The 115343-nt window shown below is 68.3% G+C and carries 98 protein-coding genes and 3 tRNA genes (1 of these 101 running past the window's edge); 39 read left to right on the top strand and 62 right to left on the bottom strand.

All coding sequences use genetic code 11. The features are described from left to right. On the top strand, positions 1-90 hold a 90-nt coding region (locus OQ968_RS06680; RefSeq protein WP_324676636.1), incomplete at its 5' end, for a hypothetical protein. Between the two features lie 85 nt (positions 91-175). Here the strand turns inward: OQ968_RS06680 and OQ968_RS06685 are convergent. From OQ968_RS06685 to OQ968_RS06705, 5 genes are all read right to left on the bottom strand, one after another. After that, positions 176-2206, bottom strand: coding sequence for a cytochrome c oxidase assembly protein (locus OQ968_RS06685; RefSeq protein WP_420715852.1), 2031 nt, complete (start codon positions 2204-2206; stop codon positions 176-178). A 28-nt stretch (positions 2207-2234) separates the two neighbouring features. Beyond that, complete coding sequence (locus OQ968_RS06690; RefSeq protein ID WP_324675977.1) at positions 2235-4607, bottom strand: glycerol-3-phosphate 1-O-acyltransferase; 2373 nt, start codon at positions 4605-4607, stop codon at positions 2235-2237. Beyond that, entirely contained in the window at positions 4604-6340 is a 1737-nt protein-coding gene (locus tag OQ968_RS06695) for an HAD-IB family hydrolase/lysophospholipid acyltransferase family protein (protein WP_324675979.1), read from the bottom strand. Before OQ968_RS06695 ends, OQ968_RS06690 begins: the two co-directional genes overlap by 4 nt. Beyond that, positions 6337-7809: a wax ester/triacylglycerol synthase family O-acyltransferase gene (locus tag OQ968_RS06700; RefSeq protein ID WP_324675981.1), complete on the bottom strand. Its 1473-nt coding sequence runs from the start codon at positions 7807-7809 to the stop codon at positions 6337-6339. The genes OQ968_RS06695 and OQ968_RS06700 overlap by 4 nt, the downstream gene beginning before the upstream one ends. 130 nt (positions 7810-7939) lie before the next feature. After that, positions 7940-9187: an alpha/beta hydrolase gene (locus OQ968_RS06705; protein WP_324675983.1), complete on the bottom strand. Its 1248-nt coding sequence runs from the start codon at positions 9185-9187 to the stop codon at positions 7940-7942. A gap of 185 nt (positions 9188-9372) precedes the next feature. Between OQ968_RS06705 and OQ968_RS06710 the strand changes: the two genes are divergently transcribed. Next, positions 9373-9446: transfer RNA gene (locus OQ968_RS06710), tRNA-Arg, on the top strand. 46 nt (positions 9447-9492) lie between these two features. On the opposite strand, the gene OQ968_RS06715 is transcribed toward OQ968_RS06710, so the two are convergent. Genes OQ968_RS06715 through OQ968_RS06725 form a run of 3 tightly spaced genes read right to left on the bottom strand, consistent with a single transcriptional unit; the run spans position 9493 to position 10930 of the window. Next, on the bottom strand, positions 9493-10380 hold the full coding sequence (locus OQ968_RS06715; protein ID WP_324675985.1) for an alpha/beta hydrolase: 888 nt from the start codon (positions 10378-10380) through the stop codon (positions 9493-9495). A gap of 53 nt (positions 10381-10433) precedes the next feature. Further along, the gene (locus OQ968_RS06720) at positions 10434-10565 is read right to left on the bottom strand and encodes a hypothetical protein (RefSeq protein ID WP_324675987.1); all 132 of its coding nucleotides are present in this window, start codon (positions 10563-10565) and stop codon (positions 10434-10436) included. After that, positions 10544-10930, bottom strand: a complete 387-nt coding sequence (locus tag OQ968_RS06725) for a DUF1330 domain-containing protein (protein ID WP_324675989.1) — start codon at positions 10928-10930, stop codon at positions 10544-10546. Before OQ968_RS06725 ends, OQ968_RS06720 begins: the two co-directional genes overlap by 22 nt. A gap of 164 nt (positions 10931-11094) precedes the next feature. Here OQ968_RS06725 and OQ968_RS06730 point away from each other — a divergent pair, with 164 nt between their 5' ends. After that, positions 11095-12135, top strand: coding sequence for an AraC family transcriptional regulator (locus OQ968_RS06730; protein WP_324675991.1), 1041 nt, complete (start codon positions 11095-11097; stop codon positions 12133-12135). On the opposite strand, the gene OQ968_RS06735 is transcribed toward OQ968_RS06730, so the two are convergent. From OQ968_RS06735 to OQ968_RS06760, 6 genes are all read right to left on the bottom strand, one after another. Beyond that, positions 12114-13559, bottom strand: coding sequence for an SRPBCC family protein (locus OQ968_RS06735; protein ID WP_324675993.1), 1446 nt, complete (start codon positions 13557-13559; stop codon positions 12114-12116). The genes OQ968_RS06730 and OQ968_RS06735 overlap by 22 nt on opposite strands. A 29-nt stretch (positions 13560-13588) precedes the next feature. After that, a complete protein-coding gene (locus OQ968_RS06740) occupies positions 13589-14938 on the bottom strand; it encodes a wax ester/triacylglycerol synthase family O-acyltransferase (protein WP_324675995.1) in 1350 nt (449 codons plus the stop codon). Positions 14939-14969: 31 nt separating this feature from the next. Continuing rightward, complete coding sequence (locus OQ968_RS06745) at positions 14970-16466, bottom strand: NAD(P)/FAD-dependent oxidoreductase (protein WP_324675997.1); 1497 nt, start codon at positions 16464-16466, stop codon at positions 14970-14972. A 215-nt stretch (positions 16467-16681) separates the two neighbouring features. Further along, positions 16682-18190, bottom strand: a complete 1509-nt coding sequence (locus OQ968_RS06750) for a long-chain fatty acid--CoA ligase (RefSeq protein ID WP_324675999.1) — start codon at positions 18188-18190, stop codon at positions 16682-16684. Continuing rightward, positions 18187-19629 (bottom strand): wax ester/triacylglycerol synthase family O-acyltransferase, encoded by a 1443-nt coding sequence (locus OQ968_RS06755; RefSeq protein ID WP_324676001.1) that lies wholly within the window; start codon positions 19627-19629, stop codon positions 18187-18189. Before OQ968_RS06755 ends, OQ968_RS06750 begins: the two co-directional genes overlap by 4 nt. Beyond that, positions 19626-21038 carry a wax ester/triacylglycerol synthase family O-acyltransferase gene (locus OQ968_RS06760; protein ID WP_324676640.1) on the bottom strand — a complete coding sequence of 471 codons (1413 nt, stop codon included), beginning with the start codon at positions 21036-21038 and terminating at the stop codon, positions 19626-19628. The genes OQ968_RS06755 and OQ968_RS06760 overlap by 4 nt, the downstream gene beginning before the upstream one ends. A 464-nt stretch (positions 21039-21502) precedes the next feature. Here OQ968_RS06760 and OQ968_RS06765 point away from each other — a divergent pair, with 464 nt between their 5' ends. The 8 genes from OQ968_RS06765 to OQ968_RS06800 all read left to right on the top strand — a co-directional run bounded on the left by OQ968_RS06765 (position 21503) and on the right by OQ968_RS06800 (position 29856). Continuing rightward, positions 21503-21802: a PE family protein gene (locus OQ968_RS06765; RefSeq protein WP_324676003.1), complete on the top strand. Its 300-nt coding sequence runs from the start codon at positions 21503-21505 to the stop codon at positions 21800-21802. Between the two features lie 14 nt (positions 21803-21816). Beyond that, positions 21817-22983: a PPE family protein gene (locus OQ968_RS06770; RefSeq protein WP_324676005.1), complete on the top strand. Its 1167-nt coding sequence runs from the start codon at positions 21817-21819 to the stop codon at positions 22981-22983. Positions 22984-23110: 127 nt separating this feature from the next. Next, positions 23111-24829, top strand: coding sequence for a thiamine pyrophosphate-binding protein (locus OQ968_RS06775; protein ID WP_324676007.1), 1719 nt, complete (start codon positions 23111-23113; stop codon positions 24827-24829). 9 nt (positions 24830-24838) lie between these two features. Next, positions 24839-26557 carry an aldehyde dehydrogenase family protein gene (locus OQ968_RS06780; protein WP_324676009.1) on the top strand — a complete coding sequence of 573 codons (1719 nt, stop codon included), beginning with the start codon at positions 24839-24841 and terminating at the stop codon, positions 26555-26557. 53 nt (positions 26558-26610) lie between these two features. Continuing rightward, positions 26611-27783, top strand: a complete 1173-nt coding sequence (locus OQ968_RS06785; RefSeq protein WP_324676011.1) for a zinc-binding dehydrogenase — start codon at positions 26611-26613, stop codon at positions 27781-27783. A 17-nt stretch (positions 27784-27800) separates the two neighbouring features. Next, on the top strand, positions 27801-28628 hold the full coding sequence (locus OQ968_RS06790) for an SDR family oxidoreductase (protein WP_324676013.1): 828 nt from the start codon (positions 27801-27803) through the stop codon (positions 28626-28628). 71 nt (positions 28629-28699) lie between these two features. After that, on the top strand, positions 28700-29470 hold the full coding sequence (locus OQ968_RS06795; RefSeq protein WP_324676015.1) for an enoyl-CoA hydratase: 771 nt from the start codon (positions 28700-28702) through the stop codon (positions 29468-29470). A 95-nt stretch (positions 29471-29565) separates the two neighbouring features. Continuing rightward, the gene (locus OQ968_RS06800) at positions 29566-29856 is read left to right on the top strand and encodes a hypothetical protein (RefSeq protein WP_324676017.1); all 291 of its coding nucleotides are present in this window, start codon (positions 29566-29568) and stop codon (positions 29854-29856) included. A 7-nt stretch (positions 29857-29863) separates the two neighbouring features. On the opposite strand, the gene OQ968_RS06805 is transcribed toward OQ968_RS06800, so the two are convergent. The 12 genes from OQ968_RS06805 to OQ968_RS06860 all read right to left on the bottom strand — a co-directional run bounded on the left by OQ968_RS06805 (position 29864) and on the right by OQ968_RS06860 (position 43422). Next, positions 29864-31036 carry a dihydrolipoamide acetyltransferase family protein gene (locus OQ968_RS06805; RefSeq protein WP_324676019.1) on the bottom strand — a complete coding sequence of 391 codons (1173 nt, stop codon included), beginning with the start codon at positions 31034-31036 and terminating at the stop codon, positions 29864-29866. After that, positions 31033-32088, bottom strand: coding sequence for a 3-methyl-2-oxobutanoate dehydrogenase subunit beta (gene bkdB / locus OQ968_RS06810; protein WP_324676020.1), 1056 nt, complete (start codon positions 32086-32088; stop codon positions 31033-31035). Before bkdB ends, OQ968_RS06805 begins: the two co-directional genes overlap by 4 nt. Next, positions 32085-33176 (bottom strand): pyruvate dehydrogenase (acetyl-transferring) E1 component subunit alpha, encoded by a 1092-nt coding sequence (gene pdhA, locus OQ968_RS06815; protein ID WP_324676022.1) that lies wholly within the window; start codon positions 33174-33176, stop codon positions 32085-32087. The genes bkdB and pdhA overlap by 4 nt, the downstream gene beginning before the upstream one ends. 225 nt (positions 33177-33401) lie before the next feature. Then, on the bottom strand, positions 33402-34217 hold the full coding sequence (locus OQ968_RS06820) for a CoA ester lyase (protein ID WP_324676024.1): 816 nt from the start codon (positions 34215-34217) through the stop codon (positions 33402-33404). Beyond that, positions 34214-34711: a MaoC family dehydratase gene (locus OQ968_RS06825; RefSeq protein WP_324676026.1), complete on the bottom strand. Its 498-nt coding sequence runs from the start codon at positions 34709-34711 to the stop codon at positions 34214-34216. Before OQ968_RS06825 ends, OQ968_RS06820 begins: the two co-directional genes overlap by 4 nt. A gap of 49 nt (positions 34712-34760) precedes the next feature. Next, the gene (locus OQ968_RS06830; RefSeq protein WP_324676028.1) at positions 34761-35933 is read right to left on the bottom strand and encodes an acyl-CoA dehydrogenase family protein; all 1173 of its coding nucleotides are present in this window, start codon (positions 35931-35933) and stop codon (positions 34761-34763) included. After that, positions 35930-37900: an acetyl/propionyl/methylcrotonyl-CoA carboxylase subunit alpha gene (locus OQ968_RS06835; RefSeq protein ID WP_324676030.1), complete on the bottom strand. Its 1971-nt coding sequence runs from the start codon at positions 37898-37900 to the stop codon at positions 35930-35932. The genes OQ968_RS06830 and OQ968_RS06835 overlap by 4 nt, the downstream gene beginning before the upstream one ends. A gap of 5 nt (positions 37901-37905) precedes the next feature. Next, positions 37906-39480 (bottom strand): carboxyl transferase domain-containing protein, encoded by a 1575-nt coding sequence (locus OQ968_RS06840; protein ID WP_324676032.1) that lies wholly within the window; start codon positions 39478-39480, stop codon positions 37906-37908. Positions 39481-39485: 5 nt separating this feature from the next. After that, positions 39486-40130: a CoA transferase subunit B gene (locus OQ968_RS06845; protein WP_324676034.1), complete on the bottom strand. Its 645-nt coding sequence runs from the start codon at positions 40128-40130 to the stop codon at positions 39486-39488. After that, on the bottom strand, positions 40127-40873 hold the full coding sequence (locus OQ968_RS06850; protein WP_324676035.1) for a CoA transferase subunit A: 747 nt from the start codon (positions 40871-40873) through the stop codon (positions 40127-40129). The genes OQ968_RS06845 and OQ968_RS06850 overlap by 4 nt, the downstream gene beginning before the upstream one ends. 110 nt (positions 40874-40983) lie before the next feature. Then, positions 40984-42552 (bottom strand): AMP-binding protein, encoded by a 1569-nt coding sequence (locus tag OQ968_RS06855; protein WP_324676642.1) that lies wholly within the window; start codon positions 42550-42552, stop codon positions 40984-40986. Positions 42553-42762: 210 nt separating this feature from the next. After that, positions 42763-43422 (bottom strand): PadR family transcriptional regulator, encoded by a 660-nt coding sequence (locus tag OQ968_RS06860; protein ID WP_324676037.1) that lies wholly within the window; start codon positions 43420-43422, stop codon positions 42763-42765. A 74-nt stretch (positions 43423-43496) separates the two neighbouring features. On the opposite strand from OQ968_RS06860, the gene OQ968_RS06865 reads away from it, so the two are divergent. The 4 genes from OQ968_RS06865 (at position 43497) to OQ968_RS06880 (ending at position 46477) form a co-directional block, all read left to right on the top strand. Beyond that, complete coding sequence (locus OQ968_RS06865) at positions 43497-44336, top strand: maleylpyruvate isomerase family mycothiol-dependent enzyme (protein ID WP_324676039.1); 840 nt, start codon at positions 43497-43499, stop codon at positions 44334-44336. 53 nt (positions 44337-44389) lie between these two features. Continuing rightward, the gene (locus OQ968_RS06870) at positions 44390-44926 is read left to right on the top strand and encodes an ester cyclase (RefSeq protein ID WP_324676040.1); all 537 of its coding nucleotides are present in this window, start codon (positions 44390-44392) and stop codon (positions 44924-44926) included. A gap of 85 nt (positions 44927-45011) precedes the next feature. Next, positions 45012-45668: a TetR/AcrR family transcriptional regulator gene (locus tag OQ968_RS06875; protein ID WP_324676042.1), complete on the top strand. Its 657-nt coding sequence runs from the start codon at positions 45012-45014 to the stop codon at positions 45666-45668. Between the two features lie 35 nt (positions 45669-45703). Then, positions 45704-46477, top strand: a complete 774-nt coding sequence (locus OQ968_RS06880) for an MmpS family transport accessory protein (protein ID WP_324676044.1) — start codon at positions 45704-45706, stop codon at positions 46475-46477. Positions 46478-46586: 109 nt separating this feature from the next. On the opposite strand, the gene OQ968_RS06885 is transcribed toward OQ968_RS06880, so the two are convergent. Next, positions 46587-47927, bottom strand: a complete 1341-nt coding sequence (locus tag OQ968_RS06885) for an MFS transporter (protein WP_324676046.1) — start codon at positions 47925-47927, stop codon at positions 46587-46589. Between the two features lie 94 nt (positions 47928-48021). Here OQ968_RS06885 and cmrA point away from each other — a divergent pair, with 94 nt between their 5' ends. Further along, positions 48022-48828 carry a mycolate reductase gene (gene cmrA, locus OQ968_RS06890; RefSeq protein ID WP_324676048.1) on the top strand — a complete coding sequence of 269 codons (807 nt, stop codon included), beginning with the start codon at positions 48022-48024 and terminating at the stop codon, positions 48826-48828. Between the two features lie 3 nt (positions 48829-48831). Here cmrA and OQ968_RS06895 read toward each other — a convergent pair whose 3' ends face one another. Beyond that, positions 48832-50391, bottom strand: a complete 1560-nt coding sequence (locus OQ968_RS06895; RefSeq protein WP_324676050.1) for a helicase HerA-like domain-containing protein — start codon at positions 50389-50391, stop codon at positions 48832-48834. 98 nt (positions 50392-50489) lie between these two features. Between OQ968_RS06895 and orn the strand changes: the two genes are divergently transcribed. Both orn and OQ968_RS06905 read left to right on the top strand, forming a co-directional pair. Further along, positions 50490-51140, top strand: coding sequence for an oligoribonuclease (orn, locus tag OQ968_RS06900; protein ID WP_324676052.1), 651 nt, complete (start codon positions 50490-50492; stop codon positions 51138-51140). Between the two features lie 49 nt (positions 51141-51189). After that, positions 51190-51265 (top strand) — tRNA-His (locus OQ968_RS06905). A gap of 107 nt (positions 51266-51372) precedes the next feature. Here OQ968_RS06905 and OQ968_RS06910 read toward each other — a convergent pair. Beyond that, positions 51373-52569, bottom strand: a complete 1197-nt coding sequence (locus OQ968_RS06910) for a L,D-transpeptidase (RefSeq protein ID WP_324676054.1) — start codon at positions 52567-52569, stop codon at positions 51373-51375. A 144-nt stretch (positions 52570-52713) separates the two neighbouring features. Continuing rightward, positions 52714-53610: a DMT family transporter gene (locus OQ968_RS06915; RefSeq protein ID WP_324676056.1), complete on the bottom strand. Its 897-nt coding sequence runs from the start codon at positions 53608-53610 to the stop codon at positions 52714-52716. Between the two features lie 250 nt (positions 53611-53860). Here OQ968_RS06915 and OQ968_RS06920 point away from each other — a divergent pair, with 250 nt between their 5' ends. After that, positions 53861-55099, top strand: coding sequence for a GNAT family N-acetyltransferase (locus OQ968_RS06920; protein WP_324676644.1), 1239 nt, complete (start codon positions 53861-53863; stop codon positions 55097-55099). 149 nt (positions 55100-55248) lie between these two features. After that, positions 55249-55321: transfer RNA gene (locus tag OQ968_RS06925), tRNA-Lys, on the top strand. Here OQ968_RS06925 and OQ968_RS06930 read toward each other — a convergent pair. The 3 genes from OQ968_RS06930 to OQ968_RS06940 all read right to left on the bottom strand — a co-directional run bounded on the left by OQ968_RS06930 (position 55287) and on the right by OQ968_RS06940 (position 58399). Then, positions 55287-56486, bottom strand: a complete 1200-nt coding sequence (locus OQ968_RS06930) for a serine hydrolase (RefSeq protein ID WP_324676058.1) — start codon at positions 56484-56486, stop codon at positions 55287-55289. The two genes, OQ968_RS06925 and OQ968_RS06930, sit on opposite strands and share 35 nt — an antisense overlap. Next, positions 56483-57961 (bottom strand): biotin carboxylase, encoded by a 1479-nt coding sequence (locus OQ968_RS06935; protein WP_324676060.1) that lies wholly within the window; start codon positions 57959-57961, stop codon positions 56483-56485. Before OQ968_RS06935 ends, OQ968_RS06930 begins: the two co-directional genes overlap by 4 nt. Before the next feature lie 210 nt (positions 57962-58171). Beyond that, on the bottom strand, positions 58172-58399 hold the full coding sequence (locus OQ968_RS06940; RefSeq protein WP_324676646.1) for a DUF3618 domain-containing protein: 228 nt from the start codon (positions 58397-58399) through the stop codon (positions 58172-58174). 103 nt (positions 58400-58502) lie between these two features. Here OQ968_RS06940 and bcp point away from each other — a divergent pair, with 103 nt between their 5' ends. Next, a complete protein-coding gene (gene bcp, locus OQ968_RS06945; RefSeq protein ID WP_324676648.1) occupies positions 58503-58976 on the top strand; it encodes a thioredoxin-dependent thiol peroxidase in 474 nt (157 codons plus the stop codon). Here bcp and OQ968_RS06950 read toward each other — a convergent pair. The 4 genes from OQ968_RS06950 to OQ968_RS06965 all read right to left on the bottom strand — a co-directional run bounded on the left by OQ968_RS06950 (position 58973) and on the right by OQ968_RS06965 (position 71322). Then, positions 58973-60316, bottom strand: a complete 1344-nt coding sequence (locus tag OQ968_RS06950) for a dipeptidase (RefSeq protein ID WP_324676062.1) — start codon at positions 60314-60316, stop codon at positions 58973-58975. The genes bcp and OQ968_RS06950 overlap by 4 nt on opposite strands. A gap of 49 nt (positions 60317-60365) precedes the next feature. Then, positions 60366-60758 carry a holo-ACP synthase gene (locus OQ968_RS06955; RefSeq protein WP_324676064.1) on the bottom strand — a complete coding sequence of 131 codons (393 nt, stop codon included), beginning with the start codon at positions 60756-60758 and terminating at the stop codon, positions 60366-60368. Positions 60759-60786: 28 nt separating this feature from the next. Further along, positions 60787-70044 carry a polyketide synthase gene (locus OQ968_RS06960; RefSeq protein WP_324676066.1) on the bottom strand — a complete coding sequence of 3086 codons (9258 nt, stop codon included), beginning with the start codon at positions 70042-70044 and terminating at the stop codon, positions 60787-60789. Positions 70045-70599: 555 nt separating this feature from the next. Beyond that, positions 70600-71322 (bottom strand): DUF1906 domain-containing protein, encoded by a 723-nt coding sequence (locus OQ968_RS06965; RefSeq protein ID WP_324676068.1) that lies wholly within the window; start codon positions 71320-71322, stop codon positions 70600-70602. Between the two features lie 203 nt (positions 71323-71525). On the opposite strand from OQ968_RS06965, the gene OQ968_RS06970 reads away from it, so the two are divergent. Then, positions 71526-72680: an aromatic ring-hydroxylating oxygenase subunit alpha gene (locus OQ968_RS06970; protein ID WP_324676069.1), complete on the top strand. Its 1155-nt coding sequence runs from the start codon at positions 71526-71528 to the stop codon at positions 72678-72680. Between the two features lie 37 nt (positions 72681-72717). On the opposite strand, the gene OQ968_RS06975 is transcribed toward OQ968_RS06970, so the two are convergent. Beyond that, positions 72718-74082: a secreted hydrolase gene (locus OQ968_RS06975; RefSeq protein ID WP_420715860.1), complete on the bottom strand. Its 1365-nt coding sequence runs from the start codon at positions 74080-74082 to the stop codon at positions 72718-72720. An 87-nt stretch (positions 74083-74169) separates the two neighbouring features. On the opposite strand from OQ968_RS06975, the gene OQ968_RS06980 reads away from it, so the two are divergent. Further along, positions 74170-75639, top strand: coding sequence for an aldehyde dehydrogenase (locus tag OQ968_RS06980; RefSeq protein WP_324676071.1), 1470 nt, complete (start codon positions 74170-74172; stop codon positions 75637-75639). Positions 75640-75703: 64 nt separating this feature from the next. Here OQ968_RS06980 and OQ968_RS06985 read toward each other — a convergent pair whose 3' ends face one another. The 6 genes from OQ968_RS06985 to OQ968_RS07010 form a co-directional block, all read right to left on the bottom strand. Beyond that, complete coding sequence (locus OQ968_RS06985) at positions 75704-76210, bottom strand: hypothetical protein (protein ID WP_324676073.1); 507 nt, start codon at positions 76208-76210, stop codon at positions 75704-75706. Next, positions 76203-76643, bottom strand: a complete 441-nt coding sequence (locus tag OQ968_RS06990) for a MaoC family dehydratase (protein WP_324676075.1) — start codon at positions 76641-76643, stop codon at positions 76203-76205. The genes OQ968_RS06985 and OQ968_RS06990 overlap by 8 nt, the downstream gene beginning before the upstream one ends. Then, positions 76640-77113 (bottom strand): FAS1-like dehydratase domain-containing protein, encoded by a 474-nt coding sequence (locus tag OQ968_RS06995; RefSeq protein ID WP_324676652.1) that lies wholly within the window; start codon positions 77111-77113, stop codon positions 76640-76642. The genes OQ968_RS06990 and OQ968_RS06995 overlap by 4 nt, the downstream gene beginning before the upstream one ends. Before the next feature lie 70 nt (positions 77114-77183). After that, positions 77184-77609 (bottom strand): nuclear transport factor 2 family protein, encoded by a 426-nt coding sequence (locus tag OQ968_RS07000; protein ID WP_324676076.1) that lies wholly within the window; start codon positions 77607-77609, stop codon positions 77184-77186. 64 nt (positions 77610-77673) lie between these two features. After that, on the bottom strand, positions 77674-79251 hold the full coding sequence (locus tag OQ968_RS07005; protein ID WP_324676077.1) for an AMP-binding protein: 1578 nt from the start codon (positions 79249-79251) through the stop codon (positions 77674-77676). Positions 79252-79262: 11 nt separating this feature from the next. After that, positions 79263-80390, bottom strand: a complete 1128-nt coding sequence (locus OQ968_RS07010) for an aromatic ring-hydroxylating oxygenase subunit alpha (protein ID WP_324676079.1) — start codon at positions 80388-80390, stop codon at positions 79263-79265. Positions 80391-80494: 104 nt separating this feature from the next. Between OQ968_RS07010 and OQ968_RS07015 the strand changes: the two genes are divergently transcribed. Continuing rightward, positions 80495-81790, top strand: a complete 1296-nt coding sequence (locus OQ968_RS07015) for a cytochrome P450 (protein ID WP_420715853.1) — start codon at positions 80495-80497, stop codon at positions 81788-81790. Here OQ968_RS07015 and OQ968_RS07020 read toward each other — a convergent pair whose 3' ends face one another. The 3 genes from OQ968_RS07020 to OQ968_RS07030 all read right to left on the bottom strand — a co-directional run bounded on the left by OQ968_RS07020 (position 81791) and on the right by OQ968_RS07030 (position 84890). Then, on the bottom strand, positions 81791-81982 hold the full coding sequence (locus OQ968_RS07020) for a ferredoxin (RefSeq protein ID WP_324676083.1): 192 nt from the start codon (positions 81980-81982) through the stop codon (positions 81791-81793). It lies immediately after the preceding gene. A 70-nt stretch (positions 81983-82052) separates the two neighbouring features. Then, the gene (locus OQ968_RS07025) at positions 82053-82418 is read right to left on the bottom strand and encodes a hypothetical protein (RefSeq protein WP_324676084.1); all 366 of its coding nucleotides are present in this window, start codon (positions 82416-82418) and stop codon (positions 82053-82055) included. Between the two features lie 87 nt (positions 82419-82505). After that, entirely contained in the window at positions 82506-84890 is a 2385-nt protein-coding gene (locus OQ968_RS07030; protein WP_420715854.1) for a CoA transferase, read from the bottom strand. 58 nt (positions 84891-84948) lie between these two features. Here OQ968_RS07030 and OQ968_RS07035 point away from each other — a divergent pair, with 58 nt between their 5' ends. After that, positions 84949-85782, top strand: a complete 834-nt coding sequence (locus tag OQ968_RS07035; protein ID WP_324676085.1) for a FadR/GntR family transcriptional regulator — start codon at positions 84949-84951, stop codon at positions 85780-85782. A 14-nt stretch (positions 85783-85796) separates the two neighbouring features. After that, the gene (locus OQ968_RS07040; RefSeq protein ID WP_324676087.1) at positions 85797-86516 is read left to right on the top strand and encodes an SDR family oxidoreductase; all 720 of its coding nucleotides are present in this window, start codon (positions 85797-85799) and stop codon (positions 86514-86516) included. Here the strand turns inward: OQ968_RS07040 and OQ968_RS07045 are convergent. Then, positions 86479-87351 carry an LLM class flavin-dependent oxidoreductase gene (locus tag OQ968_RS07045; RefSeq protein WP_324676089.1) on the bottom strand — a complete coding sequence of 291 codons (873 nt, stop codon included), beginning with the start codon at positions 87349-87351 and terminating at the stop codon, positions 86479-86481. The genes OQ968_RS07040 and OQ968_RS07045 overlap by 38 nt on opposite strands. 65 nt (positions 87352-87416) lie before the next feature. Between OQ968_RS07045 and OQ968_RS07050 the strand changes: the two genes are divergently transcribed. Genes OQ968_RS07050 through OQ968_RS07070 form a run of 5 tightly spaced genes read left to right on the top strand, consistent with a single transcriptional unit; the run spans position 87417 to position 93181 of the window. Further along, positions 87417-88484: an acyl-CoA dehydrogenase family protein gene (locus tag OQ968_RS07050; protein ID WP_324676091.1), complete on the top strand. Its 1068-nt coding sequence runs from the start codon at positions 87417-87419 to the stop codon at positions 88482-88484. Positions 88485-88510: 26 nt separating this feature from the next. Further along, positions 88511-89596, top strand: coding sequence for an acyl-CoA dehydrogenase family protein (locus OQ968_RS07055; RefSeq protein ID WP_324676656.1), 1086 nt, complete (start codon positions 88511-88513; stop codon positions 89594-89596). Further along, complete coding sequence (locus OQ968_RS07060) at positions 89593-90750, top strand: acyl-CoA dehydrogenase family protein (RefSeq protein ID WP_324676093.1); 1158 nt, start codon at positions 89593-89595, stop codon at positions 90748-90750. Before OQ968_RS07055 ends, OQ968_RS07060 begins: the two co-directional genes overlap by 4 nt. Beyond that, positions 90747-91682 carry an acyl-CoA dehydrogenase family protein gene (locus tag OQ968_RS07065; RefSeq protein ID WP_324676095.1) on the top strand — a complete coding sequence of 312 codons (936 nt, stop codon included), beginning with the start codon at positions 90747-90749 and terminating at the stop codon, positions 91680-91682. The genes OQ968_RS07060 and OQ968_RS07065 overlap by 4 nt, the downstream gene beginning before the upstream one ends. Further along, a complete protein-coding gene (locus OQ968_RS07070) occupies positions 91679-93181 on the top strand; it encodes a class I adenylate-forming enzyme family protein (protein ID WP_324676097.1) in 1503 nt (500 codons plus the stop codon). The genes OQ968_RS07065 and OQ968_RS07070 overlap by 4 nt, the downstream gene beginning before the upstream one ends. Here the strand turns inward: OQ968_RS07070 and OQ968_RS07075 are convergent. The 4 genes from OQ968_RS07075 to OQ968_RS07090 all read right to left on the bottom strand — a co-directional run bounded on the left by OQ968_RS07075 (position 93178) and on the right by OQ968_RS07090 (position 96598). Beyond that, positions 93178-94380 carry an FAD/NAD(P)-binding oxidoreductase gene (locus OQ968_RS07075; RefSeq protein WP_324676099.1) on the bottom strand — a complete coding sequence of 401 codons (1203 nt, stop codon included), beginning with the start codon at positions 94378-94380 and terminating at the stop codon, positions 93178-93180. The genes OQ968_RS07070 and OQ968_RS07075 overlap by 4 nt on opposite strands. A gap of 4 nt (positions 94381-94384) precedes the next feature. Further along, positions 94385-94573, bottom strand: a complete 189-nt coding sequence (locus tag OQ968_RS07080; protein WP_076060441.1) for a ferredoxin — start codon at positions 94571-94573, stop codon at positions 94385-94387. Then, a complete protein-coding gene (locus OQ968_RS07085) occupies positions 94570-95535 on the bottom strand; it encodes a metal-dependent hydrolase (protein ID WP_324676102.1) in 966 nt (321 codons plus the stop codon). Before OQ968_RS07085 ends, OQ968_RS07080 begins: the two co-directional genes overlap by 4 nt. Before the next feature lie 217 nt (positions 95536-95752). Then, positions 95753-96598, bottom strand: coding sequence for an SDR family oxidoreductase (locus OQ968_RS07090; RefSeq protein WP_324676104.1), 846 nt, complete (start codon positions 96596-96598; stop codon positions 95753-95755). A 63-nt stretch (positions 96599-96661) separates the two neighbouring features. Between OQ968_RS07090 and OQ968_RS07095 the strand changes: the two genes are divergently transcribed. The 4 genes from OQ968_RS07095 to OQ968_RS07110 all read left to right on the top strand — a co-directional run bounded on the left by OQ968_RS07095 (position 96662) and on the right by OQ968_RS07110 (position 101687). Next, a complete protein-coding gene (locus OQ968_RS07095; protein ID WP_324676106.1) occupies positions 96662-97690 on the top strand; it encodes a hotdog fold thioesterase in 1029 nt (342 codons plus the stop codon). An 87-nt stretch (positions 97691-97777) separates the two neighbouring features. Then, positions 97778-98983, top strand: coding sequence for an amidohydrolase family protein (locus OQ968_RS07100; RefSeq protein WP_324676108.1), 1206 nt, complete (start codon positions 97778-97780; stop codon positions 98981-98983). A 246-nt stretch (positions 98984-99229) separates the two neighbouring features. Next, positions 99230-99661, top strand: coding sequence for an anti-sigma factor antagonist (locus OQ968_RS07105; protein WP_324676110.1), 432 nt, complete (start codon positions 99230-99232; stop codon positions 99659-99661). A 61-nt stretch (positions 99662-99722) separates the two neighbouring features. Further along, positions 99723-101687 carry a SpoIIE family protein phosphatase gene (locus OQ968_RS07110; RefSeq protein WP_324676112.1) on the top strand — a complete coding sequence of 655 codons (1965 nt, stop codon included), beginning with the start codon at positions 99723-99725 and terminating at the stop codon, positions 101685-101687. 1 nt (position 101688) lies between these two features. Here the strand turns inward: OQ968_RS07110 and OQ968_RS07115 are convergent, their stop codons facing one another. Both OQ968_RS07115 and OQ968_RS07120 read right to left on the bottom strand, forming a co-directional pair. After that, positions 101689-102939 carry an acyl-CoA dehydrogenase family protein gene (locus tag OQ968_RS07115; protein ID WP_324676114.1) on the bottom strand — a complete coding sequence of 417 codons (1251 nt, stop codon included), beginning with the start codon at positions 102937-102939 and terminating at the stop codon, positions 101689-101691. Then, positions 102936-104087, bottom strand: coding sequence for an acyl-CoA dehydrogenase family protein (locus OQ968_RS07120; protein ID WP_324676658.1), 1152 nt, complete (start codon positions 104085-104087; stop codon positions 102936-102938). The genes OQ968_RS07115 and OQ968_RS07120 overlap by 4 nt, the downstream gene beginning before the upstream one ends. 190 nt (positions 104088-104277) lie before the next feature. Between OQ968_RS07120 and OQ968_RS07125 the strand changes: the two genes are divergently transcribed. Together OQ968_RS07125 and OQ968_RS07130 are read left to right on the top strand one after the other, a co-directional pair. After that, the gene (locus OQ968_RS07125) at positions 104278-105099 is read left to right on the top strand and encodes a hypothetical protein (RefSeq protein WP_324676115.1); all 822 of its coding nucleotides are present in this window, start codon (positions 104278-104280) and stop codon (positions 105097-105099) included. Next, entirely contained in the window at positions 105096-105674 is a 579-nt protein-coding gene (locus OQ968_RS07130) for a hypothetical protein (RefSeq protein ID WP_324676117.1), read from the top strand. Before OQ968_RS07125 ends, OQ968_RS07130 begins: the two co-directional genes overlap by 4 nt. A gap of 9 nt (positions 105675-105683) precedes the next feature. Here OQ968_RS07130 and OQ968_RS07135 read toward each other — a convergent pair whose 3' ends face one another. From OQ968_RS07135 to OQ968_RS07150, 4 genes are all read right to left on the bottom strand, one after another. Beyond that, positions 105684-106649: an alpha/beta hydrolase gene (locus OQ968_RS07135; RefSeq protein ID WP_324676119.1), complete on the bottom strand. Its 966-nt coding sequence runs from the start codon at positions 106647-106649 to the stop codon at positions 105684-105686. A gap of 87 nt (positions 106650-106736) precedes the next feature. Continuing rightward, positions 106737-107885, bottom strand: a complete 1149-nt coding sequence (locus OQ968_RS07140; protein ID WP_324676121.1) for an amidohydrolase family protein — start codon at positions 107883-107885, stop codon at positions 106737-106739. Beyond that, a complete protein-coding gene (locus OQ968_RS07145; RefSeq protein WP_324676123.1) occupies positions 107882-108931 on the bottom strand; it encodes an amidohydrolase family protein in 1050 nt (349 codons plus the stop codon). The genes OQ968_RS07140 and OQ968_RS07145 overlap by 4 nt, the downstream gene beginning before the upstream one ends. Then, complete coding sequence (locus OQ968_RS07150; RefSeq protein WP_324676125.1) at positions 108928-109287, bottom strand: Rieske (2Fe-2S) protein; 360 nt, start codon at positions 109285-109287, stop codon at positions 108928-108930. Before OQ968_RS07150 ends, OQ968_RS07145 begins: the two co-directional genes overlap by 4 nt. A gap of 153 nt (positions 109288-109440) precedes the next feature. On the opposite strand from OQ968_RS07150, the gene OQ968_RS07155 reads away from it, so the two are divergent. Together OQ968_RS07155 and OQ968_RS07160 are read left to right on the top strand one after the other, a co-directional pair. Beyond that, positions 109441-110667 carry a cytochrome P450 gene (locus OQ968_RS07155; RefSeq protein ID WP_324676127.1) on the top strand — a complete coding sequence of 409 codons (1227 nt, stop codon included), beginning with the start codon at positions 109441-109443 and terminating at the stop codon, positions 110665-110667. Further along, positions 110664-111821, top strand: coding sequence for a Zn-dependent alcohol dehydrogenase (locus tag OQ968_RS07160; RefSeq protein ID WP_324676129.1), 1158 nt, complete (start codon positions 110664-110666; stop codon positions 111819-111821). The genes OQ968_RS07155 and OQ968_RS07160 overlap by 4 nt, the downstream gene beginning before the upstream one ends. A gap of 80 nt (positions 111822-111901) precedes the next feature. Here OQ968_RS07160 and OQ968_RS07165 read toward each other — a convergent pair whose 3' ends face one another. The 4 genes in view from OQ968_RS07165 to OQ968_RS07180 are tightly spaced (at most 13 nt apart) and all read right to left on the bottom strand, a layout consistent with a single transcriptional unit that may run on beyond the window. Then, on the bottom strand, positions 111902-112624 hold the full coding sequence (locus tag OQ968_RS07165) for an SDR family oxidoreductase (RefSeq protein ID WP_324676131.1): 723 nt from the start codon (positions 112622-112624) through the stop codon (positions 111902-111904). Positions 112625-112637: 13 nt separating this feature from the next. Next, positions 112638-113492, bottom strand: coding sequence for an SDR family NAD(P)-dependent oxidoreductase (locus OQ968_RS07170; RefSeq protein WP_324676133.1), 855 nt, complete (start codon positions 113490-113492; stop codon positions 112638-112640). Positions 113493-113502: 10 nt separating this feature from the next. Then, entirely contained in the window at positions 113503-114723 is a 1221-nt protein-coding gene (locus OQ968_RS07175) for a cytochrome P450 (RefSeq protein ID WP_324676660.1), read from the bottom strand. Between the two features lie 11 nt (positions 114724-114734). Then, positions 114735-115343 carry the 3' portion of an LLM class F420-dependent oxidoreductase gene (locus tag OQ968_RS07180; RefSeq protein ID WP_324676135.1) on the bottom strand. 414 nt of this gene lie beyond the right edge of the window, so the window shows 609 of its 1023 coding nt (coding positions 415-1023); the start codon falls outside the window, past its right edge; its stop codon occupies positions 114735-114737.

The raw sequence follows: 115343 nt of genomic DNA on the forward strand, positions 1-115343 counted from the left end.
GTGCCACCATGCCCCGGGCCCCTCGGCGAACGCGCCGACTGGTGGTGGTACGACCCCTTCCAACCCCAACCACCACCACCCACCAACTAAGCCCAAACAGGCTGGGGCATCCAGAAATTCGTTCGGACCACAAGACTCGTATATCGCGTCACTGATCGCGGACTGATCGTCCGGTCTATGACCCACGCGGGCCGGGCGTTTCGCGCCGCGACAGTTCGGCCAGCATCGCGTTGTAGGCGGTCAGCTCCGCGTCGTCATCGCGATCGGCGGCCCGGTCCAGCCGCCGCGCCGTGCGCGCATCGCTGCGCGCCCACTGCACGAGCAGCGCGATCATGACGATCACCAGCGGCATTTCCCCTGCCGCCCAAGCGATTCCGCCGCCCAGTCGCTGGTCCCCCAGCAAATCGGTGTGCCAGGGCAGACCCAGCGACCGGTAGTAGGCGGCCCCGAGGACGGTCCGGGTGCCCATCAGCTCCACCCCGAAGAACGCATGCAACGGCAGCGAGGCGAACACCACGCCCACCTTGGCCAGCGGCGGGATCGGCCGCGGCGTCGGGTCCACCCCGATCACCACCCAGTAGAACAGGTAGCCGCTGAGTAGAAAGTGCAGATTCATGGCCATGTGGCCGGCGTGGCTGCTCACCGTGGTGTCGAAAAGGTTCGAGAAATACAGCCCGTAGAAGCCCGCGACGAACAGCACCGTGGCGACCACCGGGTTGGTCAGCAGCCGCGACAACCGGCTGTGCAGCGCGGCCAATATCCACTCCCGCATCCCCGGCGGATCACCCCGGCCGGCGGCGGGCAGCGCCCGTAACGCCAGGCTGACCGGGGCGCCGAGCACCAGCAGGATCGGCACCAGCATCGACAGGCCCATGTGGGCGACCATGTGCATGCTGAACATCGCCGGCATGTAGCGGCCCACCCCCGACGACGTCACGAACAGCAAGGCCAGGCAGCCGAGCAGCCAGGCCACGATCCGACCCGGCGGCCAGCGGTCGCCGCGGCGGCGCAGCCGCACCACGGCCGCCACGTACAGGCCGGCCAGGACGAGCGCGGCCGTGCCGAAGATCAGGTCGAAGCGCCAGTCGAACAGGATGCGGGCCAGGGTGGGCGGCCCCTCGAGGTTGTAGCCGATCTCGGCCTCGGGAATCGACGGCAACCGCAGCGGCGGTGGCGGCGGCGGGGTGCGGCCCAGCCCGACGGCTACACCGAACGTCAGGCCGAAAACGACGGCCTCGGTCAGCGCCAGCCGAACCAACGCACCGCGCGCGACAGTGGGAGGACTCGAATCCGCTTGCAGCGCAGCGACTCCGGTGCGTCGCTGGCGCCAGCCGACGACACCCAGCACGCACAGCGCGACGAACTTGGCCACCACCAGCCGCCCGTAACCGGTGCTCAGCAGGTCGGCGGGTGTCACCCGGACCAGGGCGTTGACCAAACCGCTGAGCGCCATCGCCACCCAGCACCACAGCGCGATCGCCGAGAAGCGCCGCGCCGCCAGCCCGACTTGCTCACCGCCGCGCAGCACGTGGGTCAGCAGGGCCAGCAGGCCACCGGCCCACAGGGTGGCGGCGACGAGGTGGATCAGCAGGCTGTTGGTGGCCAGGTCGTGGGCGCCGCCCGCCGACGAGTGGCCGGTCAGGCCGAGTGGAATCAGCGTCACCAGCGACCCCGCGAGCAGCGGCGGCGTCCACGACCAGCGCAGCACCGACAGGCTGGCCAGGGTCACCGTCGCGGCCAACAACGCCGTCCAGCGCCACGCCGACGCGGTGTAGATCAGGTCGGCCAGCCTCCAGAGCGTCACCGGGTTGAGATGGTCGACCAGCGGGCGCCCGGACACGTCGGAAATGGTCAGCGGGACCAGCAGGGCCGCGCACACCGCCCACACCCCCGACGCCACGGTGCCCAGCCGAAGCGCGCGATATCCGCCGGCGTCCAGCACCCCGCTGGCCTGCGGGGGCACCAGAAACGCGGCGAAAAGGAAGCATCCGACGGCCAGCGCCGCCGCGATCTCACCGGCCGCCCGGACGAACGGCAGCCCCATCGTGGTTGCCGGGCCCGGATTGGGCAAACCGGTGAGGGTCAACGCGTCGGCCAGTGACAGCGCGCCGATCCCGGCGGCCGTGCAGCCCGCCAGCCCCGCGACGCCGATCAACAGCGGCCACACCAGCGCGGCCGGCTTGCCGGCGGGCCTGGCAACCATCATGTACCCAGGGTATGGGCGGGGTCATCCACTACGGAGTTTGGCTGTCCGGACGGCTGTGCCGGGCCCGTTCGCGGGCGACGAATTGAGCGCGCGCGATGTTCCCGACGTGGTCGGAATCGCGGATGATGTCTCGCAATTCCCGCCGGAACGCTATCCGTCTCTCGGCCAGGTCGGCGGCGGGTGCGATCAGATCCTGGTCGGCGACGACCTGGTACGCGGTGGCGAACAGCAGCGTCGACACCGACTCACTGCTGCGGACCCGGGTCTGCGCCACGTATTGCCGCCCGACGCCGAGCGCCAACTCGGTCAGGTCCTTTTGAGCGATATCCGCCGGCGCATCGCACAGCACGTCGGCGACGATCGCATACGCTTCGAAGAACACCCGCAACATTGCTTCCGACATCAACGGGCGCTTGACGAACAACATGGCGTCGATGTCGTCTCCCCCGACGCCCGGGTGGGCTTCCCAATCGTCGTGCCACGCCATCTCTTCGGCGATGTTGTCGCGAAACGTCGCCGAGTCGGCAAAGTAGAAATCGAATTTCAGCAGATCGCGCAGCCGCATCGCCTGGGTCCAGAAGGCCTCCATCCGGTCGCCTTGAGCGCCCTCGACGTGCCTGGCGTGCGCCAACGCGAGCTCCACGATGGAGGTCTCCAGGAAGGCGTGGATCACCGAGTTGCGGTAGAACGCCGCGGTGTGTTGCTCCTCGGGCGCGATGAGCCACACCGGCTCCCGGCCACTGTCGACCCGGGTGATCGGGTGGCCGCTGGACAGGGCGTCGACCGCCGCGCGCACCCCGTCGCGCGAGCGCAGCCGCAACGCGCTCGTGGACATCGGGTTTCGCTTGCGCTCGAGATAGTCCAGCGAATCCTGCAAGGTGTGGTGCAGCTGGTCGAGCGTCAACGCCGCGCCCCGGGTGGTCAGCAGCAACGCGCACACCAAACCCGTCGCCGTCACCGGCGTTGCCTGCAAGATCCGCCACGCCACTTCGAACGACATCTTCTGCAGGGCAAGGCGTTTGGCGTCCGGGTCCTGGGCCAGCGGTCGGTGTGGAGGACCGAGGTACTCGCGCATCGAGACCGCCTCGGGAAAGCGCACGTAGATCTTGCCGTAGTTGCGTTCGCCCTGCGCCCGGATGAAGTTGTACAGCCACAGGATGCCCTCGGGTGTTTTCTCGCCGCCGCGCGCGTAGGCGGCGTACTCGGCGGTCTCGTGCAGTTGGTCGAAGCTGATCGACACCGGCTGCAGCAGGATGTCTTCGCTGCGGCCGTCCAGGTAGGCGTCGGCCACATAGGACATCAGACCGAGCTTGGGCGGCAGCATCTTTCCGGTGCGTGACCTCGTTCCCTCGATCGACCAGCTCAGGTTGAACCGCTTCTCGACGATGTAGCCGACGAATTCGCGCAAGACGTACTTGTAGAGCGCGTTGTCGCCGATGTTGCGGCGGATGAAGATGACGCCGGAGCGCCGCAGCAGCGGTCCCATCAGCCCGAACGACAGGTTGATACCGGCGAATACGTGCACCGGCGGCAGCCGGTTCTCCTGCATCGCCACCGGCACCACCGCGCCGTCGATGTAGGACCGGTGCGAGAAGAGAAGTACCGCCGGATGCGCTTCGAGCCCCGCACGCATCGCCGCGACCTGATACTCGTCGTAGTCGAGGTCCGGGTCGAACCCGCGGCTGAGCGCCCTACCGAGGACACCGACCAGGTCGACGGACACCCTGCTCCACCCGGTGGCGAGTTCGTCGAGCATCTTCCCGGCCTCTTCGACGGTGGCGCCCGGGATCTTTTCCAGCCCGGCGCGAAACCGCGTGGACGCCACGATTTCCGGCTTGACCAGCCGCGGAGACTTGTAGTGCGGTCCGAGGATCCGGTACTCGGCGCGCTCCATCGCCAGGATGGCGCGGCGCCTGACGAAATGCGCGAAGTCGCGCTTGTCCTCCCCGACGGTGGTGTCGCGCCACTGCTGGCGCAGTTCGGACACCTTGGCGGGTTCGCCGGCCACCACCCGCGCCCGGTGGGGAGCATCGCGCACGATGTGTCGTTGCTGACGTTCGTTGGGGTGGTAGGGATCTCGGCCCGGGAACAGCCCGGCGAGCTTGGCTATTCTGCCGCGTTCCGCCGGCGGCAGCCAGAACACCCGCACCGGCACCACCAACCGGTCGTCCGCGGATTCGGGGTCGGACTCGAGCTGCTCGGCGAGCGCGGTCAGCGCCCCCGGCGGCGCATCGCGCGACGGCAACTTCAATATGTCGAACCTGGTCTCGGGATGCCGGGCCCGCTGCTTGCCCAGCCAATCCATGACCAGCTCCCGTTCGATGCTGGTGCGCATGGACGCCAGTACCAGCGAGTCCTGCGCGGTCAGCACCGCGCTGGCATCTGCGGCCGGTTGTGTCACGGCCGCCCTCTGGGACGCGAAGGCTGTTGCACCTGACCGTCTTTGAGAGCGACGTTGGACGCATTCGGATCCGCCTTGGCCTGCTTTGCCTTGGTTGCCTTCTTCGCGGTGGTTTTCTTCGCGGGAGTCTTCTTCGCGGTGGTTTTCTTCGCCGCGGCCTTGCGCGCGGCGGCCTTGGCCGCAGGCTTGGCCCTGGCCCTCTTCGCCGCCTTCTGCTCGGCGTACAGACCGACCTCGGGCAGCTCGTCGACGGGCCAGTTGGCCAGTGTGTCCAGATACAGCTGGCGCACCTCGGCGATGCGCTCCGGCAACGTGTCCAGCGTCCAGTCGTCGACCGGGATCGGCGGGAACACCGCGACGTCGACCGTGCCGGGGTTGATCGTCGAAGAGTTTCGAGCCGCCACGATCTCGGCATTGCGAATCACGATGGGAACGATCGGAATTCCCACCGCCATCGCGATGCGGAACGCGCCCTTCTTGAACGGTCCCACCTCCGTCGTGTCGACCCGGGTGCCTTCCGGAGCGATGACGATCGACAGCCCTTTTCTGGCGAGTTCTTCGATCTGGTGCAGTGACTCCACGGCGGCCACCGGGTCGTCGCGGTCGATGAACGCGGCGTCCATCGCCTTGCCGATCGTGCCCATGATCGGGTCCTTGGCCAGTTCCTTCTTGCCCACCGCGGTCCAGTTGTCCCGCACCAGCGCGCCGGTGATGATCGGGTCAACTTGGTTGCGGTGGTTGAAGATAAAGACGGCGGGGCGCTGCGCGGTCAGGTTTTCCTTGCCGATGACGTTCAAATGCACGCCACTGATCGCCAACGACAGTTGGGAGAAAGTGGAAGTGAAGAAGTTCACCCCGCGGCGCCGACTGCCCGTCAGCACACCGATTCCCAACGCACCGGCGGCGACCGGGAACATCGAGCCCAGGCCGGCGAGTGTGCGCACCTGTCGGCGCAGGCCCACGCGACCCCGGCTCTCGAATTTGAGGATCGGCCAGCCGCGGCGCTTGGCGACGGCGGCCATCTTGCCCTCGGGGTTGGTCGGGCGCGGGTTGCCGACCAGGTACATCAGGGCGACGTCCTCGTCACCGTCGGCGTAGAAGTAGCTGTCCTTGAGGTCGATGTCGTGCTCGGCGGCAAACCGTTGCACCGCAGCGGCTTTGCCCGGCCCCCACAGGATCGGCTTCACCACCCCGCCGGTGAGCAACCCGTCTTCGTTGGTCTCGAACTTGTTGGTGAGCATGTTGGTGATCCCGAGGAAGCGGGCCACCGGATTGACCTGGATGGTCAACGCCGACGAGCTGAGCACCACGGTGTGGCCGCGGGCCACGTGGGCCCGCACCAGCTCGCGCATCTCCGGGTAGATCCGCGACTCGATCCGCTGGACGAAGAGCCGCTCGCCGATCTCCTCCAGATCGTCGATCAGCCGCCCGGCCAGCGCCGAGGCGGCCTTGCCGATGAGGTCTTCGAACTCGATTCGCCCGAGCGTGTGGCTCAGGCCCGCCTGGACCATGCTGAGCAGCTCACCGACGCCCATGTCGCGCCGGCGCAGGCGCTCCTGGGTGAGGATGACGGCGGTGAAGCCGGCGACCAACGTGCCGTCGAGGTCGAAAAACGCGCCGATCTTGGGGCCCGGGGGGCTGGCCATGATCTCGGCCACCGAGCCGGGCAACCGCATGTCCCCCGCGGCCTTGGGCTTGGCGCCCTCGGCTTTCCGCTCGTCGGCGGCGCTCATGAGCCCGACAGCGATCGCGACGCCGAGGCGGCCGGCTCGGCGAACGACGCCGGGACCGCGCGCGGCGGCGGGTCGCCGGCCAGCGCCAGGATCTCGTCGAAGCCGTCGAGCAGGCACCGGGCGAACAGCGCCTCGTTGCGCACCGACGCCCTGTCGTAGCGCACGGTGATGGTGCACCAGCCGCCGCGGGAAATCAGCACCACCATCATCGCCACCCCGGGCAGCGGGCCGATCCCGTACTGCCGCAATATCTTTGCACCGGCGATGTAGGTGTCTCCGGGGTAGACCGGAACGTTGCTGGCCTGCACGTCGGATCCGATGACCGAGCCGGTGATCGCCTCCAGGACCGCGGTCGGCAGGACGCTCAGCACCGGCGCGATGGAGCCGACGATGTTCATCGCCGGCTCCTCGCGGCGCTGGGTCATCTGCGCGCGGATCTTCCTCATCCGGGCGACCGGATCGGCGGTGCCCAACGGTGCCGCCAGGTTGACGCCGGTGAACCGGTTGCCGCCCGCGGTGTCCGCGTCGGCCCGCAGGTTCACCGGCACCGCCATCGGCAGCGTGCTGATCGGGACGCCGAGCGCCTCGTGGTAGCGGCGCAGGGCGCCGGACAGGCTGGCGAGGTAGGCGTCGTTGATCGATCCGCCGCCGGCCTTCGCGGCCTTGTGCAGATCGGAGAGCGGGATGTCGATCGCTTCGGTGCGGGTGGCCAGGCTGCGCCGGCGCAGCAGCGGCGACGGCTCGGCGGCCCGGTTGATCACCCGCATGCCCGACGTGGCGTAGCGCACGATCCCCGACACCGTGGACACCGGGTCCAAGACCGCGCGTCCGGTCACCGATACGGCCCCGGACAGCGCGCCCAAGGCGCCGTTGACGATGGCGAAGGGAAGATGGTTGATACCCTGCCGCATCAGGTCGTTGGGCGACAGGTCCTGCGGAATGGGTTGCGGGGCAGTCGGTCTGGGCGGTGGGTCGCGCTCGAGGTCATAGATTTGCGCGAACATCTCGACGCCGCCGACGCCGTCGGTGACGGCGTGGCTGACGTGCAGCAGCGTCGCGGCCTTGCCGTCGGCCAGACCCTCGACCAGGGTCGCGGTCCACAGCGGCCGCGATATGTCCATCGGCGACTGCAGGATGACCTCGGCCAGATCGAACACCTCGCGCAGGGTCCCGGGTTCCGACACCCGTACCCGGCGCACGTGGAAGTCGAGATTGAAGTCCGGATCGACCACCCAGCGCGGCGCCGCCGTCGGCAGCGTCGGCACCACCACCTTCTGCCGCAGCCGCAACACCCGTCGGGAGGCGTTTTCGAACCGGGTCCGGAACCGCTCCCAGTCCGGCGTGGTGTCGAGGAGCTCCAGCGCCATGATCCCCGACCGGGTCCGGGGGTTCGCCTCACCCCGGTGCATCAGATAGTCGACCGGTCCGAGTTCGTCGGACAATCCCGCGGCCTCGACGGGCTCAGTCATGATCGTTAACTCGACGCGTCAGCCTTGTCACCGCCGATCAAGCCTCCTGCCTCGGACTTGCCAACCCAGTTGCCAACACAACGCTAGTCGGCTCGACGCGCTGGTGAAAGGCGCGATGAGGCTCGCGGGATCAGCTGGCCGACGTCGCCGGCAGCGACAACGAATCCAGCAGCGAGCCGGCGCGCCGCGCGTAGACGACACCCAAGAAGTCGGAGACGGCGTCGGCGGCCAGCCGCGATCGAACCGTCGGGGTGATGTCGAACGCGTGGTGCGCATTGGTGAGCTCGGCGTAGGCCACCGTCGGCGCCCCGGCCGCACGCAGGGCCGCGCAGAATTCCCGGGCCTGCCCGCAGGGAACCAGTTCGTCCTTCTCCCCGTGCAGGACGAAGAACGGGGGCGCCTGGGCGTGCGCGTAGGAAATCGGCGATGCCGCCCGGAACCGCTCGGGGTCTTCGGCGTAGCGAGCGCGCATCACGAACTGCTCGAGGAACGGCATCATCAGCGCGTGCATGTTCTCGACATCGGTGAAGTCGTAGACGCCGTAGTAGGGGGCCACCGCCTGCACCGTCGTGTCGGCGTTTTCGAACCCGGGCTGAAACGCCGGGTCGTTGGGGGTGAGCGCGGCCAGCGAGGCCAGGTGTGCGCCCGCGGAACCGCCGGTGATCGCGATGAAACCCGGGTCGCCGCCGTAATCGGCGATGTTTTCCCGGACCCACGCGATGGCCCGCTTCACGTCGATGATGTGCGCCGGAAATGTGCTGCGCGGGCTCCTGCTGTAGTCGATCGAGACGCAGATCCAGCCGAGTTCGACCATCCGGCTCATCAGCGTGTACGCCTGCCCGCGTTTGCCGTTGACGGCCCACGCCCCGCCGGGAACCTGTATCAGCACCGGCGCGCGGCGCCCGGGCGCCAGGTCGTGTCGCCGCCAGATGTCCAGCAGGTTGTCGCGACCACCGGGACCATAGGAGATGTCGGAGGTGTGCCTCGCGTACTTGCGGTGCGGCCCCGGCATGCGCAACAGCCCGTCGCGCGGCGCGCATTCAGACGGTTTGCAGGTCGGATGGCAAACCAGCTCGCGGAAGTCCGGCCCGAAGGACTCCTCGAGCGCGGCGGTGAGGGTTTGGTCCGCGCGCTGCGCGGCCCAGGTGGTGCCGACGCGCCCGATGGAGGGGCGCGATACCCGGGACAGGGCGTGTCCGGTCACGACGTGCGGCGGGAACTCGGCGGACAGCCAGCCCGCGAACCAGGTGAGCGCGAACGGCGAACCGCGCAGCAACAGCGTGCCGGCGCGATACGTATCCCTGGCATCGGCCGCCAGGCGCAGTGCTTGGGCACCGGCCCACGAGAATCGCGAGGTCACGTTCATGGCCACGCTCATAGCAACGCCACCCCTCGACGGTAGGCACACGCCTCGTTGCGGTTAACGGCTGTTTACCAACCGATGTTGTGCGTGTGTCGAGGGTCACACCATAACCGATAACCTCGGCGCCGGAACACTTTTCGTCCGCGTGGCGGGCGGGGAACCAAATCGGCGGCCCGGTTGGATAGACTGACCTGCATATTGCCTCCGTAGCTCAGGTGGATAGAGCAAGGGCCTTCTAATCCCTAGGTCGCACGTTCGAGTCGTGCCGGGGGCACATCGGTTCGTTTAGATAGCCGGGCTAAGCAAATGTCGCCGGGTAGCTATTGGCTGCGGAGAAATGTGCGGAGCCGGTCCAGCAGGACGTCGGGGCGCTGTTCGGCAAACCAGTGACCCACCCCGTCAATCAGTTCGACGTCGAAATCTTCAATCCGGTCGGCATAGCCGCGCAACAGCGTCGGGGTGAGCACCGGGTCGGCGGTGCCGTGCAACCAGCGCACGGGAACCCGCACGCGGGCGTCGTCGTATTCGCCGCGCAGCCAGGACAGGAATTCGCGGGCCAGGAGGGTGCGATACCAGCGGGACCCCGCGAGCGCGTGCCCGGGCTCGCGCATCCGTTGCGCATAGACCCCGAAATCCCCGGTGGGAATCGAGAACCCGCCGCCGACCCATGAGTTCAGCACGCCGAGGAACCGGTCCTTGCGGTCGGCGATGATCCGCGGGCCGATGACCGGCAGGGCGAGCGGGATCTGGTACCAAAACCGCCACAGGTGTCGCAGCAGCGCCAGGTCGCGCCTCAGCCAGGGCGCGACGGTGTTGACCCCGAAGAACCCGGCCGCCTTACCCGGGTGGCGCAGCATCGCGATGAACGCGACCGGGCCGCCCCAGTCGTGGGCCACCAGGGTCACCGGCTTCACCTGAAGCTGGTCGAGAACGCCCGCGAGGTCGTCGGCCATGTCGGTCTTGCGGTAGCGGTCGGGCGGGGCAGAACTCCAGCCCGCGCCGCGCAGGTCGGGGCACAGGACCCGGTAACCGTCGGCGGCCAGCGGGTCGATGACGTGGCGCCACTCCCACCAGTTCTGCGGGAAGCCGTGCACGAGCATCACCGGCGGTCCGTCGACGGGTCCAGCGTCGGCCACGTGGATGGTGACACCGCGGCCCAGGTCGACGAACCGGTGCTGCACGTTGGTCAGGGCGGGCAAAGAACTCATGTCGTGGTCTCCTGGGTTTAGACGGATGCCGCGACGCTCGTCGTCGCCCCGCGTCAAGGCATCGGCGACGGCCCGGCGCCCGGCGGAACGGGGACGGCCGGCGCGATCGCCGGTCCCATCAGGTGCCCGAGCACCAGCGCGGCCGGGAACAGGAACAGGACGATCAGTCCTCGACGACGGACCATGTGGAAGTCGCGATCAGATCCCCGCGATCGAGCGCCGCGGCCCGGTGTTCGTGCACCTTGGCGTACTCCTCGGTCGTCACCATCCCGAGAAACGCCGCCGGCGTGGGGTATTCGACGACGATGATCGCGTCCCACCACGGCCGCTCGCCGTCACCGATAATCACCGCCGGTGCGGTACCCGAGTAACGGATGGTTGCCCCGACCCGCTCCAGGTGCGGCGTGACCTCCCGCGCGTATTGCAGGTAGCGCTCCACCCCACCCGACTCCTTGAACTTCAGCAGGTTGACCATCAGCACCGGCGCGTCGGCCGGGCGTGTGGCGAGCGACGCGACCTGTGCGTGGGTGGCTTCCACCGCAGTACTCATGTGAGACTCCTTGTCGGACTTGCCTTCTGAGCGGTTCGCTGGAACGGCTCTCACACAAGATCCCGTCGGAGGACTCTGCCTTTAAGCCGCTGATAGCACCCTGCGCCACAAAGCGAGGCCAGGTCTTGACAGCTCAGGACAATTTCTTGACAATTCAGGACAACATGTCAGTGGTGCGCGGCACGGCGCTGGCGAACTACATCAGCCTGGTCACCGAATTGGGCGGTGATCCGGTGGCCTTGCTGCGCGCGGCGGGCGTTCGGCCGCAGGATGTGGGCAAGTACGACGTCTTCATCCCGTTCCGCGCCGGCCTGCAAGCGATCGAGTCGGCCGCCGAGGCCACCGCGACAGCCGATTTCGGGCGTCGACTGGCCGACTGCCAGGGCATCGAGATCCTGGGCCCGGTCGGGGTGGCGGCCCGCACCGCCGCCACCGTGGGCGACGCCTTCACGATCTTTGGCACATTCATGGCCGCATACAGCCCCGTAATCGCCATCGACGTCGAGCCGCTGGCCGACCAGGAGCGGACGTTCGTGGCGTATGCGCTCCTCTTGGAGGACACGCCACCATGCCCCCAGGTCATAGAACTATCGCTGGGCGTCATGCTGCGGGTGCTTCGGTTCCTGCTCGGTTCGGATTATGCGCCGCTGTCGGTGCACCTGCCGCACGACCCGCTGACCCCTAAGCGCGACTATGTCCGCTATTTCGGTTGCACCCCGCACTTCGCTTCGCGGACAGCGGGTTTCACCATACGGTCCGCCGACCTGCGTCGCCCACTGCAGCGCGACGATGTCGCCCATCAGGCCCTGGTCGAGTACCTGGGCAGCATCACGCCACGCGACGTCGGCATCGTGCAGTCGGTGCGCACCATCGTTCGCCAGTTGCTGCCGACCGGCGCGGCCACCCTCGAAGTTGTCGCCGGCCAATTGAACCTGCACCCGAAAGCCTTGCAGCGCAAGCTCGCCGACGAGGGCACCTCCTTCTTCGAGTTGGTCGACAAGGTTCGCGCGGACGCCGCCGAACGCTACCTGCGCAGCACGCACATGAGCCTGTCGCACCTGGCACGCGAACTCGGGTATTCCGAACAAAGCGTGCTCACACGGTCATGCAAACGATGGTTCGGCAGCGGGCCGGCCGCTTACCGCAAGCACGCCCGCCAGCAGGGCGGCCGTGCAGGGGTTGCTCAACGTTCGGCAAGCCGGTAATCGGTTGCCCGCGCTTCGATGTAAGGCTTGAGGCTCGTGTGCAGGATGCGATCCAGCACCCGAGAGAACCCCGCCGCCAGCGGGCGACCGGTGCCCGGCAGCCTGGACCGGAATCGGATCGTCCAGGTGAGTTCGGTTCGCCCGGCGCGGGGTTCGAGCCGGATCTCGCCCTGGTGGCACACGAACGGCGATCCCTCGATGATCCGGTACCGGTACACGCGCGGCGCCTCGTAGTGAACGACCTGCTCGACGAACGATCCGGTCGGGCCGGTCAACATCCGCTCGGAGCCGCGTCCGTCAGCCTCGGGAGCCCCATCGGCGATGCGCCGCACCGTTTTGAATGGAGTCCAGTCCGCCATTCCCTCGTGATCGGAGATCACCGCCCAGACTTTGTCGGCCGGGGCGTCGATGGTGACGGAACGCCGGGCTTGCGACGTGTCGGTGTCGGGACGCCTGTCGAGCGGCTTCGGCCGGAAGCCGAAGAACCTGTCGGCGGCCGGGGCCATCCAGAGCAGTTCGATCGAGAACTGTTGCGGGTCGTTGACGTACGCCACGCCGGCACCCGGTAGGTGAACCGGCGGGCAATTCGGTGTGGCGCCGGCATCTTCGGCTCGTTGCACCAACTGCGCGTGCTGAGCCTTGGTGCGCACGCCGAAGGCGACGTTGAGAATGCCTTGGTCGGAGATCCGGTAGTCGTGCGGGCGGGGACGGCCTTGTGGGCTCAGGTACTCGACGAGCTCGACGAGCACGTCGCCGGCCTCGAACACCCGGCTGCGGGTCTGCGCTCCGGGCAGCCCCCAGCTGGTCTCGTGCTCGGGGCTGCGCAACGGCGCGTTGCTTGGCTTTAGCCCGAGCCCCCGGGCAAACGTCGCCTCGGCCTGAGCCAGGTCGGCAACCGACAGCGTCACCGAGCGCACTGCGGCGAGACGACCGGCCTTGAGCGACGGCCGACCGTCGGGCGCCAGCGGGTCGTCCTCCATGATCTCGACGAAGACGCCGTCGGGGTTGCGCACGCAGGCCCGCCGTGCGCCCGGTGCACCCACCGGGGCCGTCATCGGCGGCGAACCGAGCCGTTCCAGGGCGGCGAGCGCGGCGTCGAAGTCGGCCACGCACACGCCGATTCGGCTGTAGCCGATGTCGTGGGGCCTGGCGTCGGCGGGCATCAGCCGAGCGACCGGTCGCTCGAACTGGAACAGCTCCAGCTGGAACCAGTCGTTGGATCCGACCAGCCACCAACACGTTGACGCGGCGCGCGGCAGGCCCTGCACACGCGCGGCCAGCGGGCTGCGCATCAGCTGGCGGGAGCCGCCGGCCGGGACGAAGCCGAGACCCTCGCGAAACCAGCGCTCGGTGACGCGCAGATCGACCACCGAAAAGGCGACCTGGCACAGCGGGGGTACGAAACCATTGACGTTGCGGTTCATCTCGTCTCCTTGTGTTGCGTTGGGTTGCGTCACAGGCCGACCGCGGATTCCAGTTCCTTCAGCGCTGTTTCGAGATGGCCGAGCAGACGCTGCAGGTGCGGCACGCTGCGCCGGCACCCGACGAGCCCGAAGTCAAGGCTGTCGGCGCTGCTGGTCAGCGTGATGTTCAGCGCCTGCCCGTTCGCGGCGATCGACATCGGATAGTTGGCCTGCAGTTGCGCACCGTTGGCATACAGCGGCTTTCGCGCACCGGGCACGTTCGAGATGCACACGTTGAACGGCGGCGGCATCTGCGAGACGCCCGGCAGTCCGCCGAGCACGACCGGCGAGAGCAGCAACATCCCCAATGCCATCGCTTGCGGCCTGGGCAGCTGCATCAGGACCGCCTTGTTGTTACGCATCGATGCGCTGATCATCTCGAGGCGCCGCGCCGGGTCGTCGACGTGAGTCGCCAGGTTGGCCAGCACCGCGGAGACCATGTTGCCGCCGCGAGCATCCTCGGCCGTGCGAAGGCTGACCGGAACCATTGCCACCAACGGCTTTTCGGGCAGCGCATGCTGGTCGGTCAGATATGCCCGCAGCGCGCCGGCGCACATCGCGAGCACGACGTCGTTGACGGTCGCGCCGGACGCGTCCTTGACGTCCTTGATGCGCTGAAGCGGCCAGGACTCGGCGGCGCAGCGCCGGGCCCCGCCGACCGGGACGTTGAGCATCGTGCGCGGCACCCCGAATGGCAGGGTCAGCTGCTGTTCCAGCAGCGCGGCGCGCGCCAGGCCGAGCGTCGAGAGGCCAAGGGTGGGAACGGATCTGATGGTCCTGCCCAGCGTGCGGAGCGTCGAAGGAGACCCGGTGGGATCTTCTCCGCGACCCGGCGAGGCCCACGGTGCGCGAATCTCCGGCTCGAGGGGATCCGCACTCAGCGACTCCTGCAAGAGGTTGAGCGCCGAGACCCCGTCGACGACGGCGTGATGGATCTTTGTGTAAACCGCGAATCGTCCGTCCTGCAGGCCCTCGATGAGGTGGGTTTCCCACAGCGGCCGGTGCCGGTCGAGCATGCCAGCGTGCAGTCGCGAGGTCAGCTCGAGCAGTTCGCGCACGCGGCCGGGATGGGGTAGGGCCGAGCGCCGCACGTGGTAGTCGAGATCGACATCGCGCTCGGATGTCCAGCCGGCGCTCAGTCCACCCGGCAGGGCCACTCGCTGCTTGCGGAAGAGGGGCGCAACGTCGCGGCAGGCCATCATCGCCTCGTAGTAGTCGCGGACGAATTCGGGCCCCGCGCCCGGCGGTGGCCGAAACAGCTGCAACCCCGCTACGTGCATCGGGTGGCCGGGCGACTCGGCGAGAAACATCATCGACTCGATCGGTGACATCAGTTCCATGTCTGTGCTCCTTGCTTGACGGTGTCGCGGGTTACGCGATGAGCGCGGGTTCGCGTTCGACGGATGGGGATGTGGCGGCGGTGAAGCGCAGGTTCTCGTTCTCGACGGGGCCTTCGCGCAGCGTCTCGTGGTCGGCTCGGTAGTCCATGCAGGTGCGCCACGGGCCGCGATCGCCCTGGCGGGGGAACTGACCGACCGACCGCTGCACATAGCCGGCGGCGACGTCCAGCAGCGGCCGGGTCGCCATCTCGCCGGGGGCCTGCGGCGCGCAACTCGCATAGCCGTGCTCGTCCATGTAACCCAGGAGGCGGCAGAGGTGCTCGCACACCAGCCCGACCTTCAACGTCCACGACGAGTTGGTGTAGCCGAACATGTACGCGAAGTTGGGAACGGCGTCGAGCATGAAGCCTTTGAACGCGACCTTGTCCGGCAGGTTCACCTCGGCGCCGTCGACCGACAGCTCAATTCCGCCGAACGCCAACAGATTCAGGCCGGTGGCGGTGACGATGATGTCAGCGTCGAGCTCGCGCCCGGACGACAGCTTGATGCCTCGCTCGGTGAAGGTGTCGATGCGGTCGGTGACCACCGAGGCCCGGCCCTCACGGATGGCGGCGAACATGTCGGCGTCCGGCACGGCGCACAGCCGCTGGTCCCACGGGTTGTAAACCGGATTGAAGTGCTCGTCGACCGGATAGCCCTTCGGCAGTTGTTTGGCATTGAGGTGGCGGATCAGCCGTCGCGCCGCGCGCGGGTGCTGCTTGCAGAACCGCCACACCAGCCGCTGCTTGGTGATGTTCTTGTGCCGGGTAAGGGCGTACGCGCGCTGCCGGCCGATCAGCTTGGGCAGCGTGTTGGCGATTCGGTCCTCCGAGGGCACCGGCATGATGTAGCTCGGCGAGCGCTGCAGCATCGTCACGTGCCCGGCGGTCCGCGCCAGCTCCGGCACCAGCGTGACCGCGGTGGCGCCGCTGCCGATGATCACGACCTTCTTGCCCCGATAGTCCAGGTCCTCGGGCCAGTGCTGCGGGTGCACGACCTGTCCGCCAAACCGCTGCCGCCCCGGAAATTCCGGGGTGAACCCCTCGTCGTAGCGGTAGTAGCCGCTGGCGCAGAACAGCCACCCGCAGCTCATGTCGACGCGCTCACCTGTGTCGAGGCGCTCGACCCGAACGAGCCAGCGCACCTCGGCGGTGGACCACGCTGCGCTGATCACCTTGTGGCCGAAACGGATCGCGGGCCCGATGCCGTTCTCGGCCACGGTCTCCCGCAGGTAAGCCATGATCGCGCCCGCGCCGGCGATGGCCTTGTCGTTCTCCCACGGCTTGAACTCGTAGCTGAACGTGTGGAGGTCGGAGTCGGAGCGAATTCCCGGGTAGCGGAACAGGTCCCACGTCCCACCGATGTCGTCGCGGGCCTCCAGGATCGCGAACGTCTTGGCCGGTTGCATCGTCCTCAGGTAGTAGGCCATGCCGATCCCCGAGATGCCGGCGCCGACGATCAACACGTCGACGTGTTCGTTGGTGTCCATTGGTGGCCTCCGCATCGATTCGGCGCCCGCGAACTCTGCCGCGACGGCGGCGGTGTTTACCGCTGAACCCAGTGTCCGGCACCACCTAGCGGGCGGTCTTGACATCACGAGACAACTTTTTGACGACTGAGGACAGCGGCGGTTAGGGAGTAGCGCCGGAAGAAAGCGGTAGTCAAGCTAGCGCCGTTGCCGGCCTTGGGGGAAGGTCAGTGCAGTCACGCGTACTGTTGGCGGAGCACCCGCTTGAGAACCTTGCCCGACGGGTTGCGCGGAATTTCCTCGGCGAAGATCACCTTTTTGGGCAACTTGTAGCGCGCCAGCCGGGTGCCACAGAAGTCGACGATTTGTTGCTCACTGACCTCACTCTGGTCGGCGACGACGATGGCGCAAGCGATCTCGCCCCACTTCTCGTCGGACACGCCGATGACCGCCACCTCGCTGACGCCGGAGATACCGATGATCACATTCTCGATCTCTGCCGGGTAGATGTTCTCGCCGCCGGAGATGATCATGTCCTTCATGCGGTCCTTGATGTAGAGATAACCTTCTTTGTCGATCTCACCGATATCGCCGGTACGGAACCAGCCGTTATCGAAGGCGGCGCGGGTTGCATCCGGGCGGTTCCAATATTCCTTGAGCAGGAAGTCGGATTTGATCACCACCTCACCTTCCCCGCTTTCGGTGATCACGCCATCGTCACCGCGCACTCGAATGTCCGCGAACATGCAGGCGCGTCCGGCCGAGCCGACCTTGCGCAGGGCGTCCTCGCCGAGCAGCAGCGTGCCGCCGCCGCACGACTCGGTGAGCGAATACCCTTGGACGACTTGAATGTTCTTGGCGGCGTACATCTTGATCAGTGCCTCTGGCATGGGCGCGCCGCCGGTGATGAAGAAGCGGAAATTGGGCGCGTTGAGTTCGGCGAACTCAGGCAATTGGCGCATGAAGTTCAGGATCGCCGGCACGGCACCGCCGATGGAAACCCGTTCGTCGACGATCATCGACCACGACTTCACGGGATCGAACTGCGGCATGGAGATCAGGGTGACGCCGCGCATGGCGCAGAAGATGACCGTCGTCAGTGCCGCAACGTGGAACATGGGCAGGGGCAGGAATACGCGGTCCTGATAGCGCACATCGGCCGTCAGCGACCAGGAACTTGCCGCCGTGTGGACCGAGTCATGGGTATGCACAACGCCTTTAGGATTTCCGGTCGTGCCCGACGTATACATGATGAACAGGTTGTCCGACCCGCCACATTCGCAGGGCGGCTCGGTGGCATCTGCGGCCTCGAGGCGTTCGCCAAGGGAACCGCTGCCACCCACGACCGGTACCCAGTCAGTGATCGTGCAGGGGTAAGTGGTACCTGCCTTGATTGCTTCGGCTACCGCCGCAAAGGCTTCACCGTAGACCAGCACCTTGCTGCCGCTGTCGGACAGGATGAATTCCAGTTCGGGCGCCGCGAGGCGCGTGTTGAGGGGCACTGCGACCGCCCCGATCTTGGCGGCGCCGTAGAACAGGCCGCAGAACTCGACACAATTGGGCATCAACAGCGCGACGCGGTCGCCCTTGCCGACCCCGAGCGAGTTCAGCACGCCGGCGCATCGGTTGGCCAGCGCATTCAACTGCGTGTAGTCCATGCGCAGGCCGGCCGACGGCTCGACGTACGCCTCGAGCCGCGGAGAAACCACCGCGCGCTGCTTGAGCATGGCGCCGATGTTCTTCATGAGCTTCTCCGCGTTCGGTGCTGCTTGGTCGGCGTTTCGCCCGCACCGGCAGGAGCCGTTTCGCCGGCCTCGGCCTGCAATCGGTGGAAGGCCTGCTCGATCAGCTCGGCCAGGCGGAACGGCTCGTCGACCGCTTCCGGTGCCGCGCCGATGCCCAGGCATAGTTCCTTGTTCACGCTGGCGAAGGTGATGTTGAGCCCGGCGCCGGGCGGCAGGATCGGAAAGCCCCCGAACACCACCATCGGCGCACCGCCCAGATAAAGTTGCTCGGCCGGCCCTTTCATGTTCGATATCACCAGGTTGGCGCTCGGGGCCTTGCCGAACCCGGGCAGGGTGTCCGACATGGTCAGGCTGCCGGCCAGCAACAGCGTGTAGACCTGGCGCGACGTCGTCTGCATCCGGCGTCCCTTGTCCTTCGCATTCGTTGTCGCACGGTTGATTTGGGTCAGCCGCTCGCGCAGGCTCGCCTCGGGCGCACCCATCGGCACCAGGTCAGCGGCCACCTGGTTACCACCTCCCCCGCCCGATTCGTCGCGTACCGACATCGGCATGAAGGCGACCAAGGGCCTGTCGGTGGGTGCCTGGTGTTCGCGAAGGTAGTGATGCAGGGCGTCGTCGATGATCGTCATGCCCACATCGTTGACGGAGGTGTTGGTCGCCTTGGCCACCGCCTTCACCTCGGCCAGCGGCAGTTCTACGTTTGCGTAGGCGCGTGCCGCGGATTTCGCGGTGTTGTTGAAAAGGGTGTGCCGCGCGGTGAAGGGCAGGGGCGTCATTCGCGGTTTGAGGTTCAGCGATTGCGCGCCGAGGTCGAGCACGTCGCCACCCACCCCGAGGAGATCTCCCGGCAGCTTGCCCAGCCCCCTGAGCATGCCTTGTATTCGCGCGATTTGCGACGTGCTCGGGCGCGACCGGCGTGGTTTGTCGCCGCCCTCGAGTGCCATCCACGGAGCGGCCAGCGTCTTGTCGCGCGGTGAATCGCTTAAGAAGTTGCGCATCACGCGCAGCCCGCCCTCCCCGTCGATGATCGAATGGTGCACTTTGAGCATGACGGCTATGCGGCCATGCTCGATGCCGTCGATGATGTAGCACTCCCACAGCGGATGTCCCCGGTCGAGCAGCCCGGTGTTCAAAACCGACGCCGTCTCATAAAGCTGTTGCATGGAACCCGGCGCCGGTAGGGCGATATGCCGCACGTGATTCCGCATGTCGGGTTCGACGGTCTGCCACGCCGCGATATTCTTGCCCAACCATTTGAGCTTGTAATTGAAGGGCTTGACCGCCTGGCTGTGCCGATAGGCTTCGAACAGGCGCGGCCCGAAAGAGGACTGCTGTCCCTTCGGTTTTCGAAAGACCGTCAACGCGGTCATGTGAAGCGGCCGGTTGGGTTTCTCCAACAGCAAGAACGCCAGATCCATCGGGCTCATCCGGGTTGTCATCGAACGGCCTCCTTTGGGCTGGCAACCGCGGCAAGGGCATTCAGTTCATCGACGAAGTAGTTGAACAGCCGCCAGCCGTCTTCGAGGACCGCGCGGTCGGCCAGCATGCAGATGTTGGCTTGGCCGCAATAGCTCCACATGGTGATGTTAAGTGCGGTGCCATCGGTGATCTGGCCGGTGGAGTACCAGTTGGCGAGCTTCCACTTGTCGAGGTAGAGCGCCTCCTTCGGGCCGGGCACATTGGACAGCACCACGTTGCCAAAGAGACTGAAGCTTCCCCCTTTTCGATGTATGGCCCTGCGAAGGAGCGTGACGCCCCAGGGCGGCAGAACCTGCAGCACCGAACTGATGTCCGCGCCGGCCTCCTTGACCGCCTTGATGTGCTCCTTCATCTCCACGTTCGCCTCGTGGCTGGCCTGAAGTCGCTCGAGCGGGTCGGCAATGTCGCTACGCAGCCAGCAGAAATCTGAGGTGGCGTAGTTGCCCCAACCTTCCATACCCGCCGGCCTTTCACCGGCGAACGGGGTTGCGCCGATCAGCGGGTGGGCATCCGGGTCGTAATTCAGGTCGACGAGCAGGCGCCGCACCGCCCCCGCCACACAGTTGCTGAATACGTCGTTGATGGTGACACCGAGGCCCTTGCTCACGGTGATGAAACGCTCCAGCGGGATGCTGTCACAGACGAAGGTCCGCCCGGCACTCACGGTGACGTTGATCGGCGTTTGGCGCATCTGCCCGGCCGACGGGTGCGGCGGCAAGCCGGCCAACTTGCGCTTGCGGTCCAGCTGATATTTGTGCCACAACCCCGTGGCCACCTTGGGCAAATTGCCGATCGCGACCTCGGGCCAGTCGCGCAGGGCCCGGACCAGCCGCGCCGGCCACGACGGCAGGGGCGGCGGGTCATAGACGGGAGGATCGCCGGCCTTGACCCCCGGCTGCGGCTGATAGAACCGCTGCATCAGCCACGAAGCACCAACGCCGTCGACGTAGGCATGATGCACCAACATCACAAGAGCGACCCTGCCGTCCGCGAGCCCCTCGACCACCCACATCATCCACAACGGCCTACCGCGGTCGAGTTGATAGCAATAGATCGCCGACATGAACTCACACAAGCTCCTGTGGTCCCCCGGCGGCGGGCAGGCAACCCGGCGAACGTGATAATCCAGCTCGAAGTCGGGATCTTCCACCCAATAGGGATGATTCAAGCCAAGCGGCGAATCGAGGTACTTCCACCGCAGAACCGGCACCAAATGGATCCGCCGCGCCGACTCGGCGTAAAACCTGTCGAAAGACCAGCCCTCCGGATCGGTGGACGGATCGATGATCGCCACCTTGAACGTGTGCATATAGGACTTCGACGTCTCCAGACGCAGCATGGCCGCGTCGACACCGTTTAGTCGTTTCATGACTGCCTCGCGGTTATGTCCGGAGTGGTGTGACTTGATACAGCAAAATCCGTGGCTCCGGGGTGTAGCCAGTATGCGGCGAGTTTGGCTGGACTGCGGCGCTTTCGGCCGACCGATTCCACCAACGTGATCACCAGGCGGCCCTGGGTTTGTGCTGAGACCCATCGGGTTAACGGTGCTGCGGTGCCCGACAACACATACAACATGCGCCCTCGGCTTTCCTCTTCGATACGGCACCCGCGAACTCGGCCGCGACGGCGGCGGTGGTTTACCGCCGACCCCACTGTCCAACGCCACCCTGCCCGCAGTCTTGACACCACAAGACAAGTTTTTGATTCCCGAGGACAGCCGCTCGCGCGTCATCTGTCCGGGGTCCTTCGCTGTCAAGAAATTGTCCTGTCATGTCAAGACTCCGAAAGTGGTTGCGCCACACAGTGGTACCAGCCGCCAGGAAGGGGAAAGACATGTCGTTCGTGACCACACAGCCGCAGACACTCATGGCGGCGGCCCGCGTCTTGCAGGGGATCGGCTCCGCGATGGACGCCGACAACGCGTCGGCCGCCGCCCCGACCACTGGGCTCATTCCCGCCGCCGCCGACGAGGTTTCGGCGCTGACCGCGACGCGGTTCGCCACGCACGCCGTCATGTATCAGGCGATCGGCGAGCAGGCCGCGGCGATCCATGAATTGTTCGTCACCACCCTGGCCGCCAGCGGTGGATCCTATCTGTTCACCGAGGCTGCCAACGCCATCGCGAGCCGCTGAGGACGTGCATCGCAATGGATTTCGCGGCGCTGCCACCAGAGATCAACTCTGCCAGGATGTACGCGGGCCCGGGATCGGGGCCGATGCTAGCCGCGGCCGCGGCCTGGGATGGATTGGCCGCTGGGCTGCGTGGCACGGCGGCCTCCTACGGCTTGGTCGTCTCGGATTTGGCCAGTGGGCCGTGGCTGGGGCCGGCGTCGGTCTCGATGGCGGCCGCGGCCGCGCCGTATGTGGCCTGGATGCGCGCCACTGCCGAGCAGGCCGAGCAAACGGCCGTCCAGGCCATGGCGGCGGCGGCGGCCTATGAGGCCGCGTTCGCGATGACGGTGCCGCCACCGGTGATCGCCGCCAACCGCAGCCTGTTGATGGCGCTGATCGCGACCAACTTTCTCGGGCAAAACACCCCGGCGATCGCGGCCACCCAGGCCCAATACGCCGAAATGTGGGCCCAGGACGCCACCGCGATGTACGCCTACGCGGGCCAGTCGGCGGCCGCCTACGCGTTGACGCCGTTCGCCCCGCCCGCGCCCACCACCAACCCGGCGGGGCTGGCCGGTCAGGCCGCTGCGACAGCCCAGGCCGCCGCCGCCCCAGCGGGTACCGCGCAGACGACCATCAGCTCGGCGGCCCTCCAGGTGATGTCCGCGGCGCCCCAGGCGCTGCAGGGGCTCGCGCAGCCGTTGCTGGCCACGGCGCCGGCCTTCGCGGCGCTGTTGCCGAGTCTGCTGGCGCCGGTGAATCTGGGCGTCTCCTCGGCCGGCCTCGGCGGGTCATACACAAGCGCGGGGTTTGCGGCGCGCTACGACCCGGAGGGTGCCGGCAAGCTGGATACCATCCTGAGCCGGCTGGGAGTGGCGCCGGAGATTGGACCGGCAACGCCCGGTTTGGTGTCACCCGGATCGGTGAACGCGGGCCTGGCCCGCGCGGCCTCGGTGGCCGCGTTGTCGGTGCCGCAGGGATGGGCCATGGCGGCACCGGAGATCAGGCTCGCCGCCGCGGCATTGCCGAACGCCGGCGTCGGCCCCGCCCCCGCGGTCGCGGCCGGCACCCCGGGGAGCCTGTTGAGCGAACTTGCCCTAGCGGGCATGGCCGGCCGCGCCATGGGCGGACGGTCGCCAGGTGCCACCGCCGCGCAGCGTCAGACGCCCACGTTGACGATCGTGATCCAGAGCGCCACTTAGCACATGCCAGGGCACTGCCGATTGTGTCCTGAAGTGCCAAGAAATTGTCCTGTGCTGTCAAGACTTTCCAACCGCCGCGGCGCATAGTGGCAACCACACGAAGACGGGCCTCGACAGGAGGTTGGAAATGGCCGAGATCACCGGTGGCGAGCTGTTCGCCCGCGCGCTGCAAGCCGAAGGAATCGAGTTCGTGTTCGGGCTGCCCTGCCCCGAAATCGACCCGCTGCTGGCGCAATTGGAGGCGCACGGCATCCGGATGGTGCCGGTGCGCCACGAGGCGGCCGCCGTGCACATGGCCGAGGGGCTGTACAAGACGACGGGCAAGGTGGCCGCGGTGCTGGGCAATCCCGGTCCCGGCTCGGCCAACCTGCTGCCCGGGGTGGTCACCGCCCTGCACGAAGGTGTTCCGGTGCTGGCGATCACCTCCCAGCACCGCCTCGGCATCGTCTACCCGTCGCCGCCCTCGACGTTTCAGGGCCAGGACCAGCTCGACCTGTTCCGGCCGGCGGTCAAGTGGGGCGGGCCGATCTTCGAGTGGGCGCGGATTCCCGAGGTGCTGCGGATGGCCTTCCGCGAGATGCACAACGGCCGCCCGGGCCCGGTGCACATCGAGCTGCCGGCGCCGATCCTGTATGAAACCGGCGACCCGCGGACCGCTCCGGTGTGGCCGCCGGCCGCCTACCGGGTGGGACCACCGCAGGCCTCGGAGGCCCAGCTCGACGAGGCCGCCGCGCTTCTTGCCGCAGCGAAGCGCCCGGTGTTGATCGCGGGCAGCGGCGTCGACCGCGCGGGGGCGCAGAGTGTCCTGCTCGAGGTCGCCGAACTGCTCCGCTGCCCGGCGATTCCCTCGATGGCGGGCCGCGCCAGCGTCCCGTCCGATCACCCCAACTACGTCTTCGGCTTCGGCCCCGCCGGTGATCTCGCCCGCAACGAGGCCGACGTGCTGCTCGTGGTCGGGTCGCGGATGGGCAATCTGGACGTTCCCTACGACTCCTACTGGGGCGATCCAACCGGCAAGCAGCTGATCCAAATCGACATCGAGCCCAGCGATTTCGGTGTCACCCGGCCGCTGCACCTGGGCATCCTCGCCGACGCGAAGGCCGCGCTCGAGGGCATCGCCGCGCGGCTGCGCTCGGCCGACGCCGGCAAGCGCGACGGCGCGGACCTGGCGCGCTACCGCCAACTCGACGAGCAGGTGCGGGCGGAGGTAGCCACCCCGATCCTGCAGTGGCAGGGCCCGGGCATTCATCCCGCCCATGCGCTCGGCGCGATCGGCGCGGTCTTCGGTTCCGACGCCGTGTATACGGCCGATGGCGGCAACACCTCGCTGTGGGCCCATAGCCTGCTGCCGCCCACCCGCCCGCACTCGTTTCACACGATCCTCGAGCTCGGCATGCTCGGCACTGGCATCCCGTCCGCGATCGGCGCCAAGCTGGGCGCACCGGACCGCGAGGTGGTGTGCGTGACCGGCGATGGCGCGGCGGGCTTCAACGTGATGGAGTTGCAGAGCGCCGCGCGGGAGGGCATCGACGTCACGGTGATCGTCTTCGCCGAGGGCTCGTGGACCATGGAGGAGATCAACGAGCGCCAGCTGTACGGGACCACCTTCGGGACCGCCCAGGGCGAGATCCGGTGGGACCTCGTCGCCAAGGGGCTGGGCTGCCACGGCGAGTACGTCGACCGCATCGAGGACCTCGACGGCGCGCTGCACCGCTCGCGCGAACACCGCGGTCCCAGCCTGGTCTGCCTGCGCACCGACCACGACGCCAACTTGGCTGTGCCCCTTGAGATGACGTCGCGGTTCTTCGAGGTTTACTTCGGCCCGGCCAAGCCGGCCACCGTCTAGGAAGGCGTGATGACCACAACGACCTCGCTCGACACGGCAGCGCTGGACAAGGCGCTCGACGACCTGCACGCCGGTGCGCCCACATGGGTCGCCCTGCCGCTGAAAGACAAGGTTGCGCTGCTCGAGGAGCTGCCGCGAAAGATCCTCGACGTCGCCCCGCAGATGGTGGCGGCGGCCGGCCAGGCGAAGGACATTGCCCCGACGTCCGGTTGGGTCGCCGAAGACTGGCTGACCGGCGTCTGGGCCTTCGTCCAGGGCGTCAACTCGCACGCCCTGGTCTTGAAGCGGATCCTTGCCGGCCGAGAGCCGATTAGCCCCAACGCCGTTCGCACCCGGTCCGACGGCCAGGTCGTCGTCGACGTCTTTCCGGTCACCGGATACGACCGCTTGCTGCTCAACGGCTGGAAGGCGCAGGTTTGGATCGAGCCCGGCGTCAGCGCCGGCCAAACCCGCGACGACGCCGCCAGGATGTACCGCGGCGCCGGCTACGCCCACCCCGGGGTCTCACTTGTCCTGGGCGCCGGCAACATTGGCAGCATCACCACGCTCGACATCCTGGACCAGTTGTTTGCGCAGGGCAGTGTCTGCGTCGTGAAGATGAACCCGGTAAACGAATACCTGGGGCCCTTCTACGAGGAGATCTTCGGTGAGTTCGTCTCGCGTGGCTGGCTGCGATTCGTATACGGCGGTGGCGATGTCGGTGGGTACCTGGCCCACCATCCGAAAGTCGACTCCGTTCACATGACCGGCTCGGCGACGACCTACGACGCGATCGTGTGGGGTGCCGACGGCGAGGCCGCGAGCCGTAAGGCCGGCAACACGCCGGTTCTGCAAAAGCCGATCTCGGCCGAACTGGGCGGCGTCAGCCCGATGATCGTCGTGCCCGGCGACTGGAGCCAGGCGGACCTCGAGTTCCAGGCCGAGCACATCGCGTCCAGCAAGCTCAACAACGCCGGCCACAACTGTTGTGCCACACAAGTTCTGGTCGTGTCGGAGGATTGGCCGCTCGCGGATCGGCTGGTCGCCGAGGTCCGCAGGGTCATGCGCGAGGTCGAGCCGCGCCGCACGTACTACCCGCGCTCGGACGACAACACCGACCGGGCCTGCGAGGGAATGGGCGGTGAGTTCCTCGGCGCCGACAAGTCGCGCGCTCTCATTCCCGACGTCGACCCGCGCAGCGGCGCCAGCATCCTGCGCGACGAGGTTTTCGCCGGCGCCATGGGAATCGTTCGCCTTCCCGGCGAGAGCACTCGTGAGTTCCTGCGCAATGCAGTCGAGTTCTGCAACGACGTGCTGCCCGGCACACTCGGGGCGAGCATCGTCATCGACCCGAAGACGCGCAAGCGCAACGCCGCTGCCTTCGACGAAGCGATTTCCGGCTTGCGCTACGGCGCCATCGGCGTCAACGCATGGTCCGGGCTGAACTTCTTGCTGGGCTACACCCCCTGGGGCGCGTTTCCCGGGCACACGCCCCAGAACATCGGCAGCGGCACCGGCGTGGTGCACAACGCCTTCTTGCTGCAGCACGTGCAGAAGGGCGTTGCGGAGATTCCGTTCCGCCCATCGCCGCGCGCCATCGTCAAGGGCGAGCTGACCATGTCGCCCAAGCCGGTCTTCTTCGTCACGAACAAGACGGCCGAGACCACGCTTCGTCGGCTCGTGAAGTTCCTTGTCCACGGCAAACCCACGGCGCTGCCCGGGATCTTCGCCTCCGCTCTGCGCGGCTGACCGCATACTGGGATCAACATGACAAACAACGGGAGCTCGACGGGAAGGTCGACATGAAGGCGGTCACCTGCACCGACGCAAAGCTCGAGGTGGTCGACCGGCCAACCCCGACGCCGGCCAAGGGCCAATTGTTGATCGACGTTCTCCGGTGTGGCATCTGCGGCTCGGACCTGCACGCGCGCCACCACTGCGACGAGCTCGCCGAAGTGATGGTCGAATCGGGCTACGACGACTTCATGCGATCGGATCAGCAGGTCGTCTTCGGGCACGAGTTCTGCGGCGAGGTCGTCGATTACGGCCCCGGCACCCGCAAGTCACCGCGGGCCGGCACACGCGTCGTCGCGATGCCGCTGCTGCGCCGCGGCAAGCAGGTGCACGCGACCGGGCTGACGACCGAGGCGCCGGGCGGCTACGCCGAGCAGATGCTGGTCGAGCAGGCGCTCACCTTCACCGTCCCGAACGGGCTTGCCCCCGATGTGGCCGCGCTGACCGAGCCGATGGCCGTCGCCTGGCACGCCGTCCGGCGGGGCGAGGTGGGCAAGGGTGATGTTGCGATCGTGATCGGTTGCGGCCCAATCGGACTCGCGGTCATCTGCATGCTCAAGGCGCGCGGGGTGCGCACGGTGATCGCCAGCGACTTCTCGCCCGGCCGGCGCGCGCTCGCGACACGATGCGGCGCGGACGCGGTCGTCGACCCCGCGCAGGACTCGCCCTATGCCGCGGCAGCGGGTCACGGGCATCTCGACACCGTCCTCGACGCGTTCGACCTCGCGATCGGCACGGTCGAAAAGCTCCGCAAGCTGCCGCTACCCTGGCAGCACATCTGGCGCGCCGCCGAAGCGGCCGGCGCGGCCACGCCCAAGCACCCCGTCGTCTTCGAATGCGTCGGTGTCCCAGGCATTATCGACAACATCGTCACCAGCGCGCCGCTGTTCTCACGCGTCGTCGTGGTGGGTGTGTGCATGGGTGCGGACCACATCAGGCCGTCGATGGCGATCAACAAGGAGATCGACCTGAGGTTCGTGCTCGGCTACACGCCGCTCGAATTCCGCGACACGCTGCACATGCTCGCCGACGGCAAGGTCGACGCCACGCCGCTGGTCACCGGGATGGTCGGGCTGCCCGGGGTCGACGCCGCGTTCGACGCCCTGCGCGACCCCGAGGCGCACGCCAAGATCCTGATCGACCCCAAGAGCGACGCCGCGAGTCCGCGGCCCGTCGGCTGACGTCCAGAAGGATCACCATGGGAAAAACCATCGACCTCACCGGCAAGACCGCGGTGGTCACCGGCGCCGGATCGGGCATCGGCGCGGCGACCGCGCGGCTGCTCGCCCGGCGCGGCGCCAAGGTCCACGTGGCCGACATCAACGCCGACGCGGCGGCCGCCGTGGCCCGCGAAATCGGCGGCGGCGCAGTCGATCACGCGATTGACGTGAGCCGTCCCGAGGAGGTCGAGGCGCTGGCCAAGGCCGTCTTCGACGCCGACGGGCGGGTCGACATCCTGCACAACAACGCCGGCATCGGCCACGGCGCCGACATCGACTCCACCACCGTCGAGGACTGGCAGCGCGTGATCAACGTGAACCTGCTCGGCGTGGCCTACGGCGTGCAGGCGTTCGTGCCGCGGATGCTGCACCAGGGCCACCCGGCCACCATCGTCAACACCGCATCGGAGGCCGGCCTGCACCCGATCGCGCGCATGGCGCCCTACTGCGCGTCGAAGTACGGCGTCGTCGGGATGAGCGAGGCGCTCGACGCGGAGCTGCGGCCACGCGGCATTCGCGTCGTCGCGCTCTGCCCCGGCGTCATCAACACCCCGCTCGTGCGGGAGGGAACCATCGTGCACGGGCAGCTCGCCGCGGATCAGGCCAAGATCGTGGCCTTCTACCAGAAGCACGGCGCGTCGCCGGACACGGTCGCGGCTGCGGTGCTCGACGCGATCGCGCGCCCGCGACTGATAGTGGTCTCGCCGCGCACGCACGTCCTCGGCCCGTATCTGCTGCACCGGCTCTCGCCGCGACTGATGCAACCGCTGGCCCGTAACCTCACGAAGATCATGACCCGGGGTTAGGTCACGCCGACGCCGTGTACGTAATGTTGCTGGGCAACGAGGCCAACCCCTGAAAACCGCGGAGGTGCCCGGTGGCCCAACCCGAACTCGTGTTGTACAGCGTCGACGATCACGTCGCGCTCATCACCGTCAACGACCCCGACCGGCGTAACGCGTTCACCGCCGAGATGTCGGCGTTGCTGCGCGCGGCCATCGAGCGGGCCGAATCCGATCCTGGCGTGCACGCCGTGGTGGTCACGGGCGCGGGCAGGGCGTTCTGCGCGGGCGCCGACCTCAGCGCGCTGGGCGCCGCGGGTGGCGGGGCGGCGGAGTCGGGGCTGACGCTGATCTACGACGGCTTCATGGCCGTGAGCAAATGCAAGCTGCCCACCATCGCCGCGGTCAACGGCCCGGCCGTCGGCGCCGGGCTCAACCTGGCGTTGGCCGCCGACGTGCGCATCGCCGGGCCGGCCGCACTGTTCGACGCCCGCTTCCAGAAGCTCGGCCTGCACCCCGGCGGCGGCGCAACCTGGATGCTGCAGCGAGCGGTCGGCCCGCAGGTGGCCCGCGCGGCCCTGTTGTTCGGAATGTGCTTCGACGCCGGCTCCGCCGTGCGGCACGGGCTGGCGCTCAGCGTCGCCGACGACCCCGTCGCGGCCGCGCGGGAACTGGCGTCGGGGCCGGCGGGCGCGCCGCGCGACGTGGTGCTGGCGACCAAGGCCACGATGCGCGCCACGTTCAGCCCGGGTTCGCTGGACAACGAGCAACACGAACTGACGATGCGCGCCGAATTGGGGCCGCAGGCCAAGTCCATCCAGTCCCCCGAGTTCGCCGCCCGGCTGGCCGCGGCGCGGGGCCGCTAGCGTTGTGTGTTTTTGGGATCGGTAGCAATCCGTCCCGGGTGAACTTGCCGCGAAGACGCCGCGCGAGGCGGCGCCCCGAGCAAAGGAAGCACAGCATGATCTCCACCCCCATTCTGAAGCGGCTCGTCGCCGGAGCGCTGCTGTCCAGCGGTGTCGCGATGGCCGGGTTCGGGCTGGCCACAGGAACCGCGCAGGCCCAGCCCAGCGTTGCGCCGCAGGTCTATTGGTGCCCGAACCAGCCGTGGAACCCGGCGTGGGGTGAGAACAAATACTGGAATCAGTGCTGGGACACCGACAACCCCCCGCCCCACCCGCCGCCACCGCCGTTCCACCAGCCGAATTTCAACTGCGGCCTGTTCTGGTGCCCGGTGCCGCCCCACTCCTGACGGCGGGCTAGAGATCCAGCAGCGCGGTCTCGGGAGACTCGATCAGATCCCTGAGCTCGCAGAGGAATTGGGCCGCCTGCGCCCCGTCGGCGACGCGGTGGTCGAATACGCACGTCAGCGTCGTCACCGGACGCACTACCACCTCGTCGCCGACGGCCACCGGCCGCGGCTTGATCGCCCCCATGCCCAGGATCGCGGCCTCGGGGTGGTTGATCACCGGCACGCCGTCGTCGACGCCCAGGGCGCCGAAGTTCGACACGGTGAAGGTCGAGCCGCGCAGCTCGGCAGGCGCCAGCGTGCCCTCGCGCGCCCCGGTGATCAATTCGCCTGTCCGGCCGGCCAGTTCGCGGGTGGTCTTCTTGTGCGCGTCGGTGATCACCGGGACGAGCAGTCCGCGTTCGGTCGCCACCCCGAAGCCGAGGTGCACGTGGCGGTGGACGTGCACCTGCGGCCCGTCCGGGGAATCGACCCACGTCGAGTTGAGGATCCCGTTGTGGCTGAGCGCAATGACCAGCAGCCGCAGCGTCAGCACGAACGGCGTGATCTCCGGCTGCGCCGGGCGGAACCGGTCGCGCAGCCGCAGCAATTCGGAGCAATCGACACCCGCACTGACCTTCGCGGCCGGAATCTCCTTGTGGGACAACGCCATTTTCTCCGCCATCCGCGCCTGCACACCCTGCACAGACCGAACGTCTGAGGCAGCCCGGGAGCCCTCGGCGGCCGAGATCACGTCCGCGCGGGTGATCACCCCACGATGCTGTATCGAGGCGAGGTCGACGGAGAGCTCCTTGGCCAGTTTGCGCACCGGAGGAGCGGCGCGCGGCCGGCCCCGGCGCCGGCTGACGTCGATGTCGTCATTCGCGCCATAACCGACCAGCGTGGGCGCCGTGGATTGGCCGTTGGCCGCGGGGGACTCCGCGCTCGCCGGGGCAGTCTCGATCCGCACCAGCACCGCGCCCACGTCGAGCACATCGCCCTCGGCGCCGTACATTTCGACGATCCGGCCCGCATACGGGCTCGGGATTTCCACCTCGGCCTTGGCGGTCTCCACCGAACACAGGACCTGATTGAGCTCGACCTCGTCACCGACCGCGACGTTCCAGCGCGTCACGGTGACGTCTTCGAGTCCCTCGCCGAGATCGGGAACCCGGAATGCCTTGATCCGCTCGTCGGCGCTCACGGCTGCTCCAGCGCGCGCTCGACGCAGTCCAGCAGCCGGTCGGGGCCGGGCAGCCACAACCGCTCCAGCCGCGCCGGCGGGTAAGGGGTGTCAAATCCGCAGGCCCGCAACACCGGTGCTTCCAGCTCGTAGAACATCTCCTCCTGGATGCGGGCGGCCAGGCCGGCCCCGTAGCCCAGGCTGCGCGGCCCCTCGTGCATCACCACGCAGCGCCCGGTTCGATGAATCGAGGCCGCGACGGTGTCGAAGTCCAACGGGACCAGCGATCGCAGATCGATGACCTCCAGGCTCCAAGCACGTTGGCGCTGAGCCTCTTCCGCGGTGGCGACGGCGGTGTTCACCAGGTTGCCGTAGGTGATGACGGTTACGTCGGTGCCCGGACGGCGCACCATCGCCTGGCCGATGGGCGGTTCGGGCCGATCGGTGTCGACCGCGCCGCGCCCGTGATAGCGCCGCTTCGGTTCCAGGAAGATCACCGGGTCGGGGCAGGCGATCGCGTGTCGAAGCAGCCAATAGGCGTCGGACGGATTCGACGGGACCACCACCTTCAGGCCGGCGGTGTGCGCCCAGTACGCCTCGGTGGAATCCGAATGATGCTCGGCCGCACCGATACCGCCGAACGACGGGATTCGGACGGTGACCGGCATGTTCACCTCGCCGCGGGTGCGGGTGCGGTACTTCGCCAGGTGGCTGACCAGCTGGTCGAACGCCGGATAGGAGAAGCCGTCGAACTGGATCTCGGGCACGGGCACGAAGCCGCGCAGGGCCAGCCCGACCGCGATCCCGATCAGCGCGGACTCCGCCAGCGGGGTGTCGAAGCATCGGTTCTCGCCGAACGTCCGGGCCAGTCCCTCGGTCACCCGGAACACCCCGCCCTCGACCGAGACGTCCTCGCCGAACACCAGGACCCGATCGTCGGCGGCCATCGCGTCATGCAGCGCGCGGTTGAGCGCCTGCACCATCGTCAGCGGCCGCGCGCCCGGCGCGCCGTCTTCGGCTGTCGCCCTTAGCGTTTCATCGGGACCGGCCGGACGATCGGCGAGCTGGGTCATTCAAGCCTCCCCAGCTCGGCGCGCAGCTGTTGGCGCTGCGCCTGCAATCCGGGAGTGATTTCGGCGTAGACGGTGGTGAAGACCTCGTCGATGTCGATGTCGGGCGCATCGAACACCGCGTCGCGCAGCTCGGCGCGCAGTCGTTTCGACCGGGCCGCGACCCGCTCCTCCAGGCGTTCCGACCACAGCCCCTGGCCCCGTAAGTAGGCGCGGTAACGAGGAATCGGGTCCAGCGCCTCCCAGCGCTCGACCTCTTCCCGCGTCCGGTACCGGCTCGGATCGTCGGCGGTGGTGTGCGGGCCCAGCCGGTAGGTGACCGCCTCGATCAGCGTCGGGCCGCCGCCGGAGCGGGCCCGGGCGGCGGCCTCGGCGACCACCGCGTAGCACGCCAGCACGTCGTTGCCGTCCACCCGGATCCCGGGCATGCCGTAGCCAATCGCCTTGTGCGCGATGGACGGTGCGGCCGTCTGCCTGGAGATCGGCACCGAGATCGCCCACTGGTTGTTCTGCACGTAGAACACGCAGGGCGTGGTGAACACCGCGGCGAAGTTGAGCGCCTCGTGCACGTCGCCCTCGCTGGTGGCGCCGTCACCGAGGAAGGCCACCGTGACCGAATCCTCGCCGAGGCGTTGCGCGGCCATCGCCGCCCCGACGGCGTGCAGGGTCTGGGTGCCGATCGAAATCGCCATCGGGGCGCAGCATTTCTTGGTGAATTCCAGCCCGCCGTGCCAGGTTCCGCGCCATGCGGCGCCCACATGCCCAGGCGGGATGCCGCGCACCAGGAAGGCGCCCAGCTCGCGATATTGCGGAAACAGCCAGTCCGTTTTGCGCAGGCAGGCGGTCGCGCCGACTTGGGCGGCCTCCTGGCCGCGGCACGACGCGAACAGCGCCAGTTGCCCCTGGCGCTTGAGGTTGACGAATTCGATGTCCAGCTCCCGGGTGACCACCATCGTCTCGTAGAGCCAGCACAGTGTCTCGGCGGCAAGGTCGCGGCTGTAGCGGCGTTCCGCCGTCGGCGTGCCGTCCGGGGCGACCAGTTGCACCGGGTCGAGGTCGACAGTCATCGGCGCCTGAGTTGCCTGTGCCATACCGCCTCCCCAGCTCCAGGGGTCACGCCGTTTGAAAAATGCCGCCCTCTCGGTTCGCCCTGCGTTCCGTCCTGTGCCTTTTGCGCGCAAGTGCCGTGGCAAACCCGCAGCAAAACCACGGCCGGGGCTCACCTCGCCGCGACACTGACGCACTTTCCATTATGCGCTCAAATGCGAAGGGACCTCGTTTGATCGCGGATCCCGACCGAACGTGTCGCGCGCGCTTCAGGCCGGCTTTCCGGCCCGCCGCAGCAGCATTTCCGCGTGCTTGAGCACCGGCGAGTCGACCATCTGCCCCTCGAACGCGAACACCCCTCGCTCGGTCTGCGCCGCCGCCAAAACCCTACGCGCCCAGTCCAGCTTCTCCTCGGTGGGGCGATAGGCGTCGCGCACCACCGGGACCTGGGTCGGGTGGATGCAGACGGTCCCGTCGAAGCCCACCGCGACGGCGTCGTCGGCCTCCGCCCGCAGGGCCTCGAGGTCACGGATGTCCAAATGCACGGCGTCGAGCGCGATCCGGCCGAACGCGGACGCCGCGAGCAGGGTCGTCGACCGGACGTGGCGGGCAACGTCGCGATAGGTGGCATCCGACCGCCGGCTGGAGCTGCCGCCGAGTGTGGCGACCAGGTCCTCGGCGCCCCACATCATCGCCACGGTGCCCTGCGCCGCGGCGATTTCGGCGGCGAACACCGCGCCGCGCGGGGTCTCCACGAGCGCGACGACGTCGCGCGGCGCGAGCGCGGTCACCTGCGCGGCCGACTCGGTCTTGGACAGCATCACCGTCGTGTATGGGGTGTCGGCCAGGGCGTCGAGGTCGCGGGCCTGCTCGTCGGTGCCGGCTGCGTTGATCCGCACCACGGTGCGCTCGGGGTCCAGCGGCGTCTCGCGCAGCGCCTTGCGGGCGGCGGGCCTGTCCGCCGCGGCAACGCCGTCCTCGAGGTCGAGGATCACGACGTCGGCGGCGGCCGCGGCCTTCGCGAACCGCTCGGGCCGGTCGGCCGGGCAGAACAGCCAGGCGGGGCCGGCGGCGCGCAGGTTCATCGCGCCTCCCCGCCGGCGGGCCGCTTCTGGACCAGCGTGGTGCGCACCGCCCGCGCAACGACGTCGCCGTGCTGGTTGCGGCTGGTGTGCTCGAGGGTGACGATGCCCTCGGCGGGCCGGCTCTTCGATTCGCGCTTGCCGGTGCACACGGTCTCGGCGTAGAGGGTGTCGCCATGGAAGACCGGCTTGGGGAACGACACCTCGGAGAAGCCGAGGTTGGCCACGATGGTGCCGAGCGTCAGCTGCGCGACCGACAGCCCGACCAGGGTCGAGAGGGTGAACATGGAGTTCACCAGCCGCTCACCCCGGAAGCCCGGCTGCCCGGCCGCCCAGGCCGCATCGAGATGCAGGGACTGGGTATTCATGGTCAGCGTGGTGAACAACACGTTGTCGGCCTCGGTGGCGGTGCGGCCGGGCCGATGCAGGTATGTCGTGCCGATCTCGAACTCCTCGAACCACAAGCCCCGCTGGACAATTGACTTGGCATCCGTCATGCGCGCCGCTCCTCCTCATCGCTCCGCTCTGCATCGTCGCCGGCGCGGGTCATGACAGCCCCAGCGAGCGCGCGATGAGCATCAGCTGCACCTCGGTGGTGCCCTCCCCGATCTCGAGCACCTTGCTGTCGCGGTAGTGACGCGCCACCGGGTACTCGTTCATGAAGCCGTAGCCGCCGTGAATCTGGGTGGCGTCGCGCGCATTGTCCATCGCCGCCTCCGAGGAGACCATCTTCGCGATCGCCGCCTCCTTCTTGAATGGCCTGCCCGCCAACATCTTTGCCGCCGCCTCGTAGTACGCCGTGCGGGCGACATGTGCCCGCGCCTCCATCCGCGCGATCTTGAAGCTGATCGCCTGGTAGGAGCCGATCGGCTGGCCGAACGACTGGCGTTCCTTGGCGTACTTGACGCTCTCGTCCACGCAGCCCTGCGCCGCCCCGGTGGCCAGCGCCGCGATCGCGATGCGGCCCTCATCGAGAATGGACAGGAAGTTGGCGTAGCCGGTTCCGCGGGCGCCCAGCAGGTTTTCCTGCGGGACGCGCGCGTCGGCGAACGTCAGCCCGTGGGTGTCCGACGCGTTCCAGCCGACTTTGTTGTAAACCGGCTCGACGGTGAATCCCGGTGTGCCGTTGGGCACGATGATCGTCGAGATCTCCTTCTTGCCGTCGGCGCTTCCGGTGGTTCCGGTGACCGCGGTGACGGTCACCAGCGAGGTGATGTCGGTGCCCGAGTTCGTGATGAATTGCTTGCTGCCGTTGATCACCCACTCGTCACCCTCGAGGCGGGCCGTGGTGCGGGTGCCGCCGGCGTCGGAGCCCGCGCCCGGCTCGGTGAGCCCGAAGGCGGCAAGCGCGCGGCCGGCCGTCAGGTCCGGCAACCACTTTCGCTTCTGCTCCTCACTGCCGTAGCGGTAGATCGGCATCGCGCCGAGACCGACCCCGGCCTCCAGCGTGATCGCCACGGATTGGTCGACCTTGCCCAGCTCCTCGAGCGCCAGTGCCAGCGCGAAGTAGTCGCCGCCCATGCCGCCGTATTCCTCGGGGAACGGCAGACCGAACAGGCCCATTTCGCCCATCTTGGCGACGACCTCGTACGGGAAGCTGTGCTCCTCATCGTGTTTGGCCGATACCGGCGCGACGACGGTGCGCGCGAAGTCGGCGACCGTGTTGCGCAGGTCCTCGTATTCCTTGGGTAACGTCCCCGCGGTAATGGAAGCTGTCATGATCCTTCCTTGATCCGAGCCAGTACCTGATCGACTTTCACTTGATCGCCGACGGAGACCAGCACCTCGACGCACCCCGAAGCCGGGGCGGCCAGCGAATGTTCCATCTTCATCGCCTCGACGACCACCACCACGTCGCCTTCGGAGACCTCGGCGCCGGAGTCCGCCTGGACGGCAATCACGTTGCCGGGCATGGGGCTGACGATCTCGGCCTGTCGCGCGCCCGCCGCGCGGTGGATCTTTTGCTCCTCGGCCTCCCGCAGGTGCCAGGTTCCCCGCTCGTCGGCGATCCACAGGTGCCGGTCGGCCTCGGCCCACCGGTAGTCGCGGCGCAGCCCGTCGAGCGTCACACTCAGCCGCGATCTCTCGACTTGCGCACTCGCGAAACGTATTTCACCGTCGCCGACCTGCACCTCGGCGGCCTCGGGCGGCCCCCACACCGACACCGTCTCGGTGCGCAGCGGGGTGCGCATCGCGGTGCGGACCGGCGCGGCGCCGCCGCCGACGCGCCATCCCGTCGGTGCGGCCCATAGGTCGCCGCGGGCGCGGCGGGCAAGCGCCCACTGGCGGAACATGCCGCCCGCGGCGAGCACGTCGTCGGGCGCCGGCAGCGGCGCGAAGCCGGCCAGCCGCTCGTCCAGCAGCGCGGTGTCCAAATCGCCGGCGCGCACCCGCTCGTCGGCGAGCAGGAAACGGAGAAACTCGACGTTGGTCTGCACGCCCAGGACCGCGGTCCGCGCCAGCGCCCGGTCCAGTCGAGCCAAGGCCTCGTCGCGGTCGGCGCCGTGCGCGATCACCTTGCTCAGCATCGGGTCGTAGTCGCTGCCCACCACGGTCCCGGGCAGCAGCGACGAGTCCACCCGCACGCCGGCGCCGGAGGGTTCGAACACCTGCAGCGCCCGCCCGCCGGTGGGCAGGAATCCCCGCGCGGGATCCTCCGCGTACACCCGGGCCTCGATCGCATGCCCGCGCAGCTCGATGTCGTCCTGCGCAAAAGCCAGCTTCTCCCCCGCCGCGACGCGCAACTGCCATTCGACCAGGTCCAGTCCGGTGACCTCCTCGGTGACCGGATGTTCAACCTGCAGACGGGTGTTCATCTCCATGAAGAAGAATTCGTCGGGGCGGTCGGCGGACACAATGAACTCCACGGTGCCCGCGCCCACGTAATCGACGCTGCGGGCGGTGTTGCAGGACGCCGCCCCGATCCGCGCGCGGGTCTCGGGATCCAGCAGCGGCGAGGGCGCCTCCTCGATGACCTTCTGGTGGCGCCGCTGCAGGCTGCACTCCCGCTCGCCGAGGTGCACGACGTTGCCGTGCGCGTCGGCGAGTACCTGCACCTCGATGTGCCTGGGCCGCAACACGAATCGCTCCAGGAACAACGTGTCGTCGCCGAACGCGGAGGCCGCCTCCCGGCGCGCGCTCACCAGCGCCTCGCGCAGCCGGGCCGGGTCGTCCACCAGCCGCATGCCCTTGCCGCCGCCGCCCGCCGACGGCTTGATCAGCACCGGATAGCCGATCTCGTCGGCGGCCGCGACGAGCTCGTCGTCGCTCAGCCCTGGCTTCGCCACCCCGGGCACCACGGGCACGTCGAAGGCGGCGACGGCGTTCTTGGCGGTGATCTTGTCGCCCATCACCCGAATCGCCCGCGCGGGCGGCCCGAGGAACACCACCCCGGCCCGTTCGCAGGCCGCTGCGAAATCGGCGTTCTCGGAAAGGAACCCGTAGCCCGGGTGGATGGCCTGGGCTCCGGTGCGCGCCGCCGCATCCAGCACGCGGGAGATGTCGAGGTAGCTCTCCCGCGCGGCGGCGGGCCCGAGCCGCACGGCCTCGTCGGCCTCCAGCACGTGCCGCGCGGCGGCGTCGGGGTCGCTGTAGACGGCGACCGACCGGATGCCCAGCCGGCGCAGGGTGCGAATCACCCGCACGGCGATCTCGCCGCGGTTGGCCACTAATACTGTCTCGAACACCGCACTCACATCCGGAAGACGCCGTAGGATACCGGTTCCAGCGGCGCGTGCGCACACACCGAAAGGGCAAGCCCGACAAACATTCTGGTGTCGGCCGGATCGATGATCCCGTCGTCCCACAGCCGCGCGGTCGAATAGTACGGGTTGCCCTGGTCCTCGTACTGCGCGCGGATGGGCGCCTTGAACGCCTCCTCGTCGTCGGCCGACCACGGTTTGCCCGTCGCGGCGAGCTGCTCGCCGCGCACGGTAGCCAGCACCGACGCGGCTTGCTCTCCGCCCATGACCGAGATTCGCGCGTTGGGCCACATCCACAGGAAGCGCGGCGAGTACGCCCGGCCGCACATCGAATAGTTGCCCGCCCCATAGGATCCGCCGATCACCACGGTCAGCTTGGGCACCCGGGCGCAGGCCACGGCGGTGACCATCTTCGCGCCGTGCTTGGCGATGCCGCCAGCCTCGTAGTCGCGGCCGACCATGAAGCCGGCGATGTTCTGCAGAAACAGCAGCGGAATCCGGCGCTTGTCGCACAGCTCGATGAAATGCGCGCCCTTCAAGGCGGATTCGCTGAACAGCACCCCGTTGTTGGCGATGATCCCGACGGGATGGCCGTGGATGCGCGCGAACGCGGTCACCAGCGTCTTGCCGTAGTTGGCCTTGAACTCGCTGAATTCGCTGCCGTCGACCAGCCGCACGATGACCTCGTGCACGTCGTAGGGCACCCGCGGATCGGGGGGCACGACGTCGTAGAGCTCGGCCTGCGCGTGCTTGGGCTCGACCGCGAGCCGCACCTCCCACTGGGCGGGCTCGCGTGGGCCGAACGTGGCCGCGATGGCGCGGACGATCCGCAGCGCGTGCTCGTCGTCGTCCGCGAGGTGGTCGGTCACCCCGGACACCCGGGAGTGCAGGTCGCCGCCGCCGAGCTCCTCGGCGGAGACGATCTCGCCGGTGGCGGCCTTCACCAGCGGCGGGCCGCCGAGAAAGATGGTGCCCTGCTCGCGGACGATGACCGCCTCGTCGCTCATCGCCGGCACGTAGGCCCCGCCCGCCGTGCACGACCCGAGCACCGCGGCCACCTGCGGAATCCCCTTGGCGCTCATGGTCGCCTGGTTGTAGAAGATCCGCCCGAAGTGCTCCCGGTCGGGAAACACCTCATCTTGGCGCGGCAGGAAGGCGCCGCCGGAGTCGACGAGGTAGATGCACGGCAGCCGGTTCTGCAGCGCGACTTCCTGTGCGCGCAGGTGCTTTTTGACCGTCATCGGGTAGTAGGTGCCGCCCTTGACGGTCGCGTCGTTGGCCACCACCACACACTCGCGCCCCGACACCCGGCCGATGCCGGTGATGATGCCCGCACCCGGCGACTCGTCGTCGTACATGCCATTCGCGGCCAGCGGGGCCAGCTCCAAGAACGGGCTGCCCGGGTCGAGCAGCCGGTCCACCCGTTCGCGCGGCAGCAGCTTGCCCCGGCTGACGTGCCGCTCCCGCGCGCGTTCGTTGCCGCCCAACGCCGCGGCGGCAAGCCTGGCGTTCAACTCGCCGACCAGCCGCCGATGCTCATCGGCGAAGGGAGGCGCGGCGGTCACGGAGGTCACGGTGCGGCCGCTCGAATCACAAGGGGTGGTTGAGTTTTGGCGATGACCTCTTCGACCGACACGTCGGGGGCGGTCTCGACCAGGTGCAGGCCGTCGTCGCAGACGTCGATGACCGCGAGCTCGGTGACGATGCGGTTCACGCAGGCGACGCCGGTCAACGGCAACGTGCACCGCTCGAGGATCTTGGGGCTGCCGTCCTTGGCGGCGTGCTCCATCATCACGATCACCTTGCGGGCGCCGTGCACCAGGTCCATCGCGCCGCCCATGCCCTTGACCATCTTCCCGGGGATCGTCCAGTTGGCCAGGTCGCCGGTGGCCGAAACCTGCATGGCCCCCAGCACCGCGACGTCGAGGTGCCCGCCGCGGATGATCCCGAACGACGTCGAGGAGCAGAAGAACGCCGCACCCGGAAGCGTGGTGACCGTTTCCTTGCCCGCGTTGATCAGGTCGGGGTCCAGCTCCTCGCGCCGGGGGTACGGCCCGACGCCCAAAATCCCGTTCTCCGAGTGCAAAATCACGTGGACGCCCTCGGGGATGTGGTTGGGGATCAAGGTGGGCATCCCGATGCCCAGGTTGACGTATTGGCCGTCCTCGAACTCCGCCGCCACGCGGGCGGCCATGTCGTCTCTGCTCCAGCTCATGGCCGCACCGTCTCCTTCTCGATCAGTTTGGTCGGATTGGGCACGTGCACCACCCGCTGCACGAACACACCCGGGGTGTGCACCGTGGCGGGGTCGATCTCGCCGGGCTCGACGAGGTGCTCGACCTCCGCGATCGTGATCGCTCCGGCCGCCGCGCAGTCGGCGTTGAAGTTGGCCGCCGCCTCGCGGTAGACCAGGTTGCCGTGCCGATCGCCCTTCCAGGCGTGCACCAGCGCGAAGTCGGTGCGAATCGCCCGCTCGAGAACGTAGGTGGTGCCGTCGAACTCGCGGGTCTCCTTGGCCGGCGACACGACGGCCACCTCGCCCGAGGCGTCGTAGCGCCAGGGCAACCCGCCGTCGGCGACCTGGGTGCCGACCCCGGCCGGCGTGTAGAACGCCGGTATCCCCATGCCGCCGGCGCGCAGCCGCTCGGCCAGGGTGCCCTGGGGGTTGAGTTCCACTTCGAGCTCCCCGGACAGGAATTGGCGGGCGAACTCCTTGTTCTCGCCCACGTAGGACGCGGTGGTTCGGCGAATCCGCTTGTGCTGCAACAGCACTCCCAGCCCGACGCCGTCGATGCCGCAATTATTCGACACCGTCTCCAGGCCGGTGACGCCGCTGTCGACCAGCGCGGCGATCAGCGCGTCGGGGATGCCGCACACCCCGAATCCCCCAACCGCCAGCGATGACCCGTCGGCGATGTCCGCCACCGCCTCCGCGGCGCTCGCCACCACTTTGTCCATAGCCGCAGGGCCTCCTCGTCGTCGGGCGGTAGCGGGATTTCAGTTAATTTTCATTAACTGGACGAGAATACCATTACCCTCGCCGTCGCGTCCAGGGAGGCACCGGGCGCTCAGTCGATGCCGCGAAGGTGCTCGATGGCCCGCTCGCGCAACTCGGTTTTGCGTACCTTGCCGGTGACGGTCATCGGGAACTCGTCGACGATCCACAGATACCGCGGGATCTTGAACCTGGCGATTCGGCCCGCGCAGAACTCCCGCAGGCCCTCGATGGTCAGCTCCGGCGCCCCGTCGCGCAGCACGACCACGGCCATGAGCTCCTCGCCGTACTTTTCGTCCGGAACCCCGATGACATGGGCGTCGACGATGCCGGGGTGGGTGTGCAGGAACTCCTCGATCTCGTGCGGGGAGATGTTCTCGCCGCCGCGCATGACGATGTCCTTGATCCGGCCGGTGATCCGGACGTATCCGCACGTGTCCATCGCGGCCAGGTCTCCGGTGTGCATCCAGCCGTCGGCGTCGATGACCTCGGCGGTGCGTGCCGGGTCGTTCCAGTAGCCGGCCATCACCGAATAGCCCCGGGTGCAGAACTCGCCGGCGACGTCGCGGGGCACGGTCTCGCCGGTCACCGGATCCACCACCTTGACCTCCAGATGCGGGCCCACCTGGCCGACGGTGCCGACCCGCCGTTCCAGCGAATCGTCCTTGCGCGTCTGTGTGGAGACCGGGCTCGTCTCCGTCATGCCGTAGCAGATCGAGATGCCGCCCATGTGCATGCGCTCGATCACCAGGCGCATCACCTCGACCGGGCAGGGCGCGCCCGCCATGATCCCGGTGCGCAGGCTGCTCAGGTCGTAGTCGGCGAATTCCGGCAGGCCCAGCTCGGCGATGAACATCGTCGGCACGCCGTAGAGGCTGGTGCACCGCTCGGTCTGCACCGCCCGCAAGGTGGCGGCCGGATCGAAGCCGGGCGCCGGAATCACCATGCACGCACCATGACTCGTGGCCGCCAGGTTGCCCATCACCATGCCGAAACAGTGATAGAACGGGACCGGGATGCAAATCCGATCGCGGGCGGTGTAGTCCAGCAGCTCACCAACCAGGTAGCCGTTGTTGAGGATGTTGCGGTGGCTCAGCGTGGCGCCCTTCGGGTATCCCGTTGTGCCCGAAGTGTATTGGATGTTGATCGGGTCGCGGTGGTCCAACCTCGACGCGATTGCGGTCAGCGCGTCGACGTCGGCCTCGGCGCCGGCGAGCTCCTCCCAGCGATCACCGTCCAGCAGCACCACATCCCTCAGGGCAGGGCAGCGCGGCGCCGCCTCGGCCAGCATCGCCGCGTAGTCGGTGGTCTTGAAACTCGCGGCGGCGATCACCATCGCGGCCTCGGATTGTCTTAGCGCATAATCCAATTCGCTCGACCGGTAGGCGGGATTGATGGTCACCAGGATCGCACCGATCTCGGCCGTCGCGTACTGGACGAGCACCCACTCCCAACGGTTCGGCGCCCAGATGCCAACCCGGTCGCCCGCACCGATCCCCGCCCGCACCAAGCCCGTCGCCAATCGGCGCACCGACGCCAGTAATTGGGCGTAACTCCACCGTCGCCCCGCCGCGACGTCGACGAGCGCGTCGGTGCGCGCGTGCCTGGCGGCAGTGGCGGCGAGGTTGGCGCCGATGGTCATCTCGAGCAGCGACGGCTCGCTCGGACCGCGGTCGTATGAAAGATCATCGGCTCCTGCGGCTGCCACCGTTCCTCCGGGTTGTTCGCTACCAACGTAGTCCGCCGCCGCGATCGCCCACCACCGCACCGCGATTCGAGTTAGCTGGTAACGGTGCATCTGCTCGGTCGTATTTTGGTGTCGGAAGGCGTGAGTTGAGAGCGGTGGGAGGGGTCAGTCACGTCGCTCGGTCGTGCGCGGTTGGGGTGTTGCGCAATTTTCGCGCTCGACGAGCTCGTCGAGGATCTCTTTGGTGCGAGGTGTCAAGCCGAGTCCGTCAGTTCGCGGCCAGTTTTTGATTTCCTCCTCCGCGAAGTCGGCGAAATCCATGATGGTATGGAATAGGTCCGAGACAAACCGTGCGCCGAGCGCAGAGATGTGCAGCCGCTCTGGAAACGGAACCTCACCTGCCTGATATTGGCGAAGGATTTCGTTCACGCTGTCGATGTGCTCCTGCGCCCAGCTACGTAAGGCCGCGCCGGCCCGGAGCGCATCCTCGCGATCACCCTGGTCGGCGAACAAAAAACGCAAACATGGCTCGAGTTCGATCCGCGGCAGGCTGCTGGTTTCCCCGAGCCATTCCGTAAGCGCCTGCCGGCCTTCGTCCGTGATTTCGTAACGGTTGCGCGAGCGGCCACCGTTTCGTTCCCGGACGGCTGAGGCCAAACCGCGTGCAACCAGACGGCGAGGCTCCTCGTAGAACACGCTGTCTTCCTTTGGCCAGCAGAATCGCAGGCTCCGCCGACCTTGCTGAGCTAGCTCGTAGCCGGTCCAGGATCGCAAGCTCAGGAGCCCTAAGACGGCATACGACGTCGTGGATAAGCCCGCTCTCACGTAAAAGCACTTTACTCCGGTGCCGGAGTAAGCAATAATGCTCCGGTACCGGAGTATTAATCGGAGGGTCAAGCATGATCAGCAAAAAGGCATGTGTGGCCAACGAGTCGAACCACCCCGTGGCGGGGCCCGATAAGACCCGCGTCTTGGCGGAGTTACCAGCCGCGATGGAACAATTTTGCGGCTTGCTCCTGCATGGCGACGATCTCAACGTCGATGGCATCGGACACTGGTCGGCGTCGGACGTCGCCGCGCATGTGGCGACAGTGTTGGAACTCAATGTCGGACTCGCACGGGGGCGCGTCGTTCCAGTGGCCGCCGTCGAAGCCATACCGGACTGGACCCAAGCTGCGCTCGAAACGGTGGAGGATCGAAGGCCCCAAGCACTTGCTGACCGAATACAAGCCGCGGTCACTCAACTGGCCGACGCGGCGAGCAGCCGGGACGGTGATCCGCGAGTCGCATGGCACGCCGGGCTGTCAATTCCGATCTCCACCGTGCTCGCTCTGATGGTGGGCGAGGCGATGATTCACGGGTGTGACATTGCACGCGCTCTCGGGCGCCGATGGCACATCCCGTCGCCATGGGCGGACACCACATTCCGGGGGATGGTCCAGGTGGTGCCGTTGTATTTTCTCCCGGAGAGGTCGGCGGGTGTGCACGCTCGGCTCGAGATGCGGCTGCGTGGCAGTGAAACTCGTGCGCTCTTCAGCATCGCAGACGGTCGGCTACAGATCGCAGGACCAAATGGCGAACGAGCCGACTGCTATATCTCGGGCGAGCCGGGTGCACTTCTCCTCCTCCTATACGGCCGCACGGGTCAGCTGCGCCCGACTGTCACGGGACGCGTTGTCGCTTGGGGCCGACGACCGTGGCTGGCGATTCGCTTCCCACACATGTTCCGGAACCCCTAAAGAGGGATTCGCCATCGAACAAGTCGGGCCGAAGAGTGGCGAAGGGAAGCGCAATGACCGCAACATTGGACGCAGGCCTGCGTCAATCGCGCGAGGCGACGGTCCTCGCTCACCTGGATGCGGAGACACATCGGGACCTGGAAGCCACGCTCGCGACATTCAGGGCGGGCGCCGCGCGCCTGGAGCTGCCCGGAGGAGAGATCGCCGACGGTCCCGAAGAGGTGGCCGACACCTATCGCGCCTTGTTCGATGCTTTTCCCGACCTGAGCATTCCTGACCTCAAGCCGGGCTCTCTATGCCATCACTGCGATTTGGTGATCGGCGAAACACGCCTGCAAGGCACTCATATGCGGACCTTCCGCGGCCTGCCGCCAACCGGACGCCGAATCGACATGCCACTGGTGGCGATCTTCGTATTCGACGGCCCTGATCTACTCTGCGAACGTGTCTATTGGGACCGCCTCACCCTGTTCATCCAACTCGGAGTCGCACGGGACCCGAACACTGCGGCAGGCAAGCTTGCGACGCTACTCAACCACCCCGTGACAGTGATTCGCGCGGCATTTCGGACCAGACGAAATCACTTGTAGGCCTATACAACTCGCAGCAGTTAATCGCGAATAACCCATGGTATGTTAGTGACGATTAACCGACTGATCATGGACGGAGGCCGCCATGACAGCGTCCGCCCCCGGGGACGGGCTCGACCGGCCCGACGCCCGAAATCGCCGCAGCCAGTTGAAGTCCGACCGGCGCCTGCAGCTGCTGGCGGCCGCCGAACGGCTGTTCGCCGAACGCGGTTTTCTCGCGGTGCGGCTGGAGGACATCGGCGCGGCCGCCGGCGTCAGCGGCCCGGCCATCTACCGGCACTTCCCCAACAAAGAATCGCTGCTGGTGGAGTTGCTGGTCGGGATCAGCGCCCGACTGCTCGCCGGCGCGCAGGAGGTCAAGGCCCGTAGCGCCGACGCCGCCGCGGCGCTGGACGGCCTCATAGATTTTCACCTCGACTTTGTGCTGGGCGAGCCGGACCTGATCCGCATTCAGGACCGCGACCTGGCCCACCTGCCCGAGGCCGCCGAGAAGCAGGTGCGCAAGGCCCAGCGCCAGTACGTCGAGATCTGGGTGGGCGTGCTGCGCGAGCTGAACCCCGAACGGGCCGAAGCCGACGCCCGGCTGACGGCCCACGCGGTGTTCGGCCTGTTGAACTCGACGCCGTACAGCATGAAGGCGGGCGATGATTCGCGCGGCAAGCCGGCGGGGCCGGAGCGATCCCGCGCGGTGATGCGGGCGATGACGGTCGCCGCATTGCTGGCCAGTGACCGGAGTCAGTAGCCGCCGCCGGGTACCCTGCAAGCCATGAGGTGGACATGAACGATCCACGTCGGCCGGAGTGGTTCAGTCCCCCTCTTGCGGGGTCCGGACCGGCCGCGCCGCAAGGCCCGCAAAGTTCGCCGCCCGTCGATCCCGCCTATGCCGGGCAAGCACCCTATGCGCCCACCTACGGCGGCGGGTACAGCCCGCAATGGACGCAGAACCCGACCGATCAGCTGCCTGCGTACTGGCAGCAGGGCCAAACCCCACCGGGTGAGACACCCACCGAGATCCTGGGTCCCCCTCCGCCGCAAGGCCCGAAAACGCCGCGCTGGTTGTTGATCGGCGCCGGCGTGGCGGTGCTGCTGGTCGTGGCGCTGGTGATCGCCCTGGTGCTTGCCAACGGCGCGGTGAAAAACCAGACCGCCGTGCCGCCGTTGCCCGCCATGCCCGGATCGAGCCCGGAGACCACCACCCCGACCACCCGGACGTCGCCGCGCTCACACTACCCGCTGCCGCCGCCCACCGTCTCGACCGCGCCGACCGAGACCACCGGGCCCGCCGTGATGCAGAGCGTCGTCTACGACGTCAGCGGCGACGGGCGCGCGATCAGCATCACCTACTGGGACACCGGCGACGTCATACAGACCGAGTTCAATGTGGCGCTGCCGTGGAGCAAGCAGGTCAGCCTGTCGAAGTCGGCCGCCCATCCGGCCAGCGTCACGATCATCAACATCGGCCACAACGTGACCTGCACGCTCACGGTCGACGGCGTCCAGGTGCGCCAACGGGTCGGGGCGGGCATCACGATCTGCGACGCCGGACACTAGTGCTGAGTCGCTAATTCGTCGGCAGAGATCGGCTCGCCGAACGTGTGGCATATGGACGAAAAGCCCGTCGTTCTGTGTGCACGTGCCCCACGCTCGACGCGGGGCGCTACTAGGAGGGCTCCAAGGCGGCGCGGTGGCGCGGCGGGACGCGGACCATCAGCATCCCCAGCAGCCCGGCGATCAGCACCAGCGAGATGCCGCCCAGGCCGGCACGAATGGCGCCGAACACGTCGACGAAGACCGAGAACAACCACGGCGCCAGGAAGGCGACCGCGCGTCCCGTCATCGTGTAGAGGCCGAACGCCACCCCCTCCCTGCCGTGGTGCGCCATGTGCAGCAGCAGGGCGCGCGCCGACGACTGCGACGGCCCGATGAACATGCACAGCAGCAGCCCGCACACCCAGAACGCCACGGGGCCCGACAGCACCATCAGGGTGAGCGCCATCGCGACGATCGCCACCAGCGACCCCACGATCACCGGTTTGGACCCGATGCGGTGGTCGACGAACCCGCCGAGCACGGCGCCCACCGCGGCCACCACGCTGGCCACCACCCCGAAGATCAGCACGTTGGCCTGCGAGATGCCGTAGACGCTGACACCCAGCACGGCGCCGAAGGCGAAAATCGCCGCCAGCCCGTCGCGGAAGAGCGCGCTGGCGCCGAGGAAGTAGACCAGGTTGCGGTCGCGCCGCCACTCCGCGGAGACCTCCCGCCACAGCTTGCGGTAGCCGCCCAGCATGCTGGTGGGCCGGTGCGCCTCGGCCGTGTCGGGCAGCCGCTGGGCGACCACCAGCAACGGCAGCGCCAGCACCGCCAGCCACGCCGCGGCGGCCAGCATCGCCTCGCGGACGTAGAGCCCGTCGGCGACGGGAACCCGCAGCAGCCCGCGCACCGCGCCCGGGCCGGAGCCGGACCCGGAGATGAAGCCCGTGTATATCACCAACAACAGCACGACGCTGCCGAGATAGCCTGCCGCCCAACCGAACCCGGAGATCCGGCCCGCCGTCGACGGCGTCGAGAGCTGACGCAGCATCGCGTTGTACGGGACGCTGGCCAGGTCACCGCACGCCGCCGTCGCCCCCAACAGCACCAGCCCCGCCCACAGGTAGGCCGGGCGGTCGCGGATGAAGAACATCGAACACGTCAGCGCCACCGCCAGGCCGGTCAACACGCTCAGCACCACGCGCCTGCGATGCGGGGATTCCACCCACACGCCGACGACGGGCGCCAGCAGCGCGACGGTCAGCCCGGCTACGGCCCCCGCGCGGCCCAGCCAGCTCGCCGGCGTGGTCGGCCCGGGCAGGCCCACCCCCACGCTGCTGGTCAGGTAGACGGAGAACACAAACGTCGCCACGATCGCGTTCAAGCCGGTGGATCCGGTGTCCCACAACGCCCACGCCACCACCCGAGAGGGGGCAACCGTGCCCGGACCCGAATCCGGCCGACTCATGCCCGGCACTCTATGTGTTGGGCATCTGATGCGCAGCGACCCGCCTCGCCCGGCTGCGCCGCGCTTGCGATCGCTGCGTGTCTACGATTGGCGCATGCCGATACCCGCGCCCAGCCCCGACGCGCGCGCCGTTGTCACCGGAGCTTCGCAAAACATCGGCGAGGCGTTGGCCACCGAGCTCGCCGCGCGCGGGCACAGCCTGATCGTCACCGCGCGACGCGAGGACATCCTGACCGACCTGGCCGCTCGCCTGGCCGACAAGTATCGCGTCACCGTGGAGGTGCGACCGGCCGACCTCGCCGACCCGGCCGAGCGGGCGAAACTGTGCGACGAGCTGGCCGCCCGCCCGATCTCGATCCTGTGCGCCAACGCGGGCACCGCGACATTCGGCCCGCTCGCGGAGCTCGACCCGGCCGGCGAGAAGGCTCAAGTGCAGCTCAATGTCCTTGGGGTGCATGATCTTACGTTGGCGGTGCTACCCGGCATGATCGAGCGCGGGGCCGGCGGCATCTTGATATCCGGCTCGGCGGCGGGCAATTCGCCGATCCCCTACAACGCCACCTACGCGGCCACCAAGGCGTTCGTGAACACCTTCAGCGAATCGCTGCGCGGCGAGCTGCGCGGCTCGGGGGTGCACGTCACGCTGCTGGCGCCCGGCCCGGTGCGCACCGACCTTCCCGACGACGCCGAAGCCACCCTGGTCGAGAGGCTGGTGCCCGACTTCCTGTGGATCTCCACCGAGCACACCGCCCGCCTGTCGCTGGATGCGTTGGCGCGCAACAAGATGCGCGTCGTCCCGGGGCTGACGTCGAAGGCGATGTCGGTGGCCAGCGGGTACGCCCCCCGCGCGATCGTCGCGCCCATCGTGGGCAGCTTCTACAAGAAGCTCGGCGGCGGGTAGTCGTTATTTCCGGCGACGTCCGGTGCCGAACTTGGCTTTGATGATCTCGCGAATCCCCATGTGCACGGCGCCTTGCACGTCCGGATCGTGCCACAGCCTTTCTAACAGGCTGGGCCCCTTGGGCTCCGCCGGTTCCGGCATCGGCGGCGGTGGCTCGTTCGCCGGGACCGGCGGGAAGTCGGACTGGGCTTGCGGGCGTTGGGCTTCTCCGGCCTTCGGGCTCGGCACCGGCGCTGACTCCTGCGTGGCGGTCTGACCGTACGTCTGATACAGCTTGCTGCTCTTCGCGGCTTTCGTGATGTCATCGGTGCCGATCGAGGCCATCAGCGACCGGGGCACCCGCATGCGGGTCCACGCGACCGGCGTCGGGGCGCCCTTCTCGGACAGCACCGTGACGACGGCCTCCCCGATCCCCAGCGACGTCAGCGCCGACTCCAGCTCGTACACATCGGTTTTCGGGTAGGTGCGCACGGTCCTGGACAGCGCCTTCTGGTCGTCGGGCGTGAACGCCCGCAGCGCGTGCTGAATTCGCGCTCCCAGCTGGGAGAGCACGTCGTTGGGGATGTCCGTGGGCAACTGGGTGCAGAAGAACACACCGACGCCCTTGGATCGGATCAGCTTGACGGTCTGCTCGACCTGCTCGAGGAAGGCCTTGGACGCGTCGGCGAACAGCAGGTGGGCCTCGTCGAAGAAAAACACCAACTTGGGCTTGTCCACGTCACCGACCTCGGGCAGTTTCGCGTACAGGTCGGCGAGCAACCACATCAGGAAGGTGGAGAAGATTACCGGACGCACCGACTGACCGGTGAACTCGAGCAGCGAGATGATGCCCTTGCCCTGGTCTTCGTGCAGCAGATCGTTCGGATTGAGGTTGGGCTTGCCGAAGAACGTGTCCCCGCCCTCGGCGTCGAGGTTCACCAGTGCCCGCAGGATCACGCCCGCCGTCGTCGCGGACACGCCGCCCAGGGATTTCAGGGCCTCCTTGCCCTCGTCGCTGGTCAGGTAGCTGATGACACCGCGTAGATCGTTCGTGGTGACCAGCTCCCGGTTTTGGTCCTTGGCCCAATGGAAGATCAGCCCCAGCGTCGATTCTTGAGTAGCGTTGAGCCCCAACACTTTTGACAACAAGACGGGGCCGAAGCTATCCACGGTCGCGCGCACCGGCACGCCTATTCCGTTGGTGCCCAGCGACAAGAACTCCACCGGGAATCCCGTCGGCTCCCAATCGTCGCCGGTGTCCTTGGCGCGGGCGGCGGTCTTGTCGTCGGCCACCCCCGGCCTGGACAGCCCGGACAGGTCGCCCTTCACGTCGGCCATCAGCACGGGCACCCCCTGGCCGCTGAGCTGTTCGGCGATCAGTTGCAGCGTCTTGGTCTTGCCGGTTCCGGTTGCCCCGGCGACCAGGCCGTGCCGGTTGATGGTGGCCAGCGGGATGCGGATCTGCGCGGTCGGGTCAGCCTGCCCGTCGACGACGACGGTGCCCAATTCCAGTGCCTGGCCCTGCACGGCGTAGCCGCTGGCGATCCGCTGGGCAGCCCCGCCGGCCGCTGATTCGGTGCTCATCGTGGCGCGCCCCTCTCCCCCGTACTTCTTGGCAACGCTCACCCTACTTGCCAGGGGGATGCGGGTGCAGGGCCCGACGTGCGCCTACGCTGAGCGCTGTGCGGGACGAATTGGTGTGGATCGACTGCGAGATGACCGGGCTCGACCTGGGTTCGGACAAGCTGATCGAGATCGCGGCGCTGGTCACCGATGCCGATCTGAACATCCTCGGCGACGGCGTGGACGTGGTGATCCACGCCGACGACGCCGCGCTGTCGTCGATGATCGACGTGGTCGCCGAAATGCACTCGCGCTCGGGCCTGATCGACGAAGTGAGAGCATCTACCGTCGACCTGGCGACCGCCGAGGCGATGGTGATGGACTACGTCAGCAAGCACGTCAAGCAGCCCAAGACGGCGCCGCTTGCGGGCAACTCGATCGCCACCGATCGATCGTTCATCGCCCGCGACATGCCCAAGCTGGACACGTTTCTGCACTACCGGATGATCGACGTCAGCTCGATCAAGGAACTCTGCCGGCGCTGGTACCCGCGCATCTACTACGGTCAGCCGGTCAAAGGGCTCGCGCACCGGGCGCTGGCCGATATCCACGAGTCCATCCGCGAGTTGAAGTTCTACCGGCGGACCGCATTCGTGCCCCAACCGGGACCTTCTACCAGCGAAATCGAGGCGGTGGTCGCCGATCTCGGGGGTGTCGCGGGGGGCCCACCGGAGGAAATCGATTCGGCCGCCGAGCCACCGACCCGCTAGTATCGACGTCGCCGCTCATCGGCCCGAATCGGGCCGGCTCGCGGCGATGGTGGCTGTAGTTCAGCTGGTAGAGCACCAGGTTGTGATCCTGGGTGTCGCGGGTTCGAGTCCCGTCAGCCACCCCAAAGTCGGGGCGTTAGCCCTCGCGCCAGACTGCAACTAACGACGGTCCTTCTCGGCCGTTGCGTCGCGGAATGCAGTTTCGCGAACCGCTCAGCGGCGGCAGCCACGCTCACGTGTTGGCGTTGCCGGCCTTCCACACCGGCCAGGGCACGTTCCAGTCGCCCAGCCCCTCGGTGCCCGGCAGCGTCGGGCCCACGGTGTGGACCACCTCGACGATGTCCCCGCTCTTGCTGTGGTCGTAGAACCACTCGGCGTTGCTGGGACTGACGTTCAGGCAGCCGTGACTGGTGTTGGTGTGGCCTTGGGCGCCGACCGACCACGGCGCGGAGTGCACGAAGACGCCGCTGTAGGACATCTGCGTGGCCCAGTCGACCTCGGTGCGATATCCGTTGGGCGAGTTGACCGGAACGCCGTAGGTCGACGAATCCATGATGATGTGCCTGAACCGCCCGCCGATGATGTACACGCCGTTGGCGGTCGGGGTGCTGTCCTTGCCCATCGACGTCGGCATGGTCCTGACGACTTCGCCGTTGACGCGCACGGTCACCGTCTTGGTGGTGTCGTCGGCGGTCGAGATGACCTCGTCGCCGATGGTGAAGTGCGTCTTGACGTTGTCCTCGCCGAACATCCCGTCACCCAGGTCGACGCCGTAGGTGTTCACCGCCACGTCGACGGTGGTACCCGGCTTCCAGAAATGCTCTGGGCGCCAACGCACTTCGCGGTTGTTCAACCAGTAGAACGCGCCCTCGACGGGCGGGTTGGTGGTGATTTTGACGGCCTTCTGCGCCGCGGCGCGGTCCGCGATGTTCTCGTCGAACCGGATCGCCACCGGCTGGCCGACGCCCACCACCTCGCCGTCGGCGGGGTAGACGTAGGGCATGGTCAGGTGGGCGGGGGAACTGGTCGCGAAGCTCATCTGCCGGTTGGCCGCACCACCGAGCCCGAGCGCCTTCACGTTCAGCGTGTAGCGCCTGTTGTAGCCGAGCTGCTCGGTGGTCGACCAGCGCAGGCCGTCGGGGCTGAGCTGCCCGCTGATCGACTTGCCGTTCTCGTTGACCATGGTGACCGACGCCAGCACGCCGTCGGCAACGCTGACCGTCACGGGCGCATCCACGGTGACCCCGACGGCACCGTCGCTCACCGAAGAGGTGAGCTTGGGGACCAGCAGGTCGGCAAACGGTGTGCCCTTGTCGAAGATGACCTTCGCGGGCGCGGCGGCCGGGTGGCTGCCGCAGCCGACGCCGACCATAGCAAACACAATCATGGCTACGAGCAGCCATGATCGGTGTCTGCGCAAAGGCGTCATCGAGCGGCCTTTCGAATTGATCGGCTTGGTTTGGTCACCGCTGACCGGAAACAGTGCAAGCATTCTAATGGCTTCCGACGACGGTCCACGCCGACATGGACGGCTCAATGCCATTCGGTGTCACAATTGCGACAAATACGGTGACTATGCCGGTTGGCGGACGCGCCTTCGCCGCTTCGAGGCGACCCTGTCCCGGGTCGCGACGGCCTCGACCCTGGCCAGTTTGACGATGGCCGCCGCCATCACCAGCGCCGCCGCCACCAGGGCAACGATCCCGGCGCCACCGGTGTTCAGCGTCTCGCTGAGGACGACGACGCCCAGCACCGCCGCCACCACCGGCTGCGACATCTGCAGGGTCGGCATCGACGCGGTCAAGGGCCCGGCCCTAAACGCCGACTGGCTCCACAGCACGCCCCCCGCCGCGGCCAGCAGCGCGGCATAGAGCTCGGGGGTTCGGACGACCGCCCATCCGCCATCGCCCAGGTGAGCCACGACCTCCTTGGTCAGCGCCGCGAAGACGCCCCACAGCGAGCCCGACACGAAGGCGAACAGCACCGCGGCGACGGAACCACCCCGGATTCGGCCGGCCACGACGCACGCGGCCAGCAGCGGCCCGAGGACCGCCGCCACGACCGCCCAGGTCTGCAGCGCTGCGCCGGCGCGGCCGGCCTGCGGATTGCCGACGACGACGATCACGATCACCGCGGCGGTGAGCAAGCCGGCCCACGTCCACTCGCCGCCGCTCACCGTGCGGTGGTACAGCCTGGCATTGATCGGCAGCGCAAACAGCAGCGAAAGCATCAGCAACGCCTGCACCAGCAGCACCGAACCCCGACCCAGCGCGGCCGCCTGCAGCGCGATGCTTGCCACCAGCAGCACCGCGCCCCACCACCACCGCCGGTTGCGGAGCAGCCCGGCCAGCAATTCGATGTCGCCGACCGACCGGTCGGTGATGCAGTGAGCCGCGCGCTGCTGAAGCACGTCACCGGCAGCGATGCAAAGCGCCGACCCCAGCGCCAGCAGGGCGGCGACCCCGGACATCAGGAAGACTCCCCCTCGAGCGCGATGACGCGCCGCGGCGCGGCGATGGCAAGCCGAGTGATTCCTTGCAGCATCGCGTACCGCTATACCCGCAAAGTGGACGGCTGACGCGTCGCGGCGCGAACCGGGGCCAGGTTTCGGCTCCGCATCACTCGGGTATCGCACCCAACGACACCCCATCGATATGCGGATTCGGTGCGCGTGTGCCGAACGGCCGGTTTTGCTGGGTGAGAAGCGGATTGGATGGGCGATGAACATAACGGATGACGCCATCAGGATCAGACATCCAACCGAAGACGACTGGGAGGCGGTCTACGAGAACCAGGCCCGCGCTTTCGGAGATCCCGTGGGGGCGAAAGACATTGAGGCGTGGAAACGCCGGGTCAAGCTCGAGGACATTCTGATCGCCGAGGATCACTCCGATCCCCGTCGGCCATTCCTGGTCGGGACGTCGATCATCTACCGCACGCAACTCACCGTGCCGGGCGGTGCTCGCCTGCGGGCGGCGTGGCTGACGATGATCGCCGTCGCGTCGACGCACCAGGACGAGGGAATATGGGGCCGGCTCAGCGCGGAGGGACTGGGCAAACTGCTGGAGCGCGGCTATCCGATCATCTGCGGTGTTCCGACCCAAACCGCGATGTACGACAACTTCGGCGCGGGCGTGGCGAGCTACAGCCGCAGTTACTCCATCGACCGCCGCTCGGCGAAGCTGCGGGAGGCACCGAGCGAATATCGGGCGCGCGAGGCCAACGCTTCGGGTGCGCGACGGCATTTGCCGGAAATCTACGAACGGTGGTGCGCCGTAACCCCTGGGGCCGTGGAGCGCGACAACGCCTGGTGGACAGACCATTTGGAAGACAGGCCGACGCAGCGAGGCAACGCATCCGCGCTGAATTGCACGATTCACCCGGACGGCTTTCTGACGTATCGAATCATCACCGAGACGCAACACGGGTTTCGGCCGCCGTTGGGCACCGTCGTCGTGCAAGACTTCTGCCCCATCACAGACGAAGCCCATACCGAACTGCTGCAGACGTTGTTGGTTTTGGAGATGTTCGACGACGTCGAGATCGATGTGCCCGTCGACGATCCGCTTCCGCTCAAACTTCGCGACCAGCGTGCCGCTCACACCACCGGCGTGAACGATTTTCTGTGGGTACGCATCAACGACGTGCCCGAGGCGCTCGGTGCCCGCGAGTACTTTGCCGATGCCGAGGTGGTACTGGAAGTCTCCGATCCGCTCGACCTCGCCGGAGGACGATTCCTGCTGCAGGCTCGCGATGGTGCGGGGAAGTGTGCGCCGCACGACGGGCCGGCGGACGTGAGGCTCGGCCTGGGCGACCTGGCGACGATCTTCATGGGCGCGCATTCGGCCTCCCAGCTGCTCCGGGCGAACCGCGTCGCCGAGCTGCGGCCGGGTGCGGTGCGCGAGCTGGATACCGCCTTCCGCACCGACCGGGCCCCGTACTGCGGGACGCTGTTCTGACGTCGCTCTGTATGTGCCCCACACCTTTCCGGGCGTCGCCGACCGTCGCGATACGACCGCGCGCGGCTCAGCAGCTACTCTGGATGGAGTCGGGATTTCGCTACGCGGCAGGACGCCTGTTATTGTCGCGTACGCGGTCTCGGCCGTCCGCGCCGTTAGCTCAGTTGGTAGAGCAGCTGACTCTTAATCAGCGGGTCCGGGGTTCGAAACCCTGACGGCGCACTACCGCCAGTTCGTGTGCAACCGCATCGAATGCGCGCAGCGTGTCCAGCATGTGCGGCTCGTGAGAGTGCGGCTGGGTGGACAACTTGGCGGCGACCATCTCCGCGGCGCGGTTGACGTAGATCATCTGGCCGCACATTCCCAGGCACAACACGACGTTGCTGCCCGGGTAGGGGAACCACATCTGGTTGCGGTACATCCCGCCCGGCAATTCGATGTCGTCGGGGCTGGCGGCGAAGGCCTGACGGGAGTCGGGGCCGCCGTCGAGGGTGTCGGCGATCCACGCCGCGGGCATCACTTGGTCGCCGGTCAGCGAGACGCCGTCGCGCAGGAGCATCGACCCGAACCGGATCATGTCGGTCAGGCAGGCGTTGACGCCGCCGTCGAACAATCCGGTGCCGGCCGAGTCGACCCCGATGGAGGCGTCGCATTGGGCACCGATGCGGCTCCACAGCAGTTCCGACATCAGTTCGGGCATCCGCTGGGCGCCGGCCACCTCGCAGATCCAGCCCAGCACATCGGTTTCACACGAGCGATATTCGAACGGGCCGCCGTGCGCCGACTTCCGCCTCAGCGTCAGCAGGAAGTCCTGCAGCGTGGACGCGGCATCCGGACTGCTCTTGGGCTGCCACCCCATCGCCTGCTCGAGGACGTGTATCTCCGCGGCCGGGTCGTCATAGTCTTCCGAGAACGCGATGCCCGACCTCATGTCCAGCAGGTGACGCACCGTCGCACCGGCGTAGCCGCTGTTCGCCAGGGCCGGAACGAACGCCGTGACCGGCGCGTCCAGCTCGATCGCCCCGGCCCCGTGCAGCGCGCCGACGACGGCGGCCACCAGCGACTTGCTCACCGAGAACAGCAGGTGCCGGGTTTGGGCCGCCAACCCGTCGAGATACTCCTCGGCCACCAGCGACCCGCGGTGGGCGACGGCCCATCCGTCGGTGGCGGTGGCGGCCATCACCGCGCCGACGGTGGTGGTCCTCCCGTGAGTGCTGGTCACCGGGATGCCGGCCACCGGGGCGCTGGCGGCGGGCAACGCCGCGACCGGCCCGGTCCCGCGCGAGATGAGCGCGGTCGGCACGAAGTCCTCGACGTGCTGGAACGACCAATGCGAGTAGGGCGGCGACAGCCAGTTGTCCAGTGAGATGCCGGCGGGGACGCTCACGCTCGTGCGACGAGCCGCGAGACGATCGGCGTGGCCGGCGCCAGCGGCGTCGACGCGAACTTCGCCTTGATGCCCTTGATCCAGCGCTGGCAGCGCTCGGTGAGCTGGTAGTCCGGGTTCTGCAGGTGGCCGCGGGTGACGAGCACGCCGAGTTGGGCGCCCTCGGTCCGCAGGTCGCCGGGCGCCGCGACACGCAGGTAGAAGGCCTCGGACCCGTCGAGCAGCGTGGCCCAGTCGTTGGCGGACCGGGCGAAGGTGACGCGCCCGTCGTCGTCGATGCGCCACACACCGGTGCGCGGCGTCGCGGTGAACAGCTCGACATCGGGTGAGGTCTCGCTGATGATCACCTGGCCCCAGACCTCGTCCTCGCCGTAGCCACGCTCCCAGCGCGAGTTGATCTCGTCGATGTCGAGCTGGTACTCCACGGCCATGTATTCGAGCAGGTGGAAGAGGAAAAGCGGCATGTCGGCGTAGGCCTCGGTGGTCAGGTTCGTCATCGGGCTGGCGCCGCTCAGGCGCGGGTTCACCTCGCCCAGGTAGAGCTCGTCGGAGTCCAGGTCGTGCAGCAGGTCCACCTCGAAGTAGCCGCGGTAGCCCTCGCGGCTCAGGATGTCGCCGAGCTTGCGCACCATCTCCCGCGCGGCGTGGGTCTGGGCGGGCGGCAGGACCTCGCGCCAGACGTCGTTGCCGCACCAGCCGCCCTTGCGCGGCGTCAGCTCCGGATAGCCCACCAGACTCGTCATCGCGGGGCCGATCACGGTGCCGTGGCGGGTCACGGTGCCCTCGATGCACACCTCGACATTGCGGATGCGCTTCATCACCTTGACTTCCTGCCCGGCCAGGTCAGCCGCGTGCTCGTCCCAGTCGCGCTGGCCGCGCACGAAGAACACCGCGCTGCCGGCGTCGCCGTAGGCGGCCACGACGACGAGGTCGTCCCCCAGCCCGGCGCTGTGCGCGAGCGCCGACAGCTCGTCGTAGGAGCCGACCCGCCCGATCGCATGCGGCACGCTTTGCACGCCCGCCTCGTCGGCCAGGCGCGTCATGACGAGCTTGGAGCCCAGCCGATGGCGCAGCTCCGCCGGCGGGTGCATGACCTCGAGACCCGCCTGGCGCGCCAGGGCCTGGGTCTCCTCGTCGAGCATCACGAAGCAGGCCTTGCCGCCGGGGCCTCGGCCCGCGATGAACTCGAGTGTCTCCGGGTCGCGCAGGAGGTGGTTGCACACGTCCCCCATGGACTCGAAGTCGATGCGGTCGCGCCGGCGGGGCACGAACACGCGCGAGTGAGTGCCCTCGAAAGAGTCAAAGTACGTCAGGTAGAAGAAGTTTCGCACCCAACGGTCGATGCCCAGCAGGTTGAACGGGGTCGGCGAGATGAAATACAGCGGCACGGTGTTGGTGTGAAAGAACGCGCGTACGTCCGAGAGGCCGTTGAGCAGGCGAGTCCCGGGCTCGGTTCCGCCGGTGGGCACGCTCATGTGGTTGCCGCCGGGGGCGGGAGCGCCGGGGTCGGCGCGGTGACGCTGAAATCAAATACCTTCATGCCACCAGTGTGGACTGGCCCCTGGCCGCGCGAAAGTGTGGCATGCCCGGACGCCAGCCGGTACCGGAATCGACCGGCCGTCATACGGGCTTTTGCATCGCCAATCGCGTTGTCGCACAGTCAAGTTGAGCGGCAGACCGGCGGCTCAGCGGTTCCTGATCCGACGGACGACCACGACCACGACCACCGACCCGATCCCCACCAGCGAGATGGCGACCGCGGGCTTCGTCACGAACGCGATCACCTGGGCCTTGAGGTCGTCGGCGAGGCGACGGGGGTTTGCCCGCTCTGCAAGGGAGTCGACGGTGGACGCCAGCTGGTCGCGGGCGACGTCGATGTCCCGCTTGATGGTCTCGGGGTCCCGATCCGCCACGTCTTCCTCCAAGTCGCCCACAATCCGGCTGATACACCTGCCCGCACTACCCTAGATCAGCCGACGATGACCCCACGATCGGAGTGAACAGAAAGGACCCATGTTGACCGAGACCAAGCGGCTTGCCCCGGGCGACAAAGCGCCCGCCTTCAGCCTGCCCGACGCCGACGGCAAGACCGTGAAGCTGTCCGACTACCGGGGGCGCCGCGTCGTCGTGTACTTCTATCCGGCGGCGATGACCCCGGGCTGCGCCAAGCAGGCCTGCGACTTCCGCGACAACCTGCACGAACTCAACGACGCCGGACTCGACGTCATCGGCATCTCCCCCGACAAGCCGGAGAAGCTGGCGAAGTTTCGGGACAAGGAGAAACTGACGTTCCCGCTGCTGTCGGATCCCGACCGCAAGGTGCTGACGGCCTGGGGCGCCTACGGCGAGAAGCAGATGTACGGCAAGACCGTCCAGGGCGTGATTCGTTCCACCTTCGTGGTCGACGAGAACGGCAAGATCGCCGTCGCGCAGTACAACGTGAAGGCCACCGGCCACGTCGCGAAACTTCGGCGCGACCTGTCGGTCTAGATCCCTCGCTCGGCGAGGTTGGCGAGCAGCAGCGCCTCGGCCGTGGCCGCGCGTTCCAGCACGCCAAGGTGCAGGCTCTCGTTGATGCTGTGCGCCTGGGTCGCCGGGTCTTCGACGCCGGTGACGAGGATCTTCGCCTGCGGGAATGCGGCCGCGAACTCGGCGATGAACGGGATCGAGCCGCCCATGCCCATGTCGATCGGCTCGACGCCCCATGCCTGGCGAAACGCCGCCCGCGCGGCGTCGTAGACCGGGCCGCTGGCGTCGATGGCGTAGGGCTGGCCGAGCTCGCCGGGGGTGACGGTCACCTGCGCGCCCCAGGGGGCATGTTGCCGCAGATGAGCGGTCAACGCTTCCAGATGCGCTTCCGCGTCGCCGCCCGGCGCGAGGCGCATGCTGACCTTGGCCCGGGCCCGCGGGATCAGCGTGTTCGACGCCGCCGCAACCGATGTGGTGTCGATGCCGATCACGGTGATCGCCGGCTTGGCCCACAGCCGCTGCGGCACCGGGCCCGAGCCGATCTCGGACACCCCGTCCAGCAAGCCGGATTCGGCGCGCACCCGCTCGGCCGGGTAATCGACCGGCGCGGCGGTACTTTCGTGCAAGCCGGCGACGGCGACGTTGCCGTCGTCGTCGTGCAGGCTGGCCAACAGCCGTACCAGCGCGCTCAGCGCATCGGGCACGACGCCGCCCCACAGGCCGGAGTGCAGCCCGTGGTCGAGCGTGGCGACCTCGACCACGCAGTCGACCAGGCCGCGCAGCGACACCGTCAACGCCGGGGCGGCGACGCTCCAGTTGTCCGAGTCGGCGATCACGATCACGTCGGCGGCCAGCGCGTCGCGATGGGCCGCCAGCAGCCGGCCCAGTGACGGCGATCCGGATTCCTCCTCGCCCTCGACGAAGACGGTCACACCGACCGGCGGTTGGCCCCCATGCGCGCGGAACGCCGCCAAATGCGTTGCGATACCGGCCTTGTCGTCGGCGCTGCCGCGGCCGTAGAGCCGGCCGCCGCGTTCGGTGGGCTCGAAGGGCGGGGACGTCCACTGGCCGCGGTCACCCTCGGGCTGGACGTCGTGGTGGGCATACAACAGCACGGTGGGCGCACCCGCGGGCGCCGGGTGCCGGGCGATGACCGCGGGGGCGCCGCCCTCGCTGACGATCCGCACGTCGTCAAAACCCGCCTGCGACAACAGGTCCGCCACCGCTTGGGCGCTGCGGTGTACCTCGTCGCGGCGGCCGGGGTCGGCCCACACCGATTCGATGCGCACCAGGTCCTCGAGGTCGCGGCGCACCGACGGCAACACGTCGCGGACGCGCTCGGTGATCTCGCGAGCAGACATAAAAGCCCCTCTTTTCCGGCGTGTCGTGGTGCTTTTGCGTCTGTTCGCGCTAGGGGGTCTCCAGGATGGCGACCGCGGCGGCGGTATCGCCCTCGTGCGTCAGCGACACATGGATCGTCACGTCGGCCAGATGCGTGGCGATGTCCCCGGTCAGCCGCACCCGCGGCCGCCCCCACATGTCGGTGACCACCTCGATGTCGCGGTGGATGTCCTCCGGCAACACCGGGCGCTGGGCGAACCGTGATCCCGACCAAGCCTTGATCACCGCCTCCTTCGCGGCCCAGCGCGCCGCCAGGTGACGCGCCGCCGACGAACTCTTGTCCGAGGCGTCGCGGCGCTCACCCGGGGTGAACGTCTCGGAGAACACGGTTCCCGGCTGGTCGACCTGCTCGGCGAAATCAGGGATGGAGACGAGGTCGATCCCCACACCGACGATGCCCATGGCAGGCCAGGTTAACGGACGACCGGGGTCATCCGGCAGGGACCTCGTAGGCCTCGTCATCACCCAGCCGGGCGTCCGGATTCAGCAGCATCGCCGCCTCCTGCCGCTTCTCCGGAGCGTGGTGGTCGAAGCGACGGTCCGCCGGCCGCTCGTACATCGGCGCACCGCCGGCGATGGCCGAGGCCAGCCGGCGCTGGCCGGCCAGCAGGCGTGCCTGTGCGCGCCGCTGGTAGGCCTCGCGCTGATCCGGGTCCAGCGCGGCGATGAACGCCTGCGGGTGGACCAGCGCGACCAACCCGGACACGTGGCCGAACCCGAGGCTGGTCACCAAGCCGGCCTTGAGCGGGAACCTCCCGCCGAGCCGCAGCGTGTCGCGCACCCACACGAAGTGCGCTGAGCCGGCCAGCTCGTCGTCGACGCAATCCAGGCTGCGGTTGGGCGGGATCACCCCGTCGCGCAGCATCTGGCACAGGCCCATCATCTGGAAGACCGCCGCGCCGCCCTTGGCGTGGCCGGTGAGGCTCTTCTGCGACACGACGAACAGCGGGGCGCCCTCGGAGCGGCCCAACGAGTCCGCCAGCCGCTCGTGCAGCTCGGTCTCGTTGGGATCGTTGGCCAACGTCGAAGTGTCGTGTTTGGAGACCACCGCGACGTCGTCGGCGCCCACCTCCAGCTTGGCCAGCGCGCGCGCCAGCGGGGAGTCCTGGCCGCCGCGGCCCGCGGCCAGCGCGCCCAGGCCGGGCGCCGGAATCGAGGTGTGCACGCCGTCGCCGAACGACTGCGCGAACGCCACCACCGCGAGCACCGGCAGGCCCATCTTGAGCGCCAGATCGCCACGCGCCAGCAGGATGGTCCCCCCACCCTGGGCCTCGACGAAGCCCAACCGGCGCCTGTCGTTGGGCCGGGAGAACTTCGAGTCGTCGATGCCGCGGCCGCGCATCATCGCGGTGTCGGCGGTGGCCGCCATGTCACCGAAGCCGATGATGGCCTCCAGCGTCAGGTCATCCAGGCCGCCGGCCACCACCAGTTCGGCCTTGCCCAGCCGGATCTTGTCGACGCCCTCCTCGACCGACACCGCCGCCGTGGCGCAGGCCGCCACCGGGTGGATCATCGATCCGTAGCTGCCGACATAGGACTGAACCACGTGCGCGGCAACAACATTCGGCAGCACTTCCTGCAGGATGTCGTTCGGCTTGTTCCGGCCCAACAGGTTGCCGTGATACATGGTCTGCATGGACGTCATGCCGCCCATCCCGGTGCCCTGCGTGCTTGCCACCTGGCTCGGATGCACGTAGCGCATCACTTCGGCCGGGCTGAATCCTGCAGACAGGAACGCATCGACGGTCGCGACAATGTTCCACAACGCCACCCGGTCAATGGAACTCGCCATGTCGGGGCTGATGCCCCACACCGTCGGGTCGAACCCGGTCGGAATCTGGGCGCCGACGACGCGCGACAGCTTGGTCTTGCGCGGAACCCGGATCTCGGTGCCGGCCTTGCGGATCACCTGCCAGTCGGTCGAGTCGGGCACCGGCCGGATGACGGTGTGCTCGGGGTCGAACTCGACGAACGCGCGAGCATCGGCCTCCGACGACACCACGAAGGCGAAGTCCTTGTCCAGGAACACCGACACCAGCAACGGGGACGCGTGATCGGGGTCGATCGCGCCGTCGTCGACGAACTCGCGAATGCCGCAGCGCTGCACGACCGTGTCGTGGTAGCGCTCGACCAGTTCCGACTCGTCGACCAGCTCACCGGATTCGGTGTCGTACCAACCCGGTTGGGGGTCGTCCTCCCAGCGCACCAGCCCGGTGGTCCACGCCAGCTCGAGCACTCCGGCCGCCGACAGCTCGTTGTCGACCTCCATCTCGAACCGGGTGCGCGACGAACCGTACGGGCCGAGTTCGGCGCCGCCGACGATCACCACCAGGTCGGCCGGGTCGACGTCGAGGTCGTCCCATTGCGGGGGCGGCGCCGGGGTGTAACCGCGCGGCGGCGACGGCAGCGCGGCGATGGTGCCCTCGGTTGACTCGTCGTCGGAAACCGCCTCGGCCGACATCTCCTCGCGGGCCTTGGCGGCCAACTCGGCCATGTCGAGGTCGGCCTCGCCGAGCCCGCCGGTCAGGTCCGCCTCGATGGGCTTGGCCGCCGCGGCGACCTTGGACTCCACGTCGCACAGGCCGAGCAGCATCGCGGCCATCTCGTCGGTGGAGTAGGTGGTGACGCCGGCCTGTTCGACGGCGTCGACGATGGCGTCGTTGTGCCCCATCAACCCGGTGCCCCGCGTCCAGCCAATCAGCGCGTGCGCCAGGCTGACTCGCGCCGCCCACGACGACTCGGCGTGCCAGCGGCTCACCAGCGCGTCCAGTGCCGACTTGGCCTCGCCGTAGGCGCCGTCACCGCCGAACATTCCGCGGTTGGGCGACCCGGGCAGCACCACGTGCAGCCGCGACGCGATGTCGCGCTCGGAGCCGATCTTCGACAGCCCGCCGATCAGCCGTTGCACCGCCCACAGCAGCACCTTCATCTCCATCTCGGAGCGCGAACCGGCCTCCGACAGGTCGCCGACCACCCGCGGGGCCGCGAACGGGAACAGCAGCGTCGGGGTCTGCGCGTCCTTGATGTGAATCGACTGTGGCCCAAGGCTTTCGATCTGCTCGGTGCCGACCCATTCGACCAGGGCATCGATGTCGGAGTAGGACGCCATGTTGGCGGCGACCACCCACAGGGCGGCGCCGTAGCGGGCGTGGTCGCGGTACAGCGACCGGTAGAACGCCAGCCGCTCGTCGTCGAGCTTCGAGGTCGTTGCGATGACGGTCGCGCCGCCGTCGAGCAGTCGCGCGACGACCGATGCCGCGATCGAGCCCTTGGAAGCGCCTGTCACGACGGCGATTTCGCTGCTGTAGGGGCCGGGGTCCGGGTTCTCGGCGCCGGCGGCGATCCGGCCGTACAGCGATGCGTGGACCTGACGGCCCGCGGCCAGCGCCTTGCCCTGCCACCAGGTGGCCTGGGTGGCCACGACATGCCCGGTGCCCTCGAACCTCTCGGAGAGCCGCGCCCAGTCCGCGTCGATGTCGCCCTCGTCGGCGAGCCACAGCTTGACCAGGTCCTCACGGGCGCTGGCCCAGCGGTCGTCGAACAGGACGGCCTTCTTGGCGTCGAACACCGGCGCCACCAGGCGCGGCCAGTCCGCGCCCAATTCGAGGGTGACCAGGTCGATGAGTTCGGCGTCGGTGGCCGCCGGCAACGCGCTCACCGGGTCGTCGTGGCCCAGCTGGCCCAGGATCAGGCGCGCCGCCGAGGCGAGCACCCCGTCGCGACCGGTGATCTGGTCGGTGAACTCGCTCAGCGCGGCCGCGTCGATGGTCGCACCGCCACCGCCGCCCGCCGACGGCAGCGCCACCGAAATGCCGCGGCGCGCGGCGACCGACGCGACCGCGGCGTCGATGACCTTGTCCACGGAGGCGGCGTCGGCCAACGCGCCCTCGTGCAGGTGGCCCATCGCGCCGCCACGAACGCTGGTTCCCTCGCGCGTTCCCAGCGCGACCTCGACCGTGACGTGCTTGGCCCAGCCGTCGCCGAGCTCCCAGGTCTTCTTGACGCGCTCGGCGATGGCGGCGGGTCGCTTGCCCGACGGACCCAGGACCGTACGCAGCTGATCGTTGATGGCGTCGGAAAGCACTGGGCCATAAGGCTTGTACGTGCGCGCCAGCTTGGTGACCTGGGACCGCAGTCCGGCCAGGTCGGCCTCGGCGGCGCCGTCGATGGCGCCCAGGTTCAATTCCGAGCCGAGGTCCACCAGCAGCTGGTTGCGCCGCGACGACGCACCGTCGGTGATGGACTCAATGGAGTCGAGTTCCTCGATCTGGTCGATGCGCATCTTGGCCGACAGCGCGATCAGCGCCAGGGTCGCGTCGGCGGCGTCGAACGCGATGTCGTCGGGCCGAGCCCCGCCCGACGGAGCCGTCGGCGCAGCGGAAGGGGCCGCCGGAGCGGCCTCGACGGCGGCGGCTTCCGGCGCGGCCGTACTGGGCTCGTCTTCGGGCTCCGGCTCGGGGTCGGTGTCGGTGGCGAACAGCACCGCCGCGTCGCGCTCGGCGTTGAGCACTTCGACTGTGCTGTGGGCATATTCGGGCAGCTTGAGGGTATTGGTGGCCAGCCCGGCGACGGTCGGCGCCGACTTCACGCCGATCTCCACGAACCGCTCCACGCCCAGGCCACCCGCGGCCTCCTCGATGAACAACAGGTCCTGGGTTTCGATCCAGCGCACCGGGCTGGCGAACTGCCACGCCAGCAGCTCGATCAACAGTTTGCGGGCGAGCTCACGCGGCTTCTCGTTACGCCAGGTGTCGTAGTCGGCGAGGATCTCGTCGAGCGGCTCGGCGGGCACCAGATCCCGGACCTCCTGGATGAAGTCGCGGTCCAGCGTGAACGGCCGCGGCACCAGGTTCGGGATGTAGCGCCCGATGATGATGTCGGGATCCTTGTCGCGCGGCATGACCCGCTCCAGCGAACGGCGGAACTCGGCGACCCCGACCCGCAGCACCCGCGAGTGGAACGGCACGTCGATGCCGGGCACCAGGATGAACGAGCGCCGCCCGCCGCTGAGCTCGCGGCGGCGTTCGACCTCGGCCTCCAGCGCTTCCAAACCGCGCACCGTGCCGGCGATCGCGTACTGCGAGCCGCGCAGGTTGAAGTTCACGATCTCCAGGAATTCGCCTGTGCTCTCGGCGATTCCGGCCACGAATGCGGGAACCTCGTCGTCGGGCAGGTCGATCTGCGAGGGCCGGATCGCGGCCAACCGGTAGTTGGAGCGGCCCAGGTCGTCGCGCGGCACGATGTCGTGCATCTTCGAGCCGCGGTGAAACACCATCTCCAGCAAGGCTTCCAGCTCGTAGATGCCCGTCACGCAGGCCAGCGCCGTGTACTCGCCGACGGAGTGGCCGCACGCGATGGCGCCTTCGACGAAGGCGCCCTGCTCGCGCATCTCGGCGACCTGGGCCTCGGCCACCGTCGCCATCGCGACCTGGGTGAACTGCGTCAGGTAGAGCACGCCCTCGGGGTGGTTGTAGTGCACGCCGTTGGCGATGATGCTGGTCGGGTTGTCGCGCACCACGTGCAGCACCGAGAAGCCCAGCGTGTCGCGGGTGAACTTGTCGGCGCGGTCCCATACCTTGCGGGCGGCCTTGGACCGGGCCCGCACCTCCATGCCCATGCCCTTGTGCTGGATGCCCTGGCCGGGGAACGCATAGACCGTCTTGGGCGCGGCCAGCCGCGCCGTGGCCGACATCACCAGATCCGATCCGATGCGCGCGGCCACCTCCAAAACCTCTGCGCCCTGGTCGATCCCGACGCGGTCGACGCGGAAGTCGACCTCGTCACCCGGACGGACCATGCCCAGGAACCGGGCGGTCCAGCCGATCAGCCGGGCCGGCGGGCGGGCTTGACCGTCGGTTGCGGTCGCCGCGTGCTGCGCGGCGGCCGACAACCACATGCCGTGCACGATGGGCGATTCCAGGCCGGCCAGCAGCGCGGCCGCCCGGTCGGTGTGAATCGGGTTGTGGTCACCGGACACCACCGCGAACGGGCGCATGTCGACCGGCGCGGTCAGCGTGACGTCGCGGCGGCGACGGCGCGGGGTGTCGGTGGCGTTCTCGGAGACCGCGCCGCCGGCCCGGACCGGGTCGGCGAGTTCCGCGGCTCCGGTGCGCCCGAGGATCGCGAACCGCTCGGCGAGGGTGGCGATCACAGCGCCGTCGGCGTCGGACGCGCCCCTGATGGTCACCGAGACCGGGACAACGCGGCCCATCTCCGTGTCGGTCGCCGGAGAAGCCGTTGCGCTGATCGTCAATTGGGCCGGATCCCTCGGCAGCGCGCCGACCATGTGGACGGCGTGGTCCAGGTGCACCAGGCTCAGCAGCCCCTCGACCACCGGGACACCGGCGTCGGTGACCGCGGAGCCGATGGCCGCGAAAACCGCGGGCCAGCAAAGGCCTACGAGCGCGTCCGGCACGGTGGTGAGGCTGGGCGCCAGCGGCTCACCGAAGGTGGCCGTGACCCCGGTGTGGTCGGCGACGCGCTCGGGATCCCAGTCGACAGTGACGGTCGCGGTCCCCTCGACGACCCGGGGCAGCAGCTCCGGCCCGTCGACGCCGGCGGCGATCGCCAGGACCGCGCGCATGGCGGTGGTGGCGGCCTCGGTGGACACCACCGGGATGCCGCCGTCAAGTGTGTTGGCGGGCAACGTGAATGGGATCTCGACCCAGACGCCGGACACGGGCACGCTGAGCACGACCTGCTCGGTGCCGGCGCCGTCGTCGGACGTGACCTGCAGCCGCGCGCCGGTGGATGAGTGTGTGGCGCGCGGGCTTTCGGCTCCTTCAGAGCCTGAGTGCACCAGCCAGTCGGCCGGGTCGGCGATGCGATGGACGGGGTTGGTGGTGGTGCGCCCGGCCCACATCACGTCGGGGGCGTCGAGCACGACGGCCAGCGGCCCGGTCACGTCGGGGCGGCCCAGCCGGCGCGACCGCACGGCCGTCGGCTCCGCCCCGCCGGCAAGCACCTCGTCGATGGCGGCCTGCTCGAAGCGGTCGAGCAGCTCACCGACGGGTTCGTCCATCCGGGTGATGCCGGCGACCGACGCGGTGCCCGGGATGATGCACACCTGGTCGGCCTCGTAGCGGGCGTCGTGTGCCTGCCACAGCGAGTCGCTGCGCCACCAGCGCCGGACGTCCTTGTCGATGACGGGCACGAAGTTGACCGGCTTGCCCAGCGTCTTGCACAGCGTGACGAAGAACGGCACATCGGCCGGATGCAGTTGCACGGATTCGGCGTCGGGGTAGTGCTGCAGCAGCGTGTCGATGGCGCGGTCGGGAGTCTCCAGCAACCCGTCGTCGTTGAACAGGGTCTCGATCGGCCCGAAATCCTTTGCGTGCAAACGCGCCTCGGCGCGCTGCAGCATCTGCTGGAAGCGGTCGCGCCAGGTGTCGGCCAGCCAGGGGCTGCCGGGCGAGGCGGTGTCGGCCGTCGAGTTGCCCTCGCCGATGGTCAGCTCCACGTAGCGCCGCAGCCACTGCAGGTAGGTCATCTCGGCGACGTCACCGAAGTACGGCTTGGCCGTGTTGGCCATGGCCGCGATGATCTCGTCGCGACGCTCCGCGACCGCCTCCGCGTCGCCGGCGACCTCGTCGAGCAGCCGGCCGCAGCGCGAGGCGGCGTTGTCGATCTCGTGGATGTCCGCGCCGAGCTGGCTGCGGCTGGAAGCCATGCCGCCCTGGGCTTTTCCGGCGCTGATCCACTGGTCGGTGCCCTGCGTCTCGACCAGCATGCGCTTGACCGACGGCGACGTGGTGGATTCCAGCGTGGCCATGGCAGCGGTGCCGACCAGGATGCCGTCGATCGGCATCAGCGGGAAGCCGTAGGACTGCGCCCAGCGGCCGGACAGGTATTCGGCCGCCCGTTCGGGGGTGCCGATGCCGCCGCCGACGCAGACGGTGATGTTGGGGCGCGACCGCAGCTCCGAGTAGGTCGCCAGCAACAGGTCGTCGAGGTCCTCCCAGGAGTGGTGGCCGCCCGCGCGCCCGCCCTCGACGTGCGCGATCACGGGCTTGGTGGGCACCTCGGTCGCGATGCGGATGACGGCGCGGATCTGCTCGACGGTGCCCGGCTTGAACACGACGTGGCTGATGCCGACGTCGTTGAGCTCGTCGATCAGCTCGACGGCTTCCTCGAGATCCGGGATGCCGGCGCTGATCACCAGGCCGTCGATCGCCGCGCCGGATTGGCGGGCCTTTTGCACCAGGCGCTTGCCGCCGACCTGCAGCTTCCACAGGTACGGGTCGAGGAACAGCGCGTTGAACTGGTAGGTGCGGCCGTCCTCGAGCAAGCCGGACATCTCCTCGATCCGGTTGGCGAAGATCTCCTCGGTGACCTGCCCGCCGCCGGCCAGCTCGGCCCAGTGACCCGCGTTGGCCGCCGCGGCGACGATCTTGGCGTCGACGGTGGTCGGGGTCATGCCGGCCAGCAGGATCGGCGACCGCCCGGTCAGCCGGGTGAACTTCGTCGACAGCTTGACCCTGCCGTCGGGAAGGCGGACCACGGTCGGGGCGTAGCTCGACCAGGCCCGGGCGACCTCGGGGGTGGCCCCGACGGTGAACAGGTTGCGCTGACCGCCGCGGGTCGCCGCCGGCACGATGCCGATGCCCAGGCCGCGGATCACCGGCGCGGTCAGCCGGGTGAGGATGTCGCCAGGCCCCAGGTCGATGATCCAGCGCGCGCCGGCCTCGTGCACCCGGTTGATCTCGTCCACCCAGTCGACCCCGCGCACCAGGATCGCCTCGGTCAGCTCGCGGGCCAGCGCGACGTCGAGGCCGACCTTCTCGGCCCAGCCGCCGACGATGTCGATGCCGTCGGCCAGCCGCGGCGTGTGGAAGCCCACCTCCACCTGCACGGGATCGAAGACGGGCGCGAAGACGTCGCCGCCGCGGACCTTGTTCTTGCGGTCGGCCTCCTCTTTCTCGGAGATCTGCTGGCAGTAGAGCTCGAATCGGGACAGCTGCTCCGGGGTGCCGGTGATCACGACCGAGCGCCGGCCGTTGCGGATCGACAGCACCGGCGGCAGCACGGTGCGAACGTCCTGGGCGAACTCGTCGAGTAGCAGGCGGATGCGCTCGGGGTCGGCGTTGGTGACCGACACCATCGGCGGACGATCACCGAGGACGGAAATGCCGCGCCGACGCGCCACCAGCGTCCCGGCCGCACCGATCAGCTGGGCCATCGCCAGCAACTCTGCGTCGCGCGCGCCCGCCGCCTTGAACGCCTCGACGGCCAGCACACCCTGCGAATGCCCGGCGACGGCCACCGGAGGTGTCGCGACCCAGTCCATACCCTGGCGCGCCAGGGCACGCCCGGCCGCAACCTGGGTGAGCAGCACGCCCGGTATCGACACCGCGGCCGACGTCAGGTGCTTCTCCGAGGGAACCGGGTCGCCGGCCGCCAGCGCGCGGACCCACTGCAGCGGCTCGAAACCGATCGGGCGCACCACGACCAGCTCCTTGGCCACCGGCTCGAGCAGCAGCTCCACCTCGCCGACCAGTGTCGCCAGGTCGGTTTCGATCCCGGCCGACGAGACGAGTTCCTCCAGGGTCTCCAGCCAGGCGCTCCCCTGGCCGCCGAAGGCGACGGCGTACGGCTCACCGGCCGTCAGGCGGTCGACCAGAGCATGGGTGCTGTGCGGGATGTTCCCGTCGCGGTCAGCGGACACCCTGTCGTGCTCGTGGATCGTCACCTTCTATGTCTCCCCTGTATGCGTCTTTACGTATCGGTTCGCTCGGCCGGTTCCGCACCGGCCTGCGGGACCCGTCGTTTCGATTCCCCGTCGAATCGCAGCCGAGAAACGGCTGACCGGTGTCGTGTCGGCGGGCCGCCCCCTGGGCCGAACGGCGCGACGGACTGCATCGGCTGCACTAAGAGTGTCATAAGGATCAGTGCCCTTTTTGCATGTTGAGCAGTTACTGGTGAGTTCTACGCATGGGTAACCGTGTTGTGGGTAACACCGCGTTCACCCGAGGCCGCGAGCGCCGCAAACAAACGTCCTGCATGCAGGTGGTTACGGTCGAGTAGCCATAACTGCGCTGGTTAAGGCAGTTTTGTTATCAAATCGTTATGTTAAAAATTCGGGCTCCGACGAGCGCCCGGCGGCGCGTTCGGCGGGCCGTCGCGCGATTTTCCGCGGCAGCGCCGCCCGAGCAACGGCGAACGAGTGTTTGCTGGAGCGGGCGACGCCGGGGCCCGATGGGACCCGATCAGCGGGCCGGGGCGCCTCCGGGTCGGCGCGGGATGACTAGACCCACTGCCCGAATTGCGGCTTGAGGATTTCGTTGATGTCCACCCCGACCCCGCCGACGCTGCGCTTATCGATCTCGACCTGGTGCAAATGCGCGGCCGGATGGGTGAACCCCTTCGGCGAGCCCCAGTTGTGCTGCCAGAAATACGAGCCCAGGCCGTCGTGCAGCGCCCAGTCGATCGTCTTCGAATTGGCGTAAACGCCCGTCCGCTGATGCCCGACGACGGACTCCCAAGACCGCAGGTACGGGACAATCTGGCTTTTGTACTGCTCATAGGACGGATCGTCGTCGATCGACGCGTAGATCGGGGCGCTGGCCGGGCCACCGGCGGCGGCGTGCAACTGCATGCCGCGCTGCGCGTGCTGCAGGCCGGCGCCGGCGCCGCCCAGCCAGTCGGCGGTGCTGCCCTTGCCGTACTGGTAGCACGACACGATTTTCAGCCCGTTGCTGTTCAGGTCATGCGCCTCGGCGAGTCCGATCGGCTTGCCCAGCATCCAGTTGCCGCCGGGGCGCCGGTCGGACACGTACCTGATCGAGCCGACGGCGCCCGCGGCCCTGACCTGGCTGGCGGGGATGACGCCGGCCGCATAGTCCAGCAGGGTGCCAAGTGACGCCGAGGCCGGCGCGGCGTGCAACGTAGGCGCCGCCACGCTCAGGCCGACTAGGGCGGGGGTGGCGGCCGCGAATTTGAGCAGGTCACGTCGCGAAACCGATGACACAAGCCACAGGGTACGGCATAAACACCAGGAGACACACTGGCCACAGGAGTCACATGTGTATCACATTGCCGCAACGCCGGTGCCGACTGCCCCAAGCGCCGCATAGCCGGTTCTCGACGCCTTGCTTTCACTATAAAGTTAATAAAGTTAGCGCGAAGTACAGCTAGTCCGAGAACCGAACGCGATTGCAGGGGGCTTTTCAGATGGATCGCGACCAGCTCATCGACCTGACCCGGCGGGCCCTGAAGCTCGCCCGCGACAAGACCACCGACCTCGCGCCGGGCGAGCACACGATCGACGCGGCCGACTACACCTCACTCGAGCGACACGACCGCGACCGGGCCCTGCTGCTGGCGACCCCCCAACTGGTCGGCTACGTCTCGGAGCTTCCCGCTGCCGGGGCCTACTGCACCAAGACGGTGATGGGGCGATCGGTCCTGCTGACCCGGGCGTCCGACGGGACGGTCAGGGCGTTCGACAACGTCTGCCTGCACCGGCAGTCACGGGTGGTGACGGGCTGCGGCAGTGCCAAGCGATTCACCTGCCCGTATCACGCCTGGACCTACGACAACACCGGCAAGCTGGTCGGGCTGCCGGGCCGCGAGGGTTTCCCGGACGTCACCGTCAGGTCCGACGGCCTGACCGAGCTTCCAGCCGCCGAATTCGCCGGATTCCTTTGGGTGGCACTGAATCCCGGCGCTACCCTGGACATCGCCGCGCACCTGGGGCCGCTGGCCGACGAACTCGACTCGTGGGGCATCGGGCGATGGTCTCCGCTGGGCGAGAAGGTGCTTGACTGCCCGATCAACTGGAAGCTGGCGGTCGACAGCTTCGCCGAGAACTACCATTTCGCCACTGTCCACCAGCAGACCTTCGCCAGGATCGCGCGCAGCAACTGCACGGTCTTCGACGCGTACGGGCCGCATCACCGGTTGATATTCCCGCTCAACACGATTCTCGAATTGGACAACGTTCCCGAAGACCAGTGGGATCCCTTCCACAACATGGTCGTGATCTACGCGCTGTTCCCCAACATCGTGCTGTCGGTGACGATCGCCAACGGTGAGCTGTTCCGCATCTACCCGGGCGACCGACCGGGCCGGTCCATCACCGTCCACCAGAACTCGACGCCGCTGGACCTGTCCGACGAATCCGTGGCCGCCGGGGCGCAGGCCGTCTTCGAGTACGCGCATGCCACCGTGCGCGACGAGGACTACCGGCTGGTCGAGGGCCTACAGGCCAACCTCGAGTCGGGCGCCCGCGATCGATTGCGGTTCGGCCGCAACGAGCCGGGGCTGCAGCATCGCCACGTCACCTGGGCCGAGGCGCTGGCACGCTCAGCTACGCCGAAACTGTAGTTTTTCAGAGAAAGTGCGAGTAGACACCTGCAAATTGTCAGTCTCGGCGCGCAGTATCGACCGACAGTGCGGCGATAAGGTCGTCGAAAATGGTTGCCAGCGTGTCATTTTCACCGGGACGCGCGCCGGTCAACAGTTCAATGGCCTCGTCGCGCCGGCCAGCACCCACCAACGGCGCCAGCTCATCCACCGTCGCCTGCAGGCTTGGGGCGACGTCCGCGACCGTGGTGGCCAGCACCTCGACCAGCTCCCAATCCCGGTACAGCGCCAGCGAACGCTCGTTGAACGCGAAGCCGGTCACCGGTTTGCCCCACAGCGTTCCGCGGTAGCGGTACGGGCCCTCCATGTACTCGATCGGCAGGCCGTGCGCGGGGGCCGGCACCAGCGGCTCGCCGACGAGGTCGAGTTGCAGTGTGGCGCAGGTGATCCGGTGGCGGTCGGGCAGGTATCGGGCCGGCGCGGGCGGACGCACCAGCGGCCGCACCGATTCCGGCCATCGGACGTAGCTGCTGACCGTGACCTCGACGTCTTCGGCGCACGTCGGCGGCATGGCCGGGTCGGGGTAGCTCGCCGTCACGCCGGTGAACGGCTGCAGCGCATTGCCGTTCGTGCGGTCGAACTGCCGCCAGATGCTCAGGTCGACGCCGTTGTCGAAATTGATCGTGCGCCATTCGTGCGACCTGGCCCGCGGGTCTCCCCCGCTTCCCCCGCCGCCGGCGTACTTCGGGAACCACTGCCGGTCGATGTGCCCGCCGCTGCCCGACACCTGCTCCACCGCGTCCCCCCAGCGCAGGGTTCCGGTCATCGCCATTCCGGTCTGGAAATACGAGTAGGTGTCGGGCTGGCCGAAGCAGAATATCTTGCCGTTGTAGGTCGACGCGCCCACCGGTGTCGGTGCGCGCGTTGGCGTTACGGCCAGATCCAGTCGCATGGGCCGGCCGCGCTGGTCCTCGCCGACCAGGCTGACCCGATAGGTGTAGGGCAGCAGTTCCCCGTCGGCGTCGCGGCAGGCGATCCACGACGCGGTTCCCGCGCCGCAGTGGTAGGTGAGGTCGAGATAACCCTGGGCCATCGCGAGCTTGCGCTGCGCTCCCGGTTCCAGGTTGGCCGGCGGCATGTCGTAATCCGTGTAGGTGCCGTAGTCGCCGGAGTCCAGATCGAACAGCGCCATCGTGTAGAAGTCGGCGACGATCGTTCCCCCGGGCCGGTTCTTGTTGAAGATGGTCAGGAAGGCGAACGAGCGGCCGCTGTCGGCGGCGTCGAGTTGCCCGGCGAGAAACCAGGTGTCCGACTCCTGGTCGGGATGCTCGCCTTCGGCGGCGGGGAAATCCAGCTGGCTGTCCCCGGGCACCAACCGAAACGGGTAGGTGCGCCAGTCGTCCATGTCTCCGCCTGGGGCCATTGCCACGGCGCAATCCTGCTTTCTTCGCTATGTTAGCGTCAATAGCGAAGTTGCGGTCGCGGTCCCATTCCCCGAGGAAGTGCCCCGATGCCAGAAAATCCCGGCCATCGTTACTACGACGAACTGTTCATCGGGGGGCAGTGGCGCAAGCCCGCCAACCCGCAGCAGCTCGCCGTGATCTCACCCCACTCCGAGGAGCCGGTCGGCCACGTCCAGGTGGCCGGGCCCGAGGACGTCGACGCGGCCGTCGCCGCGGCGCGGCACGCTTTCGACCACGGCCCCTGGCCGCGGATGAGCCACGCCGACCGGATGGCCAAAGTCGAACAGCTCGCGGCGATCTACGCCGGACACCTCGACGAGATGGCAGAGCTGATCACCGACGAGATGGGCTCGCCGCGCAGCTTCAGCCGGCTCGGCCAGGCGGCCGCGGCGGCGTCGCTGATCCACCTCGCGCTGGCCACCGCCCGCGACTTTCCCTGGACGGAGCGCCGCCAGGGCGTGCTGGGCGAGGTACACCTGCGCAGGGCGCCCGTCGGGGTGGTCGCGGCGATCGTGCCGTGGAACGTGCCGCAATTCCTGATCATGCCCAAGCTGATCCCGGCCCTGATCGCGGGCTGCACGGTCATCGTCAAGCCGGCGCCCGAAACCCCTTTGGACGCTTTGTGGTTGGCGGAGATGATCGAGCAGATCGGCCTGCCCGAGGGCGTCGTTTCCGTGCTTCCCGGGGGCACCGACGTCGGCGAGGCGCTGGTGCGCCACCCCGGCGTGGACAAGGTCGCGTTCACCGGCTCCAGCGCCGTCGGGCGCCGGATCGCCACGCTGTGCGGGGAGCAGCTGAAACGCTACAGCCTGGAACTGGGCGGCAAGTCGGCGGCGATCATCCTCGACGACGCCGACATCGACAAGACGGTGGCCGGGCTGAAGACGGCCGGCCTGATGAACAACGGGCAGGCCTGCGTCGCCCAGACCCGGATCCTGGTCAGCGATCGGCGGCACGACGAGATCGTCGACGCGCTGGCCGCCATGATGTCGTCGCTGACCGTCGGCGACCCGGCCGACGAGTCGACGGACATCGGACCGCTTGTGGCCCAACGACAACAGCGCCGCGTCCAGGATTACATCCGGTCCGGCCAAAGCGAGGGCGCCCGCGTGGTCCTCGGCGGCGAAGACAGCCCGGCCCAGCGCGGCTGGTACGTGCGGCCCACGCTGTTCGCCGACGCCACCAACGACATGCGCATCGCCCGGGAGGAGATCTTCGGCCCGGTGTTGACCGTGCTGCGCTACCGTGACGAGGACGACGCGATCCGGATCGCCAACGAGAGCGACTACGGGCTGGCGGGTTCGGTGTGGACGGCAGACATCGCGCACGGCCTGGAGGTCGCGGCGGGTGTCCGCACCGGCACCTACGGCATCAACATGTACACGCTCGACATCGGCGCCCCGTTCGGCGGATTCAAGCAATCGGGCATCGGCCGCGAGTTCGGCCCGGAGGGCCTGCACGAGTACGTCGAGCTTCAGACGCTGGTCTGCAAGGGGCAACTGCCGCCGCTAGAGTAGCGCCGAAAGTGAAGTGGTTGCGAAAGATCGGGCGATTTTTCGCAACCACTTCACTTTCGGCGCGTCAGTGCGACCACGACGGGTCGCGGCCGAGCAGCGCGAGAAGCCTTGCCTGCGCATCGCTTTCGGCGGGCACGGCCACCGGCCCTTTGAACATTCCCGACGAGTGCAAGACCTCCGAATCCGCGGGCAAGTCGGCCAAGAACAGCTCACACCAACCGGGGTCGAGCCGATCGTCGGCCCCCACCGCGCGGGCCAGGTCCCAGCTGTGCACCAACACGTCGCGGGTCAGTTTCGGCATCACCGGTGGCGCCGGGTTGTTATCCATGGCTTCCTTCAGCGCGTCGTAGGTCAGTTGCCACCGCAACTGCGGATCTTCCCGCGGCCGGTCGGGTTTCAAGCCCAGCGGGCGCAACACGAGCACGTCGTGAAAACCGATCACGTGCTCCAGCACCGCGCGGGCGTCCCACTCGTCGCACGGGGAGCGACGCTCCCATCGGCCAGCCGCCGACGCGACGCCCTCGCCGAACCGCCGGCAGACCGCCAGGTGCAGTGCGGCCGCGTCAATCACCGGGCAGCTGCAACGTGAGCTCGACCGGACAGCACAGGGCGCCATGCTGATTGGTCACCTGGATCTCGACGTCGACCAGCCGGCGCGGCGGATCCACCGACGTGTCCTGCCGTTTGGCGACCGCCCGGCCGCGGCCGGTGATGGTGTCGCCGGCGTAGACCGAGCCGGCCAGCCGCAGCGAGCGGCGCACCACGCGACTGCCCGGGCCCGCCCAATCGGTTGCGACGCGGTCGGCGAACCCCGCGAGGTGCATGGTGTTGACGTAAATCGTCGGGTTTCCTTGGCCGCGAGCGTATTCCGGGTCGAAGTGGCCCGGGAAGTAGTCCCATGTTGCCCCGGCGTTCTCCACCACCCGCTGGTAGCTGATGTGGTCGACCACCTCGGGCAGCTCCGCGGGGACGCTGACGTCGTTCCAGTCCAGATCGCCGCTCACGCGGATTCCCCGGGGGTGAACCGGAATAGCGTGTTCCGGCACCTGGCAACGACGGTCCCGTCCTGCCGACGATAGGTCTCCAGCGTTTGGACGAAATGACCAACACCGAGCCGGGTCCGCTTTTCCGGCGACACCGACACCAGTTCCTCGACGACGGTGAGCAGGTCGCCCTCGATGATCGGCTCCGGAAATTCGACGTCGTTGGCCGCGTTGATGAATGTGTTGCCGGGCAAGGGAACCCGAAGCACCATCGACGCCGCCGGCGGTCGGCCCTCCGGTTCCCAGGGCGGGGGTATCAGCCATCCCATCAGCAGGGCCGGCGGGGCCAGCAGGCCTCCCCATCTCCGCCGGGCGAACTCGGCGTCCCAATACGAACGATTGCCGTCGTGAACCGTCGCGGCGAACAGCTGGATGCGCGCGCCGCTGACCGGGGTCCGCGCGGTTCGCGGTTCGCTCGCCGTGCCGACCATTCGCAGCGCATCCTCGTAGGTGCCGAAGGTCAGCTGGTAGCTGAGGTCGGAGTCCACGGAGCGGCGCCGCCTACATGACCAGCGGATGCCGGCTGGGCACCGAATCCCAAGCAAGCGCCCGGGATTCGAAATACCAGCCGCCGCGCTCGTAGATCAGCTTGTCGTGGAGCACCCCGGTCGCCCGCAGCGTCGTGTCGCCGTACATGGTGGCGTACAGCACGGCGACACAGCGCTGTTCGGCGTGGATCCCGTCGATGCGGATCTCGTGATCCACGGTCACCAACCGCTGCCCGTCGCCGCCATCGAAGGCCGCGCGCAGATCGGTGAACACCTCGCCGTCGCGGGTGTAGCTGGCACCGGAATGACGGAACGTCGCGACCCAGCGCTCCCGGTCGCCGTCGGAGTAGGCCCGGTTCTGCCGGGCGGTCAGGTCGAGGATGGCGGCGCGGGCCGTCGCGGCGTGGAGGAACTGTTCTTGTTGATAGGTCAGGGTCATCTTGTTTCTCCAGCCTCTCTGGCGAAATCGCCGGCAAATTGCCTTATGCAAACACTAACTGAACTCAGCGACTAACGACATAACCGTGTGCTTCACGATCCCAGGCAGTGGGGTTCAGGCCCCGAGATCGCAACAAGTCTTTACGTATTCGCCCAATGACGTTCTTCGGCAGTTCATCAACCGTCTCGACGAATCTGGGCACGCAGAAGTACGGCATGCGGGCGGCGCAGAAGTCGAGCAACTCGGCGTAATCCAGTGTGGCGCCCGGGCGCATCGTCACGATCAGCAGAATGTCGTCCTCGCCCAACTCGCTGGGCACCCCGATCGCGGCGGCTTCGGCGACCGCGGGATGGCTCGTGACGACGGTCTCCACCTCGACCGAGGAGACGTTCTCGCCGCGCCTGCGCAGCGAATCCTTGATGCGGTCCACGTATGTCAGGTGCTCGTCGCCGTTGTCGTCCGGGTCGAGCCGGCCGAGATCGCCGGTGCGGAACCATTCCTGGTGCGGCTCGACCCGCAGACCGTGGCTCACGTAGCCCTCGCTCATCACATGCGGATGCCTGGCCCGGCAGGCGATCTCCCCGACGGTGCCGGCGGGCAGCGGGGCGCCGTCGTCATCGACGATGCGCACGTCGAAGTTGGGGTTGGGCCGGCCCGACGTTCCGGGAATCCCTTCCTCGGACACGCTCTTGACGGCGATCGGAAAGGCTTCGGTCATCCCGTACATCGTGACAATGCGGCAGCCGTAACGCTTTTCGATGTCGCGGTAGGAGTCGGCGTCGATGGGCGCCGCCGAGATGAACCGCAGCGGCAGTTGCGCGTCGCGCGGATCGGCGGGCAGGTTCTGCAGCATCGAGACCATCGCGCCGGCGCCGGCGAAGCCGATGGCGCCCTGGGCGCGGACGTCGTCCCACACCTCGCTGGGATGAAATGCCTGCGCCAGCACGGTCGTCCCGCCGACCAGCATCGGCGCCAGCACGCTGGGCGCGGCACTCAGGTGGAACAGCGGCATCGCCGTCCACAGCACCTCCCCCGCGCGAAATTCCCACGCCGCAGCGGCCGTCGCGGCCACCGAGAACAGGTAATGCCACGTCGTGGCAACCGCTTTCGAGGGCCCGGTGGTGCCCGAGGTGTAGAACAGCGCGCCGATGTCCGCCAACCCGGCGGGGCTATCGGCCACCGCGGGATCGGCGCCACGGCTCAACGCGTCGGTGAGCGAATCATCCCGCACCACAACGTCGGTCACCGTGTCCAGCCGGCTCAAAACCTCGTCGACGCGGGGACGTCGCTCGGCATCGGTGAGGATCGCCCGGGCCTGCGACAGGCGGAGGGTGTGCAGCAGGAAGTCGCCGCGGTTCGCGGCGTTGACCGCGGCGCTGATCGCCCCGATGCGCGCGGCGCCCAGCCAGAAGTAGACCCACTCCGGGCAGGTGGCGGTGAACAGCGCCACGCTGTCGCCCCGGCCGACGCCCAATTCGGTCAGCATGTTCGCCGCGGCGCGGGATCGCCGCCGCATTTGCTCGAAGGTCACGTCGACGCCGCCGATCGACATCATCACCCGGTCGGGGTACTGCTCGGCCCGGCGATCCAGCACGGCCGGCACGGTGAAGCGATCGACGCCGAAATCCGACGGCCCCGGCATCAGGCGTCCAGTCAGGCTTTCGACGCCGCCGGGTCGGGCTCACCCTCGGCGGTGTAGCCGAAGTCGGCGGGCGACGGTTGGGGACCCGGGTAGAAGCGGTGCGCCCAGCGGCGAAGGGCCGCGTAGTCGTGCGCCTCCTCGGGCGCCAGGTTCGGCTTCTCCAGGTATTTCATGTTCTCCCAGGTGAAGAAGTCCTGCTTGATGACCTCTTGCTGCAGCGCCAGGAATTTGGCGGCCCGCCCGGTGGGCACGTCGCCGGTGTCACCGGGCTCGCGAACGGAGGCCTGGGTGTAGAAGTAGTCGGTGTAGTCCTCGTCCACCGGCGTCTGCCCGGTGACCTGGATGGTGGCGACCAGCTCGCTGGGGAACCGCACGATACCTAGTCCCAGCGAGTAGTTGTCGTAGATGATCTTGGCGTCGACCGGCCCGTTGGGGGTCAACCAAGTCGACGCGCGGCCGCCGCCGAAATGGGCGTTCACGGTGGCGTGCAGGTGATAACCCGACACCTCGAACGAGGCTGTGGTGGCGGGGTTGGCGGCCTTGTGCACGTATTGCACGTGGTACGGGTCGGCGGCGTTCTCGATGATCATCTGCGGGTGCACCTTGACCCGGTTGAGCATCTGGGTGTGCGGGTGCAGCGGGTAGTACTCGTTGGTTTCCAGTTCGGGCAACACCGGCGGCTGCCAATACGGCGCCCGGCCATGACGTTCGTGCCAGACGACGACGAAGCCGTACCACTCCATGCTCGGATAGGTGCGGATGCGGACGTTGTTCTTGCAGCCGATCTTGCTGTACGGGATCAGCGCGTTGGTGCCGTCGCCGCGCCAGCGCCAGCCGTGCCACGGGCAGACGATGTTCTCGCCCTCCACGGTGCCGCCGACGCCCAGGTTGGCGCCAAGATGCTGACAATAGGCGTCCATGGCGTGCACCCGGCCGGATTCGGTGCGGAACAGCACGAGCTCCTCGCCGAAGTAGTGCACCCGCTTGACCTGACCGGCCTGCAGGTCGGACGCGAAAGCGACGATGAACCACCCCGTCGGGAACCGGTAGGTCGACAGCGCGATGCCGCCCTGCCCGAACTCACGTTCCGACGGGTCTTCGCCCGGCTCGGAAGTCGGGCCTGAAATCGTATCCGTCACGAGTACTCCGTATCCCGCCTCAAACAAGGTGAGCCCAGCGCAACCGGGCCGCCCTTGACACCACCGCGGTTCGACGTCTGGGTCTATTTTTACTATCTTAAGCATTGAACGTCAACGCGGCGCCGGCCGGCCGTCGCGCGGTGTCGAAGGAACCGGGGTTGCAAATGACGGCTGCGGCAGTGGACCTCTCCGATCTTGCCTTGTGGCGCAACGGCTTTCCCGACGAGCTGTTTGCCGAATTGCGGCGCAGCAGGCCGATTTTCCGGCACGGCCTGACCCCCGGTGTCGCCCGGACCGTCCAGCGCGATTTCTGGGTGACCACCAAGCATCGCCACACCGTTCGCCTGCACCGGGACGTCGACTCGTTCACCGCGGTCGACGGCCCGTTGATCCAGCCCGTCGGCATGTTTTCGTCGTACCCGACGATCATCAACATGGACCCGCCGGCGCTGAACAAGCGCCGCAAGCTGATCTCCAACGCCTTCAACCCGCGGGCGATCGCCAAACTCGAGGACGGCATCCGCGCGCGTGCGGCCGGGATGATCAACCGCCTGCTCGCCGGGGGCGGCGGGGACTGGATCGCCGACGTCGCCGACGCGCTGCCGATGACGGTCATCGGCGACATCATCGGCATACCGGAATCCGACCGGCCGCGGATCTTCGATTCCCTGGACCGCATCCTGAAGGCCAACGCGCCGGGGGCGCGGCCGACCCAGCAGGACTACACCGATCTGTACGCCACCGTCTTCGGCTACGCGATGGAGCTCACCGCCGAGAAGCGGCGCAATCCCACCGACGACATCTGGAGCACGCTGGCGTCGGCGGTGATCACCGGCGACGACGGCGAGGAATTCAGCCTGCCGGAAAACGAACTCGAGTTCTTCTTCTTCGTGCTGACGTTCGCCGGCAGCGACACCACCAAGAACGCGATGGCCATCGGGCTGCAGGCGTTCGTGGCCAATCCCGAGCAGATGGAGCGGTATCGCGAACACGAAGACCTGCGACCCAGCGCCGTCGAGGAGGTGCTGCGCTGGGCGTCACCGGTGGCGTACTGGACGCGCACGGCCAAGGTCGACGTGGAGATGGACGGCCAGCACATCCCCCGGGGCGACCGGGTGGTGTCGATGCTGCGGTCGGCCAACCGCGACGAGGAGGTCTTCGAGTCGCCGTTCACGTTCGACATCGGCCGTCAGCCCAACCCGCACGTGGCCTTTGGCGGCGGCGGACCGCACCATTGCCTGGGTGCGATGCTGGCGCGCGCGGAGCTTCGCGCGGTGTTCGACGAGCTGCTGCTGCGCTGCGACGACATCGAAATCGGCCCGGCCAAGGTCACTTACCCGAACCTGACCACCAACATGTCGATCTACGACGAGATGTCGATATCGCTCACCGAGCGCTAGTCAGTCGATCAGCCGCAGCGCCGCCTTCGGGCACTGTTCCACCGCGGCGCGGACGTCGATCTCGCGGTCCGGCGGCACTGGGCCGTCCGCGATCTGCACCACGTCCGCGTCGCCCAGCTCGAAGATGTCCGGGGCGATCGATTCGCAGAACCCGTTGGCCTCACAGAGTGATTCGTCGACGGTTACTCGCATCGGCTGCTCCTCAGGGTTGCCATTCGTTCATGCTATCCGCGACGGTACGCGTGGGGAGCGGTGCTGCGGGTCAGTCGTTGCTCTTCCAGATCGACTGGCCGGTGTTGGGATCCCGGCCGCAGATCAACGGAAACCCGTCGGGCGATTGAGCGGTGGCGTCGACGCCGGGGCATGTCTCGCCCGCGCTGTGCACGCCCCGCAGCGGCGCGGCCATCGCCCAGTGGCCCTGGATGCAGATCATGGTTTGCCGGTTGGCGTCAAGGCCGAACAGGTAGCGGCCGTTGCTGCTGCACGGCGCCTGGGGGGTCACGTTGTAGCGCAGGTACGGAACACAGTCCGCGCTGTTGCATTGATCGGCCGTTGCGCCGGCGGAGAAGACCAGCGATGTCGCGGGCACAAGGGCGGCCGCCGCCACCGCCATGAACATGCGTTTCATCGCCTGACGGTAGCAACTTCGCCGGGCCGATCGTGCTGGTTTCGGGCAACAAACCTCAGGGCGGCCGTGCGGTTTGCTGTCCCCCGCTCACAGCCCTTTGGGTCTCGTCCCGATCACTGCCGCCGCGCTCAGCCGCGCGAGCTCCGCGTCGGTCAGCCCGCACAGGTCGCACAGTATCTCCTCATTGTGTTCGCCCAGCCTCGGCGGTGGACGCCGCAGCCACCGCTCCTGGCCGGCCAGCGCGGCGAACGGTGGGCACGGGTAGAGCCCGGGCCCGGTGCTCGGATGGTCCAGCGCCTCGAAGAATCCCCTGTCACGCAGCTGCGGGTTCTCGGTGACCAGCGACGGCGACACCACGGGCGCGACGGGAATGCCCGCGCCGGCCAGCCGCTCCACCGTCGATGCGAGCGGCCGCCCGGCGAACCACTCCGCCAGCCGGCAATCGATTTCGTCGGCGCGCTCGCGCCGCCCGGCCACCGTGCACAGGTGCTCGTCGCACCAGGCGGGCCGATCCATCAGATCGACCAGGGCGCGCCACTGCCGGTCGTCCTGCACGGTGACCGCGATCCAGTCGTCCGGGCCGGCGCAGCGGTAAAGGTTCTGGGTCACGTCGCAGTGACCGCGGTTGCCGCGCCGGCCCAGCGTTTTCCCGAACACCTCGCATTCGATCGCCTGTATCGCGGTGGCGTTCAACACCGTTTCCAGCATCGGCAGCTCGAGCAGCTGCCCGGTTCCGGTGCGCTCGGCGAAGTTCAGCGCGGCCAGCACGGCGAAGGCGGCGTGCACGCCGGCCAGCGGGTCGCAGGCGCCGCGCGGCGTGACCGGCGGGGCGTCCGGCAGCCCGGTCACCCAGGCCAGGCCGGCGATCTGCTCCATGGTGGGGGCGAATCCGACCCGGTCGCGCCACGGGCCGGTCAGCCCGAACGCGGGCATCCGCGCGACGACGAGGCGGGGGTTGACCTCCAGCAGCACATCGGCGGTCAACCCGAAATGGTCCATCACCCGCGGCGAGAAGTTCTCGATCACCACGTCGGCGCCGGCGGCCAGCTTCTTGAAAAGGCGGCGCCCGTCGTCGGAGCCCAAATCCAGTGTGACCGAACGCTTGTTGGTGTTCATCGCGTGGAACACCCAGCCGTACTCCCACCAGTCGTCCACGTCGGTGCGCATCCCACCCGAGTAGCGAATGCCGTCGGGCCGCTGTATCGACTCCACCTTGACGACGTCGGCGCCGAAGGCGGCCAGCAGATGGGTTGCGGCCGGCCCGGCCCAGAACGCGGTCAGGTCGACGATGCGGACCCCCTCGAGGGGCCGCGTCGGCGGCGCCGTCGCCTCCTCGGGTTCGCTTTTCCGCCAAGGTGATTCGTCGTTGTCCGCCCCGACGGGAGCGGTGCGGCCCGACGGCGCGGGCGCACACGCCGACATCAGCCACGGCGGACGCGGCTGGTGAAAGCCCGCGGGGTTGCGCACGAACACCCCCCGCTGCCGCACGTACTCGAGGTCTCGGATGGTGGAGCCGTTGCCCAACGCCGCGATGGGCAGCCGGAACAGCTGCCCGAGTTCGACGATCTCGTCGACGGTCCGCTGCGCCAGCCACGGGTGAATCTGCTCGCGGATCAGGTCGCGGTATTCCCAGCGGCCGATCTGAAAACGCAGCTGCTCGATCTCCTCGAGCTGCGGGCATTCGACCATCGCCACGAAGTCGAGCCACTGCTGACCGGTGACCATGGTGATCCCGACGTAGCCGTCCTTGGCCGGCTCTATCGACGGCACCTCGGTGGTGCGGCTGATCGGCGGCACCCGCAGCAGCTGGGAGTGCAGCCATTCGCTGCTTTGCATCGCGGTGATCGCCTCGAGCATGGACAAATCGAGGTGCTCGCCGGGACCGCGGCGCTCGACGCGGCGGCGCACCGCCAGCGCGCCGAACGCGGCGAACACGCCGCCCATGTATTCGCCGAGGTCGCCGCCGATCGAAATGGGCGGTCCGGCGGGGTCGCCGCGGAAGCCCGGCGAGCCGGCCCACGCCTGCAGGGTGAACTCGCTGGCCGCGCGGTCGGCGTACGGTCCGGTCCAGCCGAAGTCGGAGATGGTGACGATGACCGCCCGCGGTGAATCGGCCAGCAGCCGGCGCGGGTCGATCCCGAGCGCCGCCGCCCGCGTGCGGCCGGCGGTGACGACGATGATGTCGGCGCCCGCCAGCTCGGCGGCATACCGTTCGGCATCGTCGCCGATGGTCATGCTGCGCTTGCCCGCGTTGAGGTAGCTGTAGAACGGCGATGTTGCGCCGTCGGGCACCGGCGAGCCGGCGGCGGAGTATCGACGCAGCGAATCCCCTTGCGGCGGTTCGATTTTGCGTACCTGCGCCCCCGCGTCGACCAACAGCTTGCCGCAGTAGGCGCCGGCTATCCGGTCGCTGATCTCGACGACGCGCAACTCGTGAAGCGGTGTCGGCCGGCTGTCGGATCCGCGACTCACCCAGCTATTTATACCATTACTGCTAAAATAGCTAAGCCACTTGACTTGCGAGGATTGGATGACCGCCCTGGGTATTGGCCCCGATGCCCGCCGCCGTTTGTCGGCGCCGAGGATCGCCGAAATCGTAGCCGACGAGTTGCGCCGCCAGATCATCGACGGCGAGCTCGCCGACGGCGATCTGCTACCCCGCCAAGAGGTGCTGGTCGAACAGTTCAACGTCAGCCTGGTCTCGTTGCGGGAAGCCCTGCGGATCCTGGAAACCGAGGGGCTGGTCTCGGTCCGGCGCGGCAACCGGGGCGGCGCCGTCGTGCACGCGCCGGCCAAGACCAGCGCGGCCTACATGCTCGGCCTGCTGTTGCAGAGCGAGTCGGTTGAGGTGGCCGACCTGGGCATGGCGTTGCGGGAACTCGAGCCGGCCTGCGCCGCGCTGGCGGCCCAGCGGCCCGACCGGGCGGACACCCTGGTGCCGGAGCTCACGCGCGTCAACGATTCGATGGCCGAGCACCTCGACGACGGCCGGCTCTTCACCGAAATCGGCCGCCAGTTCCACGATCTCATCGTCCACGGCTGCGGGAACCACACCATCATCGCGGTCGTCGGCAGCCTGGAGACGCTGTGGACCAGCCACGAACAACGATGGGCCGATGAAAGCTCCGCGCGCGGCACCTACCCGTCGCTGGCGCAGCGCCGCGCGGTGCTCAGCACGCACATCAAGCTGACCGAGACGATCGCGGAGGGCGACGTCGACCGGGCCCGCCGCATCGCCGGCCGCCACCTCGCCGACACCCAGACCTATGTGCTGGCCGGCCGGCCCGATCAGCGGATCTATGCGCTGTCGCCGCAGGCGCTGTCACGTTCGGGGTCGCGCCCGCGGGACATCCGGCAATCCTGAGCGACGGCCGTTCCATGCGAACCACACTGGTCACCGGCGGCAGCGGCGGAATCGGCAAGGGGTGCGGTCGCAAGCTGTGCGAGCTGGGTTACGACGTGGTGCTGGCGGCGCGACGTGAAGCTCCGTTGCGCGCGGCCGCCGAGGAGCTCGGCGCCCGTCACATCGTGGCCGACGCGTCGGATCCGGACGGGTTTGCTTCCGCGATAAGCACATTGGAGACGATCGATCTCGTCGTCCACGCCGCCGGCGCGCTCGGCGGAACCTACGCGCGCAAGCAGACTTTCGAGCAGTGGCGCACGATCATGTCGGCCAACCTGGATTCGTGCTTCGTGGTGACGTCCGCCGCGCTGCCCCGGATGCGGGCGGGCTCGCGGTTCGTGTTCATCTCGTCGTCGGCGGCGCACGAGCCGATGATGGCCCGCACCGCCTACTCCGCGTCGAAGGCCGGCATGAACGCGTTCGCCCGCGCGCTGGCGCTCGAGGTCGATCGCGACGGCATCGCCGTACACATCGTCACGCCCGGCCCGGTGGAAACCGAGATGCTGCAGGACGTTCCGTTCGAGATGTACGCGATTCGGGTGTCCGACGTCGCCGAGGCGGTCGCGTGGCTGGACACCGTCGACCCGTCGGTCGACCTGCCGGAGATACGGCTTTCCGCGGTGCAGCGCGGCCCCTACGCCCGGCCGCCGGTGGTGCCTACCGAGGCGCGGCGGCGGCGCCAGGGAAAGACTTGATCACCGATTCGCCGAACTCGTGCAGCGAATCGGGCACGGCGAAGTCGGCGAACCACACGTAGAAGCGCTCGACCCGCTGGGCGGCCAGACCCGCGAAGTGCCGGATCAGCTCGTCGGCGTCCCCGCACACCAGCCCCGAGCCCAGGTTGCCGAATCGCCGCGTGCTCACGTCACGGACGGTGTTCGGGTCGCTGCCCGACCGGACGAAGCCCACCATCTGCTGGATCGAGACCCGGGCGCCGCCCGCCGCGGCGGCCAGCTTGGGCAACCTGTCCAAGTGGTTTGCCGGCAGGTTCCACCAATCCGCGTGTCTGCGAACGAGTTCCATCATCCGGGGCCCGGTGCCGCCGAGCACCAGCGGGATCGGATGGGACCGTCGCGGCAGCTGGACCGGGCCGGCGTCGTCGCCGCCGTCGCCCCAGTACTGCCGTAGCAGGTCTAGGTGAGCCCCGAGCTGCTGCACCCGGGCCACCGGATCCTGCTGGCCGACATCGAATCTGGCGAACTCGGCCGGCCAGGACCCCGCACCCAGGCCGAGATCGAACCGGCCCTCGGACGCCTCCGACAAGGTGACGGCTTGCTTGGCGAGCAAGGCCGGGTGCCGGAAGGCGTCGCACAAAACCAGGTGACCGATCCGCAGCCGCTCCGTCTTGGCCGCCACCCAGGTGGCAATGCCCATTGCCTCCCAGATGTTTTCGTCGGGCAGCCCGGGCGCCTCGAGGTGGTCGATGAACGCGATCCCGTCGAAACCACTGGCCTCGGCGTGGCGCGCCCGTTCGGCGATGTCGGCCGCCGACAGCCTCACCTGCGGCAGGAACAGATACCACTCGACCATGCGCCACCTATGCATCGATTGCGACAGCGTCGCTAGTTTACTATTTTTATTATGTTAGGGGTCTTATGGATGTCGGTCTGACTTCGGAGCAGCTGTCGCTGCGCGACACTGTGCGCGACATCCTGCGCACCGAGTGCCCGCCCGACGCAGCCCGCCAGGCGATGACCGACCCGGAGCGCTGGCGAACGCTGTGGAAAACGGTCGTCGGCCTGGGCTGGACGGAGCTTGCCGCGCCCGATGCGAGCGGCGACTACGGACCGGTCGAGCTCGCGGTGGTCCTCGAGGAGTGCGGCGCCGCGATCGCGCCGATCCCGTTGCTGAGCAGCGTCGGCCTGGCCGGGGGCGCCCTGCGCGGATGTGGCCTCGACTCGGTGCTCGCCGACATCGCCGGCGGCGTCGTCGCCACCCTGGCGGTGCACTCCCCCGGGCGCCGGCTGCCCGGGGCGCCGATGACGCTGCGGCGCGGGCGGCTGCGCGGGCGGGCGATCGCGGTCCCCAACCTGTCCCGGGCGGACCTGATCGTGACGCTGGCCAGGTCCGACGACGGCGTCGTGGCGGCTGTGGCGCGCTGCGGCGACGGGGTGACGCCGGTTCCGGCGGAGTCGACCGACCCCGCCCAGCCGGTGGCCGACGTGGAGATCGACGTCGAGCCGGTGGCGACCGCGCGGGTGGGAGTCGGGTCGGCGTTGACGGCGCCGCTGGTGGCCGCCGCCGCCGACCTGGTCGGCGTGGCGAGCGCGGCCCTGCACCGATCCGTCGAGCACGCGAAGGCACGCCGCCAGTTCGGCACCCCGATCGGGGCCTTCCAGGGCATCAAACACGCGCTCGCCGACAACTACGTCGCCCTGGAACGCGCCCGCAGCCTCACCTACGCGGCGGCGGCCCGGCTCGGCGACCCCACCGCCGCACCCGCGGATGCCTGGACCGCCGCGGCACTGGCCAAGGCGGCCGCCGGCGACGCGGCGGCCAATTGCGCGCGCACCGCGGTTCAGGTGCACGGCGCGCTGGCGCAGACCTGGGAGCACGACGTTCACCTCTACGTGCGGCGCGCCTGGCAGGGCGCCGCGCTGCTCGGGGACAGTCGCGCGCTGTATCACGCGGTGGGCCACCGCTTCGCGGGGGGCGCGGCGTGACGGGCGGGGTGAGCACTCGATCCGAGGTGGTCGCCGAGTTCGCGGCCTGGTTGGCGGCATTCCTGCCGGACGACTACTACGAGAACTACCGGCGCTACCGCTGGGACCTCACGCTGCGGCGCGACTACCAGCGGGCCGCGTTCGAGGCCGGGTGGATACAACCGACGTGGCCGCGCGAGCAGGGCGGCCGGTCGCTGGGCCTGCGCGATGCGATGGAGGTGCGGCTGGAAGGGGCGATGCGCTCGGCGCCCAAGCTGCCCAACATCGCCGGCCCCAACGTCGCCGCGCCCGGCATCCGTCAGTTCGGCACGCCCGCCCAGATCGAGCGCCTGCTCGTTCCCCTGCTGCGCGGCGACGAATGGTGGGCGCTGGGCATGTCCGAGCCGGAGGCCGGGTCGGACTTCGCCGGCCTGCGCACCCGCGCCGAACGCGACAACGACGTGTTCCGGGTCAACGGCCACAAGATCTGGACCACCCAGGCGCACGAGTCGCGATGGTGCACCCTGTACGCCCGCACCGATCCGGACGCGCCGAAACACCGCGGCATCTCCTGCCTGATCCTCGACCTGCACTCGCCCGGGGTGCGCATCGAACCCATCCGGATGGCGTCGATCTCCGACGAGACGTTCTGCGAGGTCTTCCTCGACGACGTCGCGGTGCCCGCGGAAAACCTGCTGGGGCCGCTCAACGGCGGCTGGAACGTCGCGCTGGGGTCGCTGCAGCACGAGCGCCAGATGATCTGGATCATGAACTGGGTCGAGATCAAGCGCGGCCTCGACTCGGTCCGCGGCACCCGTGACGACGACATCTACGCCGAGCTCGGCTCGCTGCTCGCCGACGCCGAGGCGCTGCGCGCCACCGGCTACCGCGCGCTGGGCAACGAACTGGCGGGACGGCCCAGCCCGGAGGCGGACATCCTGAAACTGCTCGGATCGGTTACCCTGCAACGCGTTTGGGAACTCGGCGCCGCCGCGGCGGGCCCGCGTTCCGCGGGTGACCCGGACCTGCTCTTCGAACGCCAGGATGCGCTGGCGGCGACCATCTACGGCGGGACGTCGGAGGTTCAGCGCAACATCATCGCCGAGCGGCTGCTCGGGCTGCCGAAGGGATGACCAACATGGACTATGACCTCGGCGACGATGCCGGCCAACTGCGAAACCACCTGCGGGAGCTGATCGCCAACCACATCCCCGCCGACTTTCTGGGCGCCTGCACCGAGAACCCGCAGGATCTGGCAACCACCGAAACGTTCTGCAAGCTGCTGGCCTCCGAGGGCCTGCTGGCGCTGGCCTGGCCGAAAGAGCATGGCGGCGGCGGCGGTTCGGTGTGGCAGCAGACGGTGCTGCGCGAGGAGATGTGGGCGCAGCACGAGCCTCGCGGCCCGCAGTACATGGGCATCAACTGGGTCGGCCCGGCACTCATGCGCTACGGGACCGCGGAGCAGAAGGCCAAGCACCTGGCGGCCATCGCCTCCGGGGACGTGATCTGGTGCCAGGGCTTTTCGGAGCCCGAGGCCGGGACCGACCTCGCCTCGCTGCGCACCCGCGCCGTGCGCGACGGCGACGGCTGGCGCATCACCGGCCAGAAGGTGTGGACGTCGTACGCGCAGATGGCATCCTGGTGCGTGCTGGCGGCGTGCACGGACCCCGAGGCCCCAAAACCCAAGCGGCTCACCCTTTTTCTGATCCCGATGGACCGGCCCGGTTTCACCGTCCGGCCGATCGGTTCGATGCTGGGCCCGCACCACCTCAACGAGATGTTCCTCGACGACGTGCCGGCGTTCCCCGGCGACGTCCTGGGCGAGGTGGGCGACGGCTGGCGGGTGATGCGCGAGGCGCTGGCGTTCGAGCGGGTGGGCATCGCGCGCTATGCGCGCTGCGAATCGCTGCTGGAGCGGATGCGCGCCGAACTCGGCGACGACTGGAACGGGCTGCCCGAATCGATTCGCACCCGCTGGGTGCGGGCGCTCGTCGACCTGCGGGTGGCCCGGATGCTGGCCTACCGGGCGGTGTCGCTGCAGGACGATCCGGCGGCGGGCGCGGCCGCCAGCGCCGCCCGGATCGCCACCACGACCTGCGACCAGCAGGTCGCCGAGCTGCTGTTCGACGTGCTGGGCCCGACGGCGCTGGACAGCGGCAGCTCCGCACCCCTGCACGGGGCGATCGAAGACCATTGGCGTTACGCGCAGGCGGCCACCGTGGCGTCGGGCACGATCGAAGTGCAGAAGATGCTGGTGGCGCGGGACGTATTGGGAGGGCACCGGTGAAAACCGATCTGCCACAAGACATCAGCGACTTCGCGGCCGTCGCCGCCAAGCGGCTCACCCGGTTGGGCGGGCCGCCGGCAGCGCTGCGCGCCGAGGCCGACGACCAGGTTCGGCGGTCGGCGCGCGCGGCCCTGAGCGAGGTCGGCGCGTTCGAGCTCGAGGTCCGCTCGTCGGCCGACGACCTGTTGGCCGCCGCGGTGCTCTGCCAGTCCGCCGGCGCGACGGCGCTGCCCTACCCTGTCGTCGAGGAGCTGCTGGCGATCGACGGCGCCCGGCTGGCCCTGGTCAACCCGGCGGCGCCGCGCATCGATCACGGCGACCTGCCCGGCGACTGGATCGCCGCCGACGTGGACGGCAACCGCTACCACCCGCGGTCCGGGTCGCGCACCAACGCCAAATTGGGGCCGTTCCTGGTGCCGGCCACGCTGAGCGCACCCGATGGAACCGTCCCGGCCGCCGACGTTAACCTTCATCTCGTGCTGGGATCATGGCGGATTCTGGGAGCAGTGCAGCAATCGCTGCAGATCGTCACCGAACACGTGCGCGCCCGCGTCCAGTTCGGCAAGCCGCTGGCGGACTTCCAGGCGGTCAGGTTCGCCGTCGCGGATGCCGCCGTCGCGGTGCGCGGGCTGCACGAGCTCGCCAAATTCACCGTCTCCCGCCCGGAATCGGCGGCACCGCAAGTCCGTTCGGCCGACGCGCTCGTCCTTCGGCTCAAGGCGGCCGACACCGCGCGGCAGGTGCTGCGCACGTCTCATCAGTTGCTCGGCGCCCTGGGCTTTTGCGACGAGTCCGACGTCAGCGTGCTCGACCGGCACACCCAGCCGCTGATCCGGTTGCCGCTGAGCACCGAGGAACTGGCGCTGCGGCTCATCCCCGGCGTGCCCGACGGCTCGCTGGAGACACTGTTCAGCCAGCCCGTCTCGGCATGAGCACCCAACCCGTCGCGCCCTCGGCCACGCCGAACCCGTTGGAGGACGGCATCCCGTTCGGCACCAAGCTGGCGCAGCTGGCCGCCGAACGGCGCGACGACCCGGCGGTGACCGTCGTCGCGCTCGACGGCCGCGCGCAATCGCTGACCTTCGGCGAACTCGACGCGCGCGCGAACCAATGGGGACGGGCGTTGGCCGGCGCTGGCGCCGAGACGGGTTCCCTTGTGGCACTGGCCATCCCGAACTCGCAGCACCTGGTGCTGGCCGCGCTGGGCTGCTGGAAGATCGGCGCGGTTCCCGTCCCCATGCACTGGGATCTGCCCGATTGGGAGCGCGACCGGGTGCGCGACGTGATCGAACCCGCGGTCGTCGTCGACGAGAGGAGCCGGTGGGAGTTGGATGCGCACGCGGCCCGCGAATCCGATGGCCCGCTGCCCGAGGCCGTTTCCCCCAACGCCAACGGGATCTGCAGCAGCGGTTCGACCGGCGTGCCGAAGGTGATCCTCAGCCTGGCGCCGTCGCTGTGGACGCCGCAGCACGGCGAGCCGTTCCTGTCGAACTGGACACCGGTCCCCCAGCCCCAGACGATCATGGTGCCCGCCCCGATGTATCACACCAACGGCTTCGCCACCTTTCTGTTCCTGCTCGCGGGCGACCACCTGGTGGTGCTCGAAAAGTTCGATGCCGCACTGGTTCTCGACGTGATCGAGCGCTACCGGATCACCAACTTCACGGCCACGCCCACCATGCTGTCGCGCATCGCGTCCCGGCCCGACGTCCGGCAGCGCGACCTGTCCAGCGTCGTGTTCATCCTGCAGGGCGCCGCCGTGATGCCGCCGTCGCTGATGCAGACCTGGTTCGAGCTGCTGGGCCCCGAGCGGATCGTGACGGCGTACGGCATGACCGAGAACCTTGGCCTCACCGCGCTGCGCGGCGACGAGTGGCTCGCCCATCCGGGCAGCGTCGGCCGCGGCTTTCGCGACACCGAGATCCGGATCCTGGACGCCGACAAGAAACCGGTCGGCTCCGGCGAGCACGGAGAGGTCTATCTGCGCGCGCCGATGAGCGCGGGATCCCGCTATCTGGGCGGGGCGCCGCCGCTGCCGTCGACCGACGACGGCTTCGTCTCCGCGGGCGACATGGGTTACCTGGACGACGACGGCTACCTCTACATCGTCGACCGCCGCGTCGACATGATCGTCACGGGCGGCGCCAATGTCTTTCCCGCGGAGGTGGAGTCGGCACTGGCGGGCCACCCGGGCATTGCCGACGTCGTGGTCATCGGTCTCTCCGATCCGCAGTGGGGCCGTCGGGTCCACGCCGTGGTGCAACTCGCCGACGGGCATGACAAGCTCACCGACCAACAGGTGATCGAGTACGCCAAAAGCCGGCTCGCCCACTACAAAGCCCCCAAGACCGTCGAGTTCGTCGACGCGATTCCCCGCACCGCGGCGACCAAGGTCAATCGCTCGGCGATGATCGCGGCCCGGGGCGGCTAATCCGGCCTTCTCGGCGGGAATTCGGCGCGCTGCGCAATGGCATCGCGATAGGAGTACACCCGATTAGAGACCGTCCCTAGCACCGCAATGGTGCGGCCGCCACGCCCGTACGCCGCGAGGAACTCCCATGTATCGGGATCGCCTTCGATAACTTCGAGCGCATCGTAATCGGTAGGTACACCGAGCATTTGCATCTTGACGTGATATTGATCGGACCAGAAATATGGCACGCCGACGTACGCCTCCGCGTCGTCCGGCCCCGTCAATAGCGTCCGGGCGGCGAATGCGCCCTGACGTCCGGCATCGTCCCAGTGCTCGGTCCGCAGGTGCCGTTCGTACAGCGGATGAAACCAGCGCGCGACATCGCCGGCGGCGACGACGTCGGTGCCGCCCTCGACCGCTCCGGTGGCATCACAGACCACGCCGTCGTCCACAGGCAATCCCGAGCCCTCGAGCCAATCGGTGGCAGGAGTCACGCCCAGTCCGATGACGACGAGATCAGCCGGAACCTGTGATCCATCGGTGAGCCGAACCGCCTCCACGCGGCCGTTGCCGACGAACGCGTCGACGCCCACGCCGACCCGTAAGTCCACTCCATGGTCGCGGTGCAGGTCCGCCCAGCGAGGTGCCAACTCGCCGCCCAAGGCGGCCAGTAGTGGACTGGTGGCCTTCTCGATGAGCACCACGTCCAGGCCCAACGAGCGGCAACTCGCGGCGACCTCGGCACCGATGAATCCGCCGCCGACCACCACGACCCGGGGCCGCGAGCCCAACCGCTGGCGGATCGCCAGGCAATCCTCGACCGTGCGCAGCACGAACACACCGTCGGGAACCGGGCCCGGCCATTGGCGCGGGACCGCCCCGCTGGCAATCACCAGCCCGTCGAATCGCACTGCCAGATCCTGGTTTTCGTCGCGCACGTGGACCACACGCGCGGCCATGTCCAACTTGAGCGCCGATGCCCCTCGCACCACACGCGCCTCGAAGTCGAACTGCGGCGCCAGGTCGACACCGGCGCGGTGCACCTCGCCGGTAAGCAACTTCTTCGACAGCGGCGGGCGATGGTAGGGGGCTTGCCGCTCGGATCCCACGATGGTCAGCGCACCGTCGTAGCCCTCTTGCCGCAAGGTCTCTGCCGCCCGCGTGCCTGCCACGCCCGCACCGACCACGACCACGTCATTCAGCTGACGACTCGGCATTGGCTCACTCCTCCACCTTGATCGCCTGCGTCGGGCAAGACACCTCCGCACCTATCAGCTGCTGGCGCAACTCCGCGGGCGGCTCGTCCTGGAGCAAGTGGAGCCCGTCTTCTCGCACGTCGAACACCTCATGGCAAATGCTCATGCAGACGCCGTTGCCGTCGCAGGTGTCCAGATCCACCGAAACCTTCATCGAACCTCAGCCCTTTCCGCCGCTACGCCGGAAACCCCGCGGGAACCATCGGGTCCGCCCGACTTCGCCTGGGAACGCGCCCGCTCCCGTGCCGCCTTCGCCACCGGCGAGTAGTTCAGGTAGTCGACCGCCATCTGGGTGGACGCCTCGTCGTTGGGATGGTGGCTGGGCCGCAGATACCGAACCGGCGTCGTCACCATGAGCTTCCATGGGCCCGGCAACCGGTACTCGCGCGCGGCCCACAGCCAGTCCCGCCAGCGCCACTTTTGGTCGATGGTCGGGTCGTGAGCCATCAGGTTGCGGGCACCCGCGACCCACCAGGCGACGAACAACGGCGTGGTGAAGAACATCGAGAACGCCCTGATCCAGTAGTTGCCGCTGACGTGTTGGAAGACGTCGTACACCAGCGAGCGGTGCTCGACCTCTTCGGCGCCGTGCCAGCGCAGCAGGTCGAGCATCATCGGGTCGGCCTTCGCGTAGTCCAGGCCTCGGTTCGAAAGCACCCACTGGCCCAACATCGCGGTGTAATGCTCCAGCGCGGCCACATCGGCCAGCCGTCGATACAGCCACCACCGTTTCATCGCGGGCGGAAACCACTTCGGGGCATCACCCAGCGTCATCGACAACACTCTCCCGAGCCGGTCTGTGTACGGCTTGGTATCGATGCCCTGCTCGGCCAGGTGGTCCAACACGACCTGGTGCGCCCAGGCGTGCCAGGACTCCTGCTGGATGAACGGCTTGATGGCCGCCTCCAACTCGGGGTCATCGACCAGCGACGACGCCTCGAGGACGGCCTTGATGAAGTGCCGCTCACCCTCGGGAAGCAGCAGATGCAGGACGTTGATCATGTGGGTCGAGAACGGGTCGCCGGGCACCCAGTGCAGCGGTGTGTCCGACCAATCGAAACGGACCATCCGCCGATACTTCGGGTGTCCTTCCTGGTGAAGTTGGACCTCTGGCATGAGAAGCTCCTCCCGCCGACGAAGCGCCTCCGCCGGTTCCTTCGTTGCCTCGAAACGAACAATCAAGCCACCAGCGAAGCGAACGGCGCTGCGCCGCGGAACAACTGTTCACCCAAGGGCGTACCCGCCCGAGTGGCGGGTTATTCGTACCGTCGGTACTGCTTTCCTGAGAGTTCACTGATCGCGGCGCGGGGCGGATATGGACTACCCCAGCGAATCACGAGACGCCGGACTCGATTTCACGCATGCGCTTGAGCGCCAACTTCGCCAATCGCAGCGACAACGTCGGGGAGAGCCGCTCCAGGTACCAAAACACCTTCCACCATGCCGGCACCACAATGATCGCGTCTCCCCGCAGCACGGCGCGCAGGGCGCGCTCGGCGAATTTTTCCGGTGCCATGGGGCGCAACCGCTCCCAAGACTTGAGGATGTCCTCGTCGTTGACGTCGGCCATACCGACTCGTCCGTACTTGCCGCCCGTGAGGATCGGGGTCCGGATCGCGCCCGGACACAGCACCGACACTTGGACCCCGTGGCCCTCGGCCTCCACCCGCAACGCCTTCGAGATTCCGACGACCGCGTGTTTGGTGGCGGTGTAGCTGACCGTGCCGGGAGAGGCAATGAGACCGGCCATCGACGCCGTGTTCACGATGTGCCCGGAGTGCTGCCGGATCATGATCGGGTAGGCCGCTTGAATGCCGTGGGCCACACCGCGCAGGTTCACGTCGAAGACGTCGTTCCAGTCGTCGAGCGTGTACGAATCAGCCTCGCCTCCGACGCCGATGCCGGCATTGTTGAACAGGTAGTCGATCCGCCCGGATTGCTGTACCGCCTCGGCCACCGCGCGTTCGAACGACGGGTAGTGGCGCACGTCGAGCTCGATCGCATGCACCCTTGCGCCGCCGCGGTCGAGGCGTCGTGCCAGCTCCTGCGCCAGTGCGATCTGACGATCGGCGATCCAGACCTCGGCGCCCCCGTTGAACAGCTCGGTGGTCAACGCGGCGCCGATGCCGGACGCGCCGCCGGTAACGAATGCGATTTTCCCGGACACCGTCGCCGCCATGGCGGAAGGATATTCGCATTCCACCTTCGCGGATATGTCACAACGCGCGGTAACCTCATTCTCATGACCGACCCCAGCGTTGAAACCGAGGTGACGCGCGGCGACCGCTTCATCAAGACCGCCGTCGCGATACTGGGCGAAACCGGGCGCACCGACTTCACCGTGCAGGAGGTCGTCGCGCGCTCCAAGACCTCGTTGCGGGCCTTCTACCAGCATTTCAGCAGCAAGGACGAGCTGCTGCTGGCGCTCTTCGACAGGACCATCGCGCAATCGGCCGAGGCGTGGCGCGCCGAGACCACCGGCCTGGACAGCACCGCCGCGCTCAAGCTGGTGATCGACCGCGTCAGCCAACAGCCCGAATCGAGCACCCAGGACAGCCTGAACCGGGCGCTGAGCCTCTACAACCAGCACCTGGCCGAGACCCGACCCCGCGAATACGCCCGCGTGCTGTCCCCGTTGCATCAACTGATCCGCGACATCGTCGGGCAGGGCATCACCGAGGGCGTGTTCAACCCGGGGCTCGACGTCGGCGCCGCCGCCGCGATCGTCATGCAGACGATCGTGGGTGCGCAGCGATTGCATTGGCTGGGCAGCGAATTGAACGGAACACCGATCGACGCCGGCCAGCTGTATGACTTCTGCAGCCGCGCCCTGGGCATCCGGGAGACCGACGAGGAGTCGGGCGCGCCGTCGCTGTCGGAGCTGTTCGCGCAGATCGGCATGCGGCCGGGCTCGCGCGAGGGCGAATTCGCCATGACGATGCCGGTCAGCCCGCAGGTGGTCAACACCTCCGGCGCGCTGCAGGGCGGCTTGATTGCGACGCTCGTGGACGTGGCCGGAGGACAGTTCGGGCTGGAATACCTGCAACCGGGCACCACGATGACGACCGCGGACCTGTTCGTCCGCTACCTGCGGCCGATCCGGCAGGGCTCGGCGTTCGCGGTGCCCCGGATGCTGCGGTCCGGGCGCCGGTCGATGGTCATGCAGGTCGACATTTACGGCGACGGCGATGAACTCCTCGCCACGGCGACGGTGAACTTCGCCGTGATCGAGGGAGCGACACCGAAGCTTCCCGCCTGGCCCGACGCCTAGGCCGAGCTGCCGGGTACACGTTGTTGCGCAATGGTGGTAACGTCATTACCACAAGTTGAGAATCAAGACTTCTGCAAGGAGATCGCCGTGCCTTCTCGCGAACTTCCGTTCCCCGTGTTCGACGCCGACAACCACATGTACGAGCCGCAGGAGGCGCTGACCAAGCACCTCCCGGACAACCGCAAGAACGTCATCGACTACGTGCAGGTCCGCGGCCGCACCAAGATCGTGGTGCGCGGCCACATCAGCGAGTACATCCCCAACCCGACGTTCGAGAAGGTGGCCCGCCCGGGCGCCCAGGAGGACTACTTCCGCCACGGCGCGCAGGGCAAGTCCTACCGCGAGATCCTGGGCGAGCCGATGAAGGCCATCCCGGCCTTCCGCGAACCGGGCCCGCGGCTCGAGGTCATGGACGAGCTCGGCATCGACTACGCGCTGATGTTCCCCACCCTGGCCAGCCTGGTCGAGGAGCGCATGAAGGACGACCCGGAGATGACCCACGACGTCATCCACGCGCTCAACCAGTGGATGTACGAGACGTGGTCGTTCAACTACCAGGACCGGATCTTCGCCACGCCGGTGATCACCCTGCCCATCGTCGAGCGCGCGCTCGAAGAGCTGGAATGGGTCTTGGAGCGCGGCGCACGCACCGTGCTGGTGCGTCCGGCGCCGGTGCCGGGCTACAAGGGCAGCCGGTCGTTCGGTCTCGAGGAGTTCGACCCGTTCTGGCAGGCCTGCATCAAGGCCGAGCTGCCGGTCTCGATGCACGCCTCGGACAGCGGTTACTCCGAGTTCGCCAACGTGTGGGAGCCCGGCGACGAGTTCCTGCCGTTCAAGCCGACCGCCTTCCGCAGCCTGGTGATGGGCCACCGGCCGATCATCGACGCGATGGGCGCGCTGGTCTGCCACGGCGCGCTGTCCCGCAACCCGGAGCTGCGAATCCTGTCGATCGAGAACGGCGCCGACTGGGTGCCGGACCTGTTCAAGGGCCTCAAGGGCGTCTACAAGAAGATGCCGCAGTCGTTCAGCGAGGACCCCATCGAGGCGTTCAAGCGATGCGTGTACATCACCCCGTTCTGGGAGGACCGGTTCACCGAGATCGTCAAGATGGTGGGCACCGACCGGGTGCTGTTCGGATCCGACTGGCCGCACCCCGAGGGCCTGAAGGACCCCATCTCCTTCGTCGACGAGCTCACCGACTTCGAGCAGGACGACGTCGCCAAGATCATGGGCGGCAACCTGATGAAGCTGATGAAGGTCTCCAAGCCGGCCAAGAAGCCCGTGTCCGCCTAAACCTGCTGAGCAGACGCAAAAGTCCCCATTTCGCCCCGAAATGAGGGGCTTTTGCGTCTGCTCGCCCATAGGGTGACCGCCTCCCACACGCGGAGGCGGGCGCATTTTCGTATGCCCTGGTCAGCGGGCCCGGCTATAGACGGGCCCGCCCGCGTTGCTATAGAAAAGAATCCACGCATCACCACGGTTTCGAACATTGACGGGCATCCATCGCGGCCTCACCAGGCGGCCGACTAGGAGTGCACGATGAACCTGGCTCCCGCGGAGTCCTCCCCCACCCAGGTCATGTTGAGCCCCCGTCTGCTGTCGGAGCTCGGCGATCCGCACAGCACGTTGCGGGCGACGACGCAGCGCAGCGGGCCGGTCGTGATCGTCCGCGCGGGCGGTGAGGTCGACGCCTCCAACGAGCACATCTGGCAGCGGCTGGTCGGCGAGGCGGCGGCGGTGGCCGGCCGCCCCGGTCCGTTCGTCGTCGACGTCAACGGCCTCGGCTTCATGGCTTGCTGCGCGTTCGCCGTTTTGGCCGCCGAATCGGAGCGGTGCCGTCGTCGCGGCGTCGAGCTTCGCCTGGTGAGCGGCGACCCGAGCGTCGCCCGGGTGGTCGAAGCGTGCCATCTCGGCGACGTTTTGCCGCTGCACCCCAGCACGGACGCCGCGCTGTCCACCACGGTTCGTTAGCAAACCGATGCAGCGTTCGCTTGCCCGATTTTGGCCCGGTCCGTAGAGGAGGAACGGCCACATGGTCGCCGAAAAGGATTGGGACACAACGGTCGGGGCCGCCGAAGACGTGCGCCGGGTTTTCGAAAACGTGCCCGCGCTGCTCGTCGGCCTACAGGGCCCCGACCATCGCTTCGTGGCCGTCAACGCCGCCTACCGCGCCTTCAATCCGACCGGCAACCCGGTGGGAAAGCTTGCGCGGGAAGTCTTCCCGGAGCTGGAGGGCCAGCAGGTCTACCAGATGTTCGACCGGGTGTACCAGACGGGTGAGCCGCAATCCGGCAGCGAGTGGCGACTGCAGACCGACTACGACGGCTCGGGAATCCAGGAGCGGTTCTTCGACTTCGTCGTCACTCCCCGCCGCGGCGAGGACGGTTCGATCGAGGGCGTGCAGCTCGTCTTCGAGGATGTCACCGGCCGGGTGCGGGCGCGGCTGGCCGCCGAGACGCGCATGGCCGAGCTGTCCGAGCGGTTCCGCAACGTCCGCGACTCCGCCATCGTCATGCAGGAGGCGTTGCTGGCCCCGTCCGTGCCCGTCGTCCCCGGCGCCGACATCACCGCGCAGTACCTCGTCGCCGCCGAGGACACCGCGGCCGGCGGCGACTGGTTCGACGCGGTGGCCCTCGGGGATCGGCTGGTTCTCATCGTGGGCGACGTCGTCGGCCACGGCGTCGAGGCCGCGGCGGTGATGTCGCAATTGCGCACCGCGCTCCGGATGCAGATCCTGGCGGGCCGCACCATCGCCGAGGCGCTCGACGCCGTGGACCGCTTTCACGAGCACGTGCCGGGATCGAATTCGGCCACCATCTGCGTCGGTTCGCTCGACCACGCCACCGGGAACTTTCAGTACTGCACCGCGGGGCACCCGCCGCCGCTGCTGGTGAGCGCCGACGCGGACGCCCGATACGCGGAACCGTCGGGCGGCGGCCCGCTGGGCAGCGGAACGGGATTTCCGGTGCGCACCGAGATCCTCGACGTCGGCGACTCGGTCCTGCTGTATTCCGACGGCCTCATCGAACGTCCCGGCCGCCCGCTGGTCGCCAGCACCGCGGAATTCGCCGAACTGGCCGCCAACATCGCCGGCGGCAGCGGCGGCTTCGTCATCGATGCCGGAATGCGGCCGATCGACCGAATCTGTTCGGAGACACTCGAATTGCTGCTCCGGTCATCGGGTTACAGCGACGACGTCACGCTCCTTGCGGCGCAACGCCGTACGCCGCCGCCACCGCTGCAGATGACCGTGGATGCGACGGTGCACGCCGCACGCGCCGTCCGCTCCCGGCTTCGCGAGTGGCTGTTGGAGGTCGGCGCCGACGCCGACGACGTCTCCGACGTGGTGCACGCGATGTCGGAGTTCGTCGAGAACGCCGTCGAACACGGCTATGCCACCGAGGTTTCCGACGGCGTTGTCGTCGAGGCGTACCTGGCCGGGGACGGCAACCTGCATGCCTCGGTCAGCGACCGCGGAAATTGGAAGGACCACCGCGAAGGCGAACAGGGCCGCGGGCGCGGACTCGCGATGGCCGAAGGCCTGGTGTCCCAGGCGACCGTCACGCATGGCCCCGACGGCACGACCGCGAGCCTGACGCACCTATTGTCACGACCGGCGAACGTCGTCACCGACGCGATTGTCGGCCGCGCGAACCACCAGCGGTCGGCCGACTCCGAATTCGTCTCCATGGTCGACGAGCCGGGCCACATCGTCGTCAGCGGAGACGTCGATGCCCACACCGCGTCCATTCTGGACCGCCAGATTGCGGTCGAAAGCCGTTCCGGCGTAGCGTCTTTGACGATCGATCTGAGCGCGGTCACCCACTTGGGTTCGGCGGGCATCAGCGCGCTGGCCGCCGCGCGAGAGCGTGCGCGCCGCCAGGGTGGCGACTGTGTGCTGGTGGCCCCACCCGGAAGCCCGGCGCACCACGTCCTGTCGCTGGTCCAGATGCCCGTCGTGAGCGGCGACGCCGAGAACGTGTTCGCCGAGGACTGACTCAGCGCGCCCCGCCGTGGCGCACCTGGTTGAACGGCACCCCGCGGTCGGCGGCGTACTCTCGCGGAAAGCCCAGCACCCGTTCGCCGATGACGTTGCGGGCCATTTCCGTTGTGCCGCCGCCGATCGCGACGTTCTGCCGCGACAGATAGCGCAGCCCGGCCTGTAGCCCTTCGCCGATTTCGCCCACCACGCCGGCGGCCCCCGCGATCGCCAGCGCGGTGTCCATTTCCAGGGTCACGGTCTCGGCGTGGAACAGCCGGATGAGCGTGCCGGCGGCCGGGGGCAGCACCCCGTCGCGGACGTTGCGGTACACGTGATCGATCAGCTGTTCGGCCACCGCGCGGTGCACCAGTGCCCGGCCGGCCATCTCGTGCACGCGTTCGCTGTCGGCCTGGCCCGTCTTCTCGGCGAGCTCGGCATAGTCGACCGGGGTCGTGTGGCCTCCCTCGTGGCCGGCGCCGCTGGCGAACTCCGAGCCCTGCCCGACCGCCCGACGTTCGTGATAGAGCTGCCGCGACGCCACCGCCCAGCCGCCGTTGACCTCCCCGACGACGGCGTCGTCGCCGACGTCGACCCCGTCGAGGAACTCCTCACAGAATTCGGTGGAGCCGCTCAGCATGGTGATGCGCCGCAACGTGATTCCCGGGTGGGCGATCGGCACCAGGAACATCGTCAGGCCCTCGTGCTTGGGCACATCCCAGTCGGTGCGGGCCAGGCACAGCCCGTAGTCGGCGGCGAACGCGCTGGTGCTCCAGGTCTTGGCGCCGTTGAGCACCCAGCGGTCGCCCTGCCGTTCGGCCCGGGTGAGGACACCGGCGAGGTCCGACCCGCCGCTGGGCTCGGACAACAGCTGCACCAGAACCTCGTCGCCACGCAGCGCGGCGGCGATGTGCCGGCGCTTCTGCTCTTCGCTGCCCATGTCGAGCAGCGTGGCGCAGCAGATGGTGAACGTCGGCGTGTTGAGGATCAACGGCATCTCGTAGTTGACCGATTCCTCGTCGAACGCCTTCTGGTATTCGTAATCCAAACCCAGACCGCCGTACTCGCGGGGAAAGCAGATGCCGGCGAATCCGCCTTCGTAGAGCCGCTTTTGGAGTTCGCGGGCCCGCAGCCAGGAGCGTTCGTCGTCGCGCGGGGCGGCCGGCGGGGAGTCGGGGTCGATGGCGGGCATGTTGTCCGCCAACCACGCCCGGGCCCGGGTGGCGAACTCCGCGACGGATTCCGCGGATGCCCTGCGTTGCGCGGTCATCTCGCCGAACGACCCGCGCTCTCGGCGTGGTACACGCTGAGGTTGTGTTCCTCCGGAGTGCCGAACATGGAGCGGTACAACGCGACTCGCCTCAGGTACAGGTGCAGGTCGTGCTCCCAGGTGACGCCGATGCCGCCGTGCATCTGCACGCAGCCCTGAACGATGCGCCCGGCCATCTCCCCGACGTAGGACTTGGCGATGCTGGCCGACAGGCCGGCCGTGGCTGAGCGCGCGCCCACGTCGGCGACCGCCGCGGCCGTGGTGGCGCGGCACGCTTCCAGCCACAGCTTCATGTCGGCGAACCCGTGTTTGAGCGCCTGGTATGACGCCAGCGGACGCCCGAAGGTGTGCCGGTCGAGGGCCCACTTGACGGTGAAGTCGAACACCGTCTGCAGGATGCCGACCACCTCGGCGCACTGCAGCACCTGGGCGATCTGGCTCTGCCGCCTGATCAGTGCCGGGGTTTCGGCGGCGCTGCCCACCGCCGCCGACGGCTCGACGACCACACCGTCGAACTGCACCCGCGCGTATTGCTTGACCAGGTCGACGGACTGCTGCGGCACCACGGTGACGCCCGGTGCGTCCGTCGGGACCAGGAACTGGCGGATCTCGTCACTGTTTGAGCCGCATCGCGCGACCACCAGCAGCAACCCGCTCTGCGCGCCGGCCTCGACACGGTCCTTGGTTCCCTCGATGCGATAGCCGGACTCGGTTGGGGTGGCCATCACCGCCGACTCCAGCGGCGCCCAGCCCCGGCCGGGCTCGGAAACCGCCCAGGAGGCCACCGTGTCGCCCGACATCAACGACTCGATGGTGGCGGCGTGGCTTTGCCGGTCGGCGCAGTCGGCGAGCGCCGCGAGCACGACGCTGACCGGGTACAGCGGGCCGGGCGCGACCGTCTTGCCGAGTTGTTCGGCGACCATGGCCAGATCCGCGACGCCGCTGCCGGACACGCTGCCGCCGCCGAGCTCCTCGGGAACCAGCAGACCCGTCCACCCGAGTTCGGCGGCCCGCCGCCACCATGCAGGATCAAAGGACGCACCCGCCGCGTGCAGCTCCCGGACGTGCCGCAGCGGCGCTTCTTTCTGCAGAAAGGATTGGGTTGTCGAGGCGAAGAGTATCTTTTCGGGAGAGTCGACGGCGGTCATGGTGCCGACGGGGCCTTCCTGGGCATTCGGTCGCCGCTGCCAGGGATGCACGGTGGAAAGTGTGGGTGGATGATCATCCGCCTAATCGGTCCTCGTCGGAGTTCGCTGGAGACTCTGATGCTATCAATGAGCAATACAGTAAGAGATACCGGAGTCCAGTCGATAATGATGCTGACCAGCGGTGAGCGCGATGCCTAAGGCGAGGAAACCGCCGGAGGAATCGGCCACGTCGAAAGCCGACGCGATGGCGCTGCTCGAGGAGGCCGAGGCCGAGGCCGCCGAGGCCGAAGCGCTGGCGGCCGCCGCGCGCGCCCGCGCCCGCGCCGCCCGGCTGCGCCGCGAGGCGCTGGCCGAGGCGGAGGCGGAGTCCGAGACCGAGGCCCCGGCGGAGGCCGAGACGACTGCCGCGGCCGGCGAGGAGGAAACCCCGGACGCCGACGCGGCGGTCGAAGAAACGGAGGAAGTTTCCGACGAGACCGCCGAGGCCCCGGCGCCGGAGTCCAGGCTGGCCAGGTGGCGGCGCCGGCTGCCGTCGCTGTCCGTGACCTGGAAGGCGGCCGCGATCATCCTGATCGTCTGCTTCGCCGGGGCCAGCGGATACATGGCCTGGAAACACAATGACGCCACCCAGCGCGAGCAGCGCGCCGCGAGGTTCATCGCCGGGGCCAGGCAGGGCATCGTCAACATGACCTCGTTGGACTTCAAGAAGGCCAAGGACGATGTCCAGCGGGTGATCGACAGCTCCACCGGGCAGTTCCGGGACGATTTCCAGCAGCGCGCAAAGGATTTCGCGACGGTCGTCGAGCAGTCCAAGGTGGTCACCGAGGGAACGGTCAACGCCGCGGCCCTGGAAAACATGGACGACCACTCCGCGCAGGTGCTGGTGGCCGCGACCTCGAAGATCACCAATTCCGCAGGCGCCAAGGATGAACAGCGCGTGTGGCGGTTCCGGGTGACCGTGACCGAAGACGGCGGGCAGTACAAGATGTCGAAAGTCGACTTCGTGCTATGACAGAGCGCGACGACACCGAAACCGTCGAGGCCGAAAGGCCCGCCGAGCGAGAATCTTCCGCGCGCGGCGCCGGCCCGGCACGCCTGCTGCGCAAGGCGAAACTCTTTCCGGCGATTCTGATCGTGCTGCTGCTGATCTCCGGCGGCTCGGCGGCATGGCTGTACTTCATGCAGTACAAGCACGACCAGCAGACCAGCCCCGATGTGGCCCGGGCGGTGGTCAGCGCGGCATCGGACGGAACGGTCGCGATGCTGTCCTATTCACCCGAGTCGCTCGACAAGGACTTCGCCACCGCCAAGTCACACCTGTCCGGGGACTTCCTGAACTATTACAACCAGTTCACTCAGGACATCGTGGCTCCGGCGGCCAAGCAGAAGTCGCTGAAAACCACGGCTCACGTCATGGGGGCCGCGCTGCAGGAGCTGCATCCGGATTCGGCGGTGGTTCTGGTCTTCGTCGACCAGAGCACCACGAGCAAGGACAGGCCCGACCCGTCGCTGGATGCCAGCAACGTGCGGGTGAGCATGACGCGGGTCAACAACCACTGGCTGATAAGCAAATTCGAACCGATCTAACGACCGCCCCTACATGGCGAACACGCGGCGCAGCGTCTGCGCGTGCAGGGCCCGGTTCTCTTGGGAGACAATCCAATCCGGGACCAGCGAGTCGAAGCCGTTGAAGGTCGCCGCGATGACGTGCAACTCGGTGTGAACATAGGCGTGTAACAGCCGGTTGGCGTAGTCGATCGCCTCGTCGCGGCACGGGTCGATCTCGGAGCAGCTGATGAAGGTGGGCGGCAGGCCCTCCAGGTTCGCCCGATGCGCCGGGACGTGTTGGCCGTTGGCGGAGGCGTGACCGAGGTAGTGGTTCCATGCCCGGCTCACCGCGGGACCGTTCAGCCCCGGCGTGCGCTGGAATTCGCGCCGCGACTGGGTGGCGTCGGAGTCGAGCATCGGCTGGTGCAGGATCTGCACCAGGATCTGTGGGCCTTCGTCATCGAACATGCGCTGGGTCAGGCCCGCGACCAGCGCCGCGCCGGCGTCGCGGCCCATCACCGCGATGCGGCCGACGTCGACGTTCAGCTCGGCGCAGTTGCGGATCGCGTAGTAGAAGCCCGCCTCGACGTCGTCCAACGCCGCCGGGCAAGGGTTTTCCGGCGCCAGCCGGTAGTCGACCGATACCAGCAGGCATCCCGCGTCCCTGGCCAGCTCCACGCATCGCGCGTGGTCGGTGTCGAGGTTTCCGGTCACGAACCCGCCCCCGTGGGCGTACACCACAAGGGGCGCCCCCGAAGCGCCGTCCGAGGGACCGCGGTACAAACGGACGTTGAGCCGCGCGCCGCCCGGACCGGCGATCGATCGCGACTCGACGGCCACGCCGGCGGTGTCGACCGCCGCGGCGCGCTCGGCGGCCAACCGGTCGGCGCGTTCCCGCTCGGCGGGCAGCGTCTCGGCCTGGAATTCGACGATGCCCGACTCGATCGCCGCCTCGCGCAGCACCGGGTCGATGCGGTTAAGGCCTTGCGGCCGCGTCAGATCCGTTTGCGTCATACCCTCTCGACTTCCGCGCTCATCCTCCGGGCCCGGCACAGGGCCGCCCTTCAAGGTAGACCTACGGCGGCCGGTCCGGCCACCGACTCACCGTTCCCCGGGAAGGGCCCTGACGGTCGCGGGCAGCCCGTACAGCGCGGTGGCGTTGCCACGCATGATCCGCTCGCGCTGGTCGGCGGGAAATCGGTTGATCGCGTACGTCGGGGCGTCGTAGCTCCAGTGGGGATAGTCCGTGGAGAACATCAGGTTGTCGCCCAGGTCCATCATCTCCAGGTACTCGCGGAACTGCACGACGTCGGTGTCCTCGAGCGGCTGGGTGGTGAACCGAACGTGTTCGCGCACATAGTCCGACGGGCGGCGACGCACGTGCGGGAGGTCACCGCGGCGGGCCTCCCAGATGCGGTCCATCCGCGACATCACCGGCATCGCCCAGGTGAAGCCGCCCTCGACGAACACCACCCGCAGGTCGGGGTGGCGATCGAACGCGCCGTCGAACACCAGGCTCATCAGGTGCGAGACGTACAGCAGCGGCCAGGACGCGAAGAAGTCATGCCAGTGCGCGGGGTTGCCGACCGGATAGATCGGGATCAACTCGAAGGGCGTCTGCCCCATCAGGTGCGTGGCCACCGGCAACCCGTTGCGCGACGCGGCCTCGTAGAGCGGGTCGAAATGCGGATTGCCGAAAGGGATTCCGCGGGTCTGCGGCGTCATCAGCACCTGCGCCATGTAGGGATGTCCCGCCCACCGCTCGACCTCGCGGGCCGCCTGCTCGGGCGTTTGCGCGCTGACGCTGATCGAACCGCGCCACCGGCCGTGCCAGTTGTGCTTGTCGAGCCAGACGTCGGCGAGCCAGTCGTTGTAGGCCGACTTCAGCACGTGCTCGGCCTGCGGCAGCTGCGCGTCGCACATCGGCTCCAGCGTCGCGATGCTGACGCCGGCGTCGAGCAGCAACTGCTTGGCGGCGAAATCCGGGTCGCTGCCGGCGAATCCACCGTTCGGCGGGGCCGCGTCGAGGCGCAGCGACATGGTCTTGTACGAGTCCGGGGTGTCGTAGAAATGCGGCACCGGGGTGACCGCGTTGCCGGTCGGCCAGATCTTGTCCACCCATTCGGCCGGCGCGTAGGACTTGAGCACGTCGGCCGAGACGGGCAGCGGGTGGACATCGGTGTCGACGATGGTGACGGCGATTTCGTCCGTTTGACCGGTCGACGAGTCGACTCGCTCGATCGTCGTCATGGCACACGCTCCTCGATCCCGTAGAGCTCACTGGCATTTCGCCACAGCACCTTGTCGCGCTGGACGGCGTCGAGCCCCGCTAGCTCAGAAGCCATCACGTCCGGGGACGTGGTCGACCAGTGCGGGTAACTCGATCCGTACATCAGGAGGTCGGACTTGTTGCTGAAATCCATCCACCGCCGCATCGACCCGGTGTCGACCGGACCGTCGAACGCCGACGAGCAGAACCGGACGTGGCCGGGCAGGTACTCGCTGGGATAGCGGTCCACCCACGGCGTCTGGTCGCGCATCGACAGCCAGAAGGTGTCCAGCCGCCACATCAGCGGGGTGAGGATGTCGTAGCCGCCGTCGGCGAACACGAACTTCAGGCCCGGGTGCCGGCCGAACACGCCCTCGACGATGAGCGTGGCCAGGTGCACGAAGTAGTTCAGCGGCATGAACGCCGCGTATCCGGGGTAGGTGTGCGCGTGCCCGGCGAAGGTGGGCGGATAGTCGACGCCGTTGCCTCCGTTGATGTGCACCGCGACGGGCAGCGCGTGCGCGGCGGCGGCCTCCCAGATGGGCTCGAACATTGGCTTGCCGTACGGCTCGCGCGACTGCATCGGGACGCCGACCTGCACCAGCTTGGGGTGCGCGGCGAGGCGCTCGATCTCGGCGACGGCGCCCTTGGGGTCCTCGGGGTTGACGCGGATGGTGCCCAGAAAACGGTCGGTGGCGTCGGGTTCCAGCCACCGCTCGAGCAGCCAGTCGTTGACCGCGGCGCAGATCCTGCTGTTGAGCAGGTAATCGGCGATGTTTCCGCGGGTCAGCGGGTTCAGGATGGCGTAGTCGACGCCCATGTCATCGAACAGATGCCGGCCGACGGTCTCGGGGTCCGATCCCGGGTAGCGCTCTCCGTACAGGTCCTGCCGGTAATCGCCGCCCGGCGCCTGGTACCACTGCTGCTCGACGTCGGGGATCGACCGCAGCTTGTGGGCGTCGGGGAGGTAGCGCCGGATCTCGGCGTTGTTGCGGAAGTGCGGTTGCACGTTGGCATCGATGATCATGCAGTGAGATACACCTCCCCGTCGGCGACATCGACCCGGTAGGTCCGGACGCGGCGCCGCGGATCGGCCACGTTTTGACCGGTGGTGACGTCGAATTCCCAATTGTGCCAAGGACATCGGACGATCTGCCCGTCCCGCACCCGGCGCAACCCGTCGGGAGACTCGGGGGCCGGCTCGTTGGTGCCGCCGATCAGGCCCAGGCACAGCGGCGCGCCCTCGTGCGAGCAGTAGTTGGCGATCGCATACAGCACGCCGCGCACGTTGTACACGCCCACGCCGAACTTCCCGGCGTCGACCAGCTTCATCGCGCCGGGCGGCAGCTCGTCGAGGGAGCACACGAATCGCCGCGTGGGCACTGCCGAATCACCGCCTCCTCGACCTGCCAGGGTCAATACTGTGCCCGTTACGGTAACCACCACAAGCCGTTGGGCTTCGTTGCTATTTATACTATGATAGCGATATTCCCCTCGATCCAAACCCGCCATATCGGCTGTTCAGGAGGAGCGCTGATGACGCTCAGCACCGACCCCGGCGGCCAGGCCGTCACCCTCGACTTCACCGGCGAAACCAGCCCGTACCCGTTCTTCGAGTACATGAGGCGCACCGACCCGGTGTGGCACGGCGCCCTGGCCGACCACTCACAGATGCCCGAGGAACTCCGGCCGGCCGACGAGTGGGTGCTGTTCGGTTACGACGACCTGTTCCAGGCGTTCCGCGACGACCGCATCTTCAGCTCGCACAAATACGACGAGACCATCGGTTTAGTCATGGGCCACACCATCCTCGCGATGGGCGGCAAGGAACATCACGACCACCGCAACCTGGTGGCCAAGGCCTTTCGCGCCACCGCGCTGGAGCGCTGGGAGCCGTCGGTCATCGGACCGGTCTGCGATCGGCTGGTCGACGAGATCAAGCACGACGGTCAGGCCGACCTGGTCAGGGCGGTGACGTTCGAGTTCCCCACCCGGATCATCGCCACGCTGCTCGGACTGCCCCGCGAGGATCTCGACCTCTTCCGGCGACTGTCGCTGGACCTCATCTCGATTCCGACCGACATCGAGGCGGGGCTGAACGCGGCGAACGAGTTGCACGGCTACTTCCTCAACCAGGTCGAGCAGCGGCGCCGCAAACTCACCGACGACATCATCGGCGACCTCGTCGCGGCCGAGATCGACGGCGAGAAGCTGTCCGACGAGGCGATCATCGCGTTCCTGCGCCTGCTGCTGCCCGCCGGGCTCGAGACCACCTATCGGTCGTCGGGCAACCTGCTGTACCTGCTGCTCACCCACCCCGAGCAGCTGGCGATGGTCGCCCGGGACCGATCACTGATCCCCAGCGCGATCGAAGAGGGCCTGCGCTACGAAACCCCGCTGACCATGGTGATGCGGACGACGACCGAAGAAATCGAAATCGGCGGCAAGGCAATCCCGGCCGACGCGCAGATCGACATGTGCATGGGCTCGGCCAACCGCGACGAGAGCCGCTGGACCGACCCGAACACGTTCGACATTCGCCGGCCGCGGCAGGCCCACATCGCGTTCGCCGGTGGGATCCACATGTGCCTCGGGATGCACCTGGCGCGGCTGGAAACGCGGGTCATGCTCAACAGCCTGTTCGACCGGGTCGAGGACTTGGCGCTGGTGCCCGACGACGGAACCGGTGTGGAGTCCAAGATCGTCGGGCTCACCTTCCGGTCGCCCAACAAACTTCCCGTCACCTTCCGCCCGGCCGCATGAAAACCCGAGGTGCCATCCTCCACGACGTCGGAGGGCCTTGGTCCGTCGAGGAATTCGAGCTCGATCCGCCGAGGGCCGGCGAGGTTCTGGTGGAGATGGCCGCCGCCGGGCTGTGCCACTCCGACGACCACATCCTCAAGGGCGACATGTCGGCGCCCAACGAGGTGATGCGATCGCTCGGGCTGCCAACGATGTTCCCGACGGTCGGCGGCCACGAAGGCTCCGGGACGGTTCGGGAAGTCGGGGACGGAGTCACCGACTTCGCCGTCGGCGACCACGTGGTGATGTCCTTCGTCGCCGTGTGCGGGAAGTGCCGCTGGTGCGCGAGCGGCATGGAATACATCTGCGACGTCGGCATGGGCACCATGATCCCGGGCATGCCCACCGACGGCACGTTCCGCCATCACACCAGCGATGGCCGGCCGCTCGGGCATCTGGCGAAGGTGGGAGCCTTCGCCGAACACACTGTGGTAGCGCAGAGTTCGCTGGTCAAGATCGAACCGCACCTGGCGCTGGCACCCAGCGCGCTGCTGTCGTGCGCGATTCCCACCGGCTTCGGCTCGGTGATGAACCGCTCCAACATGCGACCGGGCGACACCGTCGTCGTGATCGGCGTCGGCGGCATCGGAACGGGCGCGATCCAGGGCGCCCGGGTCGGCGGTGCCGCGCAGATCGTCGCCGTCGATCCGGTTGACTTCAAACAGAAATCGGCCCTGCAGTTCGGCGCGACGCACAGCGCCGCAACGGTCGCCGAGGCGCTGGACCTGGTCCGGGACCTGACCTACGGGGTCATGGCCGACGCCGTCGTGGTCTCGCCGTCACTGATCACCGCCGACGACGTGCGCGATGCGGTGAAGCTCACCCGCAAGGGCGGAACCTGCGTGCTCACCGGCATGACCTCGCAGTTGACCCGGTCGGTCAACATCGACCTGCAGGAGTTCATCCTGATGAACAAGACGCTCGCCGGCACCATATTCGGCTCCTGCAACCCGAAGTCGGACATCTCCCGGCTGGCCAGGCTCTACCACACCGGGCAGCTGCAGCTCGACGAGATGATCACCAGGCGTTACCGGCTCGACGAGATCAACGACGCCTACGACGACCTGCTCAACGGCAAGATCATCAGGGGCATCATCGATTTCGGGATCGGCTGACGCTACTTCCCCGGCGAGCAGACGCAAAAGCCCCCAATTTCGGTGCGAAATGGGGGCTTTTGCGTCTGCTCGCCGGGGGGTTACCGCTGAATCCGCTGCAGCTGGCCGTAGGCGTCGATCGGGCTGTGCAGCGCCAGGCCGCCGTCGGCGTGCACGATTTGTCCTGTCACCCAAGGCAATTCGAGGACACCCACGATGGCCCCGGCCACGTCGGCGGCGTCACCCACGCCGCCCAACGCCGTCCGTTCGGACAGGGCGTCCACCCAGCCGGGGAGCCGTTCGGCGTCGGTCAGCATCGGGGTCCGGGTGACGCCGGGGCCCACCGCGTTGACCCGTATTCCGTGACCGCCCCACTCCGCGGCGGCCACCCTCACCAGCATGTCCACCCCGGCCTTCGACACGCAGTAGGCGCCCATGTCGCGGTCGGCGAGGGTGCCGCTGATGCTGGACACCGCGACGATCGAGCCGCTCACCCTGGCGTCGATCATGGCCCGGGCGGCGGCCCGGATGGTCAGCCAGGTGCCGGTGAGGTTCACCGCCAGCACCCGGTCCCATTCGGCCGGCGACTGTTCGAGCAGCATGCCCGACGCGCCGATTCCGGCGCAGGTGACGATTCGGGTCGGCGCACCGTGCTCGCGCACCGTTCGTTGCATCGCCGCCGCCACCGCGTCGGGATCGCTGACGTCGCAAGCGATGTCGCCGCCGGAGATGTCCCACACCACGACGTCGTGTCCCACCTCGCGCAGCCGTGCGGTGACCTCGCGCCCGATCCCGGAGGCGCCCCCGGTCACCAGGGCCGTCATCGCGCGGGCCCGATCAGCTCGACGAGCACGAGTCCTCCCTTCCTCCCTGGCCCAGCTTGGCCAGGGTGCGATCCCAGAGCTCGCGCGCGAGCCGCGGATCGTAGGCCGCGCGGTTGGCTTTCGCGATCTTGTGCTTCGAGTAGTACTCGCCGGACGTCCAGTCGACGCCCGGGGTGCTCGACGCCAGCCAGACCAGCTGATCGGCGCCCTGGTCGGCGCTCAGGGTGAGCCGTGCGACCGGGGTGTGCCGCATGAACCGCAGGAATCGTGAACCCGACGCATCACCGAAGTTGGTGTTGACGTTGCCCGGGTGAAACGTTGCGGCCGACAGACCGTCGGCCTGATAGCGCCGGTGCAATTCTCTGGTGAACATGACGACGGCCAGTTTGGTGAGGGCATAGGCGACGCTGGGGTGGCGTTCGGCCGTTCTCTCCAGGTCGGAGATCCGCACCCGGCGAAGCAGTTTCTGCGACGAGCTGGTCGTGTTGACGACGGTGGCGCGCGACGCGACGAGCACCTCCATCAACTGCGTGGTGAGCAGGAACGGCGCCAGATAGTTGACCTGGAAGGTGATCTCGTGACCGTCTACGGTGTCGTGCATCTTGGTGAACATGCCGCCGGCATTGTTGGCCAGCACGTCGATGCGCGGGTACTGCGCGCGAATCTTGTCCGCGAGGGTCCGCACCTGGGACAAGTCGGCGAAGTCGGCCACGAAGCGGTCCGCGCCCAGTTCGGCGGCCACCGCGGCGGTCTTGGTTTCCGACCGCCCCACCACGACGACCTGGCCGCCGGTGCGGCTGAGACGGCGAGCCGCCGCGGCGCCGATGCCGTCGCTGGCGCCCGTGATGACGATCGTCCTGCGCGTCACTGCCGTCGGGTCAGGCCAGCGAGTAGCGGACCGGCAGGTGCTTGAGGCCGCCGACGAACGTTGTGGCGACCAGCTCCGGATCACCGGTCAGCTCAATGGATTTGAGCCTGGGCAACAGCTCAGAGAAGAAGCTGCTGACCTCCATGCGGGCCAGGGCCGCGCCCATGCAGAAGTGCACGCCGTAGCCGAAGGCCAGGTGCTTGTTGGGGTCGCGCCCGACGTCGAAGCGGAACGGATCGTCGAACACGTCCTCGTCGCGATTGCCCGACACGTAGGACAGCAGCACCGAGTCGCCCGCGGCGATGGGCACTCCGCGCACGACGGTGTCCTTGGCGGCGGTGCGCATGAACTCCTTGACCGGGGTGACCCAGCGGATCATCTCCTCGGTGGCCAGGGGCATCAACTCCGGGTTGTCGCGCAGCCGCTGCAGCTGGTCCGGGTTCTCGATGAGCGCCTGCAGGCCCCCGGAGATGGTGGCGCTGGTGGTGTCGTGGCCGGCGGTGGCGACGATGAGATAGTAAGAGACGGTGTCGATGTCCGACAGCGGTTCGCCGTCGACGCGGGCGTTGGCGATCGCCGAGGCGAGGTCCTCGGTCGGGTGCTCGCGGCGCGACGCGGTGACACCGTTGAAGTACTGGAACATGTCCAGCAACGCGGGCAGCTGATCCTCGTTGGTGCTGCCGCGCTTGAATTCGGAGTCGTCGCTGCCGAACAGCTCCTGGGTCAGCTTGAGCATGCGGGGAAAGTCGGCCTCCGGCAGCCCCAGCAGCGACATGATCACGTAGAGCGGGTAATTGACGGCGACCTGCTGAACGAAGTCGCACTCGGGGCTCGCGGCCATCATCTTGTCGACGTAGACCTTTGCCAGTTCGTCGACGCGAACCTTCAACGCCCGCATCGCCTTCGGGCGAAACCAGTCGGAGCCGATCGCGCGCACCACCCGGTGCTGCGGGTCGTCCATGTGGATCAGCGTGCGCACCCCCGCGGCGGCCTGCATCTCGTCGCCCTCGGCGGTGGTCAGGACCGGGCGCGGCCAGTTGGTGAACAGCATGTTCTCGCGTTCGATGTCCATGATGTCGGCGTGCTTGGTGATCGCCCAGAACGGCCGGTAGTTCGGCACGTCGACCCACGACACCGGCGCGCTGGCGCGCAGGTGCGCCAGCGCGGCGTGCAGCCGCGGCTCGTCGGTGTAGGCCAGCGGGTCCGCCAGCAGCCTGGCGGCCTCGTCCATCGTCGTTGTGCTCACTCGCGAAACCCTTTCAGTGCGGCGGTGATACAGGACTGCGACGCGGTTAGAAAGATCGGCAGGACCCGGTCGACGGCGCCCTCGCAACGGTCCCTGAGGGCGGTTGCGATGGTGTCGACCGGGCCGACGACGGCGAAGGCCGCCAGCATGTCGTCGTCGATGAGCGAGCCCATCGCGTCCCACTCCCCCGCCAGGGACAGGCGGTGCAGCTCGGGTTGCAGCTCGCCCCAGCCGTGCAGCTCCAGCACCCTCCGGTACGCCGGCGTCGATCCGTAGAAGGCGATCTGCTTGCGCACCGCGGCGGTGGCGGCCGCCAGCGCGGCGTCGTCGCCGCCGGTGGCTATCAGCACCTCGGCCGACACCTCGAAGTCGGCGCCGTCGCGGCCGGCGCGCTGCATGCCGCGCCGCAGCGCGGGCAGCGTCACCTCGTCCAGGTAGCGCTTGGAAACCATCGGGTGACCGAGGTGGCCGTCGGCGACCTCGCCGCACATCTCGGTCATCGTTTCGCCGACGGCCGCGAGGAAGACCTTCGGCGGCGGATGGGGCTGCGGCTCGGGGGTGAACATCGGGGTCATGATCTTGTGGGTGTAGAAGTCGCCCTCGAA

Source organism: Mycobacterium sp. 663a-19 (assembly GCF_035616495.1).
Classification (GTDB): Bacteria; Actinomycetota; Actinomycetes; order Mycobacteriales; family Mycobacteriaceae; genus Mycobacterium.

Excerpts from the sequence above, each read along its gene's own strand:
- OQ968_RS06685 (WP_420715852.1), bottom strand. The coding sequence starts at position 2,206 with ATGATGGTTGCCAGGCCCGCCGGCAAGCCGGCCGCGCTGGTGTGGCCG.
- OQ968_RS06695 (WP_324675979.1), bottom strand. The coding sequence starts at position 6,340 with ATGAGCGCCGCCGACGAGCGGAAAGCCGAGGGCGCCAAGCCCAAGGCC.
- OQ968_RS06700 (WP_324675981.1), bottom strand. The coding sequence starts at position 7,809 with ATGACTGAGCCCGTCGAGGCCGCGGGATTGTCCGACGAACTCGGACCG.
- OQ968_RS06705 (WP_324675983.1), bottom strand. The coding sequence starts at position 9,187 with ATGAGCGTGGCCATGAACGTGACCTCGCGATTCTCGTGGGCCGGTGCC.
- OQ968_RS06715 (WP_324675985.1), bottom strand. The coding sequence starts at position 10,380 with ATGAGTTCTTTGCCCGCCCTGACCAACGTGCAGCACCGGTTCGTCGAC.
- OQ968_RS06720 (WP_324675987.1), bottom strand. The coding sequence starts at position 10,565 with ATGGTCCGTCGTCGAGGACTGATCGTCCTGTTCCTGTTCCCGGCCGCG.
- OQ968_RS06725 (WP_324675989.1), bottom strand. The coding sequence starts at position 10,930 with ATGAGTACTGCGGTGGAAGCCACCCACGCACAGGTCGCGTCGCTCGCC.
- OQ968_RS06730 (WP_324675991.1), top strand. The coding sequence starts at position 11,095 with ATGTCAGTGGTGCGCGGCACGGCGCTGGCGAACTACATCAGCCTGGTC.
- OQ968_RS06735 (WP_324675993.1), bottom strand. The coding sequence starts at position 13,559 with ATGAACCGCAACGTCAATGGTTTCGTACCCCCGCTGTGCCAGGTCGCC.
- OQ968_RS06740 (WP_324675995.1), bottom strand. The coding sequence starts at position 14,938 with ATGGAACTGATGTCACCGATCGAGTCGATGATGTTTCTCGCCGAGTCG.
- OQ968_RS06745 (WP_324675997.1), bottom strand. The coding sequence starts at position 16,466 with ATGGACACCAACGAACACGTCGACGTGTTGATCGTCGGCGCCGGCATC.
- OQ968_RS06750 (WP_324675999.1), bottom strand. The coding sequence starts at position 18,190 with ATGAAGAACATCGGCGCCATGCTCAAGCAGCGCGCGGTGGTTTCTCCG.
- OQ968_RS06755 (WP_324676001.1), bottom strand. The coding sequence starts at position 19,629 with ATGACAACCCGGATGAGCCCGATGGATCTGGCGTTCTTGCTGTTGGAG.
- OQ968_RS06760 (WP_324676640.1), bottom strand. The coding sequence starts at position 21,038 with ATGAAACGACTAAACGGTGTCGACGCGGCCATGCTGCGTCTGGAGACG.
- OQ968_RS06765 (WP_324676003.1), top strand. The coding sequence starts at position 21,503 with ATGTCGTTCGTGACCACACAGCCGCAGACACTCATGGCGGCGGCCCGC.
- OQ968_RS06770 (WP_324676005.1), top strand. The coding sequence starts at position 21,817 with ATGGATTTCGCGGCGCTGCCACCAGAGATCAACTCTGCCAGGATGTAC.
- OQ968_RS06775 (WP_324676007.1), top strand. The coding sequence starts at position 23,111 with ATGGCCGAGATCACCGGTGGCGAGCTGTTCGCCCGCGCGCTGCAAGCC.
- OQ968_RS06780 (WP_324676009.1), top strand. The coding sequence starts at position 24,839 with ATGACCACAACGACCTCGCTCGACACGGCAGCGCTGGACAAGGCGCTC.
- OQ968_RS06785 (WP_324676011.1), top strand. The coding sequence starts at position 26,611 with ATGAAGGCGGTCACCTGCACCGACGCAAAGCTCGAGGTGGTCGACCGG.
- OQ968_RS06790 (WP_324676013.1), top strand. The coding sequence starts at position 27,801 with ATGGGAAAAACCATCGACCTCACCGGCAAGACCGCGGTGGTCACCGGC.
- OQ968_RS06800 (WP_324676017.1), top strand. The coding sequence starts at position 29,566 with ATGATCTCCACCCCCATTCTGAAGCGGCTCGTCGCCGGAGCGCTGCTG.
- bkdB (WP_324676020.1), bottom strand. The coding sequence starts at position 32,088 with ATGACCCAGCTCGCCGATCGTCCGGCCGGTCCCGATGAAACGCTAAGG.
- pdhA (WP_324676022.1), bottom strand. The coding sequence starts at position 33,176 with ATGGCACAGGCAACTCAGGCGCCGATGACTGTCGACCTCGACCCGGTG.
- OQ968_RS06820 (WP_324676024.1), bottom strand. The coding sequence starts at position 34,217 with ATGAACCTGCGCGCCGCCGGCCCCGCCTGGCTGTTCTGCCCGGCCGAC.
- OQ968_RS06825 (WP_324676026.1), bottom strand. The coding sequence starts at position 34,711 with ATGACGGATGCCAAGTCAATTGTCCAGCGGGGCTTGTGGTTCGAGGAG.
- OQ968_RS06830 (WP_324676028.1), bottom strand. The coding sequence starts at position 35,933 with ATGACAGCTTCCATTACCGCGGGGACGTTACCCAAGGAATACGAGGAC.
- OQ968_RS06845 (WP_324676034.1), bottom strand. The coding sequence starts at position 40,130 with ATGAGCTGGAGCAGAGACGACATGGCCGCCCGCGTGGCGGCGGAGTTC.
- OQ968_RS06850 (WP_324676035.1), bottom strand. The coding sequence starts at position 40,873 with ATGGACAAAGTGGTGGCGAGCGCCGCGGAGGCGGTGGCGGACATCGCC.
- OQ968_RS06855 (WP_324676642.1), bottom strand. The coding sequence starts at position 42,552 with ATGACCATCGGCGCCAACCTCGCCGCCACTGCCGCCAGGCACGCGCGC.
- OQ968_RS06865 (WP_324676039.1), top strand. The coding sequence starts at position 43,497 with ATGATCAGCAAAAAGGCATGTGTGGCCAACGAGTCGAACCACCCCGTG.
- OQ968_RS06870 (WP_324676040.1), top strand. The coding sequence starts at position 44,390 with ATGACCGCAACATTGGACGCAGGCCTGCGTCAATCGCGCGAGGCGACG.
- OQ968_RS06875 (WP_324676042.1), top strand. The coding sequence starts at position 45,012 with ATGACAGCGTCCGCCCCCGGGGACGGGCTCGACCGGCCCGACGCCCGA.
- OQ968_RS06880 (WP_324676044.1), top strand. The coding sequence starts at position 45,704 with ATGAACGATCCACGTCGGCCGGAGTGGTTCAGTCCCCCTCTTGCGGGG.
- OQ968_RS06885 (WP_324676046.1), bottom strand. The coding sequence starts at position 47,927 with ATGAGTCGGCCGGATTCGGGTCCGGGCACGGTTGCCCCCTCTCGGGTG.
- cmrA (WP_324676048.1), top strand. The coding sequence starts at position 48,022 with ATGCCGATACCCGCGCCCAGCCCCGACGCGCGCGCCGTTGTCACCGGA.
- OQ968_RS06895 (WP_324676050.1), bottom strand. The coding sequence starts at position 50,391 with ATGAGCACCGAATCAGCGGCCGGCGGGGCTGCCCAGCGGATCGCCAGC.
- OQ968_RS06910 (WP_324676054.1), bottom strand. The coding sequence starts at position 52,569 with ATGACGCCTTTGCGCAGACACCGATCATGGCTGCTCGTAGCCATGATT.
- OQ968_RS06915 (WP_324676056.1), bottom strand. The coding sequence starts at position 53,610 with ATGTCCGGGGTCGCCGCCCTGCTGGCGCTGGGGTCGGCGCTTTGCATC.
- OQ968_RS06920 (WP_324676644.1), top strand. The coding sequence starts at position 53,861 with ATGAACATAACGGATGACGCCATCAGGATCAGACATCCAACCGAAGAC.
- OQ968_RS06935 (WP_324676060.1), bottom strand. The coding sequence starts at position 57,961 with ATGAGCGTGCCCACCGGCGGAACCGAGCCCGGGACTCGCCTGCTCAAC.
- OQ968_RS06950 (WP_324676062.1), bottom strand. The coding sequence starts at position 60,316 with ATGTCTGCTCGCGAGATCACCGAGCGCGTCCGCGACGTGTTGCCGTCG.
- OQ968_RS06955 (WP_324676064.1), bottom strand. The coding sequence starts at position 60,758 with ATGGGCATCGTCGGTGTGGGGATCGACCTCGTCTCCATCCCTGATTTC.
- OQ968_RS06970 (WP_324676069.1), top strand. The coding sequence starts at position 71,526 with ATGGATCGCGACCAGCTCATCGACCTGACCCGGCGGGCCCTGAAGCTC.
- OQ968_RS06975 (WP_420715860.1), bottom strand. The coding sequence starts at position 74,082 with ATGGCCCCAGGCGGAGACATGGACGACTGGCGCACCTACCCGTTTCGG.
- OQ968_RS06980 (WP_324676071.1), top strand. The coding sequence starts at position 74,170 with ATGCCAGAAAATCCCGGCCATCGTTACTACGACGAACTGTTCATCGGG.
- OQ968_RS06995 (WP_324676652.1), bottom strand. The coding sequence starts at position 77,113 with ATGGTCGGCACGGCGAGCGAACCGCGAACCGCGCGGACCCCGGTCAGC.
- OQ968_RS07000 (WP_324676076.1), bottom strand. The coding sequence starts at position 77,609 with ATGACCCTGACCTATCAACAAGAACAGTTCCTCCACGCCGCGACGGCC.
- OQ968_RS07005 (WP_324676077.1), bottom strand. The coding sequence starts at position 79,251 with ATGCCGGGGCCGTCGGATTTCGGCGTCGATCGCTTCACCGTGCCGGCC.
- OQ968_RS07020 (WP_324676083.1), bottom strand. The coding sequence starts at position 81,982 with ATGCGAGTAACCGTCGACGAATCACTCTGTGAGGCCAACGGGTTCTGC.
- OQ968_RS07025 (WP_324676084.1), bottom strand. The coding sequence starts at position 82,418 with ATGAAACGCATGTTCATGGCGGTGGCGGCGGCCGCCCTTGTGCCCGCG.
- OQ968_RS07035 (WP_324676085.1), top strand. The coding sequence starts at position 84,949 with ATGACCGCCCTGGGTATTGGCCCCGATGCCCGCCGCCGTTTGTCGGCG.
- OQ968_RS07040 (WP_324676087.1), top strand. The coding sequence starts at position 85,797 with ATGCGAACCACACTGGTCACCGGCGGCAGCGGCGGAATCGGCAAGGGG.
- OQ968_RS07045 (WP_324676089.1), bottom strand. The coding sequence starts at position 87,351 with ATGGTCGAGTGGTATCTGTTCCTGCCGCAGGTGAGGCTGTCGGCGGCC.
- OQ968_RS07050 (WP_324676091.1), top strand. The coding sequence starts at position 87,417 with ATGGATGTCGGTCTGACTTCGGAGCAGCTGTCGCTGCGCGACACTGTG.
- OQ968_RS07060 (WP_324676093.1), top strand. The coding sequence starts at position 89,593 with ATGACCAACATGGACTATGACCTCGGCGACGATGCCGGCCAACTGCGA.
- OQ968_RS07070 (WP_324676097.1), top strand. The coding sequence starts at position 91,679 with ATGAGCACCCAACCCGTCGCGCCCTCGGCCACGCCGAACCCGTTGGAG.
- OQ968_RS07075 (WP_324676099.1), bottom strand. The coding sequence starts at position 94,380 with ATGCCGAGTCGTCAGCTGAATGACGTGGTCGTGGTCGGTGCGGGCGTG.
- OQ968_RS07080 (WP_076060441.1), bottom strand. The coding sequence starts at position 94,573 with ATGAAGGTTTCGGTGGATCTGGACACCTGCGACGGCAACGGCGTCTGC.
- OQ968_RS07085 (WP_324676102.1), bottom strand. The coding sequence starts at position 95,535 with ATGCCAGAGGTCCAACTTCACCAGGAAGGACACCCGAAGTATCGGCGG.
- OQ968_RS07090 (WP_324676104.1), bottom strand. The coding sequence starts at position 96,598 with ATGGCGGCGACGGTGTCCGGGAAAATCGCATTCGTTACCGGCGGCGCG.
- OQ968_RS07095 (WP_324676106.1), top strand. The coding sequence starts at position 96,662 with ATGACCGACCCCAGCGTTGAAACCGAGGTGACGCGCGGCGACCGCTTC.
- OQ968_RS07105 (WP_324676110.1), top strand. The coding sequence starts at position 99,230 with ATGAACCTGGCTCCCGCGGAGTCCTCCCCCACCCAGGTCATGTTGAGC.
- OQ968_RS07110 (WP_324676112.1), top strand. The coding sequence starts at position 99,723 with ATGGTCGCCGAAAAGGATTGGGACACAACGGTCGGGGCCGCCGAAGAC.
- OQ968_RS07115 (WP_324676114.1), bottom strand. The coding sequence starts at position 102,939 with ATGACCGCGCAACGCAGGGCATCCGCGGAATCCGTCGCGGAGTTCGCC.
- OQ968_RS07120 (WP_324676658.1), bottom strand. The coding sequence starts at position 104,087 with ATGACCGCCGTCGACTCTCCCGAAAAGATACTCTTCGCCTCGACAACC.
- OQ968_RS07125 (WP_324676115.1), top strand. The coding sequence starts at position 104,278 with ATGCCTAAGGCGAGGAAACCGCCGGAGGAATCGGCCACGTCGAAAGCC.
- OQ968_RS07130 (WP_324676117.1), top strand. The coding sequence starts at position 105,096 with ATGACAGAGCGCGACGACACCGAAACCGTCGAGGCCGAAAGGCCCGCC.
- OQ968_RS07135 (WP_324676119.1), bottom strand. The coding sequence starts at position 106,649 with ATGACGCAAACGGATCTGACGCGGCCGCAAGGCCTTAACCGCATCGAC.
- OQ968_RS07140 (WP_324676121.1), bottom strand. The coding sequence starts at position 107,885 with ATGACGACGATCGAGCGAGTCGACTCGTCGACCGGTCAAACGGACGAA.
- OQ968_RS07145 (WP_324676123.1), bottom strand. The coding sequence starts at position 108,931 with ATGATCATCGATGCCAACGTGCAACCGCACTTCCGCAACAACGCCGAG.
- OQ968_RS07155 (WP_324676127.1), top strand. The coding sequence starts at position 109,441 with ATGACGCTCAGCACCGACCCCGGCGGCCAGGCCGTCACCCTCGACTTC.
- OQ968_RS07160 (WP_324676129.1), top strand. The coding sequence starts at position 110,664 with ATGAAAACCCGAGGTGCCATCCTCCACGACGTCGGAGGGCCTTGGTCC.
- OQ968_RS07165 (WP_324676131.1), bottom strand. The coding sequence starts at position 112,624 with ATGACGGCCCTGGTGACCGGGGGCGCCTCCGGGATCGGGCGCGAGGTC.
- OQ968_RS07175 (WP_324676660.1), bottom strand. The coding sequence starts at position 114,723 with ATGGACGAGGCCGCCAGGCTGCTGGCGGACCCGCTGGCCTACACCGAC.